The 111,707-nt window shown below is 68.7% G+C and carries 105 protein-coding genes (1 of these 105 running past the window's edge); 51 read left to right on the top strand and 54 right to left on the bottom strand.

Annotated features, from left to right (window positions below):
• Nucleotides 1–538, bottom strand: the 5' portion of a protein-coding gene (locus AC07OD_RS18625) for an SEL1-like repeat protein (protein WP_218296449.1). 494 nt of this gene lie to the left of the window's left edge; 538 of the gene's 1,032 nt are visible here — the first part of the coding sequence; the start codon lies at nt 536–538; its stop codon lies beyond the left edge, outside the window.
• 266 nt (nt 539–804) lie between these two features.
• On the bottom strand, nt 805–1,725 hold the full coding sequence (locus AC07OD_RS18620; RefSeq protein WP_218339257.1) for a LysR family transcriptional regulator: 921 nt from the start codon (nt 1,723–1,725) through the stop codon (nt 805–807).
• Nucleotides 1,726–1,870: 145 nt separating this feature from the next.
• Between AC07OD_RS18620 and AC07OD_RS18615 the strand changes: the two genes are divergently transcribed.
• Nucleotides 1,871–3,256 carry a hypothetical protein gene (locus AC07OD_RS18615; RefSeq protein WP_218339256.1) on the top strand — a complete coding sequence of 462 codons (1,386 nt, stop codon included), beginning with the start codon at nt 1,871–1,873 and terminating at the stop codon, nt 3,254–3,256.
• 158 nt (nt 3,257–3,414) lie between these two features.
• On the opposite strand, the gene AC07OD_RS18610 is transcribed toward AC07OD_RS18615, so the two are convergent.
• From AC07OD_RS18610 to AC07OD_RS18590, 5 genes are all read right to left on the bottom strand, one after another.
• Nucleotides 3,415–5,652 (bottom strand): NADP-dependent isocitrate dehydrogenase, encoded by a 2,238-nt coding sequence (locus AC07OD_RS18610; protein ID WP_218339255.1) that lies wholly within the window; start codon nt 5,650–5,652, stop codon nt 3,415–3,417.
• Between the two features lie 201 nt (nt 5,653–5,853).
• Nucleotides 5,854–6,588, bottom strand: a complete 735-nt coding sequence (pdeM, locus tag AC07OD_RS18605; RefSeq protein ID WP_218296453.1) for a ligase-associated DNA damage response endonuclease PdeM — start codon at nt 6,586–6,588, stop codon at nt 5,854–5,856.
• Between the two features lie 18 nt (nt 6,589–6,606).
• A complete protein-coding gene (locus AC07OD_RS18600; protein WP_494597707.1) occupies nt 6,607–9,321 on the bottom strand; it encodes a ligase-associated DNA damage response DEXH box helicase in 2,715 nt (904 codons plus the stop codon).
• Nucleotides 9,318–11,027: an ATP-dependent DNA ligase gene (locus AC07OD_RS18595; protein ID WP_494597706.1), complete on the bottom strand. Its 1,710-nt coding sequence runs from the start codon at nt 11,025–11,027 to the stop codon at nt 9,318–9,320. The genes AC07OD_RS18600 and AC07OD_RS18595 overlap by 4 nt, the downstream gene beginning before the upstream one ends.
• Nucleotides 11,024–12,124, bottom strand: a complete 1,101-nt coding sequence (locus AC07OD_RS18590) for a ligase-associated DNA damage response exonuclease (RefSeq protein WP_494597705.1) — start codon at nt 12,122–12,124, stop codon at nt 11,024–11,026. The genes AC07OD_RS18595 and AC07OD_RS18590 overlap by 4 nt, the downstream gene beginning before the upstream one ends.
• 205 nt (nt 12,125–12,329) lie before the next feature.
• Here AC07OD_RS18590 and AC07OD_RS18585 point away from each other — a divergent pair, with 205 nt between their 5' ends.
• Both AC07OD_RS18585 and AC07OD_RS18580 read left to right on the top strand, forming a co-directional pair.
• Complete coding sequence (locus AC07OD_RS18585; protein ID WP_494597704.1) at nt 12,330–12,812, top strand: GNAT family N-acetyltransferase; 483 nt, start codon at nt 12,330–12,332, stop codon at nt 12,810–12,812.
• A gap of 37 nt (nt 12,813–12,849) precedes the next feature.
• Nucleotides 12,850–13,368 (top strand): BON domain-containing protein, encoded by a 519-nt coding sequence (locus tag AC07OD_RS18580; protein ID WP_218296458.1) that lies wholly within the window; start codon nt 12,850–12,852, stop codon nt 13,366–13,368.
• 11 nt (nt 13,369–13,379) lie between these two features.
• Here the strand turns inward: AC07OD_RS18580 and AC07OD_RS18575 are convergent, their stop codons facing one another.
• The gene (locus AC07OD_RS18575; RefSeq protein ID WP_218339251.1) at nt 13,380–14,837 is read right to left on the bottom strand and encodes an amidase family protein; all 1,458 of its coding nucleotides are present in this window, start codon (nt 14,835–14,837) and stop codon (nt 13,380–13,382) included.
• Nucleotides 14,838–14,912: 75 nt separating this feature from the next.
• Between AC07OD_RS18575 and AC07OD_RS18570 the strand changes: the two genes are divergently transcribed.
• On the top strand, nt 14,913–15,824 hold the full coding sequence (locus AC07OD_RS18570; RefSeq protein WP_218339250.1) for a helix-turn-helix transcriptional regulator: 912 nt from the start codon (nt 14,913–14,915) through the stop codon (nt 15,822–15,824).
• 216 nt (nt 15,825–16,040) lie between these two features.
• Entirely contained in the window at nt 16,041–17,594 is a 1,554-nt protein-coding gene (locus AC07OD_RS18565; RefSeq protein WP_218339491.1) for an ABC transporter substrate-binding protein, read from the top strand.
• A 162-nt stretch (nt 17,595–17,756) separates the two neighbouring features.
• Here AC07OD_RS18565 and AC07OD_RS18560 read toward each other — a convergent pair whose 3' ends face one another.
• From AC07OD_RS18560 to AC07OD_RS18530, 7 genes are all read right to left on the bottom strand, one after another.
• Complete coding sequence (locus AC07OD_RS18560) at nt 17,757–19,226, bottom strand: M81 family metallopeptidase (RefSeq protein WP_218339249.1); 1,470 nt, start codon at nt 19,224–19,226, stop codon at nt 17,757–17,759.
• Nucleotides 19,223–20,482, bottom strand: coding sequence for a Zn-dependent hydrolase (locus tag AC07OD_RS18555; RefSeq protein WP_218339248.1), 1,260 nt, complete (start codon nt 20,480–20,482; stop codon nt 19,223–19,225). The genes AC07OD_RS18560 and AC07OD_RS18555 overlap by 4 nt, the downstream gene beginning before the upstream one ends.
• 25 nt (nt 20,483–20,507) lie before the next feature.
• On the bottom strand, nt 20,508–21,212 hold the full coding sequence (locus AC07OD_RS18550) for an ABC transporter ATP-binding protein (RefSeq protein ID WP_218296463.1): 705 nt from the start codon (nt 21,210–21,212) through the stop codon (nt 20,508–20,510).
• The gene (locus AC07OD_RS18545; protein WP_218296464.1) at nt 21,209–21,994 is read right to left on the bottom strand and encodes an ABC transporter ATP-binding protein; all 786 of its coding nucleotides are present in this window, start codon (nt 21,992–21,994) and stop codon (nt 21,209–21,211) included. Before AC07OD_RS18545 ends, AC07OD_RS18550 begins: the two co-directional genes overlap by 4 nt.
• Nucleotides 21,991–22,989 carry a branched-chain amino acid ABC transporter permease gene (locus AC07OD_RS18540; protein WP_218339247.1) on the bottom strand — a complete coding sequence of 333 codons (999 nt, stop codon included), beginning with the start codon at nt 22,987–22,989 and terminating at the stop codon, nt 21,991–21,993. Before AC07OD_RS18540 ends, AC07OD_RS18545 begins: the two co-directional genes overlap by 4 nt.
• An 8-nt stretch (nt 22,990–22,997) precedes the next feature.
• Nucleotides 22,998–23,858: a branched-chain amino acid ABC transporter permease gene (locus AC07OD_RS18535; protein WP_218296466.1), complete on the bottom strand. Its 861-nt coding sequence runs from the start codon at nt 23,856–23,858 to the stop codon at nt 22,998–23,000.
• Nucleotides 23,859–24,045: 187 nt separating this feature from the next.
• Nucleotides 24,046–25,251: an ABC transporter substrate-binding protein gene (locus AC07OD_RS18530; protein ID WP_218296467.1), complete on the bottom strand. Its 1,206-nt coding sequence runs from the start codon at nt 25,249–25,251 to the stop codon at nt 24,046–24,048.
• Between the two features lie 262 nt (nt 25,252–25,513).
• On the opposite strand from AC07OD_RS18530, the gene AC07OD_RS18525 reads away from it, so the two are divergent.
• Nucleotides 25,514–26,359: a FadR/GntR family transcriptional regulator gene (locus AC07OD_RS18525; protein ID WP_492806787.1), complete on the top strand. Its 846-nt coding sequence runs from the start codon at nt 25,514–25,516 to the stop codon at nt 26,357–26,359.
• Nucleotides 26,360–26,362: 3 nt separating this feature from the next.
• Here AC07OD_RS18525 and AC07OD_RS18520 read toward each other — a convergent pair whose 3' ends face one another.
• Both AC07OD_RS18520 and AC07OD_RS18515 read right to left on the bottom strand, forming a co-directional pair.
• Entirely contained in the window at nt 26,363–26,686 is a 324-nt protein-coding gene (locus AC07OD_RS18520; RefSeq protein ID WP_494597772.1) for a YnfA family protein, read from the bottom strand.
• A complete protein-coding gene (locus tag AC07OD_RS18515) occupies nt 26,686–27,411 on the bottom strand; it encodes an ArsR/SmtB family transcription factor (RefSeq protein ID WP_494597703.1) in 726 nt (241 codons plus the stop codon). The genes AC07OD_RS18520 and AC07OD_RS18515 overlap by 1 nt, the downstream gene beginning before the upstream one ends.
• A 77-nt stretch (nt 27,412–27,488) precedes the next feature.
• Here AC07OD_RS18515 and AC07OD_RS18510 point away from each other — a divergent pair, with 77 nt between their 5' ends.
• Both AC07OD_RS18510 and AC07OD_RS18505 read left to right on the top strand, forming a co-directional pair.
• Nucleotides 27,489–27,833: an NIPSNAP family protein gene (locus AC07OD_RS18510; protein ID WP_369641002.1), complete on the top strand. Its 345-nt coding sequence runs from the start codon at nt 27,489–27,491 to the stop codon at nt 27,831–27,833.
• Nucleotides 27,830–28,174 carry an antibiotic biosynthesis monooxygenase family protein gene (locus AC07OD_RS18505; RefSeq protein WP_494597702.1) on the top strand — a complete coding sequence of 115 codons (345 nt, stop codon included), beginning with the start codon at nt 27,830–27,832 and terminating at the stop codon, nt 28,172–28,174. The genes AC07OD_RS18510 and AC07OD_RS18505 overlap by 4 nt, the downstream gene beginning before the upstream one ends.
• A 12-nt stretch (nt 28,175–28,186) precedes the next feature.
• Here the strand turns inward: AC07OD_RS18505 and AC07OD_RS18500 are convergent, their stop codons facing one another.
• The 6 genes from AC07OD_RS18500 to AC07OD_RS18475 form a co-directional block, all read right to left on the bottom strand.
• Nucleotides 28,187–28,768 (bottom strand): metallophosphoesterase family protein, encoded by a 582-nt coding sequence (locus AC07OD_RS18500; protein ID WP_494597701.1) that lies wholly within the window; start codon nt 28,766–28,768, stop codon nt 28,187–28,189.
• 231 nt (nt 28,769–28,999) lie between these two features.
• Nucleotides 29,000–29,185: a metallophosphoesterase family protein gene (locus AC07OD_RS18495; protein ID WP_494597700.1), complete on the bottom strand. Its 186-nt coding sequence runs from the start codon at nt 29,183–29,185 to the stop codon at nt 29,000–29,002.
• A gap of 18 nt (nt 29,186–29,203) precedes the next feature.
• Nucleotides 29,204–29,953, bottom strand: coding sequence for a hypothetical protein (locus AC07OD_RS18490; protein WP_494597699.1), 750 nt, complete (start codon nt 29,951–29,953; stop codon nt 29,204–29,206).
• Between the two features lie 18 nt (nt 29,954–29,971).
• Entirely contained in the window at nt 29,972–30,529 is a 558-nt protein-coding gene (locus AC07OD_RS18485) for a GNAT family N-acetyltransferase (protein WP_492806794.1), read from the bottom strand.
• 231 nt (nt 30,530–30,760) lie between these two features.
• Nucleotides 30,761–31,645 (bottom strand): class I SAM-dependent methyltransferase, encoded by an 885-nt coding sequence (locus AC07OD_RS18480; RefSeq protein ID WP_255594803.1) that lies wholly within the window; start codon nt 31,643–31,645, stop codon nt 30,761–30,763.
• 165 nt (nt 31,646–31,810) lie between these two features.
• Entirely contained in the window at nt 31,811–33,235 is a 1,425-nt protein-coding gene (locus AC07OD_RS18475; protein ID WP_494597698.1) for an FAD-binding oxidoreductase, read from the bottom strand.
• A gap of 203 nt (nt 33,236–33,438) precedes the next feature.
• On the opposite strand from AC07OD_RS18475, the gene AC07OD_RS18470 reads away from it, so the two are divergent.
• From AC07OD_RS18470 to AC07OD_RS18435, 8 genes are all read left to right on the top strand, one after another.
• A complete protein-coding gene (locus AC07OD_RS18470; protein WP_492254301.1) occupies nt 33,439–34,122 on the top strand; it encodes a TetR/AcrR family transcriptional regulator in 684 nt (227 codons plus the stop codon).
• Nucleotides 34,123–34,238: 116 nt separating this feature from the next.
• Nucleotides 34,239–35,231: a Bug family tripartite tricarboxylate transporter substrate binding protein gene (locus AC07OD_RS18465; RefSeq protein ID WP_494597697.1), complete on the top strand. Its 993-nt coding sequence runs from the start codon at nt 34,239–34,241 to the stop codon at nt 35,229–35,231.
• Nucleotides 35,228–36,736: a carboxylesterase/lipase family protein gene (locus tag AC07OD_RS18460; RefSeq protein WP_494597696.1), complete on the top strand. Its 1,509-nt coding sequence runs from the start codon at nt 35,228–35,230 to the stop codon at nt 36,734–36,736. The genes AC07OD_RS18465 and AC07OD_RS18460 overlap by 4 nt, the downstream gene beginning before the upstream one ends.
• Nucleotides 36,737–36,849: 113 nt before the next feature.
• On the top strand, nt 36,850–37,659 hold the full coding sequence (locus AC07OD_RS18455; protein WP_218339239.1) for a GntR family transcriptional regulator: 810 nt from the start codon (nt 36,850–36,852) through the stop codon (nt 37,657–37,659).
• Nucleotides 37,656–38,477, top strand: coding sequence for a transporter substrate-binding domain-containing protein (locus AC07OD_RS18450; RefSeq protein WP_218339238.1), 822 nt, complete (start codon nt 37,656–37,658; stop codon nt 38,475–38,477). The genes AC07OD_RS18455 and AC07OD_RS18450 overlap by 4 nt, the downstream gene beginning before the upstream one ends.
• A 63-nt stretch (nt 38,478–38,540) precedes the next feature.
• Nucleotides 38,541–39,215 (top strand): amino acid ABC transporter permease, encoded by a 675-nt coding sequence (locus tag AC07OD_RS18445; RefSeq protein WP_218296480.1) that lies wholly within the window; start codon nt 38,541–38,543, stop codon nt 39,213–39,215.
• Nucleotides 39,216–39,218: 3 nt separating this feature from the next.
• Entirely contained in the window at nt 39,219–39,872 is a 654-nt protein-coding gene (locus AC07OD_RS18440) for an amino acid ABC transporter permease (protein WP_057227970.1), read from the top strand.
• Nucleotides 39,856–40,650: an amino acid ABC transporter ATP-binding protein gene (locus tag AC07OD_RS18435; RefSeq protein ID WP_255590935.1), complete on the top strand. Its 795-nt coding sequence runs from the start codon at nt 39,856–39,858 to the stop codon at nt 40,648–40,650. Before AC07OD_RS18440 ends, AC07OD_RS18435 begins: the two co-directional genes overlap by 17 nt.
• 151 nt (nt 40,651–40,801) lie before the next feature.
• Here the strand turns inward: AC07OD_RS18435 and AC07OD_RS18430 are convergent, their stop codons facing one another.
• Nucleotides 40,802–41,164, bottom strand: coding sequence for a PLC family EF-hand domain-containing protein (locus AC07OD_RS18430; protein WP_369641013.1), 363 nt, complete (start codon nt 41,162–41,164; stop codon nt 40,802–40,804).
• A gap of 321 nt (nt 41,165–41,485) precedes the next feature.
• On the opposite strand from AC07OD_RS18430, the gene AC07OD_RS18425 reads away from it, so the two are divergent.
• Both AC07OD_RS18425 and AC07OD_RS18420 read left to right on the top strand, forming a co-directional pair.
• Nucleotides 41,486–41,926, top strand: coding sequence for a hypothetical protein (locus AC07OD_RS18425; RefSeq protein WP_494597695.1), 441 nt, complete (start codon nt 41,486–41,488; stop codon nt 41,924–41,926).
• Nucleotides 41,927–42,115: 189 nt separating this feature from the next.
• Nucleotides 42,116–42,685, top strand: coding sequence for a cob(I)yrinic acid a,c-diamide adenosyltransferase (locus tag AC07OD_RS18420; protein ID WP_218296483.1), 570 nt, complete (start codon nt 42,116–42,118; stop codon nt 42,683–42,685).
• Nucleotides 42,686–42,881: 196 nt separating this feature from the next.
• On the opposite strand, the gene AC07OD_RS18415 is transcribed toward AC07OD_RS18420, so the two are convergent.
• From AC07OD_RS18415 to AC07OD_RS18400, 4 genes are all read right to left on the bottom strand, one after another.
• The gene (locus AC07OD_RS18415) at nt 42,882–43,304 is read right to left on the bottom strand and encodes a hotdog fold thioesterase (protein ID WP_218296484.1); all 423 of its coding nucleotides are present in this window, start codon (nt 43,302–43,304) and stop codon (nt 42,882–42,884) included.
• A gap of 160 nt (nt 43,305–43,464) precedes the next feature.
• Complete coding sequence (locus AC07OD_RS18410; RefSeq protein WP_218296485.1) at nt 43,465–44,616, bottom strand: ABC transporter substrate-binding protein; 1,152 nt, start codon at nt 44,614–44,616, stop codon at nt 43,465–43,467.
• 182 nt (nt 44,617–44,798) lie between these two features.
• Nucleotides 44,799–46,328 carry a succinyl-CoA:acetate CoA-transferase ScpC gene (gene scpC, locus AC07OD_RS18405; RefSeq protein ID WP_218339235.1) on the bottom strand — a complete coding sequence of 510 codons (1,530 nt, stop codon included), beginning with the start codon at nt 46,326–46,328 and terminating at the stop codon, nt 44,799–44,801.
• A 154-nt stretch (nt 46,329–46,482) separates the two neighbouring features.
• Nucleotides 46,483–47,772, bottom strand: a complete 1,290-nt coding sequence (locus AC07OD_RS18400; RefSeq protein WP_218296487.1) for a solute carrier family 23 protein — start codon at nt 47,770–47,772, stop codon at nt 46,483–46,485.
• A 156-nt stretch (nt 47,773–47,928) separates the two neighbouring features.
• On the opposite strand from AC07OD_RS18400, the gene AC07OD_RS18395 reads away from it, so the two are divergent.
• Complete coding sequence (locus tag AC07OD_RS18395) at nt 47,929–48,693, top strand: zf-TFIIB domain-containing protein (protein ID WP_218296488.1); 765 nt, start codon at nt 47,929–47,931, stop codon at nt 48,691–48,693.
• A gap of 345 nt (nt 48,694–49,038) precedes the next feature.
• Nucleotides 49,039–49,851, top strand: a complete 813-nt coding sequence (locus AC07OD_RS18390; protein ID WP_370627743.1) for a class I SAM-dependent methyltransferase — start codon at nt 49,039–49,041, stop codon at nt 49,849–49,851.
• Nucleotides 49,852–49,995: 144 nt separating this feature from the next.
• Here the strand turns inward: AC07OD_RS18390 and ubiM are convergent, their stop codons facing one another.
• The 4 genes from ubiM to AC07OD_RS18370 all read right to left on the bottom strand — a co-directional run bounded on the left by ubiM (nt 49,996) and on the right by AC07OD_RS18370 (nt 53,953).
• Nucleotides 49,996–51,321, bottom strand: a complete 1,326-nt coding sequence (gene ubiM / locus AC07OD_RS18385) for a 5-demethoxyubiquinol-8 5-hydroxylase UbiM (RefSeq protein WP_494597694.1) — start codon at nt 51,319–51,321, stop codon at nt 49,996–49,998.
• 196 nt (nt 51,322–51,517) lie between these two features.
• Nucleotides 51,518–51,949 (bottom strand): hypothetical protein, encoded by a 432-nt coding sequence (locus tag AC07OD_RS18380; protein WP_218296491.1) that lies wholly within the window; start codon nt 51,947–51,949, stop codon nt 51,518–51,520.
• A gap of 230 nt (nt 51,950–52,179) precedes the next feature.
• Entirely contained in the window at nt 52,180–53,097 is a 918-nt protein-coding gene (locus tag AC07OD_RS18375) for an alpha/beta fold hydrolase (protein WP_218296492.1), read from the bottom strand.
• Between the two features lie 250 nt (nt 53,098–53,347).
• Nucleotides 53,348–53,953: a TetR/AcrR family transcriptional regulator gene (locus tag AC07OD_RS18370; protein ID WP_218296493.1), complete on the bottom strand. Its 606-nt coding sequence runs from the start codon at nt 53,951–53,953 to the stop codon at nt 53,348–53,350.
• A gap of 106 nt (nt 53,954–54,059) precedes the next feature.
• Here AC07OD_RS18370 and AC07OD_RS18365 point away from each other — a divergent pair, with 106 nt between their 5' ends.
• Nucleotides 54,060–56,135, top strand: coding sequence for an acetoacetate--CoA ligase (locus tag AC07OD_RS18365; RefSeq protein WP_494597693.1), 2,076 nt, complete (start codon nt 54,060–54,062; stop codon nt 56,133–56,135).
• 24 nt (nt 56,136–56,159) lie between these two features.
• Here AC07OD_RS18365 and AC07OD_RS18360 read toward each other — a convergent pair whose 3' ends face one another.
• Nucleotides 56,160–57,089, bottom strand: coding sequence for a LysR family transcriptional regulator (locus AC07OD_RS18360; RefSeq protein ID WP_218339232.1), 930 nt, complete (start codon nt 57,087–57,089; stop codon nt 56,160–56,162).
• 128 nt (nt 57,090–57,217) lie between these two features.
• Between AC07OD_RS18360 and AC07OD_RS18355 the strand changes: the two genes are divergently transcribed.
• The 8 genes from AC07OD_RS18355 (at nt 57,218) to AC07OD_RS18320 (ending at nt 65,394) form a co-directional block, all read left to right on the top strand.
• Nucleotides 57,218–58,189, top strand: a complete 972-nt coding sequence (locus tag AC07OD_RS18355) for a Bug family tripartite tricarboxylate transporter substrate binding protein (RefSeq protein ID WP_218296496.1) — start codon at nt 57,218–57,220, stop codon at nt 58,187–58,189.
• Entirely contained in the window at nt 58,186–59,433 is a 1,248-nt protein-coding gene (locus AC07OD_RS18350) for a CaiB/BaiF CoA transferase family protein (protein ID WP_218339231.1), read from the top strand. The genes AC07OD_RS18355 and AC07OD_RS18350 overlap by 4 nt, the downstream gene beginning before the upstream one ends.
• Nucleotides 59,430–60,587 (top strand): acyl-CoA dehydrogenase family protein, encoded by a 1,158-nt coding sequence (locus AC07OD_RS18345; protein ID WP_218339230.1) that lies wholly within the window; start codon nt 59,430–59,432, stop codon nt 60,585–60,587. The genes AC07OD_RS18350 and AC07OD_RS18345 overlap by 4 nt, the downstream gene beginning before the upstream one ends.
• A 136-nt stretch (nt 60,588–60,723) precedes the next feature.
• The gene (locus tag AC07OD_RS18340) at nt 60,724–61,755 is read left to right on the top strand and encodes an acyl-CoA dehydrogenase family protein (RefSeq protein WP_492244828.1); all 1,032 of its coding nucleotides are present in this window, start codon (nt 60,724–60,726) and stop codon (nt 61,753–61,755) included.
• A 30-nt stretch (nt 61,756–61,785) separates the two neighbouring features.
• Nucleotides 61,786–62,574, top strand: coding sequence for a crotonase/enoyl-CoA hydratase family protein (locus tag AC07OD_RS18335; protein ID WP_218339229.1), 789 nt, complete (start codon nt 61,786–61,788; stop codon nt 62,572–62,574).
• Between the two features lie 39 nt (nt 62,575–62,613).
• On the top strand, nt 62,614–63,804 hold the full coding sequence (locus AC07OD_RS18330) for a CaiB/BaiF CoA transferase family protein (RefSeq protein WP_494597692.1): 1,191 nt from the start codon (nt 62,614–62,616) through the stop codon (nt 63,802–63,804).
• A gap of 14 nt (nt 63,805–63,818) precedes the next feature.
• The gene (locus AC07OD_RS18325) at nt 63,819–64,334 is read left to right on the top strand and encodes a MaoC family dehydratase (protein ID WP_255590934.1); all 516 of its coding nucleotides are present in this window, start codon (nt 63,819–63,821) and stop codon (nt 64,332–64,334) included.
• Nucleotides 64,335–64,374: 40 nt separating this feature from the next.
• Nucleotides 64,375–65,394, top strand: coding sequence for a Bug family tripartite tricarboxylate transporter substrate binding protein (locus AC07OD_RS18320; protein WP_369641023.1), 1,020 nt, complete (start codon nt 64,375–64,377; stop codon nt 65,392–65,394).
• Nucleotides 65,395–65,674: 280 nt separating this feature from the next.
• Here the strand turns inward: AC07OD_RS18320 and AC07OD_RS18315 are convergent, their stop codons facing one another.
• Both AC07OD_RS18315 and AC07OD_RS18310 read right to left on the bottom strand, forming a co-directional pair.
• Entirely contained in the window at nt 65,675–66,679 is a 1,005-nt protein-coding gene (locus AC07OD_RS18315; RefSeq protein WP_218296502.1) for a Bug family tripartite tricarboxylate transporter substrate binding protein, read from the bottom strand.
• A 71-nt stretch (nt 66,680–66,750) separates the two neighbouring features.
• A complete protein-coding gene (locus tag AC07OD_RS18310; RefSeq protein ID WP_218296503.1) occupies nt 66,751–68,688 on the bottom strand; it encodes an acyl-CoA synthetase in 1,938 nt (645 codons plus the stop codon).
• 113 nt (nt 68,689–68,801) lie between these two features.
• Here AC07OD_RS18310 and AC07OD_RS18305 point away from each other — a divergent pair, with 113 nt between their 5' ends.
• Together AC07OD_RS18305 and pssA are read left to right on the top strand one after the other, a co-directional pair.
• Complete coding sequence (locus tag AC07OD_RS18305; protein WP_218296504.1) at nt 68,802–69,725, top strand: LysR family transcriptional regulator; 924 nt, start codon at nt 68,802–68,804, stop codon at nt 69,723–69,725.
• A gap of 42 nt (nt 69,726–69,767) precedes the next feature.
• Nucleotides 69,768–70,394 (top strand): CDP-diacylglycerol--serine O-phosphatidyltransferase, encoded by a 627-nt coding sequence (pssA, locus tag AC07OD_RS18300; protein WP_218296505.1) that lies wholly within the window; start codon nt 69,768–69,770, stop codon nt 70,392–70,394.
• Nucleotides 70,395–70,996: 602 nt separating this feature from the next.
• On the opposite strand, the gene AC07OD_RS18295 is transcribed toward pssA, so the two are convergent.
• Both AC07OD_RS18295 and AC07OD_RS18290 read right to left on the bottom strand, forming a co-directional pair.
• Nucleotides 70,997–72,454, bottom strand: coding sequence for a hypothetical protein (locus AC07OD_RS18295; protein WP_494597691.1), 1,458 nt, complete (start codon nt 72,452–72,454; stop codon nt 70,997–70,999).
• A 193-nt stretch (nt 72,455–72,647) separates the two neighbouring features.
• Complete coding sequence (locus AC07OD_RS18290; RefSeq protein ID WP_218296507.1) at nt 72,648–73,565, bottom strand: DMT family transporter; 918 nt, start codon at nt 73,563–73,565, stop codon at nt 72,648–72,650.
• A 295-nt stretch (nt 73,566–73,860) separates the two neighbouring features.
• Here AC07OD_RS18290 and minC point away from each other — a divergent pair, with 295 nt between their 5' ends.
• The 3 genes from minC (at nt 73,861) to minE (ending at nt 75,921) form a co-directional block, all read left to right on the top strand.
• A complete protein-coding gene (gene minC / locus AC07OD_RS18285) occupies nt 73,861–74,628 on the top strand; it encodes a septum site-determining protein MinC (RefSeq protein WP_494597690.1) in 768 nt (255 codons plus the stop codon).
• Nucleotides 74,629–74,832: 204 nt separating this feature from the next.
• Nucleotides 74,833–75,651 (top strand): septum site-determining protein MinD, encoded by an 819-nt coding sequence (minD, locus tag AC07OD_RS18280; protein WP_218296509.1) that lies wholly within the window; start codon nt 74,833–74,835, stop codon nt 75,649–75,651.
• Nucleotides 75,652–75,654: 3 nt separating this feature from the next.
• Nucleotides 75,655–75,921, top strand: a complete 267-nt coding sequence (gene minE, locus AC07OD_RS18275) for a cell division topological specificity factor MinE (RefSeq protein ID WP_015011987.1) — start codon at nt 75,655–75,657, stop codon at nt 75,919–75,921.
• Nucleotides 75,922–76,008: 87 nt separating this feature from the next.
• On the opposite strand, the gene AC07OD_RS18270 is transcribed toward minE, so the two are convergent.
• Nucleotides 76,009–76,599, bottom strand: a complete 591-nt coding sequence (locus AC07OD_RS18270) for an MOSC domain-containing protein (RefSeq protein ID WP_494597689.1) — start codon at nt 76,597–76,599, stop codon at nt 76,009–76,011.
• Nucleotides 76,596–77,117: a flavin reductase family protein gene (locus tag AC07OD_RS18265; RefSeq protein ID WP_029414219.1), complete on the bottom strand. Its 522-nt coding sequence runs from the start codon at nt 77,115–77,117 to the stop codon at nt 76,596–76,598. The genes AC07OD_RS18270 and AC07OD_RS18265 overlap by 4 nt, the downstream gene beginning before the upstream one ends.
• Before the next feature lie 188 nt (nt 77,118–77,305).
• Here AC07OD_RS18265 and AC07OD_RS18260 point away from each other — a divergent pair, with 188 nt between their 5' ends.
• From AC07OD_RS18260 to AC07OD_RS18250, 3 genes are all read left to right on the top strand, one after another.
• Nucleotides 77,306–78,094, top strand: a complete 789-nt coding sequence (locus AC07OD_RS18260; protein WP_494597688.1) for an alpha/beta fold hydrolase — start codon at nt 77,306–77,308, stop codon at nt 78,092–78,094.
• A gap of 128 nt (nt 78,095–78,222) precedes the next feature.
• Nucleotides 78,223–78,981 carry a YdcF family protein gene (locus tag AC07OD_RS18255; RefSeq protein WP_369641036.1) on the top strand — a complete coding sequence of 253 codons (759 nt, stop codon included), beginning with the start codon at nt 78,223–78,225 and terminating at the stop codon, nt 78,979–78,981.
• Between the two features lie 282 nt (nt 78,982–79,263).
• Nucleotides 79,264–79,473 (top strand): helix-hairpin-helix domain-containing protein, encoded by a 210-nt coding sequence (locus AC07OD_RS18250; RefSeq protein WP_492255468.1) that lies wholly within the window; start codon nt 79,264–79,266, stop codon nt 79,471–79,473.
• Between the two features lie 98 nt (nt 79,474–79,571).
• Here the strand turns inward: AC07OD_RS18250 and AC07OD_RS18245 are convergent, their stop codons facing one another.
• Complete coding sequence (locus AC07OD_RS18245) at nt 79,572–80,126, bottom strand: flavodoxin family protein (RefSeq protein ID WP_218296514.1); 555 nt, start codon at nt 80,124–80,126, stop codon at nt 79,572–79,574.
• 45 nt (nt 80,127–80,171) lie between these two features.
• Nucleotides 80,172–81,509 carry a D-amino acid dehydrogenase gene (locus tag AC07OD_RS18240; RefSeq protein ID WP_369641038.1) on the bottom strand — a complete coding sequence of 446 codons (1,338 nt, stop codon included), beginning with the start codon at nt 81,507–81,509 and terminating at the stop codon, nt 80,172–80,174.
• 176 nt (nt 81,510–81,685) lie between these two features.
• Between AC07OD_RS18240 and AC07OD_RS18235 the strand changes: the two genes are divergently transcribed.
• The gene (locus AC07OD_RS18235) at nt 81,686–82,606 is read left to right on the top strand and encodes a LysR family transcriptional regulator ArgP (RefSeq protein ID WP_218296516.1); all 921 of its coding nucleotides are present in this window, start codon (nt 81,686–81,688) and stop codon (nt 82,604–82,606) included.
• An 18-nt stretch (nt 82,607–82,624) separates the two neighbouring features.
• On the opposite strand, the gene AC07OD_RS18230 is transcribed toward AC07OD_RS18235, so the two are convergent.
• Both AC07OD_RS18230 and AC07OD_RS18225 read right to left on the bottom strand, forming a co-directional pair.
• Entirely contained in the window at nt 82,625–83,203 is a 579-nt protein-coding gene (locus AC07OD_RS18230) for a midcut-by-XrtH protein (RefSeq protein ID WP_494597687.1), read from the bottom strand.
• Between the two features lie 293 nt (nt 83,204–83,496).
• Nucleotides 83,497–84,552 carry a helix-turn-helix domain-containing protein gene (locus AC07OD_RS18225; RefSeq protein ID WP_492254321.1) on the bottom strand — a complete coding sequence of 352 codons (1,056 nt, stop codon included), beginning with the start codon at nt 84,550–84,552 and terminating at the stop codon, nt 83,497–83,499.
• A 153-nt stretch (nt 84,553–84,705) separates the two neighbouring features.
• Between AC07OD_RS18225 and AC07OD_RS18220 the strand changes: the two genes are divergently transcribed.
• On the top strand, nt 84,706–85,329 hold the full coding sequence (locus AC07OD_RS18220) for a TetR/AcrR family transcriptional regulator (protein ID WP_218296519.1): 624 nt from the start codon (nt 84,706–84,708) through the stop codon (nt 85,327–85,329).
• Between the two features lie 117 nt (nt 85,330–85,446).
• Here the strand turns inward: AC07OD_RS18220 and AC07OD_RS18215 are convergent, their stop codons facing one another.
• The 3 genes from AC07OD_RS18215 to AC07OD_RS18205 form a co-directional block, all read right to left on the bottom strand.
• A complete protein-coding gene (locus tag AC07OD_RS18215; protein ID WP_218296520.1) occupies nt 85,447–85,869 on the bottom strand; it encodes a universal stress protein in 423 nt (140 codons plus the stop codon).
• Between the two features lie 111 nt (nt 85,870–85,980).
• Nucleotides 85,981–86,826 carry a metallophosphoesterase gene (locus AC07OD_RS18210; RefSeq protein WP_494597686.1) on the bottom strand — a complete coding sequence of 282 codons (846 nt, stop codon included), beginning with the start codon at nt 86,824–86,826 and terminating at the stop codon, nt 85,981–85,983.
• A 139-nt stretch (nt 86,827–86,965) separates the two neighbouring features.
• A complete protein-coding gene (locus tag AC07OD_RS18205) occupies nt 86,966–87,925 on the bottom strand; it encodes a LysR family transcriptional regulator (RefSeq protein WP_218296522.1) in 960 nt (319 codons plus the stop codon).
• Nucleotides 87,926–88,050: 125 nt separating this feature from the next.
• On the opposite strand from AC07OD_RS18205, the gene AC07OD_RS18200 reads away from it, so the two are divergent.
• Complete coding sequence (locus AC07OD_RS18200) at nt 88,051–88,491, top strand: hypothetical protein (RefSeq protein ID WP_218296523.1); 441 nt, start codon at nt 88,051–88,053, stop codon at nt 88,489–88,491.
• 183 nt (nt 88,492–88,674) lie between these two features.
• Here AC07OD_RS18200 and AC07OD_RS18195 read toward each other — a convergent pair whose 3' ends face one another.
• From AC07OD_RS18195 to norR, 5 genes are all read right to left on the bottom strand, one after another.
• A complete protein-coding gene (locus AC07OD_RS18195; RefSeq protein WP_492244797.1) occupies nt 88,675–90,546 on the bottom strand; it encodes a phosphoenolpyruvate carboxykinase (GTP) in 1,872 nt (623 codons plus the stop codon).
• A 305-nt stretch (nt 90,547–90,851) separates the two neighbouring features.
• Complete coding sequence (gene queC / locus AC07OD_RS18190; RefSeq protein WP_369641045.1) at nt 90,852–91,571, bottom strand: 7-cyano-7-deazaguanine synthase QueC; 720 nt, start codon at nt 91,569–91,571, stop codon at nt 90,852–90,854.
• Between the two features lie 80 nt (nt 91,572–91,651).
• Nucleotides 91,652–91,798: a hypothetical protein gene (locus AC07OD_RS18185; protein ID WP_218296526.1), complete on the bottom strand. Its 147-nt coding sequence runs from the start codon at nt 91,796–91,798 to the stop codon at nt 91,652–91,654.
• Between the two features lie 80 nt (nt 91,799–91,878).
• Entirely contained in the window at nt 91,879–93,102 is a 1,224-nt protein-coding gene (locus AC07OD_RS18180; RefSeq protein WP_218296527.1) for a threonine ammonia-lyase, read from the bottom strand.
• A gap of 112 nt (nt 93,103–93,214) precedes the next feature.
• Complete coding sequence (gene norR, locus AC07OD_RS18175) at nt 93,215–94,780, bottom strand: nitric oxide reductase transcriptional regulator NorR (protein ID WP_494597685.1); 1,566 nt, start codon at nt 94,778–94,780, stop codon at nt 93,215–93,217.
• Between the two features lie 238 nt (nt 94,781–95,018).
• Between norR and AC07OD_RS18170 the strand changes: the two genes are divergently transcribed.
• The 6 genes from AC07OD_RS18170 to ipdC all read left to right on the top strand — a co-directional run bounded on the left by AC07OD_RS18170 (nt 95,019) and on the right by ipdC (nt 102,911).
• The gene (locus tag AC07OD_RS18170; RefSeq protein ID WP_494597684.1) at nt 95,019–97,304 is read left to right on the top strand and encodes a nitric-oxide reductase large subunit; all 2,286 of its coding nucleotides are present in this window, start codon (nt 95,019–95,021) and stop codon (nt 97,302–97,304) included.
• 71 nt (nt 97,305–97,375) lie between these two features.
• Nucleotides 97,376–97,804, top strand: a complete 429-nt coding sequence (locus AC07OD_RS18165) for a hemerythrin domain-containing protein (protein WP_492244794.1) — start codon at nt 97,376–97,378, stop codon at nt 97,802–97,804.
• A gap of 297 nt (nt 97,805–98,101) precedes the next feature.
• Nucleotides 98,102–100,120, top strand: a complete 2,019-nt coding sequence (locus AC07OD_RS18160; protein WP_494597683.1) for a ribonucleoside triphosphate reductase — start codon at nt 98,102–98,104, stop codon at nt 100,118–100,120.
• Between the two features lie 95 nt (nt 100,121–100,215).
• Complete coding sequence (nrdD, locus tag AC07OD_RS18155; protein ID WP_369641049.1) at nt 100,216–100,416, top strand: anaerobic ribonucleoside-triphosphate reductase; 201 nt, start codon at nt 100,216–100,218, stop codon at nt 100,414–100,416.
• Between the two features lie 34 nt (nt 100,417–100,450).
• Nucleotides 100,451–101,098 carry an anaerobic ribonucleoside-triphosphate reductase activating protein gene (locus tag AC07OD_RS18150; protein WP_494597771.1) on the top strand — a complete coding sequence of 216 codons (648 nt, stop codon included), beginning with the start codon at nt 100,451–100,453 and terminating at the stop codon, nt 101,096–101,098.
• A 166-nt stretch (nt 101,099–101,264) separates the two neighbouring features.
• The gene (gene ipdC, locus AC07OD_RS18145; RefSeq protein WP_494597682.1) at nt 101,265–102,911 is read left to right on the top strand and encodes an indolepyruvate/phenylpyruvate decarboxylase; all 1,647 of its coding nucleotides are present in this window, start codon (nt 101,265–101,267) and stop codon (nt 102,909–102,911) included.
• A gap of 68 nt (nt 102,912–102,979) precedes the next feature.
• Here the strand turns inward: ipdC and recQ are convergent, their stop codons facing one another.
• From recQ to AC07OD_RS18130, 3 genes are all read right to left on the bottom strand, one after another.
• The gene (gene recQ, locus AC07OD_RS18140; RefSeq protein ID WP_494597770.1) at nt 102,980–104,836 is read right to left on the bottom strand and encodes a DNA helicase RecQ; all 1,857 of its coding nucleotides are present in this window, start codon (nt 104,834–104,836) and stop codon (nt 102,980–102,982) included.
• 126 nt (nt 104,837–104,962) lie between these two features.
• Nucleotides 104,963–105,397: a type II toxin-antitoxin system VapC family toxin gene (locus AC07OD_RS18135; protein ID WP_494597681.1), complete on the bottom strand. Its 435-nt coding sequence runs from the start codon at nt 105,395–105,397 to the stop codon at nt 104,963–104,965.
• 6 nt (nt 105,398–105,403) lie between these two features.
• Nucleotides 105,404–105,649 carry a type II toxin-antitoxin system Phd/YefM family antitoxin gene (locus AC07OD_RS18130; protein ID WP_008904540.1) on the bottom strand — a complete coding sequence of 82 codons (246 nt, stop codon included), beginning with the start codon at nt 105,647–105,649 and terminating at the stop codon, nt 105,404–105,406.
• Nucleotides 105,650–105,903: 254 nt separating this feature from the next.
• Here AC07OD_RS18130 and AC07OD_RS18125 point away from each other — a divergent pair, with 254 nt between their 5' ends.
• From AC07OD_RS18125 to AC07OD_RS18105, 5 genes are all read left to right on the top strand, one after another.
• Nucleotides 105,904–106,437, top strand: a complete 534-nt coding sequence (locus AC07OD_RS18125) for a hypothetical protein (protein WP_218339209.1) — start codon at nt 105,904–105,906, stop codon at nt 106,435–106,437.
• A 46-nt stretch (nt 106,438–106,483) separates the two neighbouring features.
• The gene (locus AC07OD_RS18120; RefSeq protein ID WP_218296535.1) at nt 106,484–107,548 is read left to right on the top strand and encodes a homocysteine S-methyltransferase family protein; all 1,065 of its coding nucleotides are present in this window, start codon (nt 106,484–106,486) and stop codon (nt 107,546–107,548) included.
• 181 nt (nt 107,549–107,729) lie between these two features.
• Nucleotides 107,730–108,659, top strand: coding sequence for a tRNA 2-thiocytidine(32) synthetase TtcA (gene ttcA, locus AC07OD_RS18115; protein WP_218339208.1), 930 nt, complete (start codon nt 107,730–107,732; stop codon nt 108,657–108,659).
• A 36-nt stretch (nt 108,660–108,695) separates the two neighbouring features.
• A complete protein-coding gene (gene trhP / locus AC07OD_RS18110) occupies nt 108,696–110,138 on the top strand; it encodes a prephenate-dependent tRNA uridine(34) hydroxylase TrhP (protein ID WP_494597680.1) in 1,443 nt (480 codons plus the stop codon).
• Nucleotides 110,139–110,153: 15 nt separating this feature from the next.
• Nucleotides 110,154–111,539 carry an SH3 domain-containing protein gene (locus AC07OD_RS18105; RefSeq protein WP_494597679.1) on the top strand — a complete coding sequence of 462 codons (1,386 nt, stop codon included), beginning with the start codon at nt 110,154–110,156 and terminating at the stop codon, nt 111,537–111,539.
• Nucleotides 111,540–111,707: the final 168 nt, after the last annotated feature.

Genomic DNA, 111,707 nt, shown 5'->3' with positions numbered 1-111,707 from the left:
GGTCTTTGTCGACCCCCTCGCCCTTGTCGTACGAAATGCCCAGGTTGTACTGCGCATCGAGGTGGCCCTGGGCCGCCGCCTTGCGGTACCACTCCACCGCCTTGCGGAAGTCCTGCGGCACCCCCTCGGCCTTGTCATAGGACACCGCCAGGTTGTATTGCGCCTGGGCGTGGCCGAGGTCCGCCGCCTTGCGGTACCACTGGGCGGCCTGCACCCGGTCCTGCGGCACGCCCAGCCCCTCGTCGTAGGACACGCCCAGCTCGTACATCGCATCCGTGTGGCCCTGCTGGGCGGCCTTGAGGTACCAGCCCACCGCCGTGGCTTCGTTCAGCGCCACGCCGCGGCCTGCGTCGTACATGCGGCCGAGGTGGTACTGGGCGTCTGCATGGCCGGCCTGCGCGGCGGGACGCAATTCCTTCAGAGCTGTGGCGTATTCCCCGCGCTCATAGGCGCGGACTCCCTCTTTCGGGCCCGCCGCGGCGGGCCCTGCGGCGCACAGCAGCGCACCCAGGCAGGCGGCGGACACGAGGGAGGACAAGGAGGGGGGCAGACGTGGCATAAAAAGTAAATGGGGCGATGGGCCCGGGGGCGGCCAGAAAAACGCGGATGCGGACAAGCAGGGGCCCGCCGTTCGGCGCCGCCCACTTGCCACCGGGGTGCGCGGCAGGGCACGGCGGGGACGGCGCGCGGCACCGGCGGCGGCGCCAGTGTGCCCGCACGCATCGGCCGTGTGGGGTTTGTTGCTGCCAGTTACACGTGGGCGCCACAGCGCGAGATCGCCATGGCCAACCGGTCCCCCCGGCGTCAGGGCGTGCCCTGACGCGCCAGCGTGTTGAGCAGCGCGGTGAAGGTGGCCGTGGGCCCCATGTTGTCCGCCGAGCGGTACACCAGGGTGAGCGGCACGTCCAGCCGCCCGCCGTCCACCAGCGGGCGGTACGCGATCGCGTGGCGGTGCACGCCCACCATCGACGACGGCACCACCGAGATGCCGGTGCCCGCCGCCACGAGGTTCAGGTTGGTCAGCATGCGCGCAACTTCCGCCACCACCCGGGGGCGCACGCCTTCCTCGTCGCACAGGGCCAGCAGGTTGGCGTACAGGCCCGGGGCACCCGGACGGCGCACCAGGATCATGGGCTCGCCCTCCAGGTCCGCGATGCGGATGGCCAGCGGCTTGCCGCGCCGCTGGCGCAGCGCCAGCGGGTGGTCGATGGGCAGGGCCACCATGGCGGGCTCGTGCTGCAGGGTGTCGAACGCCAGGCCCTCGGGGCGGGCCACCGGCACGCGCAGCAGGCCGCAATGCAGGCGGCCCCCGGCCACGGCCTCGGTGATCTCGGCGGCGTTGTTCTCGCCGATCTCCAGCACCAGACCGGGGTGCCGCGCGCGGCACTCGCGCAGGGCGAATGGCGTGAACTCGTGCGCGGCCGCCGAGCTGGTGAAGGCGATGGCCAAGCGCCCGGTCTTGCCCTCGGCCAGCAACTGCATGCGGCCTTGCAGCGCATCGAAGTCGTGCACCAGGCGCGTGGCGTCGGCCTGCAGCGCGCGGCCCGCTTCGGTCAGTGCCACGCCCTTGGCATGGCGTTTGAACAGGGCCATGCCCACGGTGCTTTCGAGCGCCTTGATCTGCTGGCTCAGCGGTGGCTGGGCCATGCCCAGCTGCTCGGCGGCGCGGGTCATGTGCCCGGCTTCTGCCACGGCGAGAAAGTAGCGGAGCTGGCGGATGTCCATGTCAGCAGTGCAATGGCTCAGGGAGCGGGTTCATATGCAAATCGTATCGGAGATTGGAGATTTGCCTATTTGACGTATCGGAGACCCGTTTCTACGATGCGCAGCTGCTACCCATCGCCGCCATTATTTCAACGGAGACCTTCCCATGACTGCTTTGCCGCCGCTTCGCGCCTGGCCGCGCCGGACCGTGGCCGTACCGGCCGCCCTGGCAGCCGCCGTCTTTTTGGCTGGCTGCGCGCCGGTTGCCACCCAACCCCAGGCGGTGGCGGAGGCCGCGCCCGCCGCCACGCCCTGCCCCAAGGACCTGGCGCCCATTGCCCGCTGCCTGTCGGGCCAGGATTCCGCAGGGGCTTACTACCTCATCGCCATGCCGCAGCAGTGGAACGGCCACCTGGTGCTGCACGCCCACGGCGGCCCGGCGCTGGGCGCGCCCAGGATGGAGCGCGCGGTGGAGGACCTGGAGCGCTGGTCCATCATGGTCCGTGCGGGCTACGCCTGGGCGGGCAGCACCTTCCGCCAGGGCGGCGTGGAGGTGCGCGCGGCGGCGGAAGATACCGAGCGCCTGCGCAAGATCTTCGTGCAGCAGGTGGCCCGGCCGCAGCGCACCATCCTGCACGGCCAGTCGTGGGGCGCCAGCGTGGCGGCCAAGGGGGCCGAGATGTTCCAGGCCACGGCCGGCGGCCAGCGCCCCTACGATGCCGTGCTGCTGACCAGCGGCGTGCTCGCGGGCGGCACCCGCTCGTACGACTTCCGCACCGATCTGCGCGTGGTCTACCAGTACCTGTGCAACAACCACCCCCGCCCCACCGAGGCGGCGTACCCGCTCAACATCGGCCTGCCGCGCGATGCGGCCATGACGCAGGCGGATCTGGCGGCGCGCGTGAACGAATGCCTGGCGCTGAACCGGCCCGCTGCAGAGCGCACGCCCGAGCAGCAGCGCAAGGTCAAGACCATCGTGGATGTGATCCGCATCCCCGCCAGCTCCATCCAGGGCCACATGAACTGGGCCACGTTCCACTACCGCGACGTGGTGCAGCACCGCACCGGTGGCGCGAGCCCGTTTGGCAACCGGGGCGTGCAGTACAAGGGCTCTCCCGACGATGCGGCCCTGAACGCCGCCGTGCTGCGCTACCGCGCGGACCCGGCCGCCGTGGCGCGGTTTGCGCAGGACACGGACCTCGGTGGCCGCATTCCCGTGCCCGTGCTCACCGTGAAAGGCGTGGAGGACCCCACGGCCTTTGTCGAGCTGGATGCGGCTTTCAAGGCCACCATGGAGCAGGGCGGCAGCGCGGCGCGCCTGGTGCAGACCTTCACCCAGCACAATACCCACAGCTACCTGAGCGATCCCACCTACCCGGCGCTGATGACCGCCCTGCTGCGCTGGGTGGACGAGGGCGTGAAGCCCACGCCCGAGGGCATCGCTGCGCAGTGCCCGGCCTTCGAGGCGCAGTTCGGCAAGGGCTGTGCGTTCCTGCCTGCTTACCTGCCCGCGGCGCTGAACACCCGCGTGGCCGACCGCGACCGGCCCTGATCCTGGGGCGGTAGCCACGCCACTTACTTGTCTCCACCGCCTGCGACATGAACGGTGGCTCCGCTGCGGGCCGTCTTGTCATCCTGGTGCGGCCGGGCAATGAAAAAAGGCCCCGACGGGCGGGGCCTTTTTAGGGGGCGGGCGGCTTGGCTGGTTGTTTACGCAGCCACGGTCTTCAGCGCCGCGTTCAGCGTCTTGCTGGGGCGCATCACGGCGTCCAGCTTGGCGGTGTCGGGCAGGTAGTAGCCGCCGATGTCGGCGGGCGCACCCTGCACCGCGGCCAGCTCGGCCACGATGGTCTGTTCGTCGGCGGCCAGTTGCTTGGCCAGCGGCGCGAACAGCTTGGCCAGGTCGGCATCGTCGGTCTGCGCGGCCAGTTCCTGCGCCCAGTACAGGGCCAGGTAGAACTGGCTGCCACGGTTGTCGAGCTGGCCGGTCTTGGGCGAAGGGTTCTTGTTGTTGTCCAGGAGCTTGCCGGTAGCGGCATCCAGCGTCCTGGCCAGCACCTTGGCCTTGGCGTTGCCGGTCTTCAGGCCCAGGTCTTCCAGCGACACGGCCAGCGCCAGGAATTCGCCCAGCGAATCCCAGCGCAGGTGGTTTTCTTCCACCAGCTGCTGCACGTGCTTGGGGGCCGAGCCGCCCGCGCCGGTTTCATACATGCCGCCACCGGCCATCAGGGGCACGATGGACAGCATCTTGGCCGAGGTGCCCAGTTCCATGATGGGGAACAGATCGGTCAGGTAGTCGCGCAGGATGTTGCCGGTGGCGCTGATGGTGTCCTGGCCGCGGATCACGCGCTCCAGCGTGTAGCGCATCGCACGCACCTGGCTCATGATCTGGATGTCCAGGCCCGCCGTGTTGTGCTCGTGCAGGTACATCTTGACCTTGGTGATCAGCTGCGCCTCGTGCGGGCGGTACGAGTCGAGCCAGAACACCACGGGCATGCCGGAGTTGCGGGCGCGGTTCACGGCCAGCTTGACCCAGTCGCGGATCGCGGCGTCCTTGACCTGGCACATGCGCCAGATGTCGCCGGCTTCCACGTTCTGGGAGAGCAGCACTTCGCCGGTGGCCAGATCGGTGATGTTGGCCACGCCGTCTTCGGTGATCTCAAACGTCTTGTCGTGCGAGCCGTACTCTTCGGCCTGCTGGGCCATCAGGCCCACGTTGGGCACCGTGCCCATGGTCTTGGGGTCGAACGCGCCGTGCCACTTGCAGAAGTTGATGATCTCCTGGTAGATGCGGGCAAAGGTCGATTCGGGCATCACGGCCTTCACGTCCTTCAGGCGGCCGTCGGCGCCCCACATCTTGCCGCCGTTGCGGATCATCGCGGGCATGGAGGCGTCCACGATGATGTCGTTGGGCGAGTGGAAATTGGTGATGCCCTTGGCCGAATCGACCATGGCCAGCTCGGGACGGCCTTCGTGGCAGGCATGCAGGTCCTTCAGGACTTCTTCGCGCTGGGCCGTGGGCAGCGTGGCGACCTTTTCGTACAGGTTGGCCATGCCGTTGTTCACGTTCACGCCCAGCTCTTCGAACAGCTTGCCGTGCTTGGCGAACGCGTCCTTGTAGAAGATCTTCACGCAGTGGCCGAACACGATGGGGTGGGACACCTTCATCATCGTGGCCTTCACGTGCAGCGAGAACATCACGCCGGTCTTGCGCGCGTCTTCGATTTCCTTTTCGTAGAACTCTACGAGCGCCTTCTTGCTCATGAACATGCTGTCGATGATTTCGCGGTCCAGCAGCGAGACCTTGGGTTTGAGCACCACGGTCTTGCCGCTCTTGGTGATCAGCTCCATCTTCACGTCGCGGGCGCGGTCCAGCGTCATGGACTTTTCGCCATGGTAGAAGTCGCCGGCGTGCATGTGCGACACATGCGAACGCGAGGCCTGGCTCCAGTCGGCCATGCTGTGCGGGTTCTTGCGCGCGTATTCCTTCACGGCCTTGGGGGCGCGGCGGTCGGAGTTGCCTTCGCGCAGCACGGGGTTCACGGCCGAGCCGATGCAGCGGGCATACCGCGCGCGGATCGCCTTTTCTTCTTCGGTCTTGGGATCTTCCGGGTAGTCAGGGATCGCATAGCCCTTGCCCTGCAGCTCCTTGATGCAGGCCTGCAACTGGCCCACCGAGGCGCTGATGTTGGGCAGCTTGATGATGTTGGCATCGGCCTGCAGGGTCTTCTTGCCCAGCTCTGCCAGGGTGTTGGGCACCTTCTGTTCGGCGGTCAGCGATTCGGGGAACTCGCCCAGCACGCGCGCGGCCACGGAGATGTCGCTCTCGGTCACGTTGATGCCCGCAGGCGCCGCAAAGGTGCGGATGATGGGCAGGAAGGAAGCCGTGGCCAGACGGGGTGCTTCGTCGGTCAGGGTGTAGATGATGGTCGGTTGCTGGGTCGTCATGGCTTGTCTCACGAAACAGAGTATGTAAATGTCCCCGGCCGGGTCGCAGCGGGGCCAAACGCGGATGCTCTCTGATTCTCCTTCCTTGCGGCGTTCCGTGCCCCCTGTTTTTGCAATCGAATCCCATAATGCAAAATTTACCGACGGGTAAAGCCTTTTTTTTCATGGCGGGCCCGGCCGAGGCGCCCCTGAAACGCGGGCTCAGGCGCTGGCCGGCCGGCGCGGCACTTCGCGGACCCGGTCTCCAGCCACCGCGAACCGCCGCGCGGACGGGGGCACCGGCTGGCTGGACATGCCCGTGAAAGCCCCGAACGCGGGCAGCACCAGAAGCCCCGGCTGCCACGCGAAGCACGGCAGGCGGACCGTGTCCCGCGCAGGGCCCTGCAAGGTGGCCACCGGGTGCCAATGCCCTGCCAGCACCGTATCGCCCGGCCCCGCCTGCGGATGGTGGCAAGCCAGCACCCCGGCCCCCTCCACGGGCCGCCAGGGCTCATCGGCCACATCGACGCCCAGCGGCGCGGGTGGGTCGCCCGCATGCAGGTCGTGGTTGCCGCGCACCAGGGTCATGCGGATGCGGGCGTGGCGCTCGCGCCAGGGCAGCAACTGGTTCCACAGCGGCGCGCCGGCGCCGCTGCGCGCGTGCAGAAAATCGCCCAGGAAGACCAGGTGTCCGGCGCCCGTGGCCGCCAGCACCGCGTCGAGCCGGGCCAGGTTGTCGGCCGTGGTGCCATGCGGCACGGGCTGGCCCGCGCGGCGGAAGGTGGCGGCCTTGCCGAAGTGCACGTCGGCCACGAAGGCCGTGCGCGCAGCGGGCCACCACACGGCCCGCTGGGGCAGCAGCCACAGGGCAGTGCCGCAGGGCAGGGTGATGGCCTGGGCGCCTGGGGGAGGTGCGGTGGGTGAAGGGGCGAAAGAAGGGTCTGCGTTCACGGGCAAGGTCGGTCGTCGAGGTGCTCAGAATCCATGGCGCCTTCTCGGTCGGCGGGGCGTGTCGCCGGCATCGCCTCGGCGCGCGCGCCGGGGCGACGCGGTGGCCCCGTCGGGCACGTCCCAGGCCATGTCGGCCGGGGCCACGGGATGGTCGGCGTGGTGGGTGCCGGTGGTGTCGTCGGCGGCCTTCTCCAGCGCCTGCACCATGCGCGCCAGGCGGTCGGCCAGCGTTTCGGTGCTCAGGCGCTCGCGAAAGCGCTCCACCATCAGCGGCAGGGCGAATGGGGTGGGGCGCGTGAGGGCATGGACGGACAGGGTCTGCGCCTGCATGCCGCGCAGGGTGCGGGCCAGGCGCTCCATGTCCAGCTCGTTGGCCAGCAGCTCGGCGCGGGCCTGGGCCAGCAGCAAGTTGTCCGGGTCGTACTGGGCGAACACGTCGTAGTACAGCGAGGACGATGCCTGCAGCTGGCGGCTGCTGCGCTGCTCGCCCGGGTGGCTCTGGAAGATGAGGCCGGCGATGCGTGCGATCTCGCGAAAGCGCCGGCGTGCCATCTCGGTCGCGTTCAGGCTGGCCAGCACTTCGTCCTCCAGCCCGCTGCCGATGGTGGTGTGCGTGCCCTCGCCGATCAGGCGCGGCAGCAGCGCGGCCCAGTCCACGGGCTTGGCGGACAGCAGCTCCAGCCCATAGTCGTTGACCGCGATGGAGAAGGTGTTGGGCACCTGCTGCGACGCGCGCCAGGCCAGCAGCCCCGCCAGGCCCAGGTGCACCAGGCGGCCGGCCAGCGGGTACAGGTACAGGTGCCAGCCTTCGCGGGTGTGCAGGGTTTCGGCCACCAGGCGGCCGGGCGTGGGCAGGGCCGACCAGGCGTGCTGCAGCGCGAGCAGGGGCCGGGCGCACAGCATCTCGGGCGAGGCGTAGACGCCGCGCTCGGCCTGCTCCAGCATCTCCAGCATGGCGTCGGCCAGCGTGTTCGACAGCGGCATGCGCCCGCCGTTCCAGCGCGGCAACGCGGCGCTGCCCTTGGGCGCCACGCGCACGTAGGCGGTCATCTGCTGGGTGCGCACCAGCTCCAGCAGGCGGCCCGCGAACATGAACACGTCGCCCTTGCGCAGCCGCGCGATGAAGCTCTCTTCCACCGACCCCAGTCGGCCGCCGCTCACGAACTGCACCTGCATGCTGGCGTCGCTCACGATGGTGCCGATGTTGCTGCGGTGCCGGCGCGCCAGCCGCGCATCGGGCACGCGCCACACCCCTTCCTCGTCAGGCACGGCGCGCTGGAAGTCGGGGTAGATGGCCAGCGAGGTGCCGCCCTGGCGCACGAACTGCAAGGCCCATTGCCAGTCGTTGTCGGCCAGTGCCGCATAGGCCGGCGCGCGGCGCACTTCGGCCAGCAGCTCGGCAGGCACGAAGCCGCCGCCCAGGGCAATGGTGACCAGGTGCTGCACCAGCACATCGAGCGGTGCGCGCGGCGTGTGCCGGTCTTCGATGCGGCCCTGGGCCAGCGCGTGGCGCGCGGCGGCGGCCTCCACCAGCTCCAGGCTGTGGGTGGGCACCAGGGTGATGCTGGAGGTGCGCCCCGGCGCGTGGCCCGAGCGGCCCGCGCGCTGCACCAGCCGCCCCACGCCCTTGGCCGAGCCGATCTGCAGCACCTGCTCCACGGGCAAAAAGTCCACGCCCAGGTCCAGGCTGGAGGTGCACACCACCGCTTTGAGCGTGCCGGTTTTCAGTCCGTTCTCCACCCATGCCCGCACGTCCTGACTCAGTGATCCGTGGTGCAGTGCGATGGTGCCTGCCCAGTCGGGCCGCGCCTCCAGCAAGGCCTGGTACCAGCGCTCGGCCTGCGAGCGTGTATTCGTGAAAACAAGAGACGATGCACACGACTCGATGGACTCCACTACCTGCGGCAGCAGCGCCAGCCCCATGTGGCCGGCCCAGGCAAAGCGGTCCACCTTGGCCGGCAGCATCACCTCCACTTTCAGCGCCTTGTCGATGCGGCCCTGCACCAGCACGGCGGGCGGTGCTGCAGGGGCTCCCCGCGCGGGCCTTGGCAGCAGTGTGTCCAGTGCCTCCGGCAGGTTGCCCAACGTGGCGGACATGCCCCACACCTGCAACGCCGGGTTCCAGCCCGACAGGCGCGCCAGTGCCAGCTGGGCCTGCACGCCGCGCTTGTTGCCCACCAGCTCGTGCCATTCATCCACCACCACCAGCTGCACATGGCGCAGGCGCTCGTGGGCATCGGCCCGCGCCAGCAGCAGCGACACGCTCTCGGGCGTCGTGACCAGCAGCGTGGGCAGGCGGCGGTCCTGCGCGGCGCGCTCGCCGCTGGCGGTGTCGCCGGTGCGCAGGCCGCTGGTCCAGTCTGGCGCCAGGTCCGGCAGCGGGGCCTGCAGTGCGCGCAGCGTGTCTGCGGCCAGGGCGCGCATGGGCGTGATCCACAGCACCGTGAGCGGCGGCGCCGCCGCGCGGCGTGTGCGCAGGGCCGTGCGCGCACTGGCGTCCGCCGTGGGTGCCACGGGCGCGCCTGCCAGCGCCAGGTGCTGCAGCGCACCCAGCCACACGGCATAGGTCTTGCCCGCGCCGGTGGTGGCGTGCAGCAGGCCCGAGCGGCCCTCGCCCATGGCGCGCCACACCTCCTGCTGGAAGCCGAAGGGCTGCCAGCCGCGCGTGGCCATCCAGCCTGCGGCCGCGCTCGCGGCCACGGTGGGCAGCGGCTTGCGCGGACGGCGCGCCGTGCTCATGCGCCGGTGTCCTGGCCCGGAAGCAATGCCGCCAGCGTCTGCAGGGTGTCGGCCTCGGCCACGGTCTTGTCCTGGCGCCAGCGCAGCATGCGCGGAAAGCGCACCGCAATGCCGCTCTTGTGGCGCGGGCTCTTCGCGATGCCTTCAAAGCCCAGCTCGAACACCATGGTGGCCTCCACGCTGCGCACGGGCCCAAAACTCTCGCGCGTGGTCTTGCGCACGATGGCGTCCACCTGGCCGATCTCCACATCCGTCAGGCCCGAATAGGCCTTGGCGAACGGCACCAATTGGCGCTCGGGGTCTTCGGGCGGGCCGTTCCACACGGCAAAGGTGTAGTCGCTGTACAGGCTGGCGCGGCGGCCGTGGCCGCGCTGGGCGTAGATCAGCACCGCGTCCACGCTCATGGGGTCGATCTTCCACTTCCACCACACGCCCACGTCCTTGGTGCGGCCCACGCCGTAGTGCGCCTGGCGGTGCTTGAGCATGAAACCCTCGGTGCCCATGCCGCGCGCGGCTTCGCGCTGGCGCGCCAGGTCCGGCCAGTCGGCGCCCTGCAGCAGCGTGCTCAGGCGCAGGCCCGGTTGCGGGGCGGGAGCGATCGCCGCCGGGTCGGGCTGCAGCGTGGCCTCCAGCAGAGCGCGGCGTGCCTGTTGGGGCTGCTGGCGCAGGTCCTGCCCCGCATGTTCGAGCAGGTCGTAGGTGACCAGCACCACGGGCAGCTCGCGCAGCAACTTGGGTCCCAGGGTCTTGCGGCCCAGGCGCTTTTGCAGGTCGGCGAAGGGGCGGGGCTGGGGCTCATCCGGCAGCCACACCAGGATCTCGCCGTCCACGACCGTGCCATCGGGCAGGGCCGCCATCGCGGCCTCGGCCAGTTCGGGAAAGCGGTCGGTCACCAGCTCCTCGCCGCGCGACCAGACCCACACCGCGCCCGCACGCCGCACGATCTGCGCGCGGATGCCGTCCCACTTCCACTCCACCATCCAGTCACCGGGCGCGCCGAGCAGCGCAGGCATCTCGGCCACGGGCTGGTTGAACGGGTGCGCCAGGAAGAAGGGGTAGGGCTGGCCCGCCATGCCCGCATCCACGGCGGCGCCCGTATCGCCATCCGCGGCCTCCTGCACGGGCGCCACCAGCGCCTCGTAGTCGTCCGCCCGGGGCTGCCGGCCGATCTGCGTGTAGCCCATGAGCCGGTGCGCGATGCGCTTGGGGTCCAGCGCGCTTACCGTGGCCAGCGCCTGCGTGACCTGCAGGCGCGACACCCCTACGCGAAAATTGCCGGTGATGAGCTTGAAGTACACAAAGCGCTGCTCCGGCGCCAGCATGTCCCACTGCGCGCGCAGGCGGGCATCGGCCTCCTCGGGCGGCAGGGCGCGCAGGGGCAGCAGCTGGGCCATCCACGCGGCCAGCGGCAGGTCCACAGGCTGCACCGGGGGCGGCAACAGCAGGGCCAGCGTTTCGGCCAGGTCGCCCACGGCCTGGTAGCTTTCTTCGAACAGCCATTCGGGCAGTCCGGCCGCCTCCTGCGCCAGGGCTTTCAGGCGCTTGGTGGGCACCATCTGGCGCGGTTTGCCTCCGGCCAAAAAGTAGGTGGCCCAAGCCGCATCGGCCGGAGGCGCCACGCGCAGGTAGGCCACCAGTGCCGCGAGCTTGGCCGATTGCGCGGTGGTGGCATCCAGTGCCTGGAACAGCGTGGCAAAGGCCCTCATTGCGCCGCCTTTGCCACCTCGCTGGCGTCCGGTGCCGTTGGAGGGGGTGCAGCGCCAGCATCATCCTCGTTGTCGTCGGCGCCGTATTCGGTCACGAACACCTGGGCGTCCAGCCCCTGCTCGCACAGCCAGCGCACCATCACGTCGGTGCTGCCATGGGTCACGATGATGCGCTCGGCACCCGTGGCACCAATGGCCTTCTGCAGGCTGGGCCAGTCCGCGTGGTCGCTCATCACGAAGCCCCGGTCCACGCCGCGGCGGCGGCGCGCACCGCGCACCAGCATCCAACCGCTGGCAAAGGCATCGGAATGCTCGCCAAAGCGCTTGAGCCAGGGCGTGCCCGCCGCCGAGGGCGGTGCCAGCACCAGCGCGCGGCGCAACTCGGACTTGGTGACGCCCGGGTCCGTCACGCGCAGGGTGGGCGGCAGCGCCACCCCTGCTGCGCGGTACACCGCATTGAGCGGGTCCACCGCGCCATGCACGACGATGGGGCCGATGCCCGCATCCACCCCGTGCAGCAGCCGCTGCGCCTTGCCGAAGGCATAGGCATACAGCACGCTGGCCTTGCCGGCGGCCGCATTCGCGGCCCACCAGGCATTGATGTCGGCGAACAGCGCGGGCTGCGACGGCCAGCGGTAGATCGGCAGGCCGAAGGTCGACTCGGTGATGAAGGTGTGGCAGCGCACCGGCTCGAAGGGCGGGCAGGTGCCGTCGTCCTCGAGCTTGTAGTCGCCCGAGGCCACCCACACCTGGCCCCCATGCTCCACCCGCACCTGGGCCGAGCCCAGCACATGCCCCGCCGGGTGCAGCGACAGGCGCACGCCATGGTGGTCGATGGTGTCGCCATAGGCCAGCGTCTGCAAATCGATGTCCGCGCCCAGCCGGTTGCGCAAGGTGCCCTCGCTGTCGCGGTGCGCCAGATAGTGGGCCGAACCCATGCGCGCATGGTCCGAATGCGCATGCGTGATCACGGCCCGCTCCACCGGCCGCCAGGGGTCGATGTAGAAATTGCCGGCCGGGCAGTACAGGCCTTCGGGGCGGTGGACGATGAGGTCGCTGGGGGGCACGGTCAGGGCATCGTAGGGGGCACGCCCCATCCGGGGGGCGGGCTGGGGATTGCAGAAAGAGGTTTTGTCCCTAGAATTTAGATAAAAATGACTTCCAGCGCTTATCCATCAAGCGCCAATAGCTATCAAAAAATGAGTAAACCGCAATCTGCCTGCTGTGCAGGCGGATAGTTCTTTGCGCCATCCCATCATCCTGCGTGGACCTCCCCTGTCTGCAGGCCAATACCGCTTTCGTATGCACACAGAAATCGCCCGCCCGTCAGACGCCGCCGCCATCGCGGCGGTGCTGCGCGAGGCCGCGCAGTGGCTGGTAGACCGCCAGATGCCGCTGTGGGCCGTGTCCGATTTCAGCGAGGAACGTGTGCAGCAGGATGTGGATACCGGCCACTTCCTGGTGGCCAGGGTGGGCGATGACGTGGCGGGCGTGGTGCGCTGGCAGCGCGAAGACCCCACTTTCTGGCCGGATGCGGAACCAGGCACCTCCGCGTTCCTGCACAAGCTGGCCGTGCGGCGGGCATGGGCGGGGCAGGGGGTGTCTGCCGCGCTGCTGGCGTTCGGGCGCGAGCACGCCCGCAGCCTGGGTGTGCGGTACCTGCGGCTGGACTGCGTGGCCGATCGGCAGCCGCTGCGCGCACTCTATGAGGACTTTGGTTTTACCCTGTACGACTGTGTGCTGAAAGGCCGCAGGGAATTTGCGCGACACCAGATCGCGTTGTAGGCAGCGTGGGTGCCTGCCGTCCACCAAGGAGCAATGCATGCGCCGTGTTTGTGTGTTCTTCCAGTTCTTCCTGCTGTGGTTGGGGGTGGCTGCCCTGGCCGTTGCGCAGGATGGCAGCCCAGCCCCCCGCACCAATGCCTTCAACGACCCCTTCGTCCAGGTCACCAGCGCCATCCCGCAATGCCCCGTGCCCGAGGGCCCGCTCTACACCGACGCCGAGGTGCGCGAGCTGGCGCACACGCGCTCGCAGCATGGCGGCAGCTGCCACCGCGTGGGGCGCTGCCGGCTGCCCAACTCCTACCTGTACGACGCGGAGCTCATCCCGCGCGTGCAGCGCTATATCCGCGAGGAGGGGCGCTTTGACGACACCAGCGTCTGGGTGCTGGGCGAGCGGCGGCTGGTCACGCTGATGGGCTGCGTGCAGTCCGAGGCGCAGTCGCAGGCGCTGGAGAAAGCCGTGGGGCTGGTGGATGACGTGATGGGTGTCATCAACCTGCTGCAGGTGGGCACGGCGCGCGCGGGGGCGCGCTACCCGCTCGCGCCCGCGCGCCCCTGACGGGGCTTCATTCACAGCGGTGGGACCCGGTGCGACCAGGGGTCGGCCTGTTCCAGTTCATAGGCCAGTGCGAACAGCGTCTGCTCGTCGCCGACCCGCGCCGCGAAATGGCTGCCGATGGGCAGGCCGCGCGCGCTCAGCCCCAGCGGGACCGACATCGCCGGCGTGCCCGCCACGTTGTGCAGCGGCGTGTACGACGCATAGCGCATCAGCCGGGCCCACAGCGTGGCGCCGGGCACGGTGGGGGCAAGCCACCCCAGCGGTGGCGGCTCGCTGGCGGCCACCGGGCTGAGCACGACATCCACGGCGTCGAACCAGGCATTCACCTGCGCGCCCACGGCGGCAAAGTGCGCGCCGGCGCGTGCCGCCGCGCCGGCGGGGAGCGCGCGCGCGTGCCGTGCCAGGTGCAGGGTCCAGGGCTCCAGCAGCGTGTCGGGCGGGCGGCCCGTGCCCTCGGCCTGCTGCAGCGCCCGCTCGGCGCCGCCGCTCCAGGCCACCATGAAGGCATCGAAGAACCGCTCGCCGTCGATGCCGTGCGCAAAGGGCTGCACCTGGTGCCCAAGCCGTTCGCACAGCCGCGCGACGCGGGTGACTTCCTGCAGCACCGCGGGGTCCGGCATCTCGCCAAAGAGGTTCTGCGGCGCGAAGCCAATGCGCAGGCGCCGGGCCGAGGGCCCGTGCACCGCGGGCATGGGCGGCAGCGGCGCGGCGCCATCGCCGCGCTGGTTCCACCAGAACAGCGTGGCGCTGTCGCGCACCGTGCGGCTCACCGCGTGGTCGACACCGGCATCGCGCGGGCCGGAGCCCTGCATGCGCGAGCGGCTGGGCTTGAGCCCGAACAGCCCGCAGCACGAGGCGGGGATGCGGATCGAGCCACCGCCATCCGTCGCGTGCGCCATGGGCAGCATGCCCGCGGCCACGGCCGCCGCGGCGCCGCCCGAGGAACCACCCGGGGAGTGCAGCGGGTTCCAGGGATTGCGGACCGGGCCGCCAAGCAGGGGTTCGGTGGTGGCGCTGAGCTGGAACTCGGGCGTTGCCGTCTTGCCGATGGCGATCAGCCCGCTGGCTTCGCAGCGCGCCACCAGCGGCGACGAGGCGCTGGAAAGTGCCGCGTCCGCCTGCAGGCGCGAGCCGCTGCGCCGGTGCGTGCCTTGCAGGTCGACCGCGTCCTTGTAGGCAAACGGCACGCCCCAGAAGGGCCCGGGGGAGGGCGGCCCCTGCCACTGGCCGCGGGCCCGGTCGGGGCAGAGTTCCACCAGCGCCTGCAGCCTGGGGTTGACGTCCGCCACGCGCGCCAGGCTGGCCTGCACCAGCTGCGCGGGTTGCAGATGGCCCGCCCGCACCAGCGCTGCCTGGGCCGTGGCATCGAGCGCCAGCAGGCCGTGGGTGGCGCCGCGGGCGAAAGCGGGGCGCAGGGGGGCGCCCAGTGCGGTCAGGCCCATCAGGCCCAGAAGATCTCGTCGTTGCATGGTGTGTTTGCACAGGGAATGAAGGAGAGGGCCATCGTCCCTGGGCCGGGCCGCGCCAGCTTGTATAAAAGCGCCATGGCCGCGCTTTTTTGCTACCACCTGCTGCCCGCCTGCCTGGGCGATATCGACGAACGCCCCCACGCGCTGCTGGCGCGGGCCGTGCGCACGCAGGTGCAGGGCTTCGTCACCCACCAGGCATATGTGGCGCAGGTGCTGCGCGGCGGCCCGCAGGCGCGCGGGCAAGAGGCCCGGCGGGAGGCGCGCCTTGCGCTGCTGTGTGCGCTGGACCTGAACCCGGTGCAGGCGCTCCTGGCGCCCTCGGCCGCCGTGGGCCGTGGGCCCTCTGCGTTCGTGGACCGCTGGAACGCCTACAACCGGATGGCGCCCCTGGGCGTCAACACGCAGCTCGATGGCCAGGGCGCGCTGCGGCGGGAATCCCCCATGCTGCCGGACCGCGCCCTGCGTGCCGCGGCGCAGCGAAGTGCGGACATCCGCGCGAGCATTGCCGCCTCGTGCGTGAGCGTGCTGGCGCGCGGCGGCACCAGCGGCAGCCCGGCGGATGCGCTGCGCACGCTGCAGTCCCTGGCGCGGCGGCTGGGGTGCGCGAACGAGGTGCTGGACCTGCTGGCCTGGTGGCGCGAGGAGCCTGCCCTGGCCCTGCCCGACGCCGCCCGCCGCCTGGGTCGCAGCGCGCGCCAGCTGCAACGCGATCTGGCCCGGCACGGCCTGGGCTTTGCCACGCTGCGCCAGGCCGCCCGCATCGAGCACGCGCAGCAGGCCCTGCTTGGCGGCACGGCCAGCCTGACGGGCATCGCGCATGCCGCGGGGTTCTCCGACTCCGCGCACTTCGTGCATGGCTGGCAGCGTGCCTGTGGCGTCAGCCCCAGCCAGTACCGGCAGCTGGCCGGTCGCCTGGACGCCCGGGGCTCCCTCTGCGCCCCGGGGACCGTGCGCAGAGGGGTGGATGTCGTGGAAAACGCGCAATAGGTTTGGCGGTCCGCTGCGGCATATTGCGGCTTCCATCCCTGCAAAGGAAAACATATGCCCCGTAGGTTCCAGAGCTTCCTTCCTCACCTGTCTCCGCGCACTGTTGTGTCCCGCGTTGCCGCAGTAGCGCGGCACCCTGCGCACCCGCAGCCCGCCGCGCCCCGCGGGGCCGGCACCGCAAGGCCAGGCCGCCGCTGGCTCGTGCCCGCGCTGGCCATGGCGGCGTGGGTGGCCGCGATGCCGGGCGCGCACGCCAAGACGTTCCGCTGGGCCGGGTCCACCGACATCCAGTCCATGGACATCCACTCGCAGAACAGTGCCCTGGGCAATGGCATCCATGCGGCGGTGTACGAGTCGCTGGTGATGTTCAACAGCCGCACGCTCAAGGTCGAGCCGCTCCTGGCCACCTCGTGGCAGCAGGTCAGCCCCACGCAGTTGCGCGTGAAGCTGCGCCAGGGCGTGAAGTTCAGCGACGGATCGCCCATGACGGCCGACGACGTGGTGTATTCGCTGCAGCGCGCGATGAGCAAGACCTCCACCTACGCCATCTACACCCAGGGCATGGAGCGCATCGCCAAGGTCGACGGCGAGACCATCGACATCTTCCTGAAGAACCCCAACCCGGTGCTGCTCAACCAGCTGACCGAGCTGCGCGTGATGAGCAAGGCCTGGGCAGAGAAGAACAATGCCGTGGAGCCCAAGGACATCAAGTCCAAGGACGAGACCTTCTCTCACCGCAATGCCATGGGCACCGGGCCCTTCGTGCTCAAGGAATGGGTGCCCGACCAGAAGCTGGTCTTTGCCGCCAACCCGCAGTGGTGGAACGCCGGCAAGACCGAGGGCAACGTCACCGAGATCGTCTACACACCCATCAAGTCCGAGGCCACGCGCGTCGCGGCCCTGCTCTCGGGCGAGGTCGACATGGTGCGCGACACCAGCCTGCAGGACCTGGAGCGCCTCAGGGCCAACCCGAACATCAAGGTGATGGAGATGGTCGAGAACCGCACCATCTACCTGGCCCTGGACCAGTTCCGCGACGAGCTGCCGGGCAGCAGCGTCAAGGGCAAGAACCCGCTCAAGGACCTGCGCGTGCGCAAGGCGCTGTACCAGGCCATCGACGTGGCCACGCTGCAGCGCGTGACCATGCGCGGCATGTCCAAGCCCACGGGCGCCATCGTCTCGCCCCTGGTCAACGGCTGGACGGAGGCGGTGGACAAGCGCCTGCCCTACGACACCAACGCGGCCAGGGCGCTGCTGGCCGATGCGGGCTACAAGGACGGCTTCGAGGTCGATTTCGCCTGCAGCAACAACTCCATCATCCAGGACGAGAACCTGTGCCAGGCCATCACCTCGATGTGGGCGCGCGTGGGCGTCAGGGCCAAGCTGCGCACGATGCCCTCCATCACCTACTACCCCATGGCCCAGCGGCACGAGGCCAGCATCACCCTGCTCAGCTGGGGCGTGCCGACCTTCGACGCGCTGTACACCCTGCAATCGCTCACCCGCACCAAGACCACGGGCGGCGATGGCAACTACAACCTGGGCCGCTACAGCAACGAACGCATGGACTACATCGTGGACCGCGTGAAGACCGAGACCGACCAGCCCGTGCGCAACCGCCTGCTGACCGAAGGCCTGCAGCTGCAGAACGACACCGTGGCCAACATCCCCCTGCACAACCAGATGCTGGCCTGGGCGATGAAGAAAAATGTCGAGCTGGTGCAACGCCCCGACAACCGCATCGACTGGCGTCTGATCAAGGTGAACTAACCCCCTGAGTCGCTTCGCGTCATCCCTCTTTCTCTCAAATCGCTGCTCGATTTGGGAAGGGGGACGCCCCCAGCGCGGCGGGGCGGCCCTTGCGCGGGGGCACTGGCGTCGGCTTGCGCTTGCTGGTGATGCGGGTTCTGGGGGCTCCTGCGCAATGGAAGGTCAGACAGCGTCGAGCGGGAACACCGGCCGGCGCACGTTCCTGAACGGGAACAGCGCGTAGTTGGAACTGGTCACGCCCGTGGGGCTGTCGCATTCGACCAGCGCATGCGACAGCGGCACGAACACCGGGCGGCAGTACATGCGCGACTTGAGCAGCACGAAGCGGTGCGCCGTGGGGTCCACCCCCACGCACGAGAACACCCCCAGGTCCCAGGGCTCGTGCGTCTTCTCGGTCACCACGATGAGGGCGCTGCCGGTGTCGAACAGCACGGTGCGGCCCATGGCGCAGCGTTGCCCGGTGTAGATGGGCCCGGTCACGGTGTACTCGCCGTCGCTGATGGCGCGCACCGTGCCGCTGAGCGCCACGGGCTCCTTGGACACCCCCAGTTGCGTGAGCGGCACCTTGTTGCCCAGGCGCACGGTGCACTGCGCGCCCACACCGGCCGCCACGAGTTCGGCCACGGCCTCGGGGTCGCACAGCGGGCCCACGGCGATGTCGTCCAGGCCCTCGGCCAGGGCGGCCTGCAGCACGTCCATGGAATCGCAGGTGCCGCCGGACATGCAGTTGTCGCTGTGGTCCAGCAGCAGCACCGGGCGGCTGGCGCCCGCGGTGAGTGCCTGGGCGCGCTGTAGGGAGTCGGCCAGGGGCTCGCTGTCGTAGACGAACTCGGTGCGCTCCTGCCAGATGGTGGCCGCGATGCGGTCGACCACGGCCTGGGCTGCTTCGGGTGCATCGGCAAGGCCGGTGACCACCACGCTCATGAACGGCGCCTCGATGTCGGCCAGCGAGAACCCCGCGAACACCGACACGGCCGGCACGCCGTCGGCCTCGGCAGCGCGGGCGGCGTCCACCGCACGCAACATGGCGCCCTGCAGCGTGGTGCTGCGCAGGGTGTGGCCCATCATGGGCAACTGGTGCCAGCGCACGCTGTAGCGCGCCTGGCCCTGCAGCATGGCCAGCAGCAGGCGGCCCGCGTGCTCGCCGGTCTCGTACATGTCGATGTGCGGGTAGGTCTTGAAGCCGACCATCACATCCGCGTTGGCGACCATCTTGGGCGTGATGTTGCCGTGCAGGTCCAGCGCCACGCCGATGGGCACGCCGGGCGCCGCTGCGCGCACGCGCGCGAGCAGGTCGCCTTCGCCGTCGGGGCTGTTCTCGGCCACCATGGCGCCGTGCAGGTCGAGCAGGATGGCGTCGCAGCCGGGGGCGGCCTCCACGATGCGGCGGGTCAGCTCGTCGTAGGCCGCGGCATGCACCGGGCCGCTGGGGTTGGAGGTGGCCGACACCGGCGTCACCAGCGTGGCGCCCAGGCCCCGGGCCAGGTCGATGAAGGCCGCCATGGCCGTGCGCATGCCCAGGTTGTCGCGCAGGGCATCCTCGCCGTAGGTGGGCGCAAACGCCTCCAGGGGCGTGGGCACGGGCGAGAAGGTGTTGGTCTCGTGGTTCAGGCGGGCGATGAGGATCTTCATGCGGCGACCACCCGGGCGCTGCGCAGCATGGCCTGCAGCAAGACGTTGCACCCGGCCTCCAGGTGCTCGGGCTCCGCGTCCTCGATCTCGTTGTGGCTGATGCCGTCGGCGCAGGGCACGAAGACCATGGCCGTGGGCGCCAGGCGCGCCAGGTACACGGCGTCGTGCCCGGCACCGCTGACCACGTCCATGGCGCTGTAGCCCAGTGCCTGGGCATCGGCGCGCACGCCTTCGACCAGCGCGGGCGCAAACGGCTGCGGCGGGAAGTACACCACCTGCTCCACCGCGATGGGTGTGCGGTGGGCCGTGCCGATGCGCTCGCAGGCGGTGCGCAACTCCGCATCCATCTGCAGCAGCATGGCATCGTCGGCGGCGCGCAGGTCCACGGTCATGCGCACGCTGCCGGGGATCACGTTGCGCGAACTCGGGAACACCTCCAGCACGCCCACCGTGCCGCGCGCATGCGGTGCATGGGCCAGGGCGATGCGGTTCACCTCGGCCACCAGCGTGCTGGCGGCCAGCAGGGCATCGCGGCGCAGCGCCATGGGCGTGGGGCCGGCATGGGCCTCCATGCCCTGCACGCTCACGTCGTACCAGCGCTGACCCAGGGCACCCTGCACCACGCCGATCACGCAGCCGTTGGCCTCCAGCACCGGGCCCTGCTCGATGTGCGCCTCGAAATACGCGCCCACGGGCGGCGTGGGCCCGTGCTCGCCGTCATAGCCGATGACGGCCAGCGCCTCGGCCACGCTGGTGCCCTGCGCGTCGCGCTGGGCCAGCGCATGCTCCAGCGTGAAGGCGCCGGCGAACACGCCCGAGCCCATCATCACGGGCACGAAGCGCGAGCCCTCTTCATTGGTCCACACCGCCACCTCGATCGGGGCTTCGGTCACGATGCCCAGGTCGTTCAGCGTGCGCACCACCTCGATGCCGGCAAGCACACCGTAGTTGCCGTCGAACTTGCCGCCCGTGGGCTGGGTATCGATGTGGCTGCCGGTCATCACCGGGGGCAGGGCGTCGTTGCGCCCCGCGCGGCGCGCGAAGATGTTGCCGATGGCGTCGGTGCGCACGCTGCAGCCGGCCTCGCGCGCCCAGCGCACGAACAGGTCGCGGCCTTCGCCGTCCAGCGCGGTGAGGGCCAGGCGGCACACGCCGCCCTTGGGCGTGGCGCCTATCTGCGCCAGGTCCATCAGCGATTGCCACAGGCGCGCGCCGTTCACGCGCGGTTGCAGGGCAGGGGAGGGGGTCGTCGTCATGTCCACAGTCGAATTCCTGAAAAATCTATGCCAGGCCCACGCCCAGATAGCGGTCCTTGATGGCGTCGTCGGCGAGAAAGGCGGTGTTGTCCGCCTCGTGCACGATGGCGCCCTGCTCGATCACGTAATGCCGGTCGGCCAGCTGGGTGCAGACCTCCAGGTTCTGCTCCACCAGCAGGATGGCCACGCCCGCGGCCTTGATGGTCTTGAGCTGCGCCACGATCTCTTCCACGATCACCGGGGCAAGCCCTTCCACGGGCTCGTCCAGCATCAACAGGCGCGGCGCATTCATCAGCGCGCGGCCGATGGCCAGCATCTGCTGCTCGCCGCCCGAGAGCTGGCCGCCGCCATTGCCGCGCCGCTCCTTGAGGCGCGGAAAGATGCGGTAGATGTCCGGCAACTGCCAGGGCGAGCGCTTGCGCTGGCCCAGCAGCAGGTTCTCCTCCACCGTGAGCAGCTTGAAGATGCCCCGGTGCTCTGGCACCAGGCACACGCCGCGCTGGGCGATGGCATGCGTGGCCAGGCCCTGCACCTCGTCGCCCGCAAAGCGCACACGGCCCTGGGTGGGCGGAACCACGCCGCAGATGCTCTTGAGCGTGGTGGTCTTGCCCGCGCCGTTGCGCCCGAGCAGGGTGACCAGCTCGCCGTCGCCCACGCGCAGGTCCACGCCCTGCAGCACATGGCTCTTGCCGTAATGGGCGTGCAGCCCCTGGATGTCGAGGATCGTCATGCCGCCTTGCCCCCCGTGATCATGTTGCCCAGGTAGGCGCTGCGCACCCGGTCGTCGCTGCGGATCGCGTGCGGATGCCCTTCGGCCAGCACGCGGCCCTGTTGCATCACCGTCACGGTGTCGGAGATGTCCATCACGATGTTCATGTTGTGCTCGATGAGTACCACGGTGTGCTCGTCCTTGAGGCCCTGGATCAGCCGCTTCATGTCGTCCAGGTCGTCGATGCCCATGCCCGAGGTGGGCTCGTCCAGGAAGATGGCCTTGGGCCGTGCCGCCAGCGCCATGCCCACCTCCAGCCGGCGCTGCTGGCCGTGCGAGAGGTTGCCCACCGGCGTGTCGGCATGGCGCTCCAGCCCCAGGCGCGCCAGCACGCTGGCCACCACCTCGGCCTGCGAGCGCGCGCCCTGCGGCGCATGCCAGCAGTTGAGTGCATGGCGCGGCGCGGTGCCCTGGGCGGCCAGGCGCAGGTTCTCGCGCACGGGCAGAGTGAGGAACAGGCTGGTCACCTGGAAGGAGCGCGCCATGCCGCGCTGCACGCGGCGGTGGTCGGGCTCGTGCGTCACGTCGTGCCCGTCGAACACGATGCGCCCGCCGCTCACGTTCTTGGTGCCGGTGAGCATGTGGAACAGCGTGGTCTTGCCGGCGCCGTTGGGGCCGATGACCGAATGGACCGTGTTGGCGCGCACCTTGAGGTCCACGCCCGCCAGTGCGGCGAACTTGTCGTAGCGTTTTTCCACGCCCACGGCTTCGAGCAGGATGGGGGAGGGGGTTGCGGTGCTCATGCGTGGCCTCCTTGCGTGGCAGATGCGTCGGCCTTGCCGCCACGGCCCTTGCCGCGCAGCAGGTTCCAGGCCGACTCGCCCAGGCCCCACAGGCCGCGCTGCATGCCGAGGCTCACCACCATCAGCACCACGCCCAGGATCAGCAGCCAGCGCGGCCACAGCGTGGACAGCCAGTCGCCCACCAGCAGGTAGAAGGCCGAGCCGAGCAGCGAGGCCAGCAGGTTGCCCGTGCCGCCGATCACCGTCATGACGAGGATCATCTCGCTGGTGTGGTACTCGGCGCTCGCCAGCGGGGCGATGCCCGTCATCATGGCGTGCAGCGCGCCGGCCAGGCCCGTCACCGCGCCCGAGATCACGAAGGCCTGCAGCTTGAGCAGCTTGAGGTTGTAGCCGATGGCGCCCGCGCGCTCCTCGTTGTCGCGCACCGCCAGCAGCGTGCGCCCGAAGACCGAGGCCGACACCTTCTGCAGCAGCCAGAAGGCCACCAGGAACACCGTGGCCACGAAGCCGTAGTACTGCCAGGGCGAGGCCAGCGGCCACAGCGTGAAGCCGCCCACGGCCAGCGAGGGGCGCGGGATGTCCATCAGCCCGTTGTCGCCGCCCGTGATGCCAGGCATGGAGTAGGCGAGAAAGTAGAACATCTGCGCGAAGGCCAGGGTCAGCATCACGAAGTAGGTGCCGCGCTGGCGGATGGCCACCCAGCCCACGATGGCCGCGCCCAGCGCGCCCATCACCACGGCGAGCGCCAGGGCCAGCGGCATGGGCAGGGGCCAGCGCGTGAGCGTGAGGGCGATGGTGTAGCTGCCCAGGCCGAAGAAGATGCCCTGCCCGAAGGACAGCAGCCCGGTGTGGCCCAGCAGCAGGTTGCAGCCCATGGCGGCCAGGCCATAGATCAGCACCTCGCTGGCCAGCGAGCCCGATTGCATGGTCAGCGGCATCACCAGCACCACGGCCAGGGCCAGCAGCAGGTGGGAATTCTTGCGAAAAATCGTCATGGCGGTGTTCATCCTTTGCGGCCCAGCAGGCCATGCGGGCGCAGCAGCAGCACGGCGGCCATGGCGATGTAGATCATGAGCCGCGCCCCCTCGGGCCACACGGTGCTCATCACGCTCTGCACGATGCCGATCAGCAGGCCGCCGATCAGCGCCCCGGCAAAGCTGCCCATGCCCCCGACCACCACCACGATGAAGGCCACGCCCAGCGCCTCGATGCCCATGAAGGGCTCGGCCCCGCGCATGGGGGCGGCCAGCACGCCGGCAATCGCGGCGGTGGCCGCGCCCAGTGCGAACACCAGGCTGAAGATGCGGAACACGTTGATGCCGAGCAGCGAGACCATCTCGGTGGATTCGCTGCCCGCGCGCACCGCGCTGCCCAGGCGCGTGCCTTCGAGCACGTACCACAGGCCCACGGCCAGCACGGCGGTGAAGCCGATCACGAACAGCCGGTACTTGGGGTAGACGATGCCGCCCCACATGACCACGCCCTGCAGCAGGTCGGGCACCGGCACGCTGTCGCCGAGCGGGCCCCACTGCAGGATCACCAGCTCCTGGATGGCCAATGCCAGGCCCACGGTGACGAGGATGTGGAACTCGTGCGGCTTGGAATACACGTGGCGCAGCACCAGCTTTTCGGTGAGCCAGCCCAGGGCGCCCACGACCAGTGGCACCACGGCCAGCGCCAGCCAGAAGCTCAGGCCCCAGCGCGTCATCTGGAAGCAGAAGTAGGCGCCCAGCAGGTAGAACGCCCCGTGCGCGAAGTTCACGAAGCGCAGCAGGCCGAACACGATGGACAGGCCGACCGCCAGCAGGAAGTACAGCATGCCGATGCCGATCCCGTTGATGGCCTGTAGCAGGTAGATGTTCATGGGCGAGAGATGGAAGGAAAAATCCCAAGGCGCGCGGCTGCGGGCCGTGGAGGAGGGCGATGCGGCAGAGCTTGCGAGCGTCACCGCGGGTTTGCATTCAGCCGGATGGCCAGGCGGGAAGCCGCAGACAGTGCGTTAGCACGGCAAGGCTTCCCAGCGACGCCAGCCGGTTGAAGGCCAATACGTGTCAGGTGAGCTTGCAGCCGGTCTGGTCCAGGGGCAGGAAGGACTTGCCCGAGCTGACCACGTCCACGTAGTCGTCCTTGTTGGCCATCTTCGCCTTGGCCTTGCCCTTGAGCAGGTAGTAGTTCTTGAGCACCTGGTGGTCGCCCTTGCGGATCTCTTCGTCGCCCGTCAGGCCCTGGTACTTCATGCCTTCCATGGCGGCGATCACGGCCTTGGGCTCCACCGTGCCGGCCTTGATGATGCCGTCGATCATGAGCTTGGTGCAGATGTACGAGCCCGCCAGGCTGTAGTTGGGGTTGGACTTGAACTTGTCGTTGCTGCGCTTGACCAGGTCGAGGTTGAGCGGCGCATTGGCCGTGTGCCAGTACTGCGCGCCGAAGTAGATGCCTTCGCACAGGTCGGCGCCCAGCGACTCGAACTGCTCCAGCCCCGAGGCCCAGGCCACCAGGATGGTCATGTTCTTGTGCATGCCGAAGCTCACGGCCTGGCGCAGCGCGTCGGACGACTGCGAGCCGAAGTTGAGCAGCAGCAGCACGTCGGGCTTGGCGGCCATGGCGTTGGTCAGGTAGCCGCTGAACTCCTTTTCGGTCAGCGAGTGGTAGCTGTTGCCCACGTGCTCCAGGCCCTTTTCCTTGAAGATGTTCTTGGCGGCCGACAGCAGGCCGTCGCCGAACACGTACTGCGGCGTGATGGTGTACCAGCGCTTGGCCTTGGGCAGGGCCTCGGCCAGGGGGCGCACCGTCTGCTCGATGGCGCCGAAGGTGGGCACCGACCAGCGGAAGGTGGCGGCGTTGCAGTCCTTGCCCGTGATCTCGTCGGCGCCGGCGGTGGTGATGAAGATGCCGCCGGCCTTCTCGGCCTCCTTGCCCATGGCCAGCGATTCGGACGACAGGATGCCGCCCGCGAAAAAGCGCGTGCCCTGCTGCTGAGACGACTCCTGCACCTTGCGCACGGCCGTGGCTGGCTTGCCTTCCGTGTCCAGCACCGTGTAGGCCAGGGGGCGCTTGAGGACCGTGCCGTACTGCTCGATGGCCAGCTTCATGCCCAGGTCGGCGAACTTGCCGTTGGCCGCGAACGCGCCCGACATGGGCACCGGGCAGCCGAACTGGATGGCACCGCTGGACTGCGCCCAGGCGCTCTGGGCCAGGCCCAGCGATGCGGGCAGTGCGCCCAGGGCAGAGAGTTGCAAGAGGTGGCGACGGTGCATGGGGGGCTCCTGTGGAGGGGTTGAGGCCGGTTGGCCGATAGCGGGGCACGGCTTGTGCAAAGCACACTGCGTGCCACCGCCGCAGAGCGCCGTTGGCGCTCATTTCTGCTATTTATAGTGATAAATAGAATAAACACCGTGCGTGGAAACCCTGCATCCCTTCCGCTGCCCCCTTGCGGTGCATACACTGCACCATGGGCGGTACTTCGCCGCGCGGAGGCACCGCCGTGGCTGCCGGCCGACCAACGACAATTCCCTGAACATGGCAACCAAAACGTCCACACAGAAGCCGCTCAAAGCCCTCAAGCGCCCCGACCTGGTGGCGCAGGAGATCAAGCGCCTCATCACCGAGAAGAACCTGAGCCCGGGCGACCGCCTGCCGCGCGAGAGCGAGCTGCAGGCGCAGTTCGAGGTGAGCAAGGGCACCATCCGCGAGGCGCTCAAGTCGCTGGAGGTGCAGGGGCTGGTGACCATCTCCACCGGCCCCTCGGGCGGGGGCACCATCGCCGAGGTGCCGCTGGACCGCACCCTGCAGTTCATGCAGAACTACCTGTTCTTCCAGGAAGTGACCATCGACAACATCTACGCCGTGCGCCAGTTCCTGGAGCCCGAGCTGGCCGCCGGCGCCGTGCCGCACCTGACCGAGGCCGATTTCGAGGCGCTGGAGCACTCCATCGCCTGCTGCGACCCGGCGTCGAGCAGCGAGGACATGCTCAGCCAGCGGCGCGAGGACGTGAACTTCCACGACATCCTGGCCGCGGCCAACCCGAATCCGTTCCTGCGCTTCAATTGCGAGCTGATCAACGAGATGCTGCGCCAGCTCATCGTCTACGGCAACCGCACGCCCAAGGCCGAGCACCGGCGCTTTGGCGAAGTGAATGCCAATTTTCACCGCGAGATCGTGCGGGCCGCACGCGCGCGCGACGTGGAGACCGTGCGCACGCTGATGGCGCGCCACATGCAGGACGCGGCCAGCAGCGTCAAGCGCATGAAAGGGCGCATCCAGGGCCGGCTGATCCTCGATGCCGACACCCTGCGCAGTCCGCGCTCGGCCCATGTGCGACCCAAGGCCACCAAGGGCGTGAAGTTGCCGAAGGCCGGGGAATAGGTGTCAGCGCGCGGGTTGCAGCACGATAAGCGCCATGCCTGCCAGCGCGACCAGCACGCCCGCCACGTCCCACGGCGTGGGCCGGATGCCATCCACCATCCACAGCCACGCCAGGGCCACGCCGATGTAGACCCCGCCATAGGCCGCGTAAACGCGCCCCGCGCCTGCCGTGTCGTGCAAGGTGAGCAACCATGCGAACAGACCAAGGCTCAGTGCCGCGGGCAGCAGCAGCCACATGGGCTTGCCCTGCTTGAGCCACAGCCAGGGCAGGTAGCAGCCCACGATTTCAGCCAGGGCGGTGGCGATGAAAAGCAGCAGGGTCTTCATCATGTTCCGGGGCCGAGGAGGGGGATGGATGGGGATGCGTTGGAGGTGGTGGCCAGCCACTGGCGCAACGCCAGCTCGCCCTTGGGCGTGAAATGCACCACGCGCGAGCCCTGTGCGCGGTGTGCCCAGCCGCCCTCGAAGAGCCGCTGCAGCAGCGCAGCCCCCAGCGCGCCGCCCAGGTGGTGGCGGCGTTCGCTCCAGTCCAGGCAAGGGCGGCACAGCATGCGCCGCTGCTGGGCCAGGGCGGGGGTGTCGATCCCGACCTGGGCAAACCATTGCGCGCCGGCGAGCGTTACCGCCGCACCCTGGGGCGTGGCCTGCAGCAGCCCCTGGCGCACCAGGGCTTCATAAAACTGCACGCCCACTTCGCCGGCCAGGTGGTCGTAGCACATGCGTGCGCGGCGCAAGGCAGGCTCGCGCGGGCTGGAGCGCAGGCGCACCGCGCCCGCGCGGAAGGCCACGTTCATCAGCGATTCCAGCAGGTGTGCCACATCGCGGTCGGCCAGCCGGAAGTAGCGGTGGCGGCCCTGGTGCTCGACGGTCAGCAGGCCTGCATCGAGCAGCTTGGCCAGGTGGGCACTGATGGTCTGCTTGGTGACGCCGGCAACTTCGGCCAGCTCGGTGGCCGTGAGCGCGCGGTCGGACATCAGCGCGGTGAGGACTTCGGCGCGACCGGCGTCGCCGATGAGCGCGGCAATGCGCGCAATGTGGGGACCATCTTTCATGGTTCGATGTTGAGCGAACCATCACAGGCCGTCAAGCGCCTATCGTGAGGCCCTCACAACGCACTGGGCCACGCACCATGATCACCTGCTTCATCCGTTACGACATCGACCCCTTCCAGCGCGAGCTGTTCGCCGAATACGCACGCCGCTGGGGCCAGATCATCCCGCGCTGCGGCGGCCACCTGATCGGCTACTTCCTGCCGCACGAGGGCAGCAACTACGAGGCCTGGGGGCTCATAGGTTTCGAGTCGCTGGCCGCCTACGAGGCCTACCGCGCCCGCTTGCGCACCGACCCGGAGGGCCGCGCCAACTTCGCCATGGCGCAGGAAAAGCGCTTCATCCTGCGCGAGGAGCGCAGTTTCACGCAGGGCGTGGAAGGCACGCTGGGCCTGCCCGCACGCCCGTTGGAGCTCAGGGCATGATCGCCGTCATCTTCGAGGTACAGCCCGCTCCGGGCCAGCAGGACGCTTATCTGGGCGCTGCCGCTGCGTTGCGGCCTTTGCTGGAGCAGATCGATGGGTTTGTCTCCATCGAACGGTTCGAGAGCCGCAGTGCTCCCGGCAAGCTGCTGTCGCTTTCGTTCTGGCGTGACGAGGAGGCAGTGGCGCAATGGCGCCAGATGGAAGCCCACCGCGCCACGCAGAAAGCCGGCCGCGAGCGGATCTTCGACAACTACCGCCTGCGCGTTGCCGCCGTGGTGCGCGACTACGGCATGCATGACCGTGACCAGGCTCCCGCAGATTCTCGGTCAGTGCACGGCTGATGGGCGCGCGGGCTAGGCGGCGTAGCCAGTGAGCAGTGCGTGCTCCCAGTCCGGGCGGCCGTGTTGCCGGGCCAGCGCCGCCATGGCCGCGTGGTCGTAGGGCACGCAGATGTGTTCGCAATGCCAGCCGCCTGCGCGCTGTTCGATGAAGGCATAGCGTGCGTCGGGTGTCCCGGTCTGCACCGCGTGGGGCACGGGGTGGTCATCGCTGTAGGCCTGTAGTCCCACGCTGCCGGGGTTGACCAGCAGGCTTGCACCCTGCCGCACTGCGCGGGGCACGTGGGTGTGGCCGCATGCGATGACCGGTGAATGCTCGTCAGCCAGCCGGGCGGATATCTCTGCTGGGGTGGCCAGGCGCAGTATGCTGCCATCCAATGTTTCCAGCAGGTATTCGTGGTCGCTGCGCGGCGAGCCGTGGCACAGGTAAATGTCGTCGCTGAAGCGATGCCAGGCCTTGAGCGTGCGCAGCCAGGTGAACTCCGCCTCGGTGAGCTGTGCGTGCGCGTACTGGTCCGAGGGGCCGCCGCGCCCGGGGCGCAGTTCCAGAACCTGGCGCTCGTGGTTGCCCGCCAGTGATAGCCAGCCCGACGCCATCAGCCACTGCGCCGTCTCGCGCGGCAGCAGCGGGCCGAGAACCTGTTCAAGGTGTTTTCGGGAATCGCATTGAAGTGCAATCGGGATGAGTGGATGCCTCGGATGCGCTGCATGGGCTCGTGCCCATGCAAGCAGCCGGGGCATTCAATCGCCCGATTTCACTCCAACCCTTCGGGCAAGTGCCTTGCCGGGCGGTCTGCGGCGTTGCGGCGCTTGTTGATAGCCAAGCTATCAACTGCGCACTGCGCCTAGCATCCCATCCCGGCAAGGTACTTGTGCGACCCCGAAAACACCTTGAACAGGTTCTTGGAGGTTGTCGCCCAGGTTCACCACCTGGTCAGCGCCCCGGCGGCGGATGTCTGCGGCCACCGCTTCCAGTGCGGCGAGGTTGCCATGGATGTCGGAGACGAGGGCCATGCGCATGGGTGGTGGCTTTCAGCAGGGGGTCGCAGCGCCGCTCAGGCTGCCCTGGCACAGGTGCAGGCTGACGCGCGCCCGGTTGAACAAGAGATCGCACAGCCACGCGTACACCAGCGCGATGTAGGCCAGTTGCGCCCAGCCCACATAGCTGCCGAACACGATGGTCTGCAGCCAGTTCTGGCCCCAGAGGTAGACAGCGCTGCTCGCCAGCGTTGCCACGAGGAGCGTGGCGGTGGCCGGCACCAGCGATGCCCCAGCCGCGCCGTGGGGCCGCCGCCATGCGGCCAGGCCCAGCAGGGCGAACGCCAGGGCATTGGCACCGCTGAAGATGCGCAATTCGCGCAGCAGCTTCTCGGCCGTATCCATGTAGGCGCTGCGGATCAGCGCATCGAGCTGGGCCTGCATCTGCTGCGCGGTGCCGATCTGCAACTCCAGCCGCTGCTGCCGCCGTTTGCGGCATTCGCAGGCCGGGATCCCCATCTCGGCCGCAATGGCGGCGACCCGGGCGGGCAGGCCGGCCGACAGCGCCTTGCGCGCGGCGTCGATCTCCTGTTCCTTGCCGCGCAAGAAGACCCGTGCTTGCGCGTTCAGGAAGCGTTCGTCCAGGGCCTGGAGCTTCTCGCCCGTCTTGTGCTCGATGTGCTGGCGGATGAGCTCGTGCGCGCCGCGTTCAATCCAGGTGGGTTGCAGCAGCGACACCAGCAGCAACCCGCCGAAGGCCGCGCCGCCCAGCAGGGCGAGCAGAAGGACGAAAGATCGAAACAAGGCGCAGGTCTCCGGTTTTCAGTTCAGTGCGGGCCCTGCGCCGGCACATCCACGGTCCTGGGCCAGCCGGCCCAGTGCGGGCGCAGTCAGCCGGTAGCTGAGCCGTTCGGCCACACGCTGGGCACCGAGGCTTTCGTAGAACAGGATTCCCCTGGCGTTCGACGCCTTCACAGGCCAGTCGATGCGGCGGCAGCCGTGGTCCAAGGCATATCGGGCGAGCCCGGACATGAGCGCCCGGCCAGTCCCCTGGCTTCTCTCGGCCGAACTCACGTACAGCTCTTTGAGCTGGCAATGCCTGCGCTGCTCCTCTGCAAATTCGACCAGCGAATACACCAGCGAGAACGCCGCCAGGCCCACCACAACGCCGTCGCTGCGCGAAGCCACCAGCAAACGCTGGGCGGAGCCGGGCGCCAGGAGGTTCTGGCGGAGGTGCTCCATCACCACCTGCCGAGAGGGCGTGGCGCCTTCGTTGTAGAAGGCGTGCAGCTCACACAGCAGGTTGGCCAGCGAGGCATGCTGGTGTTCGGCGACCAGGGCGACCTGAAGTGCGCGTTCTGCGGGGCTGGCGTTCTGCATGGGCTCTTTCGTCTTGGAGATTTCGGCGGGACAACGTGCGCTTTCTGACACGGCGCCGTGCGGCCTTTTGCCATGACACTGCCGCAAAGATGGGGGGCGGAGCGCGAGCCCCGCACGGAGGGCCGCCACCGGCCATCCCATCCGCGGCGTGTCAAGCGGCCACTGGACCAGAGCCGACGCCCTCCCCCCAGCGGGCCGCAAGCCAAGGCCCCTCATCGGGATTTCCGTGGGTCATGGCAGTTGTGGCGGTGTGTGGTGTGCGCTGTCCGCCCCGACCTTCACGGCAATCACTTCCATGCACACGCGGTAGCGTTGGCTGATGCCATAGCGCACGGGCCGGAAGCCACATTCGGCCAGCAGCGCGTACAGCCGGTCGCGGTCAAAGTTGTGATAGTGCTCGATTTCACCCCAGTAGGGGTTCGCGTTGTTCGCATCCAGCGCCTTCCAGACCAAGGAGCCCAGGTTGGGCAGGGAGATCAGCAGCACCCCCCCGGGTTGCAGCAGCCGGTGGGCGGCATGCAGACCCACCTTGGGAAACGGCATGTGCTCCAGCACATCCGCCATGCTGACCACACTGGCCGGCCGCGGCAGCTCGAACCCTGTGACGTCCTGGCAATGGGCCGCCACCCCCCATCTGCGCAGCTCTTCCACCGATTGCGGACGCAGGTCCAGGCCCACGGGATCGAAGCCGTACTCCTGCGCGGTGAACAGAAGCGATGCATTCCCAAACCCCACGTCCAGCCACGTGCCTCCCGTCTGGTAGGACAGCACCTTCTCGATCATCTGCGCAGACACATAGCGCTGCCGTTCCAGGTCATAGCCCACCACCTGGGATTCGTTGGTGCCACGGAAAACGACATTCAGCGCCGCTTCGGAGTAGTAGCCGCTGCGAAAAACATGCTGGCACGCCGTGCATTGGCTCCAATGCATGGTGCGGGAGAGTTCTTGGCTGTAGCGAGGGTGGTGGGAACAGTCCGCGCTGCGCAGCGGCCGAAAGGCCTTGCTCTCGCACAACGGGCACGCCTGGTAGTCGATCAACTCGCCGGCCATGGTGGCGGGGGGGCTGGCGGCGGGCCGGTACGTCACCGGCGCGGCTGGGAAGGAGTATTTGATCATTCCTTCATTCTAGAAGGCACCCGACGTCTTCCCGGGGGCATCGAGACCGCCGCCGCCGCGGCGCTAGCGAGGCCATGGGACTCGCCCGCGGCCCGTCTTGCGGATGCGCACAGCTTTCGAAGGGCAGCATGGGCCGCCCGGGACGGGGGCTGCGCCACGCGGCGGCTACAGCGCGAAGATCTTTCCCGGATTCAGGATGTTCTTCGGGTCCAGCGCCCGCTTGATGGCGCGCATCATGTCCACCGCGCCAGCCCCGGTTTCATCGAGCAGGAAGCCCATCTTGTGCAGGCCCACGCCGTGCTCGCCCGTGCAGGTGCCGCCCATGCTCAGCGCGCGGGCCACCAGCTTGTGGTTCAGGTCTTCCGCGGTCACGCGCTCTTCGGGGATGTTGGGGTCGAGCAGGTAGCCAAAGTGGAAGTTGCCGTCGCCCACATGGCCCACCAGGAAGTAAGGGATGCCGCTGTCCTCGGCTTCCTGTACCGAGTCGAGCAGGCAGTCGGCCAGGCGGCTGATGGGCACGCAGGTGTCGGTGCTGATGGCGCGGCAGCCGGGGCGGCTTTGCACGGCGGCGAAGTAGGCGTTGTGCCGCGCGGTCCACAGGCGCGTGCGTTCTTCGGGCGTGCTGGCCCATTCAAAGGCATTGCCGCCAAACTCGCTGGCGATGTCCTGCACCGTCTCGGCCTGCTCCTTCACGCTCGATGGCGAACCGTGGAACTCCATCAGCAGCATGGGTTTTTCGCGCAGGGTGAGCTTGCTGTGCGCGTTGACCATGCGCACCGTGTGGTGGTCGATGAGTTCCACGCGCGCGATCGGCACGCCGAGCTGGATGGTCTGGATCACGGTGTGCACGGCGGCCTCGATGCTCGGGAACGAGCAGATCGCGGCGCTCACGGCCTCGGGCAGCGGGTACAGGCGCACGGTGATCTCGGTCATGATGCCCAGCGTGCCCTCGCTGCCCACCATCAGGCGCGTGAGGTCGTAGCCCGCGCTGCTCTTCTTGGCGCGCGTGCCGGTGTGGATGACTTCGCCGCTGGCCGTGACCACCTGCAGCGCCAGCACGTTCTCGCGCATGGTGCCGTAGCGCACGGCGTTGGTGCCGCTGGCGCGCGTGGCGCTCATGCCGCCAATGCTGGCATCGGCGCCGGGGTCGATGGGGAAGAACAGGCCCGTGTCCTTGATCGCATCGTTGAGCTGCTTGCGCGTGATGCCGGGCTGCACGGTCACGGTGAGGTCTTCGGCATTGATGCTCAACACCTGGTTCATGCGGCTCACGTCAATGCTGATGCCGCCCTGCACGGCCAGCAGGTGGCCTTCGAGCGAGGAGCCGGCGCCGTAGGGAATCACCGGCACCTCGTACTGGCTGGCCAGCTTCACGGCGTCGGCCACGTCCTGCGTGCTCTCGGCGAACACGACAGCGGAAGGTGGCGGCGCCTGGAAGGAACCTTCGTCCCGGCCATGCTGCTCGCGCACGGCCTGGGCCAGCGAACACCGCGCACCAAAGCGGGTCTGCAGCGCTTCGATGAGGGCCTGGGGCACTTCGCGCAGGTTGATTTCGGGGAGAAGGTGGGCGGCGGCGGTGGGGGCGTTCATGGGTTGTCTCCAGGGTGATCGAAAAGAATACCACCGGCTTTTGCGGGGCGCCATGGCAGTGGTCAGGCAGGTGCAAGCTGGCCCGGACCCCGCGGGTGCACAAGGCGCGCGGGCACTGCGCGGCGTGGTGCGGGTATTCACGGGCTTGTTCGCGGGTGTTCGCTTAAATACATTACGTTTGAAATGTATATTGTGAAAGCGCCATGAACCACCGTGTTTCCCCCAAGGCGGGGGTGCGCCGCACGCATGCCGAGCGCAGCGCCGCCACCCGCCAGCACCTGATCGCCACGGCCATCGATGTGATCCAGAACCGCAGCCTGGAGGAGATGTCCATCCATGAGCTGGCCAAGTCGGCGGGCATGACGTCGGGGGCGGTGCAGCACCACTTCACGTCCAAGGCGGTGCTGATGATGAACGTGCTCAGCGAGCTGATCGAGTCCAGCGTGCTGTCGGGCGCACTCTGGCCCGACAGCACGCTGGCGCCCCGCGAGAGGGCGACCCTTTTCGTGCAGGCCGTCTGGGGCCTGGTCTATGCGCAGCCGCGCTTCATCGTGGCCTGGAACATCTACCTGGGCTGCCGCAACCAGCCGGAAGTGCTGGGCCACATTGCCGAGCTGCGCCAGAGCGTGCAGGCGCGCATGCGCGACGGGTTCTTCAAGGCATTTCCCGAACTGGCCCACGAGGCCGACCGCGATGGCCTGCTGGGCCTGGTGCTGTCCTCGCTGCGCGGGCTGGGGATGCTGCAGCTTTTTACACCTGCGCGGCAGGACACGCCGGATGCTGCGCAACAAGCCCAGCTGGCCTGCCTGGCCGACCTGATCGCCACCCGCTGTGAAGCCGCAGCCGCCAGTGCCGCGCCCGCCAAGGCGCGAGCGCCTCGCCGCTAGGCCCTGGGTGCCGCCGCACCGGCGCGCACCTGCGCACGTTTGCGGGAGCCCCGCTAGGCGCCCGTGCAACGCCATTCCACTGCCACCCCCCCAAAAAACCCAGGAGACAACACACCATGGCCCTTTCCTTCCCCCGCGCGCCCCGCGTTCCGCTGCTGGGCGCCCTCGTGCTGCTGGCAGGCACCGCAGTGGCACAGCCAGGCGCGTACCCGGCCAAGCCCATCCAGCTCATTGCGCAGCAGCCGCCCGGCAGCGGCTCGGACGCGATGACCCGCGTGTGGGCCGACTGCGCCGCGCGTGAACTGGGCCAGGCGGTGGTGGTGCAGAACAAGCCGGGGGCCAATGGCGTCCTGGCGGTCAACCACCTCAAGGGCCAGCCCGCCGATGGCTACAGCCTGCTGAGCATCGGCATGTCGCAGATGACGATCACGCCGTATGTGTACAAGCAGCCGCCGTACGACCCGCTGCGCGACTTCGATGGCGTGGCCGTGCTGGGCACGTCGCCGCTGGTGCTGGCCGTGCCTGCGGGGCAGGGCATCGCGAGCCTGGCCGATCTGCAAAAACTCGCGCGCGCCACGCCGGGTGGCGTCAACTTTGGGTCGCCGGGCAAGGGCAGCCCGGCGCACCTGCTGACTTCGGCGCTCATCGAGCGCCTGGGCGTGGCTGGCACCCATGTGCCCTTTGTGGGCGAAGGCGCGGGCCTCACCGCGCTGATGGGGCAGCAGATCCATGCGATGACCCTGGTCATCGGCACGGCCGCAGCCCAGGTCAAGGCGGGCAAGCTGGTGCCGCTGGCGCTGTTTGGCGCGCAGCGCTCGCCCCTGCTGCCGGAGGTGCCCACCATTGCCGAAGCGTTGCCCGCCGCCGCCGACCTGGCGCGGCCCGCGTGGATTGCGGTGGTGGCCAAGGCGGGCACGCCGCCCGAACTGCTGAGCAAGCTCAACGCCGTCACCGAAAAGTGCCGGGGCGATGCGCAGTACAAATCGCGGCTGGAGGCCATGAACGTCACGCTCACTTCCTCGGTGCCAGGCGACGTGCGCGTCTGGGCCTCGCGCGATGCGGCCGTGTGGCGGCCCTTGATCGACAAGCTGGGCCTGGCCACGGAATGACGGTGGGCACAGCGGCACCCCAGGTCACGCTGCCCCACGGCGGCCAGCTGCGGGGTCTGTGGGACCACGGCGTGCGTGTGTTCCGTGGCGTGCCGTACGCCCAGGCACCACGTGGCGCGCTGCGCTTTGCGGCACCGGCGCCTGCGTTGCCGTGGTCCGGCCTGCGCGACGCCACCACCTTCGCGCCCATGGCGCCGCAACTGGCCCGCACGGCAAAAGCCGATGCACCCATGCTGGGTGGCCAGGACTGCCTGGCCGTGAATGTGTGGGCACCGCCCGCAGCGCCGGGTGCGGGCCTGCCGGTGTTGGTGTGGGTGCACGGCGGCGGCTTCTTTCGCGGGTCGGCGAGCGAGCCGCTGTACGACGGCGCTTCGTTCGCACGGCAGGGGCTGGTTTTTGTGTCGCTGCAGTACCGGCTGGGCATGGATGGGTTCATGCACTTCGAGGGCGAGGACGACGGTGCCCCCGCCAACCGGGGTTTGCTGGACCAGATCGCTGCGCTGCAATGGGTGCAGGACCATATCCACGCTTGGGGTGGCGACCCGGCGCAGGTCACGGGATTCGGCCAGTCGGCGGGCGCGGGTGCGCTGGCGTGCCTGCTGGGCATGCCAGCTTCGCGCGGCTTGTTCCAGAGGGTCATCCTGCAAAGCCCGAGCGTGGCCTGCCAGACGCTGGACGAAGCCGCCGCCATACGCCGCGCAGTGGCTGCGTTGGTGGGCGTGGCGCCGAGCCGCACCACGCTGGCCCTGGCCCCCATCGGCTCGGTGCTTCATGCCGTCCACAGGCTGGCAGCAGATCCATCGCTGCGGGTCCGGCATGGCATCGGGGGCCGCAACTTCTTTCCGCTGCGGCCCGTGGTGGATGGGCGGGTGCTGGCTGCGCTGCCGCTGCAGGCGATGCGCCAGCAATGGAGGGCCCGACCACCGGACCTGCAGGTGCTGGTGGGCAGCAATGTGGACGAGATGCGCCTGTACCACGTGCCGGGCGGCGCCATCGACCGCGTGAGCGAGGCGCAGGTGCTGGCGTTTGCGCAGGATGTGGGTTTGCCCACGGAGGCGGTTCGCGCCTGCCGGGCGCTGTTGCCGGCTGCCCAGCAGACACCGGGCGAGCTGCTGTCAGCCTTGCAGTCCGATTTCTACTACCGCGTGCCCGCACAGCGCATCGCGGCGCTGGCCAGCGAATGGGCCCAAAGCGCCCACCGCTATGAGTTTGCCTGGGCATCCCCCCAGTGGCGGGGGCGGCTGGGCGCGGCGCACGCGGTGGAGCTGCCGTTTGTCTTTGGCAACCTTCACACTGCCCAGGGGCAAGAGTTCACGGGGGCCGCGCCGCCTGCCGCTCTGGCGCAGGCCATGCACCAAAGCTGGGCGAGTTTTGCGCGCCGGGGCGACCCCGGCTGGGCGCGCCATGAGGGCACCATGCCCTGGCTGCAGCATTTCAACAGCGCATCGCGCTGCGAAATCCATAGCGAACCCACCAGATTCAATCTGTGGCGAGGCATTCTTTGAGCAAGGAGGGCGAAGTCCGCTGAGCCCCCGTAGGGCGCCATAGGCTGGCGCGCCACACTGGTGCATCCATCTTGTATACCAGTTGGCACGGAACCTGCAATCAGCAGGCGGCAATGACCACCGCCACCGAGATCAGCAACCGCATCATCGAAGCCGTGATGGCGCAAAAGCTCGCCCCGGGCTCGCGCCTGGGCGAGCAGCAGCTGGCCATGCTGTTCGACTGCAGCCGCACCATCGTGCGCGAGGCGCTCACGCGGCTGTCCACGCGCGGCATCGTCACCGTGAGCGCGCGGCGTGGCTGGTATGTGATTGAACCCTCGGAAGACGAGGCGCGCGAGGCCTTCGAGGCGCGCCGCGTGATCGAACTGGGCCTGCTGCACCAGCTCAAGGCGGTGGACAAGGCGGCCGTGCGCCAGCTCAGGAGCCACCTGCAGCGCGAGAAGGCGGCGCTGGCGGGCAGCGACGTGGGCGCGCGCAGCTTCCTGCTGGGCGACTTCCATGTGTGCCTGGCCGAATGCCTGGGCAATTCACTGCTGGCCGACACGCTGCGCGACTTCACGGCGCGCACCACGCTGATCGCCATGCTCTACCAGTCGTCGCACGATGCCGCGCAGTCGTGCGCCGACCACGTGCGCATCGTCGAGGCGCTGGAGGCGGGCGACATCGCCCAGGCCGAGGCGCTCATGTCCGAGCACATCGGCTCGGTGCAATCCGCGCTGCGCCTGCAGGCCAGCACCGACCCGCTGGCCGGGCTGCGCGATGCGCTGGCCCCGGTGCGCAAGACCACTGCCGCCGCAGCGGACACCACCGCGCAGCCCCGGCAACGCAAGCCCCGCGCTGCGCCCAAGAGTTCCACCCCGAAAGCGTCCGACACGGACGCAGCACCCGCCGACGCATCCACCTACCTAGGAGCCCTGCTATGACCGCCTCCCGTGCCTTTGTTTCCTCGACCCGCCGCCTGACACTGGGCGTGCTTGCCGCCACGGGCCTGTCGGCCGCGCTGATGGCCCCTGCCGCCCACGCGCAGAACGCGCTGGACAACATCCTCAAGGCCAAGGAAATCAAGATCGCCATCCCCACCGACTATCCGCCCTACGGCTTTGTCGGCACGGATCTCAAGCCCCAGGGCCTGGATGTGGAAATGGCCAACTACATCGCCACCAAGCTGGGCGTGAAGGTCGAACTGATCCCCGTGACCAGCGCCAACCGCATCCCCTACCTGCAGACGCAGAAGGCCGACCTCGTCATCTCCACGCTGGGCAAGAACCCCGAGCGCGAGAAGGTGATCGACTTCACCGCCGCCTATGCGCCGTTCTTCCAGGCCGTGTTCGCGGGCAAGAGCCTGTCGATCAAGAGTTTTGCGGACCTGGCCGGCAAGTCGGTGGCCGTGACGCGCGGCGCCATGGAGGACCAGGAACTGGCCAAGGTCGCACCCGCCGGCGTGGACGTGAAGCGTTTTGAAGACCACGCGGCCAGCATCTCGGCCTTCGTGTCGGGCCAGACGCAGGCCATCGCCACCAGCGCGTCCACGGCCGGCACCATCATGATGAAGAACCCCAGCCTGCAGACCGAGTACAAGCTGCTGCTCAAGGACAGCCCCAACTTCATCGGCGTGGCCAAGGGCGAGGACAAGCTGCGCCTGCGCGTGAACGAGATCATCGCCGAGGCGAAGAAGTCGGGCGACATCGACAAGCTCTCCAGCAAGTGGCTGGGCCGTCCCGCCGGCGAACTGCCCCTGTGAACGCTCACCACTGACCATTTGCTGAACAGGCCTGGGGCGTGACAAGCGCCGCAGGGCAACCGCATGCTGATCGCGCTGGATTTCTCTGCCGTGCTGTCCTCCTGGCCGCTGCTGGTGCGCGGTGTGGTCTGGACCATCGGGCTCACGGTGGTGGGCACCGTGCTGGGCCTGTTGCTGGGCACGGCCTGTGCCTGGGCGCGCGCCCGCAACCTGGGGCCGCGTGCGCTGCCGCTGCGCTGGGCCGTGGCGGCCTATGTGGAGCTGGTGCGCAACACGCCCTTCATCGTGCAGCTGTTCTTCCTGTTCTTCGGCCTGCCGGCGCTCGGGCTCAAGCTCTCGCCCGAGGTGGCCTCCGTGCTGGCCATGGTGATCAACCTGGGCGCGTATTCGGCCGAGATCATCCGCGCCGGCATCGAGGCCACGCCGCGCGGGCAGATCGAAGCCGCGCAGAGCCTGGCCCTGACGCCCGGCCAGACCTTCCGCCGTGTGGTGCTGCCGCCGGCGCTGCTCAAGGTGTGGCCGGCCATGGTGAGCCAGATCATCATCGTGATGCTGGGCTCGGCCGTGTGCGGGCAGATCTCCACGCCGGAACTGAGCTACGCGGCCAACCTGATCTCCAGCAACACCTTCCGCGCGTTCGAGGCGTTCATCCTGGCGACGGCCGTGTACCTGGCGCTGTCGATGCTGACCCGCCGCCTGCTCATCTGGGTGGGTGCCCGATTCTTGGTGGGGAGATAAGCCATGGTGGAATTTTCTCTGTGGGACATCCTGCGCAACCTGCTGATGGCCGCGCGCTGGACCGTCAGTCTCTCGCTCATTGCCTTCATCGGCGGCGGGCTGGTGGGCCTGTTGCTGCTGGTGCTGCGCCTGTCCAAGGTGCGGGGTACCGAGCGCCTGATCGGTGCCTATGTGCAGGTGTTCCAGGGCACGCCGCTGCTCATGCAGCTGTTCCTGGCGTACTTCGGCATTGCGCTCTTTGGCATCAAGACCTCGCCGTGGACGGCCGCCGCCGTGGCACTCACGCTCTACACCAGCGCCTATCTCACGGAGATCTGGCGCGGCTGCGTGGCCTCCATCCCCAAGGGCCAGTGGGAGGCGGCGCAGAGCCTGGCCCTGAACTTTGGCGAGCAGCTGCGCCATGTGGTGCTGCCGCAGGCACTGCGCATTGCGGTGCCGCCCACCGTGGGTTTTCTGGTGCAGGTGATCAAGGGCACGGCGCTGGCATCGGTGATCGGCTTTGTCGAGCTGACCAAGGCCGGCAGCATGATCTCCAACGCCACCTACCAGCCCTTCCTGGTCTACGCCTGCGTGGCCCTGCTGTACTTTGTTTTGTGCTTCCCGGTGAGCCTGGTGGCGCAGTCCCTTGAAAGGAAACTCCATGGCAACCGCAGTTGATACAACCCCGGCTCCCGCCCACGACGGCATCGTGGTGGGCGCGCCGCCCATCGTGGACATCACGGCCCTGCGCAAGTCCTACGGCACGAACGAGGTGCTCAAGGGCATCGACCTCAAGGTGCAAAAGGGCGAGGTGATCGCCATCATCGGCAAGAGCGGCTCGGGCAAGAGCACGCTGCTGCGCTGCGTGAACGGGCTGGAGGTCTTTCAGGAGGGCGCCCTCAGCGTCAACGGCAAGAAGCTCATGCACGACAGCCCCACGGCCATGCGTGAGCTGCGCCAGCAGGTGGGCATGATTTTTCAGAACTTCAACCTGTTCCCGCACCTTTCGGTGGGCCGCAACATCATGCTGGCCCCCACGCTGGTGAAGTCGCGCGACGCCGCCACGGCGGCCGCGCAGGCGCGCAAGCTCCTCGAGCGCGTGGGCCTGGCAGAAAAATTCGACGCCATGCCCGACCAGCTCTCGGGCGGGCAGCAGCAGCGCGTGGCCATTGCACGCGCCCTGGCCATGGAGCCACAGGTGCTGCTGTGCGACGAGATCACCTCGGCGCTCGACCCTGAATTGGTGGGTGAGGTGTTGCGCGTGGTGGAGTCGCTCGCGCTGGAAGGCATGACACTGATGATGGTCACGCACGAGATGGCATTCGCGCGCAAGGTCAGCGACCGCGTGATCTTCATGCACCAGGGCCGTGTGCACGAGACGGGCACGCCCGCCGAGCTGTTCGGCCACCCGCGCACGCCTGAACTGCAGCAATTCCTGTCCTCGCTGCACGACTGACGGCGGCCCTCGGCGCGCAGGCGCAAAAGCCCGCCCACGGTCTGGAACGCTCCAGAGCGGGCGGGCTCGCGGACGCCAATGGTCCGCTACACGCGGTGGTCACCCCGGGTTTGGCTCCGTGGCCAAGAGCCAGGGCATCCGGGATGGAGGATCAGGAAAGAAGGCCCTTCTCGAATTCGGCTGGAGACAGGGAGCCGCTCTGGTCGGCATCCAGCTCCTTGAAGCGCTGGCTGATGGCCGGCAGCTTGGTGGCTTCCTTCTCGCTCAGCTTGCCGTCCTTGTCGGTGTCGGCGCGATTGAAAGCGTTGGTGGCGGCCATGGAGGGGTTTCCGGTACCAGGGCCGTAGGAGTATTTGGGGTCTCCCGGGGCTGCGGCCTTGCTGGCCGGCGCAGGCTGGGGCGAAGTGGAAGTGGACTGTGCCTGCAATGCGCCCACGCCACCCAGGGAGAGGGCGGCGAAGAGCATCACGCTGCGCGTATCGAACGAATAGGTGCGTCGTTGCAGTGCTTTCATGGAAGCTAGGCTCCTTCGAAGTTGAACAGGGTTTCATTGCACCGCAGCAGGCCGGCCAAGGCCAGCACTCTTGCCTGCTGTTGCCCGGGCCAACATTTCCCAGCGCGGTGTAACCGGCAGCGGCTGCCTTGTAGGGCAATGCGGAGGGGATGTACCCAAACGTAGGGCGCCACGGACGCCCGCCCGACGCCGCGGGCCGGTTGCCGGATGACTGGCAGGCCGGGGCATGTCCTACATCGGCGTTCCCGCCGGCCCAAAACAATGCACTTCAGCATCCCGCTGGATGGATGTTTTTTGTTGTTTTATCCCAAGGAGCCTCTCATGCAAAAGCAAACCGTTGTGGCGGCCCTCGCCGCCCTGGCCTGCACCGCCGCCCTCGCGCAGGCGCCCGACACCAACACCGCCCGCCCCCCTTCCGAGGTGAATCCCGCCGCTTCGGGCGGCCCCGCCGCCGCGAATGCTCAGAACAAGGCCGACAACCGTGCCAGCCAGAGCACGGCGGCGCCCGCCAACCCTGCCAAGGGCGATGGCCGTGGCGCCCCGGTGGCAGAAATCAACCCCAGCGCCTCCGGGGGCAAGGCCGCCGCCAAGGCGGAAACGCGGGTGAACGCCCGCCTCATGGACTCCAACGGCGACGGCATGGTGTCGCGCCAGGAGTGGGACACATACCACGCCCATGCGTGGAACAACCTCAAGCCCTCGAACACGGGTGTCTCCACGGCGGACATCGACAAGCTCAACCGCTCGACTGCGACCCAGTGACCCTGGTGGCCGGCGGCAGCCGGTGGGCGGCAGCGCGATAGGGGCTGCCCGCCCGCCCCTTGCACCGGGTGCGTGTGCAAGGGGCTTTTTTTTGAATACCGGCCCGGCGGGCGCGGTGGCGGAAAATCGCGGGTGCAGATTCCCCGCGCGGCCCTGCGCCGCATCCCCCACCGACCAAGCAAGGCACCCATGGGCAACCGACTCACACAGATCGCCACGCGCACCGGCGACGCCGGCACCACCGGCCTGGGCAACAACGAACGCGTCTCCAAGGACAGCCTGCGCATCCATGCGCTCGGTGACGTGGATGAGCTCAACTCCCACATCGGCCTGCTGCTGTGCGAGCGCGTGCCGGAGGACGTGCGCGGCCTGCTCGTCGAGGTGCAGCACCAGTTGTTCAACCTGGGGGGCGAACTGTCGATCCCGGGCTTCGAACTGCTCAAGCCGCAAGCGGTGCTGGCACTGGATGACGCCCTGGCCCACCACAACGCGGCGCTGCCGCGCCTGCAGGAATTCATCCTGCCCGCCGGCACCCGCGCCGCCGCGCAAGCCCATGTCTGCCGCACCGTGGCGCGCCGCGCCGAACGCGCCGTGGTCGCCCTGGGCAACGAAGAGGCGCTGAACGACGCGCCGCGCCAGTACCTCAACCGCCTCTCCGACCTGATGTTCGTCCTGGCCCGCGTGCTCAACCGCATGGATGGCGGGGATGACGTGTACTGGAAAAGCGAGCGCCTGGCGCAGCAGAATGCTACTGAATAGATAGCTTTTGGCGCTTACCCAGTAAGCGCTGGAGAGTAATTTTCTATAAATTCAACCCTGCCCGCTGCGGGTGGCGCTGCCCACCAGGGCAGCCAAGCAAGGGCCGCCCCGCAGCGAGGGCTGCGTCCCCCTTCCCGAGTCGCGTTAGCGATTCGAGAGAAGGGGGAAGGCACGAAGTGCCTCAGGGGGATGCACCTTATCTCGGCGCCAGGATCGCCATGGTCAGCCGCGACACGCAGGTGAGTTCGCCCGCGTCGTTGACCATGTCGATGTGCCACACGTGCGTGGTGCGGCCCAGGTGGATGGGCCGGGCGGTGGCCGTCACCCAGCCGCTGGTGGCGGAGCGCAGGTGGTTGGCGTTGATGTCCAGGCCCACGGCGTTGTGGCCCTCGGGGCTGGCGTAGTAGGCGCCCACCGAGCCCAGCGATTCGGCCAGCACCACGCTCACGCCGCCGTGCAGCAGCCCGAAGGGCTGTTTGGTGCGCTGGTCCACCGGCACGCGGCCGCGCAGGAAGTCGTCACCCAGTTCGATGATCTCGATGCCCAGGTGCGAGGCAGCGGTGTTGTGGTGGTCGGCGTTGAGTCGAGCCAGGTCGACGGGCTTTTTCCAGATGGGCATGGTGGCTTCGGTCGGACAGAGGGATGAATCTTTTCGGACCGGCCATTGTGCCCATCTTGCTCTCATGGGCGCAGACCCGGCCTGGCGCCACCGTGGATCCGGCCCTGCCGGTCCACCGAAGGCGTCCCCCTTGTGGAATGGCGCGCAGCGCCCCAGGGGGTTACCCGATGAATTTGCCGTTGGCGCCCATCACGCCCAGGTCCAGGAAACGCGAGCCCACATAGGGGGCGCTGCCGGCGTAGTCGATCGTGAGGCCGCCCAGGTCGTTGCTGCGGATGCCGGCCAGCGCGTTGCGCAGCCTGGCGCGGGTCAGCTCGCGGCCGGCGCGCTCCAGGCCTTCGGCGAGCACGCGGGCGTTCACATAGCCCTCGAAGCTGCGGCTCGAGAATTCCTGAAAGCCCACCGCTTTCATGGCGCGCTGGTAGTCGCGCACCAGGGCAACGCTGGTGCGGCCGGCGTCGGGCAGCACCATCGACAGCGCGATGCCCGCCGCCTTGCCGCCGAGCTGGCGCAGGTTGTCGCCGGACAGGGCCACGCTGGTCGCTGCCAGCGGCGTGCTGGGCGACACCTTCTTGAATTCGCTGACCAGCGCGGCCGACACGTCGCCCGCCGTCCCCAGCAGCACCGTCGTGGGCTTGGCCGCCACGGCCTGCCTGACCACGTCGGCCACCTGCGCGCCCTGTGCGTCGAGCTTGAACGCCTTGGGCGCGGGCTGCTGGGCCGCCTTCATGGCGTTGTTCACATCGGCCAGGAATTCGCGGCCGAAGGCGGTGTCCTGGTAGACGATGGCCAGGTCGGTGATGCCCATGGCCACCAGCTTCTGCGTGAGGCGCTGGGCCTCGTCGGAGTAGCTGGCGCGCACGTGGAACACCGAGCGGTATTCGGCCTTGCGCAGCGACGTGGCGCCGCTTTGCGGGGCCACGTAGGGGATCTGCGCCTCGTCCACCAGCGGCAGGATGCGCTGGTTGTTGGCCGTGCCCATGCACGACAGCAGCGCCACCACGCCGCCGTCGGCGATCAGCTTGCGCGCGTTCTCCTCCGAGCGGGCGGCGTCATAGCCGTCGTCCAGCGCCAGCAGCTTCAGCTCCCGGCCATGGATGCCGCGCACGTTCGCCTGGGCGATGCCCGCGTCCAGGCCCTGCTTGAGTTCCTTGCCCAGGCTGGCCAGGGCACCGGTCAGGCCGACGGAGCAGCCAATGGCCACGCTCCTGGCGTCCATCGGGTCCTGCACGCCCACGGCGCGCGACGGGTTGGCAAAAAGCAGGCCGGCGCTGGCAGCGGCAAGGGACTGGGTGAACTGGCGACGTTGCATGGCAGGAAAACTCACGGACAAGAAGGCCACCAGCCCCGCGAAGGGCTGGTGGCCGGTGAAGAAAAAGGAAAACGGGGGGAGGCCTGGTGGTCCGACGACCAAGGGTTAACCCTGATTCTACCCAGGGCCTGTGACAAGACCATGTTCTCCCTGCCGGGCCGGGGGATTCGGCCGGGGCCTGGTCAGGCGGGCGCGCTCTGCCGCATGCTGCCCGTCTCCACGTAGCGCTGGTGCCAGGATAGTGCCTCGCCCAGCAGGTGCGGCGTGTGCTGGCCCACGGCGCCGCGCTTGGCGCGGGCCACATAGTCGTGCAGGGCCGGGCGGAAGTCGGGGTGCGCGCAGCGGTCGATGATGAGCTCGGCCCGCTGCGTGGGCGAGTGGCCGCGCAGGTCGGCCAGGCCCTGTTCGGTGACGAGGATCTGCACGTCGTGCTCGGTGTGGTCCACGTGCGAGGCCATGGGCACGATGCACGAGATCGAGCCGTTCTTGGCCAGCGAGGGCGTCATGAAGATCGACAGGTACGCATTGCGCGCGAAGTCGCCCGAGCCGCCGATGCCGTTCATGATGGCCGAGCCCATGATGTGGGTGGAGTTGACGTTGCCGTAGATGTCGGCCTCGATCATGCCGTTCATCGCGATCAGGCCCATGCGGCGGATCAGCTCCGGGTGGTTGCTGATCTCCTGCGGGCGCAGCACGATGCGCTGCTTGTAGTACTCGATGCGCTCGTTGAAGTCCTGCATCGCCGCCGGGCTGAGCGACAGGGCGGTGGCCGAGGCGCTGGCGAGCTTGCCCGAGCGCAGCATGTCCAGCATGCCGTCCTGCAGCACCTCGGTGTAGGCCGTGAGGTTCTCGAACGGGCCGTTGTTCAGCCCCGCCAGCACCGCGTTGGCGATGTTGCCCACGCCCGACTGCAGCGGCAGCAGGTCCCGGGGCAGCCGGCCCTTCTTCACCTCGTGCTGCAGGAACTCGATGATGTGGCCCGCGATGCGGTTCGAGGTGTCGTCGGGCGCGGCGTAGACGCTGTTGCGGTCGGGCTGGTCCGTCACCACCACCGCGATCACCTTGGACGGGTCGCAGCGCAGGTAGGGCTCGCCGATGCGCTCGTCGGGCCGCGTCATCGGGATGGGCCTGCGGTGTGGCGGCACGTCGGTGCCGTAGTAGATGTCGTGCATCCCTTCCAGGCCCGGGTTGTGCCAGGCATTCACTTCCAGGATGACCTTGTCGGCCTGGTCCAGCCAGGTCTTGTTGTTGCCCACCGAGGACGAGGGAATCAGCCGGCCGTCGGGCAGCACGCCCGCCACCTCGACCACGGCCACGTCGAGCTTGCCCAGGAAGCCGAACCACACGAACTGCGCCACGTGCGACAGGTGGATGTCCACGTACTGCATGTGGCCCGCATTGATCTGGCGGCGCACCGTGGGGTCGGACTGGTAGGGCAGTCGCATCTCGATGCCGTCCACCTGGGCCAGCGCGCCGTCCAGCTCAGGCGCGGTGCTGGCTCCCGTCCACAGCCCGATCTTGAAACCATGGCCTTGCGCGTTCAGGCTTTCGATGCGCCGCGCCAGCGCGCCTGGCACGGCCTTGGGGTAGCCCGCGCCGGTGAAGCCGCTCATGCCCACATGGGCACCGGCAGGGATCAGGGCGGCCGCCTCGTCGGCGGACATGGTGCGGGAGAGAAAGTCGGGGTACAGCACCCGATCGGCCAGGGACATGAACAAACTCCGCAAAAAAAGAAAAGAGGCCACCCGCCCGGTGAGCGGATGGCCCCGTGGACAAAACCCAGGATGCTAGCCGTCGTTCCTTACAAATTAAGGGTTAACCCTTACAAATGCGGTACGTCCGCTCACGTCCGCTCACGTCCGCAGATTACGCCGCTTTGCGGTTGAGCAAGGCATACAGCAGGATGGCGCCGAACGTGGCCGTGCCGATGCCGCCCAGCGCGAACTGGCCGAACTTGAGCGTGAAGTCGCCCGTGCCCAGGATGAGCGTGATGGCCGCGACGATCAGGTTCTTGTTCTGCGAGAAGTCCACCTTGTTGTCCACCCAGATCTTGGCCCCGGCCACCGCGATCAGGCCGAACACCACGATGGAGACGCCCCCCATCACCGGCAGCGGAATGGTCTGGATCAGCGCGCCGAACTTGGGGGAAAAGCCCAGCACCAGCGCGAACACGCCCGCCAGCAGGAACACGGCGGTGGAGTAGATCTTGGTCGCGGCCATCACGCCGATGTTCTCGGCATAGGTCGTCACGCCCGTGCCGCCCACGCCGCCGCTCACCATGGTGGCCACGCCGTCGCCGATGAACGCACGGCCCATGTAGCGGTCCAGGTCGCGGCCGGTCATGGCCGTCACGGCCTTGATGTGGCCCAGGTTCTCCGCCACCAGGATGATGGCCACCGGGGCGATCAGCAGCATCGCGTTGCCGTCGAACACCGGCGCGGCGAAGTTGGGCATGCCCACCCATGCCGCGTTCGCCAGGATCGACAGGTCGATGGGCTTGCCCAGGCCCAGGCCGTTGGTGAGCACCGCGTAGATGATGCTCGCCACGATCAGCCCCACCAGGATCAGGAGGCGCTGCACCATGCCGCGCGTGAGCACGGCCACCAGGCCCACGCTCACGAAGGTCACCACCTGCATCCAGCTGTCGAAATTGCTCGCCGCCATGTTCTTGATCGGAATGCCCGCCAGGTTCAGCCCGATCACCGCGACGACCGAGCCCGTGACCACGGGCGGCATGAAGCGCTCGATCCAGCCCGTGCCGATGGCCTGCACCAGCGCGCCGATCAGCGTGTAGAGCAGGCCGCAGGCGATGATGCCGCCCAGGGCGACGGCGATGTTGCCGTTGGCCCCCTTGCCCGCATAGCCCGTGGCCGCGATCACCACCCCGATGAAGGCAAAGCTCGAACCCAGGTAGCTGGGCACCCTGCCGCCCGTCACCAGGAAGAAGATCAGCGTGCCCACGCCGCTCATCAGGATGGCCACGTTGGGGTCGAACCCCATCAGGATGGGCGCCAGCACCGTGGCGCCGAACATCGCGATCACATGCTGCACGCCCATCGCCGCCGTCTGCGGCCAGGGCAGCCGTTCGTCGGGCGCGATCACTCCGCCCTGCTGCAGCACGGCCGCGCTTTTTTCTTGCCAGTTCATGAATCCCATGTGTGTTGTTCCTTGTAGTTCGAGGCGCGAATGCTAGTGGATGAATGCGCACGTGGACGATGAACTTCGCCAGGCGAAGGTGCGAGGCGGCGGGAACGGTAGGATGGCTGCCTCACAGCGGCGGGCAAGAGGGCCGGCCCTCACCCGACGTCCACCATGCCGCCATCCGCCCCATCCTGCCCGTCGTGCCGCCAGCCCATGGAGGCCCATTCGTTCACCAGCAACACCGGGCACACGCTGGAGCTGGACATCTGCTACGCCTGCCAGGGCCTCTGGCTGGACCGGCACGAGAACCTCAAGCTCTCGCCCCAGGCGGTGGTGGACCTGTTCCGCCTGCTGCACGAACACCGCACCCATGAACACCGCCCGCTGCAGGCGCGCATGGCCTGCCCGCGCTGCAGCTGCGCGCTGGACCAGGGCTTCGACGTGGTGCGCAGCGGCCGCTACATGACCTACCGCTGCGCGCGCCAGCACGGGCGGTTCAGCACCTTTTCCTCCTTCATGGTCGAAAAGGGCTTCGTGCGCCACATGACGCGCCCCGAGATCGACGACCTGGCCCGGCGCGTGGGCGCCATCTACTGCACCAGCTGCGGCGCGCCCGTGGACATCCGCAAGGACCACGCCTGCCCCTACTGCCGCGCGGCGTTCTCGCTCATCGACCCCGACGCCGTGGTGCGCGCGATGGAGGGCTACGCCCGGGCTGGCGCCCGCCCGGCCCAGGCCGCGCACGGCACGCCGGCGGCGACCGTGGACATTGGCGATGCCCTGGTGGCGCTGGAGCGCGACCGCAGCCGGGCCGAGCGCGAGCGGCAAAAGAGTGCCTTCAGCGGCGCGCGGGATGGCGATGGCGACTCCTTCACCGGCGACCTGCTGGCCGCGGGCGTCTCGCTGGTCTGGGAGGTGTTGACCAAGCGGGTGTAGCCGCGCCGGCCATTTCCCGCGTTTGCATATACCCTTGCGCGGCCCTGCGAAATGGGCACACCGGACCGGGTTCGGACCACAATGGCGTTCGCAGACTTCCCGGCGGCCCCAGTCCGTCGCCGCAGTCTCCCGTGGCGGCCAGCAGCCTGTGCGCGTGGCCGCCGTACTGCCTGACCCCGTCCATCCATTCCGCCAAACGGGGCGCCCCTGCGACCACAGGAGGAGACGATCTTGCCGCTGCAGCCGCACCGAAGCCGACGCCGTCCCCGGGCATCCGCCGGGCGGGCGCCCGCGCCACGCAGCGCCGCGGCACCGGCCCCGCTGCGGCACGCGCCCTTGCCCGCCGTGCCCAGCACCCTGCTCATCCCGCTGGCGGCGCGGGCGCGGGGCAACCATTACTTTCCCTGGCTGGCCTGCGGCGATGCGGTGGCCGCCGGGCTGCTGGAGCGGCTGGGCACCGATGTGGAGCCCTACCTCAACGACCTGCCCACCGTGCTGAACGTGCTGTGGCGCACCCGGATCATCCGGGACACCGCGCAGGGCTTCTTCCTCAGGCACCCCGGGGGCCAGGGCGTGAACCTGGGCTGCGGCCTGTCGCACCATTTCCAGTGGCTGGACACCGGCGCCAACCACTGGCTCGACGCCGACCTGCCCGAGGTGATGGCGCTGCGACGGCAACTGCTGCCCGCGCGGTGCCCGCGCACACGGCTGGCCGAGGCGGACATCACCCAGCCCGGCTGGTGGCACCGGCTGGGCCTGCCGCCGCGCGCGGCGGGGAGCGGGGCGGCAGCGGCGCCCGTGCTGGTGGTGTGCGAGGGCGTGCTCATGTACCTGGAGCCAGGCCAGGTGCAGGCGGTGCTGCACGAGTTCGCGCAGTGCGCGCCCCCGGGCTCGCGCCTGGTGCTGGACGTGCTCACCCACCGGGCCGTGGGCACGGCCGGCCGGCACGCGAGCGTGGGACCCACGGGGGCCGAGTTCCGCTGGGGCCTGGCACGCCTGGCCGACCTGTCCGCCGCGCACCCGCGCCTGGCGCTGCGGCACGCGCACAGCGTGGCGGAATGCTATGGCTGGGCGGGCCTGGCGCTGGAGACCCTGTGGTGGCCCTGGCTGGGCGCGCCGCTGTACGGCATGGTGGAGCTGGAAGTCACCACCCCCTGAGCGCTGTACGGCATGGTGGAGCTGGAAGTCACCACCCCCTGAGCGCCCGTGGCGTGGGCGCGGGCGCTGCCACTTCTTCCCTTTCGCGCGTGGAAAGGGGGCGGCACCCGGTGGCGGCCGGCGGGCTGGCCGGGGGCGGACGTGTCACTGCCGTGCCAGGCGCCCCAGCAGCTCGGTCCACGCGGGCGGCTTGCCGGTGAGCTGCCCCACGATGGCCGCCTGCAGCGGTGGCAGGCGCCGGGCGCCCTGCAGCACCAGCTGGCGCAGCAGGCGGGGCAGGGGGCGGGCATCGGTGTACAGCCGCACGATGGCGTTCGTGCCTTCGTAGATCGGCCATGCGTGGTGGTGGTGTGCGCGTCCATAGCCGGACAGGATTGCGCTGTCTCCGATATCGCGGCCCTGGCCGCGCGCGGCCAGCAGGGCGGCGGTCAGGCGCTCCACGCCGGCCAGGCCCAGGTTGTAGCCGTGGGCCGTCACCGGGTGCATGCCCACGGCCGCGTCGCCCAGCAGCGCGCAGCGGTGGGAGGCAAAGCGATCCGCGTACACGGCCACCAGCGGGTAGGCGTGGCGTTCTCCGTCGAGCTGCATGGGCCCCAGGCGGTTGTCGAACTGCGCCCGCACCTGGGCGGCAAAGGCGTCGGCGGGCAACGCCATCAGCGTGGCGGCATCCGCAGCGCCTGCGGTGACCACGACCGAGCACAGGTGCGGGCTGCCGGCCGTGTCGGCCGCGTCTGCGGCATCCACCGCATCCGGCAGGGGCAGGATGGCCAGCGTGCGTTCGTAGCCGAAACACTCGTGCGCCACGCCGCCATGGGGCCGGGCATGGCGCATGCGGCAGACGATCACGGTGCGGCCGAAGTCCGCCATGCGCGCGCCAATGCCCAGCTGGCGCCGCGTGGCCGAGAAGCGGCTGTCCGCCGCGACCAGCAAGGGCGCCTGCAGGCGCTGGGGTGAAGGGGCCTCCGCGTCCGGGGCCGTGTCTGTGGGGGCAAGCAGGCGGTACTCCAGCTCGGCATGCGTGGCCAGGGTGGCCACGCGCGTCACCTGGGCGCCGGTGACGATGCGCACGCCGGGCGTTTGCGCGGCCACCGCATAGGCGGTGCGGCGCAGCGCGTGGTTGGGGACGATGAAGCCCAGCGCCCCGTGGCCCGAGCGCTGGGCGTCGAGCTGCAGCGCGCTGCGCTGGCCGAGCGGCCCGTCATGCACCTGGGCCTCGCGGATGGCGCCGGTCTCGTGCGGCGCCAGTTGCGCCCAGGTGCCCAGCCGCTGGAGCGTGGCGCGGCTGGGGTGGGTCAGCGCGATCTCGCGGCCGTCGGGCGCGGGGGCGGCCAGCGCGGCCTGGGGCTGCTGCTCGACCACCGTGGCCGTGAAACCGGCGTGGGCCAGGGAAATGGCCAGCGACAGGCCCGCGGGCCCCGCGCCGACGATGAGGACATCGCTGTGGGAGGAGGAGGAGAAGGAGGAAGTCATGGCAGGAAAAGGCAGGAGGTGGACAGCCTGGTACGCACCCCCGCGGCCGGAGGGGATCGCCTGCCATTGTGGATGCGCTCCGCGCGCCGGGGGTTGCCCTGCGTCAAGTGTGCGCGCAGGATATGCTATTAAATATATAGCTGTCGGCGCTGATGTATCCAGCGCTAGGGGCCCCAAAGACCCCAAGGCCCGTGGATCAGGCCCGGGCCGGCTTGCGCGGCGGGCGCTTGGCCGCTTTCTTCTTTCCGGCGCCGCCGGCAGGCTTGCCGCGCAGGTGCAGGCCCCAGGTGACCAGCAGCCACAGGTACGACGCCAGCACGCTGTAGGCCGCCACGGCCGCCAGCGACAGGGGCGGGGCGGTGATGGAGCGCGGATTGGCCATGGTTTCCAGCAGCTGGCGGGTGCCGGCGCCCAGCACGGCCTCGCGGCTGCCCGAACGGGCCATGCGCGCCGCCATGAAGATGAAGAACTCCATCAGCAGCGCGCCGATCAGGAAACACGCCAGCAGGGCCAGCAGGTGCGAGAACGCGCGGCGGTCGCCCTTGGCCAGGAAATAGAAGGCCGACACCAGCACCAGCGCGGGCAACAGCAGGGCCAGGGCGGGCCAGGCGGACAGGAGAGCGTGCATCAGAGACAACAGGTAGCGGCGTGGGGCCACCGGTGGCAGGCAGCACACCGGTGAATCATCGGCAAGAGCGGCCCTGGGGGCACGCACGACTGCGGATGATAGGCGCTGGCCGCGTCCTGTTCGCCTTGCGGCTATAACTGTTGGCGACACCGCGCGGCGGTGCGCCGAGCCACCCCGCACCGCCCGCTGCGCCGCGCGGCCCCCGCCGGGCCCCCTGGCTCCCGGGCCCGTCAGCGTGGATGGCCCGGGCCCGCCACGAAATCGGCCACGGCCGCCAGCACGCCATCCTGCTGCAGGATCTTGCGGTGGCCCAGCCCTTCGGTGGCCAGCAGCGTGGCGCCAGGAATGTGGTCGCGGTAGGCCTCGCCATCGGCAAAGCGGTTGATGCGGTCGCCCCGGTCGTGCACCACCAGGGTGGGCAGCGCGATGCGCGGACCCACGGCCGGGGGCTCGAACTGGCGCATCAGGATGCCCTCGCGCGCCTCGATGCGCCGCTGCATGGAAGCGCGCGTGCGCTCCGACAGGCCGAACACCTGCGCGAACAGGCGCGTGTATTCGTGGGGCGACGCGGGCGGCGCCAGCAGCACCAGCCGCCCGGTGGCCAGGCCCCGGCTGGCCGCATGGGCCGCCGCGTTGGCCGCGAGCGAATGGGCCACCACGGCGCTGGGCGCCGAATCCTGCGCATGCAGGCGGGCGGTGGCGTATTCGATGGCGCGCGCGAACTGCGGCAGGTTGCTCACGCGGCCCCGGCTGCCGCCGTGCGCGGGCAGGTCCACCAGCACCGGGCGCAGGCCCCGCGCGGCCAGGGCGCCGGCCAGCGGCAGCATCTGGCGCGCGTGGCCGCCCCAGCCGTGCAGCAGCAGCACCGTGGGGCCGTGCGGCTGGGCCTGGGGCAGGTAGAGCGTGATCTCGGCGTCTTCGAACGGCCAGCGTTCCGTGCGCCAGTGGCCGGGCGGCACGGCGCTGCGGCCCGGTTTGCGCAGGGGCAGGGGCGTGCCGAAAAGGCGGTAGGCCGCGCGCACGGCCAGCGCGGGCCACAGGCGCTCGGTGGTGCCCAGCGCCACGCGCAGCAGGCGCATGCCGGGGTGTTCGCCGTAGAAGCTGGACGTGGCCTGCAGGGCGGTGGAGGAGGAAGGGGAGGCGTTCATGGGGGGCTCCGGAAAGGGAGGGAATGGGGGGCGGACGCGGTGGACGGTCAGTAGAAGATCCAGTCCCGGTTGCTGCGCGGAAGGCGGGCTAGTGTCTGGCGCAGCGCCCGGACGGCGCCCGCCGCGGCCACGATGGCGGCGATACCCAAGATGATCAGCATGGTGGTTCCTTTCTTCGCACGGTTGTGCGAAATTGGGGCAAAGAAAAACAAGAGGCATCCATCGCGCAAGAACAAGCAGAGGGGGAGGATCAGGCGGTCTGATAACTCTTGACGAGGCGCGCCCAGGACGCCTCGGTGCGCTGCACTGCCTGCGGATCGCGCAGGAAGCGAACGTCGTGCAACAGGCCCATGGCCATCGCATAGATCTCGCCCACCAGCTGGTCGGGCGGGGTGTCGGGGGGCAGGTGCCCGGCCTCGATGGACTGGATCACCGTGCGGCGCAGGGCCGCGCGCCAGCGGGTGATCTCGGCGTGCAGCAGGTCGCGCAGCTCGCCGTCGCGGTCGTCCAGCTCGAAGGCGCCCGCCGTATAGATGCAGCCGGTGAAGGCCTCCACGTCGCGCGTGCGGGCAATCCAGCGGCGCACGATCTCGTTGAGGCGCGGCAGGCCCTTGGGGTGCTGCATGGCGGGCACGAACACATCGGCCAGGAAGCGGCGGCCAAACTCCTCGATCACCGCCTTCTGCAGCGCCTCGCGCGAGCCGGCGCGCGAGAACACGCCGCTCTTGGACAGGCCCACGCGGTCGGCCACCGCCTGCAGGGTGATCGACTCCAGCCCCTCGGCCGCGGCCAGGTCCAGCGCCGCGCCCACGATGGCCGCGCGGGTGAGTTCCGATTTCTGGGTCTTTGCATCCATGGCGCTAATTTAGCACGATTGTGCGAAATTCGGAATTCCCCCTGCTGTCAAGCGGGTGACGGGGATGGCTGGCCTGCGCCCCGTGCCGCTGGTACGCTGCGTCGCCATGGAGACAACACACAACACCCCGCCTTTCATTCCCCAGATCCGCCTGTACCAGGACTGGCTGCGCGACCAGCGCGGGCTGCAGTTCGACAGCTACGACGCCCTGTGGCGCTGGTCCACCACCGAGCTCGATGCCTTCTGGCAAAGCGTGTGGGACTACTTCAAGCTGGAGTCGCCCACGCCGCACACCGCCGTTCTGGGCCAGAACACCATGCCCGGCGCGTTGTGGTTCCCGGGCGCCCAGGTCAACTACGCGCGGCAGGCGCTGCGCCATGTGGACGCCGCGCACGCGGCCGGTCTGCCGGCCATCATCAGCCGCAACGAAAAGGGCCACCACCGCGAAATGAGCTGGCCCGAGCTGCGCCGCCAGGTCGCGTCGCTGGCGCTGCACCTGAAGGCCCAGGGCGTGGAGCCGGGCGACCGCGTGGCCGCCTACCTGCCCAACGTGCCCGAGGCGATGGTGGCCTTCCTCGCCACGGTGAGCATCGGCGGCGTGTGGAGCATCTGCGCGCCCGACATGGGCACCCATGCGGTGCTCGACCGCTTCCGCCAGATCGAGCCCAAGGTGCTGATCGGCGTGGACGGCGTGACCTACGGCGGGCGCGACCACGACCGCACCGGCGTGCTGGCCGAGCTGCGCGCGGCGCTGCCCAGCGTGCGGCACGCGGTGTTGCTGGGCAATCTGGATGCTTCTGTTTCGATAGCTGGTTACGCAAACTGGACAAGCGCTACAGCCCGAAATGATGCAGACACTGCAGCCTTCGAGCCGATGTGGCTGCCGTTCGACCACCCGCTGTGGATCGTCTATTCCAGCGGCACCACCGGCTTGCCCAAGCCCATCGTGCACGGCCACGGCGGCACGGTGCTGGTGGCGCTGCAGCTCAAGGTGCTGCACAACGACATCGGCTGCAGCTACGAGCCCAACAGCTTCGGCGAGCGCTACCACTGGTACAGCTCCACGGGTTGGGTGATGTGGAACGCACAGCTCTCGGGCCTGCTGTCGGGCACCACCTGCGTGATCTACGACGGCAACCCCGGCGGCAGCAAGGACCACCCCGACTGGGGCGTGCTGTGGCGCTTCGCGGCCGAGACGGGCGTGACCTTCTTCGGCGCGGGCGCGGCGTTTTTTGCCAACTGCATGAAGGCGGGCATCGCGCTGGCCGAATACGGCGACCTCACGCGCATCCGCGCCTTGGGTACCACCGGCTCGCCGCTGTCGCCCGAGGTGCAGGAATGGGGCACGGCGCAGTTCGAGGCCCTGGGCACGCACGACATCTGGTGGAACAACATCTCGGGCGGCACCGACTTTTGCGGCGCCTTCATCGGCGGCAACCGCGAGATGCCCCAGGTGCCCGGCGAGATGCAATGCCGCATGCTGGGCGCGGCCGTGGAATCCTGGAATGCCGAGGGCGTGCCGGTGATGGACGAGGTGGGCGAGCTGGTGTGCGCGCAGCCCATCCCGTCGATGCCGCTGTACCTGTGGGGGGACAAGGACGGTTCACGCTACCTGTCGAGCTACTTCGACATGTACCCGCCTGGCCACGGCCGCCAGCCCGGCGGCGGCGATGGCCCCGCGCGCATGGGCGCGGTGTGGCGCCACGGCGACTGGCTCAGGATCGGCGCCAACGGCGGCTGTGTCATCTACGGCCGCAGCGACGCCACCATCAACCGCCACGGCCTGCGCATGGGCACGAGCGAGATCTACAGCGCGGTCGAATCCCTGCCCGAGGTGCTCGACAGCCTGGTGGTGGACCTGGAATACCTGGGCCGCGAAAGCTACATGCCGCTGTTCGTGGTGCTGCGCCCCGGCCACGCGCTGGACGAGGCCCTGCGCGCCCGCATCAACGGCGCGGTGCGCACGGCGCTGAGCCCGCGTTTCGTGCCCGACGACATCTTCGCGGTGGCCGAGGTGCCGCGCACCTTGAGCGGCAAGAAGCAGGAGCTGCCCATCAAGAAACTGCTGCTGGGCCAGCCCATCGAAAAGGTGGTGAACAAGGACGCCATGGCCAACCCGGGCTGCCTGGACTGGTATGTGGCGTTTGCCGCCGAGCGCGCGGCAGAAGTGCAAAATACATAGCTGCCCGCGCTTGCGGGCTGTACGCTACAGCCCGGTTTGATCCATATCCGGGCCGGGTCGGGGCACGCTGGAAAAGCCCATCGCATGCTCGATGAAGCGCTCCACGAGCCGGCTGGCCTCCCCCGCGCGCCGCGCGAGCGCGATGCCCACCTTGAAGCCCGGCGGGTTGTCGGTGAGCGCCAGGCACTTCACGCCGGGCGGCACCACCAGCCGCGCGACGCCCGCCACCAGTCCCACGCCCAGGCCCGCGGCCACCAGGCTCATGATGGTCTGCACCTGCATGGCCTCCTGTGCCACGCGGGGTGAAAAGCCCGACAGCTGGCAGCGCAGAAGCGCCAGGGCGGACAGCCCGGGCACTTTGTCCTGCGGGTACATGATGAAGGGCTCGCCCGCCGCTTCCGAGAGCGCGATCGCGTCGCGCTTCGCCAGCGGGCCGTGCGCGGACACGGCGAGCACGAAATCGTCGCGGTCCATGGGCAGGAGCTCGAACGGCTCGGGGTGCAGAACCGGGTAGCGAACGAATCCCACGTCGAAGCGGCGCGCCAGCAGCCCGTCGAGGATTTCGGTCGATGTGGCCTCCGACAGCTCCAGCTCGATCTGCGGGTAGCGCGCCCGCACGGACGGGATCAGCTCCGGCAGCAGGGCATAGGTGGCCGATCCGATGATGCCCAGGCGCAGCAGGCCGCCCAGCCCCTCGCGCGCGTCCGCCACGGCCTGGCGGCAGCGCTCCGCATGAAACAGCGCCAGGTGCGCCTCGGGCAGCATGGCCTGGCCCTCGGCCGTCAGGCGCACGCCAGTGCTGTGGCGCTCGAACAGGCGGCTGCCCAGTTCCTCCTCCAGTTTGCGCACGGACACCGACAGCGGCGGCTGGGCCATGTGCAGCAGCTCGGCGGTGCGGTGGAAGTTGCCGGTTTCCGCCAGGGTGACGAATTGGCGCAGCTGGCGCAGGTTCATGGGATACCAAACAAATATCGGTTTGTGAATTTTTAATATTAGACAGCATGGGTGCCCGCTGCCTACATTCGCCTGCAGGCCTGGGCAGGGCCTGACGATCAAAAAAATTCCATGAAGGAGACACCGTGATGCAATCCCGTAGAACCGTGGCCGGCGCGCTGCTGGCGCTTGCCGCCACGGCCCTGGCCCCCGCCGTGCAAGCCCAGGCATTCCCTGCCAAAACCATCAAGTTCGTCGTGCCCTTCGGCCCCGGCAGCGGCACCGACACCTCGGCGCGCTACTTCGCGCGCAAGCTGCAGGACCTCACGGGCCAGGCCGTGGTGGTGGAAAACAAGCCCGGCGCCAACGGCTTCATCGCCGTCAAGCAAGTGCTGTCGGCGCCGGCCGACGGCTACACCGTCTTCATCGGCAGCAACTCCACGCTGGCGGTGAACGCCGCGCTGTTCAAGGAGCTGCCGTACGACCCGGTGAAGGACTTCTCGCCGCTGACCATGATGATGCGTTCGCCCGCCATGATCGCGGCCATGCCCAAGGCGGCGTACAGCGACCTCAAGGGCCTGATCGCCTATGCCAAGGCCAGCCCGGGCAAGGTGAACTTCGGCGCGGGCTCGGCCGGCTACCAGCTCATGGGCGAGTTGCTCAACGACACGGCGGGCATCCACACCGTGCACGTGCCCTTCAAGGGCGCCGGCGAGACCATGACGGCCGTGGCCTCGGGCACCGTCGACTACACCTTCGCCGAGGTGACCGCCGTGCAGGAGCTAGCCAAGGGCGGCCGCGTGAAGGTGCTGGCCGTGGCGTCCGACAAGCGCGTGGCCGCGGCGCCGGACGTGCCCACCGCCACGGAAGCGGGCCTGCCGGGCTTCGAGGCCTACACGTGGGTGGGCGCCATGGTCAGCGCCCAGACCCCCGCCGCCGAAACCGCCCGGCTGGCCGAGCTGTTCACCGCCATCTCCAGGATGGACGAGACCCGTGCCTTCTACGAGCGCATCGGAGCCACCGCCATGACCGGTGGGCCCGCGCAGATGCACGAGTTCCAGAAAAACGAGATCGTGCTGTGGAAGCGCATCGTCACCCAGGCCAAGGTGCCGCTGCAATGAGCGCTGCTCCCGCCGCGCAGCCGGGTGCGCTGCAGCATGTGAAGGTGCTCGATCTGTCCCGCGTGCTGGCCGGACCCTGGGCCGCGCAGACCCTGGGCGACCTGGGGGCCGAAGTGATCAAGGTCGAGCGCCCGGGCACCGGCGACGACACCCGCGCCTGGGGCCCTCCCCATGTGACGGACGCGGCGGGCCGGCCCACCGGCGAGTCGGCCTATTACATGTGCACCAACCGCAACAAGCAGTCGGTGACGGTGGACTTCACCCGGCCCGAGGGTCAGCGGATCGTGCGCGAGCTCGCGGCGCGGTGCGACGTGCTCATCGAGAATTTCAAGACCGGCGGCCTGGCGCAGTACGGGCTCGACCATGCGAGCCTGAGCGCGCTGAACCCGCGCCTGGTGTACTGCTCCGTGACCGGCTTTGGCCAGGACGGCCCCTACGCGCACCGCGCGGGCTACGACTTCCTGATCCAGGGCATGGGTGGGCTCATGAGCATCAGCGGCCACCCCGACGGGGCACCCGGCGGCGGTCCCATGAAGGTGGGCGTGGCGCTCACCGACATCCTCACCGGGCTGTATGCGAGCACGGCCATCCTCGCTGCGCTGCAGGCGCGCGAGCACACGGGCCGGGGCCAGCACATCGACCTGGCGCTGCTCGACGTGGGCGTGGCCTGCCTGGCCAACCAGGGCATGAATTACCTGTACGGCGACAAGGTGCCGCAGCGCATGGGCAATGCGCACCCGAACACCGTGCCCTACCAGGACTTCCCCACGCAGGACGGCCACATGATCCTGGCCATTGGCAACGACGGACAGTTTGCACGCTTTTGCCATGCCATCGGCGAACCGGATTGGGCGCAGGACGAACGCTTCGTGTGCAACGCCGGCCGCCTGGCCCACCGGGAGGAACTGGTCGGCCGCATCCGCGCCGCCACGGTGGCGCGCACCACGCGCGACTGGATCGCTCTGCTGGAGCGGCACGCCGTGCCCTGCGGCCCCATCAACACCGTGCGCGACGTGTTCGAGGACCCACAGGTCCAGGCCCGGGGCCTGCGGATCGCGATGCCGCACCCGCAGGCGGGCGAGGTGCCGCTGGTGGCCAGCCCCATCCGCCTGTCGGACACGCCCGTCACTTACCGCCACACGCCCCCGCAGCTGGGCCAGCACACCGACGAGGTGCTGGCCCGCTACCTGGGTTTTTCGCCCGCGCAATTGCAGGCCTACAAGGACGACGGAGTTTTGGGATGAGCACCCTGGATTCACTGGCGCTCACGCGCATTCCCGCTGAAGACGAGGCACTGCGCGCCGAGGTGCGCGCCTTCCTGCAGGAGGCCATTGCCGACCTGCCCGCGCACATCCGCGCGCGCTCCTGGGGCGGCTACAGCACCGCTCTGAGCCGCCGGCTGGGGGACAAGGGCTGGATCGGCATCACGCTGCCCAGGGCGTACGGCGGGGGCGGGCGCAGCGCGTTCACGCGCTACGTGCTGGTGGAGGAATACCTGGCCTGCGGCGCTCCCGTGGGTTCGCACTGGATCGCCGATCGCCAGAGCGCGCCCCTGATCCTGAAGTACGGCACCGAGGCGCAAAAGCAGTTCTACATTCCGCGCGTGTGCAAGGGCGAGGCGTTCTTCTGCATCGGCATGAGCGAACCCAACGCGGGTTCGGACCTGGCCAGCGTGAAGACGCGCGCCGTGCCCAATGCGCAAGGCTTTGTGCTCAACGGCCAGAAGATCTGGACCACCAACGCCCACCACTGCCAGTACATGATCGCGCTGGTACGCACCTCGGGCACCTCCGAGGACCGCCACCAGGGCCTGTCGCAGGTCATCGTGGACCTGTCGCTGCCGGGGGTCACGGTGCGCCCCATCGAAGACCTCTCGGGCGACAGCCATTTTTGCGAGGTGTTCTTCGACAACGTGCAGCTGGGGCCGGATGCGCTCATTGGCGCCGAGGGCCAGGGCTGGGAGCAGGTCACGGCGGAGCTGGCGTTCGAGCGCAGCGGGCCCGAGCGCCTGTTCTCCTCCATCGTGCTGTTCGACCAGTGGCTCGGCTACGTGCGCACGCCCCAGGGACGCACCGACTCGGCCGTGCGGCTGGCGGGCAAGGTGCTCACGCAGCTGGCGCCGCTGCGCGCCATGTCCGTGTCGGTGCAGGAAAAACTCACGCAGGGCGCGAGCCCCATCGTCGAGGCGGCGCTGGTGAAGGAGCTTGGAACCACCCTCGAGCAGATGATTCCAGCGGCCATTGCCGAGGACCTGTTCGCGCGCGAGGCCGAGGACGTGCCCGTGGAGCTCCTGATGACGCTCAAGTACGTGACCGAGGCCTCGCCCTCCTTCTCGCTGCGCGGCGGCACGCGCGACATCCTGCGCGGAATGATCGCCCGCGGCCTGGGCTTGAGATGAGACAGCCCTGGGCTGCTGCGCGGCATCTCTCTCGCGCGCGCTGCGTGGGGACCGTGCCTGGCGCCTCCGACCGGGCCGCGCTTCGGCCAGGGGCCGGGGGGCAGTGTGTGCAACGCAATGGATGACCGACATGAGCATGAATGACAACGACCTGTTCGCCGATGCCGCGCACGACGTGCTGGCGGACCGGTGCACCCCCGCCGTGGTGCGCGCCATCGAGTGCGGCGGGCGCGCGGCGGATGCCGCGCGGGGCCTGTGGGAGCAGCTGGAATCCACCGGCCTGGCCGACGCCCTGCTGGGCGAAGAAGAGGGGGGGGCGGGCCTGGAACTGGACCAGGCCTTTGGCGTGCTGGAGCAATGCGGTGCCCACGCACTGCCGCTGCCCCTGGCCGAGACCATGGTGGCGCGGGCCTTGCTGGCCCAGGCAGGGCTGGTGCGCCCGCAGGGCAGCATCGCCCTGGCACGCGGCCAGCGTGGCGCCGGCGGCGGTCTGCACTGCGCGCTGGTGCGCGGCGGCCAGGTGGCCGATGCGGTGCTGGTGCAGGCCGGCGGCGCCTGGCACCTGCTTCCCGTCGACGGCGCCCACGCCCGTGCGCATGCACTGGCGCTGGACGCGGCGCTGACCTGGTCGGCCGCGCAGTGCGATGCCGCCCCCACGGTGGGCGTGGATGCCGCGCTGGATGTGCGCACCCTGCAGGCCGCGGTGGTGGCCGCGCAGATGGCCGGCGCCCTCAGCAGCGTGTTCCAGCGCACCCTGCGGTACGCCAACGAACGCCAGCAATTCGGCCGCCCCATCGGCAAGTTCCAGGCCGTCCAGCACCAGCTGGCCGTGATGAGCGAACACGTGTTTGCCGCGCGCATGGCCGCGCAGCTCGGCTGCAGCGGCGGCGTGGGCATCCAGCCCGACCGCCTGCGCGTGGCGACCGCCAAGGCGCGCTGCAGCGAGGCCGCGCTGGCCGTGTCGGAAGCCGCCCACGCCATCCACGGCGCCATCGGCTTCACCGAGGAGCATGACCTGCAGCTCTTCACCCGGCGCCTGCATGCCTGGCGCCAGACGGCCGGCAGCGAGGGGTACTGGCACACCGTGGCCGGCGAGGCGCTGCTGCAGCACAGCGGCATCACGCTCGATCTGGTGCGCCGCATCACCGACGTCGAATTCCCGGCCTGAGTGCCACTTCGCTGACTGGAGACATTTGCCATGGCCTTTCTGACCATTGAACGCGACGGCGGCATCCTCACCGCCACCATGAACCAGCCCGAAACGCGCAACGCGCTCACCGGCAACACCGCGGTGGACGAGTTCGTGCAGCTGTGCGAGGACGTGCGCCGGGATGCCGGCGTCAAGGTGCTGATTCTCACGGGCGCGGGCCCCATCTTCAGCTCGGGCGGCAACGTCAAGGACATGAAGCGTTTCTTTGATGACGCGTTCACGCCCGACCTGATCCGCGAGGAGTACCGCCAGGGCATCCAGCGCATCCCCCAGGCGCTGTACCAGCTCGATGTTCCCGTGATCTGCGCCGTCAACGGCCCGGCCATCGGCGCGGGGCTGGACCTGGCCTGCATGTGCGACATCCGCATCGCCAGCGAGGCGGCCACCTTCGCCGAGAGTTTTGTGCGCGTGGGCATCGTGCCCGGCGACGGTGGTGCCTGGCTGCTGCCGCGCGCGGTCGGCAGGGCCAAGGCGTCCGAGATGGCGTTCACCGGCGAGGCCATCGGCGCGCAGGAGGCGTTGGCCTGCGGCCTGGTGAGTCGCGTGGTGGCGGCGGACCAGTTGCTGCCCGCCGCGCGGGCGCTGGCCGCCAGGATCGCGGCCAACCCCGGCGCCGTGATGCGGATGACAAAACGCCTGCTGCGCGAGGGCGAACACGCCTCGCTGGCCTCGCTGCTGGAGACTTCGGCGGGCTACCAGGCCATCGCGCACAAGACGGCAGACCACCGGGAAGCGGTGACCGCCTTCATTGAAAAACGCGCGCCGAAGTTCCAGTGAGGCACCGCGTCCCCCCAACCGCCTCCGGAAGGATGTGAGATGACGCCTTTGCAAGGCCTTCGCGTGCTGGATCTGTCCAGCGTGATCTTCGGCCCCCTGGCCAGCCAGGTCCTGGCCGACTACGGTGCCGAGGTGATCAAGATCGAACCGCCCGAGGGCGACTCGACGCGCCATACCGGCCCCGCCCGGGAGGCGGGCATGGCGGCGATGTTCCTGGGCGCCAACCGCAGCAAGAAGAGCGTGGCGCTGGACCTCAAGCAGGCCAGTGCGCAGGAAGCGCTGGGCGCACTGATCGCCACGGCCGATGTGCTGATGCACAGCATGCGGCCGCAGAAGCTGGCGGCCCTGGGCCTCGCGCCCGAGGCGCTGCGCGAGCGTTTTCCGCGCCTGGTGTACGCCAGCCTGGTGGGCTTCTTGCCTGGCCCCTATGCCGGCAAACCCGCGTATGACGACGTGATCCAGGGCATGTCGGGGCTCGCCGACCTGATGGAACGGCAGGGCGGGGAAATGCGCTACCTGCCCACCATCGCCGCCGACAAGACCTGTGCCCATGTGGCCGCGCATGCCATCCTGGCCGCGCTGTGGCAGCGCGAGCGCACGGGCCGGGGGGCCTTCGTGGAAATCCCCATGTTCGAGTCCATGGTGGGTTTCAACCTGGTCGAGCACTACTACGGCCAGCACTTCGAGCCGCCGCTGTCCCCACCGGGCTACCCGCGTGTGCTGGCCCCCTGGCGCCGGCCCTACCGCACGGCCGACGGGGCGGTGGCCATGATGCCGTACACCAACCTGCACTGGCAGCGCTTCTTCACCGAAGTGGGTGCCCCGGACCTGGCGCGCGATGCGCGCTTCGCCGACATCGCCAGCCGCACGCGGCACATCGCCGAACTGCTGGAGCTTGCGTCGGGCTTCACCGGGCGCCACACCACGGCCCACTGGATCGCGGTGTGCGAGCGGCTGGAAATCCCCGCCGCGCCCGTGGCCAGGCTGCAGGACCTGCCCCTGGATCCACACCTCGTGGCCACGGATTTCTTCGAAACCCTCTCCGACCCCGCCCTGGGCGAGGTGCGCTTTCCGGGCGTGCCGGTGCGCTTTGACGGGCAGCGCCCCGCCATCGCCATGCCCCCCCGGCTGGGCGAACACACCGAGACGCTGCTGGCCCAGGCCGGGCTCGGCGGCGCACAGATCCAGGCACTGCTGGGCACCCGCGCAGCCGTGGGCCCCTCTTCTTGACAAGGACGCCTTCCATGATCCCCCAGACGCCTTCTGCGGACACCCTCCGCCCTGCCGCCCCCGCTGGCGTGGACCGCCATTTGCCGCGCCTCGGACAGGGGTTCGTGTGGCAGGACCTGAGCGTGGGACAACGCTTTCGCACCTTCCGGCGCACGGTCACCGAGACGGACCTGGTCAGCTTCATCGGCGTGACCGGCATGCTGGAGGCGATCTTCATCGAAGACGGCTACGAGGGCGGCGCCATGGCGGGGCGGCCCGTGCCGGGGGCGCTGACCTATGCGCTCATCGAGGGCTTCATCCTGCAGACCATGATCCAGGGCACGGGCCTTGCGATGCTGGAGCTGCACCAGAAGATCCTCGCGCCCGTGCGGGTGGGCGACACCATCGAGGCGGTGGTGGAGGTGACGGAGATCCGGCCCACCTCCAGGAGTGGCCGCGCGGTCGTGACCTCGCGCATCGACGTCTTCAACCAGCAGGGGGTACCGGTCATGACCTACACGGCCACCCGCTTGCTCGCCGGGCGTTCGTGAACCGATTTCCCCAACTACAACCACCCAGGAGACAAGCACCATGAAAAAAAGCACTTCCCGCACGTCTTCGCGACCCAGCGGCGTCCGGCGTGTATGCCTGGCCATGCTCGGCTGCGCGGCCGGCGTGGCGGCCATCGCCCCCATGGGCTTGGCGCATGCGCAGGCCTACCCTTCCAAACCGATCACCCTGGTGGTGCCCTTTCCGCCAGGCGGGCCCACCGACCAGGTGGCGCGCGTGCTGGCGCAGAAGCTGACGGAGCAGATGGGGCAGTCCGTGATCGTGGACAACAAGCCCGGCGCCAACGGCAACATCGGCGGCACCCAGGTCAGCAAGGCGGCGGGTGACGGGTACACGCTGCTCTACAACACCTCGTCCATCACCCTGAGCCCGGCGCTCTACAAGAACCTGAGCTATGACGTGCAGAAAGACCTGGCGCCCGTGGCCCTCACCGCCGTGGTGCCGCTGGCCCTGGTCGTGCACCCGAGCCTTCCCGTCAACAATGTGCGCGAGTTCGTCGACTACGCCAAGGCCAACCCGGGCAAGCTCTCCTATGGCTCGGCAGGCAATGGCAACGTGACCCACCTGGCGGCTTTCCAGTTCACCAGGAGCCTGGGCATCGAGGCCACGCACGTGTCCTACCGGGGCAGCGCCCCCGCGGATGTCGACCTCGTGGCGGGGCAGATCCAGTTCATGACGGACACCATCAATTCCGTGATGCCTTTCGTGAAGGACAGGCGCCTGAAGCTGCTGGCGGTCACCACCGCCAGGCGCATGTCCCTGTACCCCGACGTGCCCACGCTGGGGGAAACCGTGATGCCCGGTTTTGAGGCGGGCGCCTGGCAGGGCGTGATGGTGCCCGCCAGGACGCCGGCGGCGCTGGTGCAGCGCCTCAACGCCGAGATCAACAAGGCGCTGCAAAGCGATGAGGTGCGTGCCAGGCTGGCGGTGCAGGGCGCCGAGCCGCTGGGCTCCACGCCCGAAGAGTACCGCGCCTATGTCGGCAAGGAACTCCAGCGCTGGGCCGGGGTGGTGAAATCGACCGGCGTGACCCTCGATTGAACGCGGTGGAGCCCCTGCACCTGGGCGGCGCGAAATTGCTTCAAAAATGATAGCTGCTTGCGCTTGATGGACAGGCGCTGGGGCTCATTTTGGCCTCAAAGGCCCTCGCGGGCCTTTTTTTGCTTCCTGCCACCTGTTGTGACCGGCGCGCCGCCATGCCAGGGCCGCTCCGCCGCGCTGGCGACGGCCCCCTTCAGGGGCTGAGGGCTGCGGCTCCAAGCCTGCTTGCGCAGGCCTGGACATGACGAAGAGCAGCTGTTTCTGGCAGCCGCTCAGGGGGTCAGTCAAGCTTCGCGCCCGAGGCCTTGATCAATCGCTCCCACACCGGCCGCTCCTTGGCGATCGCGGCCGTGAACAGCGCGGGCGAGCTGTTCTGCACATCGAACCCCATGGCCGCGATGCGCTGCGCCACGTCGGGCAACTGCGTGGCCTTGCGCACCTCGGCGGCAATGCGCTCCAGGATGGGTGCTGGCGTGCCGGCCGGTGCGCCAAAGGCCAGCCAGCCCGCCACGCGGTAGGCCTCGTCGTTCAGGCCCTGTTCGGCCAGCGTGGGCACGCCCGGCAGCGCGCCCATGCGGCGCTCGCCGCTCACGCCGATGGCCTTGAGCTTGCCCGCGTCGATGTGCGGCTTGGCCTGCAGCGCGCTGGCGAACGCGATCTGGATCTGGCCGCCCAGCAGGTCCTGCACCATGGGCGCCTCGCCGCGGTAGGCCACGTGGCTCATGTCGGCGTTCTGCGTGAGGCTCATGTAGGCGCCGGCCAGATGCGGGTAGGCGCCCGTGCCGTAGGAGCCGTAGGCCACCTTGCCCTTGTTCGCCACCACGTACTTGAGCAGCTCGGGGCCCGTGGCCACGGGTACGCCGGGGTGGGCCACCAGCACCAGCGGCGCGATGGCGATCTGGTAGATGGGCGCGATGTCGCGCTCGGGGCTGTAGGGCAGCTTGGTGTACAGGAACTGGTTGGTGAGCATGGAGTTGCTCAAGGCCAGCAGCAGCGTGTAGCCGTCGGGCGCGGCCTTGGCCACCGCGTCGGTGCCGATGATGCCGGCCGCGCCGGGCTTGTTGTCGATGACCATGGGCTGGCCCAGGCCCGCGGCCATCTTCTCGGCCAGCACGCGCGCGAGCACGTCGGTGGCGCCGCCTGCGGCAAAGGGCACGACCACCTTGATGGGCTTGCTGGGGTAGGCCTGCGCCAGGGCGGCGGGGCCGGTGCACGCGGCGGCGGCGGCCAGCGCGGCGGCGCCCAGCCAGTGGCGGCGGGTCATCGACGGGGGGTGGTGGGGCATGTGTCGTCTCCTGTCATGGGTATTGCAAATCAGGCTGGCCCGGCCCTGCGCGGTGGCGGGCCGGGGCTCGTTCAGGCGGGCTGGGGGCTTCCTGGCGCCGGGGCGATGGTGACGGCAAGCGGCAGGGGCGCGAGCACCTCGCGCAGCCGGGCCTGCAGCGCGGCCGCGCCCGGGCCGGGCTCCAGGGTCACGCGCACGGCGCTCTCGCCTTCGGGCTGCGCCTGGGGGCGGGGGAGGCCGGGGGTCTCGGCCCACACGCCGTCGGCCAGCGCCTGCACCGTGTGGCAGGCGGCCTGCAGGCGCAGCGCGGGCTTGTAGATCTTGCCCACGTTGGTCACGGGCATGGTGCCCAGGACCCGCACCCAGCGCGGGCGGGCCACGGCCTCGTCCACGCGCTCTGCGGTGAAGGCGAGCAGCTCGGCCTCGGTCGCCTGCGCGCCGGGCACCAGCGTGGCAAAGGCCACGGGCAGCTCGCCCGCATAGGCGTCGGGCGCGCCCACGGCGGCGGCGAGCTGCACGGCGGGGTGGGCGCCCAGCGCGTCCTCGATCACCTTGGGATCGATGTTGTGGCCGCTGCGGATGATGAGGTCCTTGGAGCGGCCGCTCAGGTGCAGGCGCCCTTCGGCGTCCACGAAACCCAGGTCTCCGGTGGCCAGCCAGCCGTCGGCCGTGAAGGCCTTGGCCGTGTCCGCCGCATCCAGAAACCCCGAGAACAGGTTGGGCGACTGGAACAGCACCATGCCCGGCTGCCCAGGCGGCATGTCCTGGCCGGACGCGTTGCCGTGCGCGTCCAGCGCCACGATGCGCAGCCGCGCGTACGGCAGGCGCCAGCCCACGCAGCCGGCGGGCGCGTGCACGCCCGGTGGCGTGATGGTGGAGATGCCCGCCATCTCCGTCATGCCCAGGCTTTCGTGCACATGCAGGCCGAACAGGCGCTCAAAGCGCGCCGCCAGCTCCGGCGCGAGGATGGCCGCGCCCGTGCGGCAGTAGCGCAGCGACGAGATGTCGGCGCCATCGAGCGGCACGTTGGCCAGCGCGGCCAGCACCGTGGGCACGGCCGACAGGTAGGTGCAGCGGTGGCGCTCGACCAGCCGCCAGTAGCTGGCGATGACCTCGCGGTTGCGGAACAGGCCCGCCGTCGGGATGATGGTCTCCACCCCCGCCGAGAGCGCCGCGAGCGAACCGGGCAGCACGCCCGCCACATGGAACAGCGGGTAGCCGTTGATGCCCACGTCCTGCGGCGTGATGCCCTGCATCTGCACGCTGGCCCAGGCGGTGAACACCTGCGCGCCATGGCTGTGGCGCGCGATCTTGGGCGCGCCCGTGGTGCCGCCGGTGTGAAAGTACGCTGCGATGTCGCCGGGCGCGATGCGCCGGCCGCTCACCAGCTGGCCGGCGGGCTGGCGCAGGCGCGCCGCGAAGTCCACCACGCCCTCCGGCAGCGCGCCGGCGGCGCCGGGCGCCTCATCGTGCGGGGCCACACGCAGCACGGTGGCGAGCGTGGGCACCTGGCTGCGCAGGCGCAGGGCCTTGCTCCAGTAGCCCACGTCGCCTTCCGCGCCGTAGGCGATCAGCACCTTGGCGCCCGCCAGCGCCATCATGGCCGCGAGCTTCTCGTCGGTGAGCATGGGGTTCAGGGGCTGCACGATGCCCGCCGCCTCGCCGCCCCACAGGGCCAGGTGGTATTCCAGGCAGCCGGGCAGCAGCACGGCCACGGCGTCCCGGGGGCCCACGCCCAGTGTGTGCAGCAGGTTGGCCGTCTGGTGGATGCCGGCCAGCAGCTGCGCGTACGACCAGCGGATGGGCGCGTCCGCCGGATCGGCCGTGGGCAGGAAGGTCAGCGCGGTCTTGCCGCCGAACGCATGGGCGGCGTTGCGCAGGATTTCATAGGTGCTCCGCACCGGCAGCGCCTCGGCCAGGGGCGTGGCTTCCAGCTGTTCGACATCCCGCAGGCCGCGGAGGGTGGTGGCGGTGCGGGCAAAGGGCGGATGGAGTGCGGGAGCGGTCATGGACGGAAGTGCGGGCAGACCCGGGATTGTTGTGCCGACAGGATTTCTTGACAATCACATGAAGGATTGACACTCTGTATGAATATTTTTGACAAGCAAGCGGAGCGCGCCACATGGATCTCTCGGCACTGACCCTGCTGGTGGAGATCCTGGACGCCGGCAACCTCAGCCTGGCCGCGCGCAAGCTCAAGATGAGCCGCGCCAACGTGAGCTACCACCTGCACCAGCTGGAGAAGTCGGTGGGCGTGCAGCTGGTGCGCCGCACCACGCGGCGCGTGGAGCCCACCGAGGTCGGGCTGCGCCTGTACGAGCACGGCCGCAGCATCATGAACGAGATGCTGGCGGCGCGCGAAACCATCGCCACGCTGGGCCAGAGCCTGCAGGGGCGCGTGGGGCTGAGCATGCCCCTGGGCTACGGCCAGATGGTCATGGCCGGCTGGCTCATCGAATTCAAGCGTCTGTACCCGGGGATCGTGCTCGAAGTGATGTTCGAGAACCGCGTGAGCGACCTCGTGCGCGAGGACGTGGACATCGCCATCCGCATCATGACCGAGCCGCCGCCGGCCCTGGTGTCGCGGGCCCTGGGGCCCGTGCGCTACGTGGTGTGCGCCGCCCGCGCGTACGCGCAGGAGCACGGCCTGCCCACGCGCCTGGAGCACCTGGCCACGGTGCCGCTCTTCACCTCGGGCTTCATCGGGCGCGAGCTGCGCGTGGCCGCCTACCGGCCCGACGGCCAGCGCGAGGAAGTGCTGCCCCGGCCCACCCTGCTGTCCGAGCATTTTCCCTTCCTGCGCGACGCGGTCCTGGCGGGCCTGGGCGTGGGCCTGCTGCCCGACTACGTGGTGGCGGACCCGGTGCGCGAGGGGCGCATCGTCACCGCGCTCGACGACTACCGCCTGAGCGTCTTTGGCACGCAGATGTTCCTCCTGTACATGCCCAACCGCTACCAGACCAGTTCGGTGCGCACGCTCATTGATTTCATCCTCGAGCGGGCGGGCGGTGTGCCTACAAGAAGCCCGGCACCTGGCCGCCCATAATGGGGCGTTCTCATCCACCATGGCGCGACCGGAGCTCCTGACATGAACACTCCCCGACATCCCAAGCGTTTCTCGATGATCCGCGAATTCCACCTGGCCGACTGGTTCACGCTGGGCAACGCGGTCTGCGGCGTGGGCGCATTGTTCTCGTCGATGACCTACCTGGAAACCGGCGCCGTGGTGCACGTCTACTTCGCCGCCGCCCTCGTGCTGGCCGCGCTCATCTTCGACGTGCTGGACGGCCGCATCGCGCGCTGGCGCCAGAAGAGTTCGGCCATGGGCCGGGAGCTCGATTCGCTGGCCGACGTGATCTCGTTCGGCGTGGCTCCGGCCATCATCGCCTATGGCTGCGGCATGCAGGGCCTGTACGACCGCATCGTGCTGGCCTACTTCGTGGCCTGCGGCGTCTCGCGCCTGGCGCGCTACAACGTCACGGCCGAAACCCTCTCGGGCGACGACGGCAAGGTGAAGTACTTCGAGGGCACGCCCATCCCCACCTCCATCGTGCTCGTGGGCCTGCTGGCCCTGGCGGCCTACCTGGGCGCGGTGCGCGAGAGCCTGTGGTTCGGCAAGGTGCTCATCGGCGGCTTCACGCTGCACCCGCTGGTGCTGCTGTTCGCGCTGTCGGGTTCGCTGATGATCAGCCGGATCCGCATTCCCAAGCTCTGAGCCACTGGCTGGTGGCACGGTCGACCTGCTCGTGCGGCCTATGAACCACTGCAGCGACGGCGGTCATGTGCCCGTCTGGGAACGCAGCGAGCTGACGCCCGAAGAGCTGGCGCGTTGGTCGTGCCTGGCGACCACCACGGGCCGGGCCCTGCTCGACAGCTCGCCGGTGACTGCCTCAAAGACTGCGATGCGGGCAACGACGCGCTAAACCCGCTGGCCCATCCCCGGGGACCAAAACCCCCGCACTGCCTTGTACTACAGGGTACACCTGCATGTTTTCGGGCGAAGCCCCGGGCCACCCACCCGGACTGGTTGTGGGCGAACCGCCCCAGTATTCGAAACTTGCGCAGTCCGAAACCTGGTCCCGGCAGTTCACGCGCCTGGACGACGATGAAGGTGCTGCGCTGGGTGCGCGCATCCCTGGCGCCATGAGGCCATGCCCCCGGTTGACCTGCATTTTGCTATAAAAATAGAAGCTACATACGCTTGCTATATGGCGGTAGGCCTTGTTTTTCCCGGCTTCATTGCCGCGGGGCACGGTCCGTAGGGGGGCTGGAGGTGGCCATCCTCGCGGGGCTTCAGGCCCCCGGGGGCGCGTAACCCTAAGGGCACGTCCAGGCGCCGCTGCGGCGGTTGAACAGCTCGCCACCGAAGAAGAGGGCGTTGCCGTCGTTTGCCAGGGCCCAGGACGCTGCGTCGCGCGCTATGACGGCCTGCCTGCGCCATGTAGCACCCTCGCGGGCGAACAAGGCGATGTGCCACCCGGGCGCCGCACTCCCCGTGCCTGCGCATGTGAGGTCTGCACCAGTGATGTGGAACTCTGCCGGCAACGAGTTGGGTGCGTTCAGGGCTTCGACGGCCAGCGTGGCGCCATCGTTGGAGAGCGCCAAGGCGCTGTACCGCGATGCCGCAATGTCCAGGAAATTCACGATGCCCACGGGCAGCCGCGCTTGCTCGCTCCACGTCCCGCCTCCGCTTTGCGCGTAAACATGCAGGTATGGTGGTGCGAAGCTCTCGCTGCGGGTGATGGCGCCGCTGTTCAACGCCAGCGTGCTGCCATCGCCGGACAGGGCCAGGGCCGTTCCCACGACGCTGCCTCCCGGCGCCAGATGGCTTTGGGGTGCCCAGGTCGTGCCGGTGCGCACGTAGGTGAAAACAGCGTTGGGGGTGTTAGTGGCAGCGCCATAGATCCCCGTGACGGCCAGCAGGTTGCCGTTGGCCGACAGTGCCAGCTTGCCGGGGACGGAGGCCAACTGGCAGGGCTGGGGGCATGCGGCAGGCGTCTGGGTCGATGTAATCGTGGCTTGCAGGCCCCAGGTTGCGCCGCCGCGGTGGTAGATCTGTATCTTGTCGTCTTCAGCCCCCGCCAGGGTGGTGCCGTCCGAAGACAGCGCGATCCGGGACGCGCGCGTGGGGAACTCGGCTTGCTGCTGCCATGGCTGGTCGATGGCCGTGCGCGCGAACACCAACAAGGTGCTTGTCGAACCGCTGGCACCGCGCAGGACCAAAGTCAGGCCGTCCTGGGATATGGGATCGAAATTGCTCGCTGATGATTTGAGGGGCGCACGCCCCGATGGGAATTCATGGCTGATGCTTTTGGGAATGTCCAGCGCCTTCGCTGCGGTGAAGGCTCCACAGCCATCGGTGTTGCAAGCCCGCAGACGGAAGGTGGCGTTGATGAAGTCAGGCAGCCGGGCGAGATTCAGGTAGCCGAACTGTCGTTGAGTCGTGGAGTAGAAACTGAGGCCTTGCGCCTCGCCCATCTGCACTTCCGTTTGAGGCCCTGGGCCATCCGTGTCGGCAAAGAGCTCATAGCGGGTGGCGCCCGGCGTGGCGCTCCACGAAAAACTCAGGGCCCCACCGTTCTCAAAGTTCTCGGGGGCGGCCAGCGCGCCGGTGACGGGAGGCTGGCCTGGCTCTGCGGAGCCTGAGCCGCCACCGCAGCCTGCCAAGGCCAGTGCGGCACAGCTCAAGGCCAGTGCGGCTCGCAAGGTCGGCAAGGCACGTGGGGCCCATTGGTGGGCAGCTTCGGGTGCAAAAGTCATTGTGTTGTGATGCATGGGTGCTTTTTCAGGAAGCGGTAAACGGTGCTCGCGTACCTGTGGTGGTACTTTGCAGCGGTGATTCAAATCGTCCCCATGTGTTCTTCCCACATGCCTGGTTGGACTGGGCACCTTCGACAACAAGTGCCATGAAAATGATAGCTGCCAGTGCCAAGTGAGTAGGCGCAGTAGCACCATTTGATACAAATGATCAGCTCGCGCGCCGGTTCACCAGCACGATCCCCGCCGCTACCAGCACCAGCGCCGCCACCAGTCCGGGCGTCACGGGCTCGCCCAGCCACCAGGTGCCAAACAGCAGCGCGAACACGGGCGTGAGGAACACGAACACCGAGATCTTCGTGGCCGGGTAGTGCGCCAGCATCCACATCCAGGCCAGATAGCTCACGAATGCACCCACGAGTGCCTGCACCAGCAGCGAACCCCAGGCGAAGGTGCTGAACTGCAAGGTCCAGCTTTCGCCCAGGGCCAGCGACAGCCAGGGCAGTGCGGCGGCGCTCACGCCCACCTGGTAGAGCAGCTGCTTGGCGGGCGCCACGCGCGCGAGCGGCGTGGTGCGGATCACCACCGTGGTCAGCGCCCACATCAGGCCCGCGGCCAGGCCCAGCAGGTCGCCCAGCCAGGCACGGGGCAGGGCGGCGTTGGCGGGGCCCAGCAGACCGTCGCCCAGCGCCAGCCCCACGCCCACAAAGGCAGCGGCCAGTCCCAGCCACTGCCAGCCCTGCAGGCGCTCACCGGGGATGAAGCGCGGCAGCAGCAGGGCCACCCAGAACGGGGCGGCATAGAGGAACACCGTGAGGCGCGACGCCGTGGTGTACTGCAGCCCCAGGTAGATGCAGGCAAACTCTCCTGCGAACAGCGCCCCGGCGAGCAGGCCCGCGCGCGGTGCCCCGGCCGGCTCGGCCGCGCCCGACAGCGGCACGCCGCGCCACGCGCACCAGGCGGCGACCGCCACGGTGGCCAGCACGAAGCGCAGAAAGGCCTGGTACACGGGAGCCACCTCGCCCACGGTGGCTTTCACCAGCACCTGCTGGAAGCCCCAGAACATGCAGCAGGCCAGCAGCAGGGCGATGGCCAGGGAATCGATGTGGGTTTTGCGGGGAGAAGACATCGGTCGATTATCAAAGACCCTTGCCCGGCGGCCCGTCGCCCATGCATCCAGGCGCCCCGGAGCGCGGGCGGAAGGCTTCACGGCCCCTCGCGACCCTGGCGGCCATTGGCCCGGTTTCCGATGAAGGCACGGGCTCCCCAGGGAGGGGCGCGGCGCCACGCGCGAGGCGCCGCGCGTTTCCCCTTGTGTTCCCGCGCAGGGCGCCCGGGGAGCGCGAACAGGTTCTTACACGGGCCCACGGTACACTTTGCGCCTTCTGAAACCCGTTCCCGAGCGTCTTTTCCACCCCTCATTCATGGCCCTTACGACGGCGGCGCAGTCCCGCACCAGCTTTGACCTCAAGAGCGCCTCTTTGCCCGTGGTGGCCGTGGTGCTCAAGACCACCGACGCCGCGCTGTTTGCCGCCGACCTGGCCGAGCGCGTGGCCGACGCCCCGGGCTTCTTCGACAATGACCCGGTGCTGATCGATCTGGCCCCTGTGCGCGAAGCGCAGGAACCCATCGATTTCGCGGCCATCATGGCCTTGCTGCGCAGCCACAGCACCCTGCCCGTGGCGGTCCGCGGCGGCAGCCCTGCCCAGATGGATGCCGCGCGCGCGGCCGGGCTGGCCGCGGCGCCCGATGCACCGCCCGTTCGCGCCGAGGCCCCTGCCACCCCGGTGCAGGAAGTGGTGCGCGAGGTGATCCGCGAGGTCGAGGTGGAAGTGGTGCGCGAAGTGCCCATGCCGGGCCCCGGCACCGTGGTGGTGGACAAGCCCCTGCGCTCGGGCCAGCAGGTGTATGCCCGTGGCGCCGACCTGGTGGTGATGGCCGTGGTGAGCTTTGGCGCCGAGGTGATCGCCGACGGCAACATCCACGTCTATGCCCCGCTGCGCGGCCGCGCGATTGCCGGTGCGCGCGGCAACACCGAAGCGCGCATCTTTTCGACCTGCCTGGAGCCCCAGCTGGTGTCCATCGCGGGCATCTACCGCACCACCGAGACCGAGTTGCCCGCCGATGTGCGCGGCAAGCCGGCCCAGGTCCGGCTCGACGGCGAGAAGCTCATCATCGAAGCTCTCAAGTGAAACACCCCCCTATGTCGCTTCGCTCCTTCCCCCCACTCTCGCAGCGCTGCGCGCTGCGCGCAGCGGGACGCTCCCAGCGCGGCGGGGCGGCCCTTGCGCGGGAGCCCTGGTGTGGGCCACGCCCGTGTCAAGCGTCGCCCCGGTGCATGCGCCACGAAAATTGATACTTCATTCATCATCAAACCCCTCAAGAGACCCCAACACATGGCCAAAATCGTCGTCGTGACCTCCGGCAAGGGTGGCGTGGGCAAGACCACCACCAGTGCCAGCTTTGCCACCGGCCTCGCCCTGCGCGGCCACAAGACCGCCGTGATCGACTTTGATGTCGGCCTGCGCAACCTGGACCTCATCATGGGCTGCGAACGCCGCGTGGTGTACGACCTCATCAACGTGATCCAGGGCGAGGCCAACCTGAACCAGGCCCTCATCAAGGACAAGCAGTGCGACAACCTGTTCGTGCTGGCCGCCAGCCAGACGCGCGACAAGGACGCGCTCACGCAGGACGGCGTCGAGAAAGTGCTCAAGGACCTGGCCGCGATGGACTTCGAGTACATCGTCTGCGACTCGCCCGCCGGCATTGAAAGCGGCGCGCTGATGGCCATGCACTTCGCCGACGAGGCGCTGCTGGTGACGAACCCCGAGGTGTCGTCGGTGCGCGACTCGGACCGCATCCTGGGCATGCTGGGCAGCAAGACCAAGCGCGCGATCGAAGGCGGCGAGCCGATCAAGGAGCACCTGCTCATCACGCGCTACAACCCCAGCCGCGTGCAGGACGGCCAGATGCTGAGCCTGGAAGACATCCAGGACATCCTGCGCATCAAGCTGATCGGCGTGATCCCCGAGTCGGAAGTGGTGCTGCAGTCGTCCAACCAGGGCACACCCGCGATCCATGCCAAGGACTCGGATGTGTCCGAGGCCTACAAGGACGTGATCGACCGCTTCCTGGGCGCCACCGACAAGCCGCTGCGTTTCATCGACGCGGAAAAGCCAGGCTTCTTCAAACGCCTGTTCGGGAGCAAATAAGCCATGGCTTCTTTCCTGTCCTTCCTGCTCGGCGAGAAGAAGAAAACCGCCAGCGTCGCCAAGGAGCGGCTGCAGATCATCCTGGCGCACGAGCGCAACGGCCGCAACGCCTCGGAGCCCGACTACCTGCCCGCGCTGCAGCGCGAACTGGTGGCGGTGATCTCCAAGTACGTGAAGATCAACCCCGACGACCTCAAGGTGCACCTGGAGCGCCAGGACAACCTGGAGGTGCTGGAGGTCAAGATCGAGCTGCCCGACACGGTGCGTTGAAGGCTCGGTTTCGAGAAAAATTGGGCTCTGACGCTTATCTGGTAAGCGCTAGTAGCTATCAATATTGATGAATCCAGTGGGGCCTGGTTAGCGCGAGTGCTTTGCCCACTTGCCGGCCAGCGCCTGCGCGATGCTCAGCCCGCGCTGCCCGGGCACCAGCGTGGCGGTCTCTCCGGCGGCGATGGTGCCGGGCTGGTCCACCGCCAGGTAGTAGCCGCAGCACCCGGCCAGGGCCATGGTGCGGCCCGCCTGCGCAAACCCCATGACGGCGTTGAACTTGAAGCATGGCTCGCGCGGGGCACTCACCCGCAGCACGCAGTGGGGGAAATGCCATTCGTCGCCCACAAACACCTCCGCTTCCAGCGGCCCGTCGATGGTGAGGTTCTCCCCCATGAAACCCGGCGGCAAGGTTTCATCGAACAGGCTCACGCCCCGTTCGCGGCGCTGGGTCTGCCAGAACGCGTAGTGGGCGGCGGGGTAGGCGTATACGGCCTTGCCCAGGCCGCCGTGCACGCTCGGGTCGGCCTGCTCGTCCCCCGCCAGGCCCAGCGGGCCCACGGCCACCGGGCCGGTGACGGGCGCCTTGCCGATGGCGGTGAGCACCGAACGTTCGCCCACCTTCAGGCGCCGGGCCAGGCCGATGTTCACGTGGCGCACGGCCACGGTGGGGGTCGTCACAGCGGGTGCTCGGTGTAGAACTTGCCCCCGTGGTACAGCAGGGGCGAGATGCCTTCGCGGTGCTCGCAGCGCTCGACCTCGCCCACAAAGATGGTGTGGTCGCCCTCCTTGTACTGGCTGCGGTTGAAGCACTCGAACGTGGCGGCCGCCCCGGCCAGCAACGGGGCACCGCTGATGCCGGGCCGGTGTTCCAGGCCTGCCCAGCGATCGATGCCGCGCGTGGCAAAACGCTCGGCCAGCGCCTTCTGGTCCGCGGCCAGCACGTGGATGGCGTAGTGCGAGCCGTCGGCAAAGGTGGGCAGGGTGCTGGCGCCGTGCGACAGGCTCCACAGCACCAGCGGGGGCGCCAGCGACACCGAATTGAACGAACTGGCCGTGAGCCCCACCAGGTCGCCCGCAGCCGTGCGGGCCGTGACGATGGTCACGCCCGTGGCAAACATGCCCAGTGCATCGCGAAACTCGCGTGTGGAGAAGCTCGGTGGCAGGGCGAGGGCGGGGCGGGGGGGCGAAGGGTTCACAAAAGCGGTGCCAGCGGTGGCAGCAGGGGGGAGCAACTATTATCAGGCGCCACCCACCACCGCGCTGTTGCGGGGTTTACTTCCGTAAGACTTGCGCAAATCGGGATGCAACCACCACCTGGCGTGGGGGCGAGCTATCTGCCTGAACCCTGTTTTGCGTAAGTCATTTCTGTTCCGTTTTCCACCGCATGGCCGTTCTTCCTACCTTCACCGCCCTGGGCTCCGGCCCCACCGTGCTCATGCTGCACGACGCCGATGGCGACCACCTCACCTTTGCCCCCCAGGTGGAAACGCTGGCCACGGTCGGCTACCGCGCCGTGGCCTGGAACATGCCGGGCTATGGCCGCAGCGCTCCCGTGGAGCCCTACACCTTCAAGGCGCTGGCGCAGAGCTGCCTGGCCCTGATCGACGCCCTGCGGGGTGGCCCGGTCACGCTGGTGGGGCACGGCATGGGCGCCATGGTGGCGCTGGAGGCCGCCGTGCGCGGCCCATCGCAGGTGCGGCGCCTCGTGCTGTGCGCGGGCGGGCCGGCGCTCGATGCGCAGGCGGTGGAAGACTGGGTGGCGCCCCGGCTGCGCGCCCTGAAAGCACTGGATGGCGGTGGCGGCATGGAGGCGCTGGCGCAGACGCTGGTACCCCAGTTCATCGGCACCGGCGCCCTGCCCGAAGGGGTGCGGCTGGCCAGCCATGCGCTGGCCCAGGTGTACCCGGGGGCCTACCGGCGCGCGCTGGAGGCCTTGCCCACGTTTGATCGCGGGGCTGCCGCGCTGGCCCACCTGGCCATGCCCACGCTGCTGGTGGGGGGCGAGCTGGACCGCTGCACACCCCCCGTGGCCCTGGAGGCGCTTGCCCAGGTGCTGCCCGATGCGCAGACCCTGGTGCTGCCCCATGTCGGGCACTGGCCCCAGCTGGAGGACCCCGAGGGTTTCGATGCCGCGCTGCTGGACTTTCTAGCCCAGCGGCGGATGCTGCACTGAGCTTGCCCCATCCCGCAGGGCCGATGGTTCGGCCGTCCAAGCGGTCCATTTTTCCCCCGCCATGCCCTGGCGCCGCCGGGCGGGCTCGTGCAGGCCTGATTGCTCCTTCCCTTTCTCCTTCTGTTGCCATGTGGTTTGCCCTGAAGAAAATACTGTCTGCGCTGCTGTTGCCCCCGGTGTCCAGCATCCTGCTGGCGCTGGTGGGGCTGTGGATCGCGCGCTACCACCGCCGCACGGGCATCACGGTGGTGGTGCTGTCGCTGCTGTCGGTGCTGGTGCTGTCCTGGCCGCCGGTGTCGGATGTGCTGGTGCGCAGCCTGGAGCACCATCCCGTGGTGACCGCCCGGCAGCTGTCCCAAGCGCGCACCCAGGCCATCGTGGTGCTGGGGGGCGGGGCCGACACCGTGGCCCCCGAGTACGGTGTGGATGTGCTCAGTCGGGGCGCCCGCGAGCGGGTGCGCTACGCCGTGCACCTGCAGCAGCAGGCGGGCTTGCCCATCCTGGCGACGGGCGGCTCCACCGGCGGCATGCGGGCCGAGTCGCTGGTCATGAAGGACGTGGTGGAGCGCGAGTTCAAAGGGCGGGTGCGCTGGACGGAGGTGGAGTCGCTCGACACCCGCAGCAATGCCGAAAAATCCGCCATCCTGCTCAAGGCCGCCGGCATCGAGCGCATTGCCCTGGTCACCCACGGCTGGCACATGGTGCGCGCGGCCGGGGCCTTCGAGCGCGCGGGGCTGCAGGTGCTGCCCGCGCCCATGGGCTTCAAGGGCGGGCAGGCCCGCAAGCTGTACCGGGTGTTGCCGCGCGCCTCCGCGCTGGCCGACAGCAGCCTGGCGCTGCACGAATGGCTGGGGATTCTGGTGCAGCGGATGGGGCTGGGCTCCTGACACGACGTTGTCAGCAGCCCGGCAATAGCCTCGTGTGCACCATTCTTGAGAGGGAGCTGCCCATGATGCAGGCCAATGCCGCCGGCACAGCGAAGTGGAAAGGCGCGCCGGGCGCCGGCGCCCCAGCCATGGGAGACGCCGCGCACGCCCCGGTGCCGGATGGATCTGCGGGCCGCCAGAGCCTGGCGAACCTGATGGCGCTCGGGCAGGCGGATACAGTCTCCCTCGTTGCAATGCCCACAGTGGGGTGACATGGGTTTTTCTGCCGCTGAAAAAGAGCAAATGCTGGCCCTGCACGGCGTGGGGGCCACCGTAATTGCGCGCCTGGAGCAGGTCGGGTTTTCGTCGCTGGCCGAACTGGTCGACGCGGATGTGGCCGCGGTGACCAGAACCATCTCGGAGATGATGAGGTCCACCTGCTGGCACAACAGCCCCCAGGCGCGCGGTGCCATTGGCGCCATCGTGGCGCTGGCCCGGAGCCGGCAGCCCTAGCTGTTCTCGCCGGCGGCCCGGCCCCTGTGGCGAAAGCCACACCCACCGCGACCGCAGCAGCCTCACCCTGGGCCGTGCCGGCACGGCGTTGTGGTTAGCTACGCCAGCAAGAAGTCCGGCGCCGCAGCCAGCGCCTGCGCGTCGGCCTGCACCGCCCCCGGCGGCCCGCCCTTGCCCCAGAGCGCGCCGCCCCAGGCCATCGACAGGAACCGGGCGCACAGCTCCACGGAGTCGATCATGGGCTGGGCCTTGGCGCGGTCGCCGCTGGTGGTGATGAGCGCCAGGGTCTTCGCGCCCATGGGCTCCTTGAAGGCCAGGCCAGGCACGCGCATCCAGGCGCTCCAGTGGTCCAGGTAGGTCTTGAGCGGCGAGGGAATGCTGTACCAGTAGACCGGCGCCACGAACACGATGTGCGTGGCCGCCAGCGTGGCGTCCAGCAGCGTCTTCATGTCGCCTTCGGGCGGCGCATAGGTGCCCGAGGTGTGGCGCTGGTCCACGAAGGGCGGCAGGTCCATGCGGGCCAGGTGGTGCCAGGTTTGCGCGGTGCCCGGGGGCAGCGCGGCGGCCGCCTGGCGTGCGAGCCACTCGGTGTTGCCGGTGTGGCCCGGCTCGCGGGTGGACGTGGTGAGAAAGAGGTAGTGCGGTGCAGGCATGGACGGGATCGTAACGGCCCCGGCCCGTGTCTGCTGGCAGTGGCTTCAGGCCGTGGCGACGGCCCGGGGCGCGCGCACGCGCTCGTCGCCCAGGAAGCCGAAGTTCATCGCGGGCTGTTCGCCGCTGATGAGCTCGGCCAGCGCCTTGCCCGAGCCCGCGCCGTGCGTCCAGCCCAGCGTGCCGTGGCCCGCATTCACCCACAGCTTGCCCACGCGGGTCTGCCCGATGAACGGGATGTTGGTGGGCGTGGCCGGGCGCAGGCCGGTCCAGTACTGCGGGTCGCCGCCTTCTTCGGGCGTGCGGGTGTCGCACACGCCGGGCAGGATGGCCTCGATGCGGCGCGACAGCATGTGGCAGCGTGCGCGGGCCAGTGTGCTGTCCAGCGTCAGGTCCCAGCCATTGAGTTCGATGGTGCCCGCCACGCGCAGGTGGTTGCCCAGGCGGCTCATGGCGATCTTCTTGCCGTCGTCGATGGTGGAGACCATGGGCGCGCCCTCGGGCTTGAGCAGCGGGAACGTGGCGCTGTAGCCCTTGCCAGGGTAGATCGGCAGGTCCACGCCCACGCTGCGCAACAGCGGCGCGCTGTAGGAGCCGCAGGCCACGACCACGGCGTCGGCCTTCAGGATGAAGTCTTTTTTGCCCCCACCGCTGGACTGGCGTGCCATGACAGCTACCGAATCAATAGCGTTGCCGATCTTGTTCAGGCGCAGCACGTCGTGGCCATAGAGGAACTGCGCGCCGCGCGCCATGCAGCGGCGGGCGAGTTCCTGCGTGAACACGCGCGCGTCGCCGCTCTCGTCGGTGCTGGTGTAGGTGCCGCCGGTGATCTTGTCGCCGTAGGCCTTGAACGCGGGCTCGATCTGCAGCAGCTCGTCGCGGCTCACCAGGCGCCGTTGCACGCCGTGCTTGCGCATGAGCTCCACCGCATGGCCGGCGGCGTCAAAGGATTTCTGGTCGGTGTAGAAGTGGGCAATGCCGCGTTCCAGCCGGTTGTATTCGATGCCCGTGGTGCTGACCAGGTCCTTGAGGGCGGCATGGCTGTACGCGCCCAGCGCCACGATCTGCTGCACATTGCGCTCGAACGCGGCGTCGTTGCACTGCGCGAGGAACTGCAGGCCCCAGCGCCATTGCTGCCAGTCCATCTGCGGGCGAAACAGCAGCGGCGCTTCCTTGTCGAACATCCACTTGAGCGCCTTGAGCGGCGCCTCGCGGTTGGCCCAGGGCTCGCAGTAGCTCACCGAGATCTGTGCTGCATTGGCAAAACTGGTTTCGAGCGCAGCATCGGGCTGGCGGTCGATCACGATGACTTCGTGACCGCGTTCCAGCAGGTGCCACGCCGTGCTGGTGCCGATGATGCCTGCGCCGAGAACAATGGTTTTCATATGCGGAATGCCTTGTGAGCCTTTGCGTGCCACCCGCCCCAGTGCGGGACACGATGGGGCGCAGTGTGCGCGACATTGCATTCAACTAAAAGCAAAATTAAACTTACTCCAAAAACATCAGCGCACCTAATAAACGGTGCGGTAGAGACAATCCTCTTTTGTTCGAGCCCGAGACCATGAGCACCTACGATCCCGCCGCCCTGGAATGCCTTGCCGCCATCGTCGAGGAAGGCGGCTTCGAACGCGCCGCACAGCGCCTGAATGTCACGCAGTCGGCGGTGTCGCAGCGCCTGCGCGCGCTGGAGGCGCAGGTGGGCTCGGTGCTCATCGTGCGCAGCCGTCCGCTGCGGCCCACCTCGGCGGGGCAGTTGCTGCTCAAGCACACCAAGCAGCTGCGACTGCTGCGCGCCGACCTGGAGCGCGACCTGCACGAACTCGCGCCCAGCGCCCCCGGCGGCACGCGTGAGGACGAACGCATCTCGATCGCCATCAATGCCGACAGCATCGCCACCTGGGCCATGGGCGCGCTGCACGACCTGGTGCGCCAGCGCCTGCCGCTCGAAATCATCGTGGACGACCAGGACTTCACCCAGGAATGGCTGCGCTCCGGCCAGGTGCTGGGCTGCGTGACCACGCTCAAGCAGGCCCTGCGCGGCTGCAAGATGGTGCCTCTGGGCGCCATGCACTACGTGGCGGTGGCGTCTGCGCCCTATGCGCAGCAGCACCTGCCCCAGGGGCTCACGCCGCACAACTTCCGCGAGGTGCCGTTCCTGTCGTTCAACCGCAAGGACGACATGGCCGCCGAATTCGTGGCCCGTGCCTTCGGCCTCAAGCGCGTGGCGCTCAACCACCTGTTCGTGCCCGGGTCGGAGGCGCAGATGCGCGCCGTGGCCGCCGGCTGGGCGGTGGGCGTGGTGCCCGAGCTGCTGGCGCGCGGGCCCATCGCCGACGGCAGCATGGTGGACCTGGCGCCCGGCCGCAGGCTGCCGATCCAGCTGTACTGGCACTGCTGGAACCTGGAGTCGGCGGTGCTGGACGCGCTCACGGCCGCGCTCACGGCCACGGCCGCCCGCACGCTCGAGGCGCCGGCGGCCTAGCCGGGGCGGCGGCTGCGTTCAGTGCGGCCGGCCCACCACGAGATGGCACGAGGCCATGGGCGCCAGCGTCTGCCCCACCGTGCATCGGGTCTCATCACCCGGGCCCTGGATGCGGTGCGCGGCGGTCACGCTCACGGCGGTGATCCGCTGGGGGCGGTCCGTGGTGTTGCGCACCTCGTAGGCGTGCAGGTAGTCGGCGAATGCACGTTCCAGGTCGGGGTGGTCGGGAATGTCGGCCACGCCCCCCGCCGGGTTGTCCAGCGGGACATCGCTGGAGGGCACCGCGATCGCCTGTCCGCCCCACGGCATGCACAGCAGCGCCGCGCAGGCCAGCAGCCCCGGCACGATGGCGCGGACCACGCCGTGCCCCGCGTGGCGCAGCAGGTGGCGGGCCGCGGCGGCCAGGAGCAGCACCAGCACCAGCAGCCCCCATTGCGACAGCGTGGGCACGGCGGCCGGGGCCGCCAGCGGGGCATAGGCCACCGCGCCCACGGGCGCGCCCTGGGCCCAGGCGGCGGGGGCTGCAGCGGCGACGGCCCACAGCAGGGCGATGCGTGGGGCGCTTGCAGGGCGACGGGAGGGATGGTTTTTTTGCATGAAATTGCCTTGTAGCGCTTGTTTTAAAAGGGTGAGTAGCTATTGCTTTGGGAGTGACGCGCGAGCCCTGCGACGGGACCCGGGCCGCCGTCGGTCAAGGCCAAGCCCACGCTGCGCCGGTTGGCCGCGAAAAGGGCGGCGGCGATGCCGCGGACAAGGAACATGGTGGCGCGCACGGAGAAGAAGCGAAGGAGGGCTGCCGCGCATGCTAGGCAGCATTCACGGCGCGGCTTGACTGTGCGTTTCAGGGCGCTTGACTGCCCGTGCCGCCGAGGGATCGGCAAAAGCGGGTGCTACACCCTCAAGCCGCGCAGCCAGTCCGCGTATTCGGCGGTGGTCTGCCCGCTGGCGCCGTCCGGGCCCTTGCGGGGCGCTTGCCAGCCGCGCCCCATGGCACGCACGTCGCTGGGCGTGAGGCCAAAGGTCGTGCGAAAGGCGCGGCTGAAATGCGCCTCGCTGGTGAACCCGGCGCGCGTGGCGATCTCGCCCACCCGCAGCCGGCGGTTGGCCGGGTTGGCCAGCGCGTGGAACGCCCGGGCCAGGCGCTGCTGCTGCACGTAGTGCGCCACGCCGCCCAGCGGCTCGAACAGCCGGTACAGCATGCTGCGCGAGACGCCGAACGTGCGGCTCAGCAGTTCGGGGCTGAGCGGGGCCCCCAGGTGCTGCGCGATGTATTGCTGGATGCGTCCGAGGGTGACACCCTGGATCTGTGGTTCCGCCTGGGCGAGGGTGTCGCGGCCCGGGCGCAGGCAGGCCGCCAGCATCTGCGTGGTGGCCTGCACCACGGCGGGCGCCTCGGGGAGGGTGACGGTGGGCAGCCGCCGATGCAGCGACTGCAGGTAGTCGCTGAGCAGCCCGCCCAGCGCCGTGTGGCCGCGCAGCACCGTGCCGTGCAGGTCGGCCGAGGGGCTGCAAAAGGCCTCGTCGGCGATCTCGCGGGGCACGACGATGGACAGGACGTGCGAGGGGCTGGCGTAGGTGCGCTGCGTGCGGCCGAGGTCGAACACGGTGATGTCGCCCGCGCGCACCTGCATGTCCACGCCGTCGTCGTGCTGGCCCACGAACCCGCCGCTGCGGTACCACTGCACCAGGTAGTGGTTGACCCCGTCGCGCGCCACGCGCGGCGTACCGCGCGAGAACTGCTGCCGGCCAAAGCGCAGGTCGCCCACCAGCAGGGCGCCCAGGTGGCTGGCGGTGACCGATGCACTGAAGCTCTCCAGCGGATCGCGGTCCAGCGGCGCGACATCGAAGACCACCGAAATGCTGCTGCGCCAGGCCTCGAAGCGCTCTTCGCCGGAACCCTGGTCGGTGGTGAAAACTGTCGATGGCAGGGCGTGCGGCGTGGACATGGCGGCGCGATTATGGGGGCGGGTGCTGCAGTGCACCAGCGCAGATTGCCCGCCCTCGCGCCCAGGCCCGCGGCACGATTCCTGCTGGAGAAAATGTGAACGACGTAGTTGCATTGCAACTTGGTCATTTATTTTTTTACTGTGATGTATAAAATGGACGCCATGCAAACGCAGCCCCCCAAAGCCTCGTTCAAGGAGCAGATGCACCAGGCGCGCGAGGATGCCATCCTCCAGTCCACCTGCCAGCTCCTGGGCGAAAAGGCCTTCGACGCCATGACCATGGACGATGTGGCCAACGCCGTGGGCATTGCCAAGGCCAGCCTGTACAAGCACTTTTGCAGCAAGGAAGAGCTGTGCAGCGCCGCCATGGTGCAGATCCTGGCGCGGGTGCGGGCCTATCTGGCGGACCTGCCCGCCGAAACGCCACCCCTCGAAAAGCTCCATGCGCTGGTGCGCTGGTCGCTGGAGCGCCTGCTGAGCAATGAAATGCCGCTGCTGCCCAGCCGCAACTCCACGCTGCGCGCGGTGCTCATGGCCAACAAGGACTATCTCAACGGCCTGGTGGCGGTGAGCGACCAGATCGGCGAATGGATCACCCAGGCCCAGGCCGAGGGCGTGATCAACCCCACGCTGCCACCGCTGGTGGTGCTGTACACCTTGTATGCGCGGGCCTGTGACCCGGTGGTGAGCTTCCTCAAGGAAGGCGGCCAGTATTCGGATGCGCAGATCGTGGATCTGGTGGTGCGCACCTGTTTCGACGGGCTGGCTGCGCGGTAGCGGCAGCCCGTTCCGGCGTTTCGTCCCTCGTAAGAAAGCCCGGCATGCCGGGCTTTCTTGTCTTGTGGGCGAAAAACCCTGCCGAGGCAGGGCGCGGCCTGCGCCGGGCGGCGGGGCTCAGCGCACGAGCAGCACGGGCACCTTGCTGTGGGCGAGCACCTGCGTGGTGACCGAACCCATGACCAGGGTGGCCAGGGCCCCGTGGCCGTGGGAGCCCATCACCAGCAGGTCGAACTTGCCGCTGTCGGCCACCTTGGCGATGTTCTCGCCCACCGTGCCGACCTTGACGCTGCGCTTGGCCTCCACACCGTGGCGCGCGAGAAACTTGCACACGGGCGCCAGGATTTTCTCGGCTTCTTCGGCGTGGTAGTTCTCCACGACTTCCTTGCCCAGGGCCGCGCGGGCACGCGCGGGCAGCGGGGCCTGCACGGTGAGCACCGTGTACTGGTGGTTGCCCCCCAGCAGTTCTTCGTGGGTGGCCAGGTAAGCCAGCATTTTCTTGGTGTAGGCGCTGCCGTCGACAGCAAGCAGGATGTTCATGGTGTTCTCCGAAAAGGAATGGGTCAGACTAACGTGCGCGGACTTCTGTTGTCTTGACCTGGGTCATGTTTTTTCCTCTGCACTGCGGGGCGGCAGGGCCCCGTGCGCCGATCATAAGGTGATGCAGCACTGCGCCTGGAACGCCGCCTGCTCGCCCTTGCGCGCATAACCCAGCGGATTGGCCACGACGCGGCACTGCCACGGCGTGCCGTCCTCGCGCAGGCCCCGTGCCGTGTAGTCGCTCGGGGCATGCAGGTGCCCGTGCAGCCACAGCTGCGCGCGGGGCAGCAGGGCGTCCAGCGCGTTGCAGAAGCCCGCCGTGCCCGGCACCATGCCGTAGCGCGGGTCGGCACTGCGCAGGCTGGGCGCGAAGTGCGTGGCCACGACCGTGGGCCCGTCGAACGGGACCGCGAGCGCGTCGCCCAGCCACTGCTGGCAGGCCAGGGCCTGGTCGCGCACGGCCTCGGCGAGGAACGGCTGAGCATGGCGGGTGCCGCCCGTCTTGCGCAGATAGAAATTCGCCGCCCGGAAGGCCTTGTCGCGCAGCTTCAGGCGCCTGGCCAGGTCGGTGGTGCCTTCGTGGTCCGCCAAAGCGTCGAAATCGCTCCAGAGCGTGGTGCCCACGAAGCGGACACCTTGAAGAGTGACCATCTCCCGCTCCAGCCAGGTGATCCCCAGCCGTTCGCAGGTCCTGCGCAGCCGCTGGTGGGCCGCATCGAAATCCTGCGCGTCGTATTCGTGGTTGCCGGGCACGAAGAGCACCGGCGTGGGCCAGCCCGCGTACGGGGCCAGGGGCGAGAACCGGGCGAGGCCGAAGTCATCGTCCTGTAGCAGCGAGCCCTGCTGGTAGGAGCCCACGTCCCCCGCAAGCACCAGCACATCGGCGCCGGGGGCCGGTTCGGGGATGAAATGGGGGTGCGCCTCAAGGTGCAGATCGGACAGCAGCTGGATGTTCATGGAGCGCGCAGTCTACGGGCTTGGAGTGGGACGGGGCGAATCGAATGCCGTGGCGGCACCCCGAAATGCGCCAGATCCCGCCGCAAGGCACTGCCGCGGCAGGCCGCGCTGGGGTGGGTGGGATGCCCGCGCCCGGGCCTCACGGTTCGGGAAAGGTGCGGCGCGCCGAGCGCGCCAGGGCGTGCAGCAGCCAGGTCATCGCCGCCTGCTGCGGGCCGCGGCGGCGCCACAGGGCATCGACATGCACGGGCGGGACGTCCAGCGGCAGGGCCCGTTGCACCAGCGCGTCGGAGATGCCCGTGACGGGCACGAAGTGGCGCGGCAGCACCGTCAGCAGGTCCGAACCCGACACCACGCGCCCGGCGGTGAAGAACTGGTTGACCGTGATCACCACCTTGCGCTCGCGGCCCAGGGAGGCCAGCGCCTCGTCGATGAAACCGAAGGGGCGGCCGGAAAAGCTCACCAGCATGTGCCGGGCAGCGCAATAGGCGTCCAGGGTGAGCGGCGCGTCCGCCAGCGGGTGGCCCTGGCGCATCACGCACACGTATTCCCCGTCGTAGAGGCGGCGGCTCTCGAACGCGACCGCCCCGCCCGACTGCGCGCGTGCCGTGAGGTCCGCCAGCACGGCCGGAAAGTAGCCCACCGCCATGTCGGCGGCTTCCTCGTCGAGCAGGCGCCGGGGGTCGCGGGTGGTCAGGGGCAGCACCCGGATCGAGATGCCGGGGGCCTCGCGCTCGATGATCTCCACGAGGGCGGGAACCAGCGTGGCCGCCGTGGCATCGGCCATGGCCAGCACAAAGGTGGACTCGGCCGTGGCGGGCTCGAAGCGCCCCGGCGCCAGGGAGTCCTGCAGATGGGCCAGGGCCTCGCGCACGGGGGGCCACAGCGCCAAGGCGCGGGGCGTGGGCTCGACCCCTTGGCCGCTGCGCACCACCAGTTCATCCCCCAGCACGTCGCGCAGCCGGCGCATGGCATTGCTCACGGCGGGCTGGGTGATGGACAGCTTGTGCGCCGCGCGCGTGAGGCTGCGCTCGGCCATCACCTCGTCGAAGACGCGCAACAGATTCAGGTCCAGCGAGCGGAAGTTCAAGGGTGTCATGGCAATTCATCACCATTATGAATATCAATGATTCAAAATATAAACTTGAACATGCAAAGGGTAAACCCTAATATCACCCCATCGCCCGGCAATCTCGCCACAAGCGTTAGAAAAGGGAAACCGAAATGACCAGCTTTGCACACGTTGACTACCCCACTGAACACCCCGGCGTGGTCCGCGCCGAAAACGCCGCCGCCGCTCTGAAGAGCGTGGCCGCCAACTTTGACGGCGCCCGTGGCGCCGCCACCCTGCTGCTCGCGGCCGTCGTGTCGGCACTGCTGGTCGTGGCCAACCAGGTGATCGACACCTGGAGCGAAGGCCACCTGCTGGCCGCGTGGATGGTGCTGTGGCTGGTGGCGTTCGCCGCCCTGGCCCTGCTGACCGCCCCGGCACGCCGTGCTGGCGCCGCTCTGCGCGTGGCAGGCCGCGCCTGGGCGGAAAACCGCCGCCGCGCCGCGGACGACGAGCGCACCTGGCAAGTCGCCATGAAGGATCCCCGCATCATGGCTGAACTGAACCATGCAATGGGCATCCCCACGGTGAACGATATCCGCACGTACTACTGAGACCGCGCTGCGCGGCCGGCGCGGCAGTCCCGATCCCCTTGAAGCCGTGGCGAACGCTCGCCACGGCTTTTTTCATGGTCCGGCTGTCCTGCGCCTGGCCTGTTTCCCCCCCTGGCGCCGGCCCATGAAAAAACCGCCCGTTCGGCAGAAGGGGCGGTTTCTCGGACTGGGAAGAACAGGGTTTTATGCAGCCAGGCGTTTTTCCAGCAGGGCCTTGGTATCCAGCAGGGCCGTGGGCAGGTGGTAGGCCAGTTGCTCGAAGTGGGCATCGTGCAGCTTGAACTCATCGGCCCAGGCCGCCTTGTCGATGCTGGTCACGGCGTCGAACTTCTGGGCGCTGAAATCCAGACCCGTCCAGTTGATCTCGGCGTACTGGGGCGCCACGCCGAACATGGTTTCCTGGCCTTGGGCCTGGCCTTCGATGCGGTCGATCATCCACTTGAGCACGCGCATGTTGTCGCCGTAGCCGGGCCAGACGAACTTGCCGGCCTCGTCCTTGCGGAACCAGTTCACGCAGAAGACCTTGGGCACGGCCTTGCCGGTGGCGGCGATCTTGCCTTCCATGTTCAGCCAGTGCTGGAAGTAGTCGCTCATGTTGTAGCCGCAGAACGGCAGCATGGCGAAGGGGTCGCGGCGCACCACGCCCTGGGCCCCGAAGGCGGCGGCGGTGGTCTCAGAGCCCATGGTGGCGGCCATGTACACGCCCTCCGTCCAGGTGCGGGCTTCCGTCACCAGCGGCACGGTGGTGGAGCGGCGGCCGCCGAAGATGAAGGCGTCGATCGCCACGCCGTTGGCGTCGTCCCACTGCGCATCGAGCGCCGGGTTGTTGGTGGCGGCCACCGTGAAGCGCGAGTTGGGGTGGGCCGCCTTGGCGCCGGTTTCCTTGGCGGTCTGGGGCGTCCAGTCCTTGCCTTGCCAGTCGATCAGGTGGTCCGGGAGCTTGCCGGTGTCCTTTTCCATGCCTTCCCACCACACGTCGCCGTCGTCGGTCAGGGCCACGTTGGTGAAGATCACGTCCTTGTCCAGGCTCTTCATGCAGTTGGGGTTGGTGTGCATGTTCGTGCCGGGGGCCACGCCAAAGTAGCCGGCTTCAGGGTTGATGGCATACATCTTGCCGTCGGCATGGGGCTTGATCCAGGCGATGTCGTCACCGATGGTGGTGACCTTCCAGCCGGCAAAGCCTGCTTCGGGCGGCACCAGCATCGAGAAGTTGGTCTTGCCGCAGGCGCTGGGGAAGGCGGCGGCCACGTGGTACTTCTTGCCGGCGGGGTTGGTCACGCCCAGGATGAGCATGTGCTCGGCCAGCCAGCCCTGGTCGCGGCCCATGGTCGACGCGATGCGCAGGGCCAGGCACTTCTTGCCCAGCAGCGCGTTGCCGCCGTAGCCCGAGCCGTACGACCAGATCTCGCGCGTTTCGGGGTAGTGCACGATGTACTTGACCTTGGGATTGCAGGGCCAGCTGGTCGTGTCCTTTTCACCTTCGGCCAGGGGGGCGCCCACGGTGTGCATGCAGGGCACGAACTCGCCTTCCACGCCCAGCACGTCGTACACGGCCTTGCCCATGCGGGTCATGAGGCGCTGGTTCACGGCCACGTAGGCGCTGTCGGTCAGCTCCACGCCGATGTGGGCGATGTGGCTGCCCAGGGGGCCCATGCTGAAGGGCACCACGTACATGGTGCGGCCCTTCATGCAGCCGTCGAACAGGGGCTGCAGCGTGGCCCGCATTTCAGCGGGGGCCATCCAGTTGTTGGTGGGGCCTGCGTCTTCCTTGGCGGCCGAGCAGATGTAGGTGCGGTCTTCCACGCGGGCCACGTCCGACGGGTCGGACCAGGCCAGGAAGCTGCCGGGGCGCTTGGCGGGGTTGAGCTTCTTGAAGGTGCCGGCGTCGACCAGCTGCTGGCACAGGCGGTCGTACTCTTCCTTGCTGCCGTCGCACCAGTAGATGGTGTCGGGCTTGCACAGGGCGGCCATGTCGGCCACCCAGGCGAGCAGCCGGGCGTTCTTGACGTAAGCGGGGGCGTTGAGATTCAGGCCCTGCATGGTGGGTGCGTTCATCGGGAGCTTCCTAAGTTGAAAAACAGTTTTTTCAAAGGAAGCGGACCCGGTGGATCGCGGCAAGGCCTGGCGCAGTTGCGATGCTGAGCGCTGCCTTTGAAAAAACGGCTTTCGTGCTCAGTCGGCGGGCGGGAGCGTGGTCAGCCCCACGGTGTGGAGGCTATTTCCACGGATTCCGCGGGTCGGCTGGGGTGTCAATTTTATGAATCTGCCGACCGCTTGTCTGTCAGACTGGGGCTAAAACCATGCAAAAGATGCATGAGGTTATGCATCACAATCCGCCCAGTCCCGCTCTGTCCCGCCCTTCAGGTGCTGGGCTGGCCTGTCTGGCCGGCCTGCCACCGCGCATGGCCCGCCTTGCGCAACTCGCACGCCGGGCAGGTGCCGCAGCCGTAGCCCCAGGCATGCAGCGTGTCGCGCACCCCGTGGTAGCAGGTGTGCGACTCGGTGATGATGAGATCCACCAGCGCGTCGCCGCCCAGGGTGCGGGCCAGCTCCCAGGTGGCGGCCTTGTCCAGCCACATGAGCGGCGTCTCGAACGTGAAGCGCTGCCCCATGCCCAGCGACACGGCGACCTGCAGCGCCTTGAGCGTGTCGTCGCGGCAGTCGGGGTAGCCCGAGAAGTCGGTTTCGCACATGCCGCCCACCAGCGTGTGCAGCCCGCGCCGGTAGCCCACGGCGGCGGCCAGGTTGAAGAACAGCAGGTTGCGCCCCGGCACGAAGGTGTTGGGCAGGCCGGCGGCGGTCATCTGGATCTCGGCGTCGCTGGTCAGCGCCGTGTCGCTGATGCGGCCCAGCACGGCCAGGTCGATCATGTGGTCGTCGCCGAGCCGGTCACGCCATGGCCCGAAGCGGGACCGCAGGGCCGCCAGCACGGCCTGCCGGGCCTGCAGCTCCACATGGTGGCGCTGGCCGTAGTCGAAGCCGATGGTTTCCACGCGCTCGAACTGCGTGAGCGCCCAGGCCAGGCAGGTGGTGGAGTCCTGGCCACCGGAAAAAAGGACGAGGGCGTGTCCGGGTCTCATGGGGTCTCCTGGTGACGGGGGGGTGCAAGGCGAAAAAAAGCCCCGCGCAGCGGGGCTTGTGGCGGTGCCAGGGCAATCGATCAGGCCATGTACACGGCGATGAAGGCCAGCAGGAACATCATGATGCCGCCGACCACGGGCAGCACCACGGGAATCACGTGAACCACGTTTTCCACGGGATCGTGCGGGAGCGATTCGGGGGCATGCGTAGTGTGGTGGTCGGACATGGTGTGGGCTCCAGATGCTTAAAACTTGCGCAATTCTAGCCGCGCCGGCGTGCACGGGGCTGAAAACCCCGCGCCGGGGGTCAGATCAGGTCGGCCTCCATGCCCGCCGAACGCAGCTTGCCCAGCACCTCGTCCACGTGCGCCTTGCTCCTTGTCTGCAGGACCAGCTCGATCTCCACGTTCTGCGCGGCCAGCATGGTGAATGCGCGCTGGTGGTGCACTTCCTCGATGTTCGCGCCCGCGTCGGCCACGGTGGCGGTGATGCGCGCGAGCACGCCCGGCACGTCGCGCGCGCTGACCTTGATGCGCGCCAGCCGGCCCGAGCGCACCATGCCGCGCTCGATGATGGCGGCCAGCAGCAGCGGATCGATGTTGCCCCCCGAGAGCACCAGCCCCACGCGCTTGCCCCTGAAGCGGGCGGGGTGGCGCACCAGCGCCGCCAGGGCCGCGGCGCCCGCGCCCTCGACCAGCGTCTTCTCGATTTCGAGCAGCATCAGCACGGCCTGCTCGATATCGCCTTCGTCCACCAGCACCAGGTCGTCCACCAGGCGCTGCACCACCTCCTGGGTGATCTTGCCCGGGGTGCCCACGGCAATGCCCTCGGCGATGGTCGAGGTGCCCATGGGGTGCTGCGTGTGCCGCACGGCGTTGACCATCGACGGAAAGCGCGCCGCCTGCACGCCCACGATCTCGATGCCGGGCTTGAGCGCCTTGGCCGCCGTGGCCATGCCGGCGATCAGCCCGCCCCCGCCGATGGCGACGACCAGCATGTCCAGATCGGGCTGGGCGGCGAGCATCTCCAGCGCGACCGTGCCCTGGCCCGCGGCGATGGCTTCGTCGTCGTAGGGGTGCACGAACGTCAGCCCCTGCGCATCGGCCAGCCCGTAGGCGTGGGCCCGGGCTTCTTCGAGCGTGTCGCCGTGCAGCACCACCTCGGCGCCGAAGCCGCGGGTGCGCTCCACCTTCACGCCGGGCGTGAAGCGCGGCATCACGATCACCGCGCGCAGGCCCAGGCGCTGCGCGTGATAGGCCACGCCCTGGGCATGGTTGCCCGCGCTCATGGCCACCACACCCGGCGTCGTTCCGGGCGCCGCGCCGCGGGCACGTTCCGCGTCGACCAGCAAGGTGAGCCGGTTGCAGGCGCCCCGCTCCTTGAACGAGGCCGTGAACTGCAGGTTCTCGAACTTGAGGAATACCTGCGCGCCCACGATCTGCGAGAGCGTCTTGGATTCCACACAGGGGGTGTCCAGCACCTGGCCCTGCAGGCGGGTGGCGGCGTCTCGGATGTCTTGGAGGGTCAGCATGGCGCCATTGTGGCGCAGGCCCGCGTGCCGCAGGCCCCCCGGCATGGACGTGGGAAGAAAATGGCCGCCAGCGCTTGAGGGATAAGCGCTGAATGCTATCAAAATTGAAGCTCTACTTGATGCCCAGCCTGCGCGCCAGCTTGTGCAGGTTGCTCGCGTCCACCTCCAGCGCACGCGCCGCCTGGGCCCAGTTGCCCTGGTGGCGCGCCAGGGCCTGCGTGATGGCGTGCCGCTGGCAGGCATCCACGGCGTCGCGCAGCGGGCCTTCGGCGGTGGTGGGGGTGGGCGGCGTGGTGGCCACAGCGGGGGCACCGGCATCCAGGGGGGCGTGGGCCACGCTGGCGGCGTTGGCGTCCAGGTCGAGCAGCGCGGGCTCCAGCGTCACGATGTCCGCGCGGCTCACGCCCCGGCTCAGGGCCTTGAGCGCCGCGCGGCTGACCACGTGCTCCAGCTCGCGGATGTTGCCGGGCCAGGGGTAGCGGCGCAGGGCGTCCTGTGCGCTGGCCGACAGCCGCAGGCTGCGCAGGCCCAGGCGCGCGCGGTTCAGTTCCAGAAAACGGCCCGCCAGCAGCAGCACATCGTTGCCCCGTTCGCGCAGCGGCGGGATGGGCACGGGGTACACCGACAGCCGGTGGTACAGGTCGGCGCGGAAGGCGCCGTCGCGCACCTGCTCGCGCAGGTTGCGGTTGGTGGCGGCGATCACGCGCACGTCCACGCGGCGCGGGCGGTCGGCGCCCAGGCGCTGGATCTCGCCGTTCTGCAGCGTGCGCAGCAGCTTGGCCTGCACGGCCAGCGGCAGTTCGCCCACCTCGTCAAGGAACAGCGTGCCGCCCTCGGCCGCCTCGAAGCGCCCGGGCCGATCGGCCACTGCGCCGGAGAACGCGCCGCGCACGTGGCCGAAGAGTTCGCTCTCGGCCAGAGACTCGGGCAGCGCCGCGCAGTTCACGTGCACCAGGAGCTTGGTGCGGCGCGTGGACTGGCGGTGCAGCAGGCGCGCGAACAGCTCCTTGCCCACGCCGGTTTCGCCCAGCAGCAGCACCGGCAGGTCCGAGCCCGCCACCACCGTGAGCTCGTGCAGCAGGCGCAGCAGGGGCTCGCTCTGGCCAACGATCTCCATGTCGCCATCGCCCGCGCGGGTGGTGCGCTCGTCGTCGGCGCTGCGGGTGTGGGGGGCGCTGCGCAGCGCCTGCACCTCGCGCTCCAGCCGCGAGATGCGCACGGCCGCCTCCACCAGCACCTTGCAGTCGGCCAGCGCGGCGCGTGCGGCCTCGCCGAAGGTGCCGGTCTGCAGCGCGTCGAGCGTCAGCACGCCCCAGGGCTGGCCGTCCACCCACAGGCTCACGCCCATGCAGTCGTGCACGGGCAGGGGCTCGCCCACCAGGGTGTCGAGCAGGCCGTCGTAGGGGTCGGGCAGGGTGCTGTCGTGGTCGAAGCAGGTCACCTCGCGCCGCGCCAGGATGGCGGCGAGCCGGGGGTGCTGGCTGACCACGAAGCGCCGGCCCAGCGCCTCGCGCACCAGGCCCTCCACGGCCACGGGGCGCAGGTGGTCTTCCTCCAGCTGCAGCAGGGCCACGGCCCCGCAGTGAAAGCGCATGCGCAGGTGGTCCGCCAGCCGCTGCAGGCGCACGGCCTGGGGCAGATCGGTGGCCAGGTCGGCGAGCAGGGGGCTATGGTCCATGGTGATATTTACCTTTGATGGGTGAATTAAACCCTATCCATGGATGGTCAAAAAGACCATGACCGCTGCAAGTGGTTGATTTGATGGGCCTGCAGCCCTGGCCCGGCGCTTGCGATGTGGACAGTGACACCGATTCACTCGTTCCGAAAAGCCATGACCACAAGACCCCGACCCCACGCCGCCAGCGCACGCTGGCGCCGCCCCTTCGTTGTTGTTCTGTTGAAGCAGGAGGCCCGCCATGGGTAACTACCGCAAGCTCTGGTTCACGCTGATCGGCGTGCTCATCGTCACCTTCAGCCTGCTGGGCTACTACGGCGCCGAGGTCTACCGCACCGCGCCGCCCATCCCCGCCAGGATCGCCACGGCCGGGGGTGAAGTGCTTTTCACCCACGACAGCATCCTCGACGGACAGACTGCGTGGCAATCGGTGGGTGGCATGCAGCTGGGTTCCATCTGGGGCCACGGCGCCTACCAGGCACCCGACTGGACGGCCGACTGGCTGCACCGCGAGTTGCTCAACTGGCTTGACGTCGCCGCCGAGCGTGCGCACGGCAAGCCCTTTGCCGAGCTCGACGCCGCCGCCCAGGCCGTGCTGCGCGACCGCATGAAGACCGAGTACCGCACCAACACCTACCACCCCGAGACGGGCGTGGCCACGGTGTCTTCGGTGCGTGCGGATGCCATTGCGATGACCGCGCTGTACTACGACCAGCTTTTCAGCGACGTGCCCGCGCTGCACAAGACCCGCGAGCACTTCGCCATGAAGGAGAACACCCTGCCCAGCGCCGAGCGGCGCGCGCAGATGACGGGTTTCTTCTTCTGGACGGCCTGGGCCGCCGCCACCGAGCGCCCCGGCACCACGGCAACGTACACCAACAACTGGCCGCACGAGCCACTCATAGGCAACAAGCCCACGGCCGAGAACATGGTCTGGTCCGTGATGAGCGTGGTCGTGATGATGGCGGGCGTGGGCTTCCTCGTGTGGGGCTGGTCCTTCCTGCGCAAGCACGACGAGGTGGAACCCACGCCACCCCAGCATGACCCGCTCTCGCGCGTGCCGCTCACGCCCTCGCAGCGCGCCCTGGGCAAGTATTTGTTCCTCATCGTGGCGCTGTTCAGCTTCCAGGTGCTGCTGGGCGGCTTCACGGCCCACTACACGGTGGAAGGCCAGCAGTTCTACGGCATCAACGTGTCGCAGTGGTTCCCCTATTCGCTGGTGCGCACCTGGCACATCCAGAGCGCGCTGTTCTGGATCGCCACGGGCTTCCTGGCAGCCGGTCTGTTCCTCGCGCCGCTCATCAATGGGGGCAAGGACCCGGCTTACCAGAAGCTGGGTGTGGACATCCTGTTCTGGGCGCTGGTCGTGGTGGTGGTGGGCTCGTTCACGGGCAACTACCTGGCCATCGCGCAGATCATGCCGCCCGAGTGGAACTTCTGGCTGGGCCACCAGGGCTATGAATACGTGGACCTGGGCCGCCTGTGGCAGATCGGCAAGTTCACCGGCATCGCCTTCTGGCTGGTGCTCATGCTGCGCGGCATCGTGCCGGCGCTGCGCACCCCCGGCGGCGACAAGAACCTGCTGGCGCTGCTGACGGCGTCGGTGGTGGCCATCGGCCTGTTCTACGGCGCAGGCTTCTTCTACGGTGAACGCACCCACCTGTCGGTGATGGAGTACTGGCGCTGGTGGGTGGTGCACCTGTGGGTGGAGGGCTTCTTCGAAGTCTTCGCCACCACGGCGCTCGCCTTCATCTTCTCGACGCTGGGGCTCGTGTCGGTGCGCATGGCCACCACGGCCAGCCTGGCCTCGGCCTCGCTGTTCATGCTGGGCGGCGTGCCCGGCACCTTCCACCACCTCTACTTTGCAGGCACCACCACCCCGGTGATGGCGGTGGGCGCGGCCTTCAGCGCGCTCGAAGTGGTGCCGCTGGTCGTGCTGGGCCACGAGGCCTGGGAACACTGGCGCCTGCAGCACCGCACGCCCTGGATGGCCCGCCTGCGCTGGCCGCTGATGTGCTTCGTGGCCGTGGCCTTCTGGAACATGCTGGGCGCGGGTGTCTTCGGCTTCATGATCAACCCGCCCATCTCGCTGTACTACGTGCAGGGCCTGAACACCACGCCGGTGCATGCCCACGCCGCGCTGTTCGGGGTGTATGGCTTCCTGGCGCTGGGCTTCACGCTGCTGGTGCTGCGCTACATCCGGCCGCAGCTGGTGTTCAGCGAGCGGCTCATGAAGACGGGCTTCTGGTGGCTCAACGCCGGCCTGGTGCTGATGATCGCCACCAGTCTGTTCCCCATCGCCCTGTTCCAGTTCCACGCGAGCGTGAGCGAAGGCCTGTGGTACGCCCGGGGCGAGGCCTTCATGCAGCAGCCCTTCATCCAGACGCTGCGCTGGGTGCGCACCTTCGGCGACGTGGTCTTCATCGTCGGCGCGCTGGCCATGGCCTGGCAGGTGGTGAGCGGTGTGTTCGGTTCGCGGGCCCCGGCCGCTTCCACGGGGGCCTACCTGGCGCAGGCCCGTCGCTGAAATGCACCGTGCGCGGCGGCTGCCACAAGCGGCCACCGCGCTCACACACCGTTTGCCCACAAGGACTGACCATGAACCTCGACAAATTCAAGCACCAGCACACCGACATCCTGCGCAGCATCGCCACCTTGCGCGCCCTGGCCCACGCGGGCGTGCAGGCCAACGCCACGGCCATCGCGCAGGGCATCGTGGCGATGAGCGGCACCATCAAGCTGCATCTGGCCGTGGAAGACCAGGTGCTCTACCCCGCACTGCAGCGCGGTGGCAACCCCGAACTGGCGCGCCTGGGCCGCCAGTACCAGAGCGAGATGGCCTCGATTGCCAGCGCCTACGACGCCTTTGCGCGCCGCTGGAACACGGCCGAGGCCGTGCGCCGCGATGCGCAGGGCTTTCGGGACGAGGCCAACGTGGTGCTGCGCCGGGTGTTCGAGCGCATGCAGCGCGAAGACCATGACTTTTATCCGCGCATCGAGGAGGAAGAAACCGCCGCCTGCCATTGAGCGCCCACGCGAGCGCAGCCCGGCCGCAGCGGTGGAGCCCCTGCAGCCCCTAGCCCCCCAACAAAAACACCCACCTTTTCCACGCACACCTCTTGTGCTCCAGCGTGCCATCACACGCACCCCCATCCATCGGTAGGGCCTGACGGCACCTTCCTTTCGCCGGCCTTTGTGCCGGCATTTTTTTTTACCCCTGCTTACCGCCTCGATTGTGTTGGGTCAAACTACCTATAGTGTTTGGTGGGTATCGTGGACACCATAGGTAGTGTTTTTAACCCGTTCCACAGATTGGTCGAACCCATGGCGTCCACCCTTTCCACCTTGCCCCGCGAAGTCGTTTTGCGCAGCGGCCAGCGCGTTCCTTTTGACGCCGAACGCATCCGCGCCGCGCTGGCCAGCGCCGGGCAGGCCTCGGGTGAATATGGCGCCGACGAAGCGGCGTTGCTCACCGCCCAGGTCACCAAGGTGCTCATCCACCGCTTCCATGGCGAGGCACCCACCATCGAGCAGATCCAGGACGTGGCCGAGCAGACGCTGATCGCCGCCAACCACCTGGCCACCGCGCGCGCCTACATCGTCTACCGCGAGCAGCACGCCCAGCTCCGCGCCGACCGGCAGACGCTGGTCGATGTGGAAAGCTCCATCAACGAATACCTCACCCGTGCCGACTGGCGCGTGAACGCCAACGCCAACCAGGGTTACTCGCTGGGCGGGCTGATCCTGAACGTGGCAGGGAAGGTCACGGCCAACTACTGGCTGTCGCACGTCTACACGCCCGAGATCGGCGAGGCGCACAGGAGCGGCGACCTGCACATCCACGACCTCGACATGCTCAGCGGCTACTGCGCGGGCTGGTCGCTGCGCACGCTGCTGCACGAGGGGCTCAACGGCGTGCCGGGCAAGGTGGAGGCGGGGCCGCCCAAACACATGAGTTCGGCCGTGGGGCAGATCGTGAACTTCCTGGGCACGCTGCAGAACGAGTGGGCGGGCGCGCAGGCGTTCTCGTCGTTCGACACCTACATGGCGCCCTTTGTGCGCATTGATGCCATGGACTACGCCGCCGTGCGCCAGTGCATCCAGGAGCTGGTCTACAACCTCAACGTGCCCTCGCGCTGGGGCACGCAGACGCCGTTCACCAACCTCACCTTCGACTGGACCTGTCCCGAGGACCTGCGCGAGCAGGTGCCCGTAATCGCTGGCAAAGAGATGCCGTTTTGCTATGGCGACCTGCAGGCCGAGATGGACCTCATCAACCGCGCCTACATCGACGTGATGACCACGGGCGATGCCAAGGGCCGGGTGTTCACCTTCCCAATCCCCACGTACAACATCACCAAGGATTTTCCGTGGGAGAGCGAGAACGCGCAGCTGCTGTTCGAGATGACGGCCAAGTACGGTCTGCCGTACTTCCAGAACTTCATCAACTCCGAGCTGGAGCCCAACATGGTGCGCTCCATGTGCTGCCGCCTTCAGCTCGATTTGCGCGAGCTCTTGAAGCGCGGCAACGGCCTGTTCGGCAGCGCCGAGCAGACGGGCAGCCTGGGCGTGGTCACCATCAACTGCGCGCGCCTGGGCTACCAGCATGCGGGCGATGAGGCGGGCCTGTTCGCCGCGCTCGACCGCCTGCTGGAACTGGGCAAACAAAGCCTGGAGACCAAACGCAAGCTCATCCAGCGCCTGATGGACCAGGGCCTGTTCCCCTACACCAAGCGCTACCTGGGCACCTTGCGCAACCACTTTTCCACGCTGGGCGTGAACGGCATCAACGAGATGGTGCGCAACTTCACGGCGGACCGGCACGACATCACCAGCGAATGGGGCCACGCGTTTGCCGTGCGCCTGCTCGACCACGTGCGCGAGCGCATGACCGCCTTCCAGGAAGAAACCGGCCACCTCTACAACCTGGAGGCCACGCCCGCCGAGGGCACCACCTACCGCTTCGCGAAGGAAGACAAAAAGCGCTGGCCCGCCATCCTGCAGGCGGGCACGTCCGAGCAGCCTTACTACACCAACTCCTCGCAGCTGCCCGTGGGCTTCACCGACGACCCGTTCGAGGCCTTGATGCGGCAGGAGGCGCTGCAATCCAAATACACCGGCGGCACCGTGTTGCACCTGTACATGGGCGAGCGCTTGTCCAGCGGCGCGGCCTGCCGCGATCTGGTGCGGCGCGCGCTCACGCGCTTTCGCCTGCCCTACATCACCGTCACGCCCACGTTCTCGATCTGCCCCACGCACGGCTACCTGGCGGGCGAGCACCCGTTCTGCCCGCGCTGCGACGAAGAGCGGCTGGACGCCAAGCGGCGGCGGCTGGTGGCCTGACCTCGCATTTCAAACCAAATTGACCTGTAGCGCTTATCAATAAAGAGTTGGCAGCTATCAATACAGAAGCATTTTTTAACCATGAAGGAGATCACATGAGCCATTTCTCTACCCCCGAACAGGCCGCCCTGGCCGCCGTGCAGCTCACCGACGGCGAGCGCCAGCCCTGCGAGGTCTGGACCCGCGTCATGGGCTACCACCGCCCCGTGGCCAGCTTCAACACGGGCAAGCAGGGCGAGCACGCCGAGCGCCGTTTCTTTTCAGAGCAGGCGCGTGGTGGAAGCAACGCCTGCTGAGGCGCCGCCAGCGTCCGCGCTGCGGCTGGGCGGCATGACGCCGCTCACCACCATCGACTTCCCCGGCCGCCTCGCGGCCGTTTTCTATTGCCAGGGTTGCCCCTGGCGCTGCGGCTACTGCCACAACCCCGGGCTGCTCGACGCCGCCGCGCCCCCGGCGTTGCCGTGGGACCAGACGCTGCAGTTCCTGCACAGCCGCCGGGGCCTGCTCGACGGCGTGGTGTTTTCGGGCGGTGAGCCGACGCTGCAAGCCGCGCTGCCCGCTGCGGTGGATGCCGTGCGCGCACTGGGCCTGCAGACCGCCCTGCACACCGGCGGCATGTACCCCGGGCGGCTGGCGGCGCTGCTGCCGCGCCTCAATTGGGTGGGGCTGGACATCAAGGCCCTGCCGCAGCGCTACGACGCCATCACCGCCACCCCCGGCAGCGGCGCGCGCGCCTGGGCCGCGCTCGATGCCATGCTGGCCCATGGCATCGACCACGAATGCCGCACCACCTGGCACGCGGGCCTGTTTGGTGTGGACGAATTGCTGGAACTGGCCCAGGCCCTGGCCGCGCGCGGGGTGCGGCATTGGGCGCTGCAGGAATGCCGCGTGCTCGGCGCCCCGGCCTGGGCGCTGGCGCCCACACACCAGCAGCAACTGGCCGCGCTGTTTTCCGGATTCACCTTGCGCCGGGTGTGAGTGCCGGGCGCAGATTTCCTGCGTTGCAAGGGCCTGCATGAAATAAGCATGCAAATACGGCCGCTGTTGCACACGCCTTGATGCGCGTCAGAAGTGCTTTGCGCAGCCCGCGCGGATCATTCGCGCCACCGCCGCACACCGGCACCACCTTGTCAGGAAATCCTCCATGAACCCCCTCGGCCTCCAGCTGCTGCACGCGCTCAAAACCCACGGCGCGCGCGAGATCTTCGGCATCCCCGGTGATTTCATCCTGCCCTTCTTCGCGCAGATCGAGGAAAGCGGCATCCTGCCGCTGGTCACGCTCAGCCACGAACCCTCGCTGGGTTTTGCCGCCGATGCCGCCGCGCGCATGCACTGCGGGCTGGGCGTGGTGGCTGTCACCTACGGCGCGGGCGCGCTCAACGTGGTCAATGCGGTGGCGGGGGCCTATGCCGAGCGCTCGCCGCTGGTGGTGCTGGCCGGCTGCCCCGGCGAGGTCGAGGCTCATTCCGGCCTGGTGCTGCACCACCAGGTGCGCCATGTCGATTCGCAGTGGCGCATCTTCCGCGAGATCACCTGCGACCAGGTGCGCCTGTCCGACCCCGCCACCGCGCCAGCCGACCTTGCCCGCGTGCTGCGCAGCTGCCGCGAATACTCGCAACCCGTGCTCATCGAGGTGCCGCGCGACATGACGCTGCACCCCATGGCCGAGGTGCCGGTGCTGCCCCCCAGCCCGTTCAACGCAGCCGCCGTGGCCGAATGCGCCGACGAATGGATGGCCCGCATCCAGGCTGCCCGGCGCCCCGTGCTGGTGGTGGACGTGGAGGTGCGCCGCTTTGGCCTGGAAGCCCGCGTGGCCGAACTCGCGCGCCGCCTTCAGCTGCCCGTGCTCACCACCTTCATGGGCCGGGGCCTGCTGGCCGAGGACGCGGGGCATGCCGGCGTGCCCTTCCACGGCACCTACCTGGGCGTGGCGGGCGCACCGGAGACCAGCGCGCTGCTGGACGACTCCGACCTGCCCGTGATGCTGGGCGCCATCCTGTCGGACAGCAACTTCGGCGTGAGCGCCCAGCGCATGGACTTCCGCCGCGCGCTGATCGCCGCGCACCGCGAGGCGCGCGTGGGCCACCACCTGTACCCGGACATCCCCCTGGCCGCGCTGGTGGAGGCGTTGCTGGCCCGTGCCCCGGCAGCGGGTGTTGCGACGGCACGTGCGCTGCCACCCCCGCCCATCTGCCCCGAAGGCCTGGTGGCCGACGATGCGCCCGTGTGTGCGGCCGACCTCTCCCGCGCGCTCAACGACCGCATCCGCACGCACGGCCCCATGAACATCGTCTCGGACATCGGCGACTGCCTGTTCGCCGCCATGGAGCTGCTGCCCACGCCGCTGGTGGCGCCGGGCTACTACGCGTCCATGGGGTTCGGGGTGCCGGCCGGCATCGGCGCCCAGGTGGCCACTGGCCAGCGCAGCCTGATCCTGGTGGGCGACGGCGCCTTCCAGATGACGGGCTGGGAGCTGGGCAATTGCCCGCGCCTGGGGCTGGACCCCATCGCCATCGTGCTCAACAACCAGACCTGGGAGATGATCCGCGCGTTCCAGACCACGTCGCGCTGCGCCGCGCTCGGCGACTGGCACCTGGCCGATGCCGCCGACGCGCTGGGCGGGCGCGGCCACCGGGTGCACACGCGCGCCCAGTTCAAGGCGGCGCTCGATGCCGCGTTTGCCGAACGCGGGCGCTTCCAGCTCATTGAACTGATGGTGCCCCCGGGTGACAGCACGCCCACGCTGCGGCGTTTTTCAGAGGGCATTCGCGCGCTGCGCGCGGGAAGGTAGCCCTCCCCGCCACACGCACGCGCGCGCCAGCCTGGCAGGGGGTGGGGCGATGCCGGTGGCCGGGCGGCTCAGCCGCCCACCACCCGCAGCACGTCGGCGCCGTAGGCTTCGAGCTTCTTCGCCCCCATGCCGCTGATGCCCTGCAGGTCGGCCAGCGTGCCCGGGTTGCGTTCGGCAATCGCCGCGAGCGTGGCGTCGTGGAAGATCACATACGCGGGCAGGTTGTGCTCGCGCGCCACCTCGGCGCGCCAGGCCTTGAGGTTGATGAAGCGCACCTGCGCGTCGGGCCCCAGGTTGGCGGCGGCGGCGGGCGGGGCGCTGCCCTTGCGCGTGCGCTTGGCTGGTGCGGACGACACCGATTCGCGCAGCTGCACCGGCACCTCGCCCTTGAGCACGGCGCGCGAGCCCTCGGTGAGGCACAGCGTGTCGAAGCTGTGGCCGCTGTCCAGCATCACCTTCTGAAGGCCTAAAGCGCCCGTGGCGATCAGCTGGCGCAGCACGCCGCGCAGTTGCGGTTCCGAGAGGTCCGCGCCAATGCCGAAGGTGGAAATCTTCTCGTGCCCGAACTGCGCGACCTTCTCGGTCTTCTTGCCGCGCAGGATGTCCATGATGTGCCCCGTGCCAAAGCTGATGCCGCTGGCCTGGTTCACGCGGTAGATGGTGGACAGCAGCTTGCGCGCCGCGTCGGTGGCGTCCCAGATCGCGGGTGGTGTCAGGCAGTTGTCGCAGTTGCCGCAGGGCGTGGAGGCTTCGCCAAAGTAGGCCAGCAGCCGCACGCGGCGGCAGTCGGTGGCCTCGGCCAGGGCCAGCAGCGCGTCGAGCTTGCCGCGCAGTGCCTGCTTGAACTCCTCGCCCGCCGGACTCTCGTCGATCATGCGGCGCTGGTTGACCACGTCGTTCAGGCCATAGGCCATCCAGGCATCGGCGTTGAGGCCGTCGCGGCCCGCGCGGCCGGTCTCCTGGTAGTAGCCCTCGATGTTCTTGGGCATGTCCACGTGCGCGACGAAGCGCACGTCGGGCTTGTCGATGCCCATGCCGAAGGCGATGGTGGCCACCATCACGATGCCTTCCTCGCGCAGGAAGCGGTCCTGGTTGCGCTGGCGCACCTTGGTGTCGAGCCCCGCGTGGTAGGGCAGGGCCGTGAGGCCGGCGTCGCTCAGCGTGGCCGCCAGCTCCTCCACGCGTTTCCTGGACTGGCAGTACACCACGCCCGCCTCGCCCGCGTGCTCGCGCTCGATGAAGCGCAGCAGCTGCGTGGTGGCGTCCTTCTTCTCGACGATGGTGTAGCGGATGTTGGGCCGGTCGAAGCTGCTGATGAACAGCCGCGCGTCTTCCAGCTGCAGGCGCTCGATGATGTCGGCGCGCGTGAGGTCGTCGGCCGTGGCCGTGAGCGCGATGCGCGGCACCCCCGCATAGCGCTCGTGCAGCACCGTGAGCGCGCGGTACTCGGGCCGGAAATCGTGGCCCCACTGGCTCACGCAATGCGCCTCGTCGATGGCGAAGAGCGACAGGTGGCCCTCGTGGTACAGGCTGTCGAGCAGGCCCAGGAAGCGCGGCGTGTTCAGCCGCTCGGGCGCCGCATACAGCAGCGTGATGTCGCCGGTCTGCAGGCGCAGCTCCACGTCCTGCGCCTCGTCAAAGCTCAGCGTGGAGTTCAAAAAGGCCGCATCCACCCCCGCCTCGTGCAGCGCGCCCACCTGGTCGTGCATCAGCGCGATCAGGGGCGAGATCACGATGGTCACGCCGCGCCCCTGCTGCTGGCGCACGATGGCCGGCACCTGGTAGCACAGCGACTTGCCGCCGCCCGTGGGCATCAACACCAGGGCATCGCTGCCCGCGATCACGTGTTCAACGATGGCCTGCTGGGGGCCGCGGAATTGCTCGTAGCCGAAGACGTCCTGCAGGACGGTATGGGCGGGGGACAAGGCGGGAGACAGGCGGGAGGACAAGCGGATACTCTGAAATTGATAGCTGGTAGCGCTTTTCTATCAAGCGCTAGAAGCCAATTTGACCAAGAATTTCGCGGCGAGTGTGCCCGCTCGCGAAGGGGCTTATTGTGCGCCGGGTGCTATGTCCCAAGGATTGATCAGCACCACGGGTGCGCTGGCAAAGTCGCTCACGTTGCGCGTGACCACGGCCAGGCCATGCTCCAGCGCCGTCGCGGCAATCAGCGAGTCGAAAGCCGCCATCGGCTTGCCCGCTGCCTCGGCCTGCGCGCACAGGCGCGCCCAATACCCGGCCGTATCCCGTGTGAAGGCCAGAGTCCGCTGCCCAAACCCCGCCTGCACACGGGCGAGCCAAGTGGCCAGTTCGCTCTGGCGGCGCGAAGTCGGCAGTCGCACAATGCCTCGCTCCAGCTCGGCCAGTGTCAGAGCGGAGACAAACAGGTCGGCAGACGTGCGCGCGCCCATCCACTCCAGCACTGCGGGATTGGGCGCGGGCCGCACCAATTCAGACAGCAGGCAAGTGTCCAGCAGGTACTTCACTTCAGATCACTCCAGCGCCAACGTGCGAATGGGTTCGGCTGACCGTGCCGTATCCAGCGGCTCCCCGCGTGGCGCCTGCAACAGCAGGGACACCAGCGCATCCTCACCCGCCAGCCGCCGGTACTCGGGCGCGGCCATCAGCACCACGGCGTCGTTGCCACGCCGGGTAACCAGTTGGGGTCCTTCGTTCAGTGCGCATTCCACCAGTTCGCTAAAGCGGCTTTTGGCGTCTTGTAGTTGCCAAGCATGCATAAAGGCTCCTTTTGCTGGTTTGACTAGACTGACTAGTATGGTTGGGTGGCGTGATGCTGTCAAATCAAGAGGCCTTGCCAATCACCGGCTTACAATTTCATACGGTGCCCACCCTGCTTGCACACGAGCAAAAAAAGGCTCTCTTCTCCCTCCTCTTCATTGATTTCATGCGGCCTCTATTCATAGAGTGCGCTGCCGTGGCTTAAACGTGTGCACTTTCCCGGCGTTGCGCGCTCGCTGAAGAAAGGTTTCACATGAACAACATCGCTTCGTTTGCGCGTCAGGCGCAAACCCACCTTCAAACGATTGCAGGCGCCGACCGTGCCAACGTCAAGCGGTCTCACGTCTATGAACTGCTGGCCGCTGCGCTGGGGCTCGGCTCCCACGCCGCACTGAAGGCCCACGGCCTGCTATGCCCCCTGCCATCGCAGCCGCTCCTGGCGCACTACGGCAACTTGCATCCTGGGCCATGCGCGGCGCGGGCCGAGGCGCTGGGCATGCCCCGTGAGCGCTGCGGGCCATTGGCGAAGCTGATGGAATCGTGGCACGCGGACGATCCGCTCAAGGTATGGACCTGGTTTCACTACGCCTGGTTGCTGGGTAAGGATCTCACCCAAGGCGACTACCGGGCTATTCACGAGGATGGCTCCAGCTACGACGACGATGTGGGTGGCCCCATGTTCGTGGACGGGGTAGATGGCATCGAACTCCCCACGGCGGATGAATCCGTGCGCCAAGAAGCTCTGCGGGCGGCGCAATCCTTGTTCGCACGCATGAAGGCAGATTAGTCCAGGGTAGAAAGCCGTTTAGCCCGGCTTTCTACAATAGCGGCCTATGCAAGCCCTTCACTACACCCGCGCCGCGCAGCTGCCCGACATCCTCGCCCAACGCATCGTCATCCTCGACGGCGCCATGGGCACCATGATCCAGCGCTTCAAGCTGGGCGAGGCGCAGTACCGGGGCGAGGGCTACACGGGCCCCGACGGTGTGGGCGACCGGTTCAAGGACTTCCCGCGCGACGTGAAGGGCAACAACGAGTTGCTCAGCCTCACCCGCCCCGACGTGATCCGCGACATCCACGAGCGCTACCTGGCCGCGGGCGCCGACCTCATCGAGACCAACACCTTCGGCGCGACGACCATCGCGCAGGAGGACTACAAGATGGCCGACCTGGCGCGCGAGATGAATCTCAAGTCCGCCCGGCTGGCCCGCGCCGCCTGCGACAAATACTCCACGCCCGACAAGCCGCGCTTCGTCGCCGGCGCCCTGGGCCCCACACCCAAGACGGCCAGCATCAGCCCCGACGTGAACGACCCCGGCGCTCGCAATGTGGACTTCGAGCAGCTGCGCGCCGCCTACTACGAGCAGACCGAGGCGCTGGTCGAGGGCGGCTCCGACGTGCTGCTGGTCGAGACCATCTTCGACACCCTCAACGCCAAGGCCGCGCTGTTCGCCATCGACGAGTTCTTTGAAAAAAGCGGCGAGCGCCTGCCCCTCATCATCAGCGGCACCGTCACCGACGCCTCGGGCCGCATCTTGAGCGGACAGACCGTGACCGCCTTCTGGCACAGCGTGCGCCACTCGCGCCCGCTGGCCATCGGCCTGAACTGCGCGCTGGGCGCCACGCTGATGCGCCCCTACATCCAGGAGCTGAACCGCGTGGCCGAGGACACGTTCATCAGCTGCTACCCCAACGCGGGCCTGCCCAACCCCATGAGCGACACCGGGTTTGACGAAACCCCCGAGATCACCAGCCGCCTGGTGCACGAGTTCGCGGCCGAGGGGCTGGTCAACATCCTGGGCGGCTGCTGCGGCACCACGCCGGACCACATCGGCGCCATCGCCAAGGCGGTGGAAAACGTGCCCACGCGCAAGATGTTCTACCCCGCTGAAGCCTGAATTCGGAGACAAATTGGCCTCTGGCGCTGATCCAGAAAGCGCTGGTAGCTATAAAAAACGCAGCACTCAGATCGTCACTGCGCTGCGGTGGCGCATTGCCGGGCGCATGACTCTGCGGCACCCTTGCGCCTTCGGTTGAACTTTCGCCCGCACCCTTTGCCAGAACCCCGGCCCGCTCCCCATGTCCGTTACCGCCACCCTGCCCGACACCCCTGTTGCTGAGGCCGCCGACAAAGCCGCCGCCCACGCCGCGCTCAAGCTCGAAAAGCGCCTGGTGCGCCAGGTGGCCCAGGCCATTGCCGACTTTGGCCTCATCGAAGACGGCGACAAGGTGATGGTCTGCGTCTCGGGCGGCAAGGACAGCTACGCCATGCTCGACGTGCTGCGTTTGCTGCAGCAGCGCAACGGCCACAAGTTCGAGCTGATCGCCGTCAACCTCGACCAGAAGCAGCCCGGCTTTCCGGCCCATGTGCTGCCCGAGTATCTGGCGAAGGTGGGTGTGCCCTTCCACATCGAGACGCAGGACACCTACAGCGTCGTCAAGGAGCACATCCCCGAAGGCAAGACCATGTGCAGCCTGTGCAGCCGCCTGCGCCGGGGCATTTTGTACCGCGTGGCCGACGAGCTGGGCTGCACCAAAATTGCACTCGGCCACCACCGCGACGACATGCTGCAGACCTTCTTCCTCAACATGTTCTTCGGCGGCAAGCTCAAGGGCATGCCGCCCAAGGTGCAGAGCGACCGGGGCGACCACCTCGTCATCCGCCCGCTGGCCTACGTGGCCGAAGACGACCTCAGCCGCTGGGCGGACATCCGCGCCTTCCCCATCATCCCGTGCACACTGTGCGGCAGCCAGGAGAACCTGCAGCGCAAGCAGATCGGCCAGATGCTGCGCGACTGGCAGCAGCTCTACCCCGGCCGCATCGAGAACATGGCCGTGGCCCTGCGCAACCTGGTGCCTTCGCACTTCATGGACCCGCGCCAGTTCGACTTCAAGGGGTTGGTACCCAACGGCGTGGCCGACGCCGATGGTGACAAGGCCTTTGACGCCGAAGAACTGCCTGCGCAGGCCGTGGGCATGCTCGCGGGCCTGCCCCTGATGCCCCGCTGAACCCGACCCCCGACGATTTTTAGATTGGGCCACCCCATGACCACGCTCCTCAAAGCCCCCGAACTGCTCCTGCCCGCCGGCTCGCTCGACAAGATGCGCGCCGCCTACGACTTCGGCGCCGACGCCGTGTACGCAGGCCAGCCGCGCTACAGCCTGCGCGCGCGCAACAACGAGTTCCGTCTGGAGCAGATCAAGCAAGGCATTGACGAGGCCCACGCACGCGGCAAGAAGTTCTTTGTGACCAGCAACCTCATTGCGCACAACGACAAGATCCGCACTTACCTGCGCGACATCGAGCCCGTGATCGACTGCCAACCCGACGCCCTCATCATGGCCGACGCGGGCCTGATCATGATGGTCAAGGAGAAGTGGCCCGAGCAGGTGGTGCACCTCTCCGTGCAAGCCAACACCACCAACTGGGCGGCGGTGAAGTTCTGGCAGAAGATGGGCGTGGAGCGTGTGATCCTGTCGCGCGAGCTGAGCCTGGACGAGATCGAAAAGATCCGCCAGGAATGTCCCGACATGGAGCTCGAAGTCTTCGTGCACGGCGCGCTGTGCATCGCGTACTCAGGCCGCTGCCTGCTCAGCGGCTACTTCAACCACCGCGACCCCAACCAGGGCACCTGCACCAACGCCTGCCGCTGGAACTATGCCACCCACGACGCCGACATCGACCCCACCACGGGCGAAGCCATTGCGCAGAAGATGGAAGGCGACTTCAACTTCGAGGCCGCGCAGCAGAAGGCCGAACAGTCCTTCGCATCGACCACCGGCAACGGCGAGCGCCACCCCAAGGCCGACAAGGTCTACCTCATCGAAGAGGCCGGCCGCCCCGGGCAGATGATGCCCATCATGGAAGACGAGCACGGCACGTACATCATGAACAGCAAGGACCTGCGCGCGGTGGAGCACGTGGCGCGCCTGGCGCAGATCGGTGTCGATTCGCTCAAGATCGAGGGCCGCACCAAGAGCCTGTACTACGTGGCCCGCACCGCCCAGGTGTACCGCCGCGCCATCGACGACGCCGTGGCCGGCCGCCCCTTCAACCCCGAGCTGCTGATCGAGCTCGAAGGCCTGTCCAACCGCGGCTACACCGGCGGCCTGCTGGAGCGCCGCCCCAGCAACGACTACCAGAACTACATCAACGGCCACTCGGCCACGCAGCGCAGCCAGTATGTGGGCGAGGTGCTGGGTGATGAAGGGCAAGCCGAAGTGGGTTTGGCGGGCGACTGGGTGCAGGTGGAGACCAAGAACCACTTCGCGGTGGGCGACCTGATTGAGGTGGTGCACCCGGGCGGGAATGTCACCGTGCGGCTGGAGCAGATGCGTGACGTGGTCGGACAGCCCGTGCAGATTGCCCAGGGCAACCCGGTGCGGGTGTGGATTCCGCTGGCTGGGCGCTACCAGGGCGCACTTCTGGCCCGTGTGGTGGAGGCACCGGCTGCGGCCGCGGCGGCCGAACCCGCCGTCGTGGCTTGAGCGGGGCGCACCACCATGTGGACGCACCATCGCAGCGGCGCGTCGGTTTTGGCACTGTCGGTTGTGGCCGCGCTCGCCAGCACCAGCACCTTGGCGCAGGGCCCCGCTGCAGGCACGCCGCAGTTGGCGCCCGCCAAGGTGCGCTACGTACAAGGCTCGTGGGTCAACCTGCGCGAGTCGGCCCAGGCCCAAGCCAGCGTGCTGGCCCAGGTGCCCGCCAATACTGCGCTGGACCAGCTTGCCGAGCGCGACGGCTGGTGCGCCGTGCTCTACCGGGGCGATGCGCGCCTGGGCCCCGCATTGGCGGCACCGTTGCAAGCCCATGTGTCCTGCAATCTGCTGTCTGACCAGCCCCTGACCCTGGCCCAGGCGGGCAAGGACGCAGCCCGTGCGTTCTGGGTGGCACCATCGCCCAACCGGCTGCGTACCTATGGCAACGCTTTGCCCCGGCCCGCCGCTCTGCAGCTCAATGCCCTGACCAAGACCCACCCAGCCGAGGCGCCCGTGGTGTACCCGGCACGCCCCGAGTTCGAAGCCGCCAAGAAGCTGCTGCGCGCGGGGGTGCTGCTGCGGCCGGACCAGGAGATCCACCGGGGCGAGCCCGTGGACCCGCTCGCCGACCTGAAGCTGGCCACCCGCGCGGTAGACCACATCCCCGCCGTGGCCCCGCTCGCCACGCGGCCCGTTCTGCCCACCATCGCCCCTTCGTACTTCCGCACCCACGCCAGCGTGGCCCTGCTGCACGAAACGGATGCCGATGGCCTGGCGGCGGTGGCGGGAACCCGCATCAGCGTGGTCCCCACCGGCGCGCCGCATGGCAGCTTCAACCGCCACATGGGGCCCGAGATCGAGTTCGTGACCGGCTTCTGGGACGTGGGGTCTGCCGACCTGGCCTTTGCCCCCGCGCTCACCCTGTATGCCATCACCCACCAGGGGCTGGTCGGCGCACGGGCCCTGCGCCAGCGCTACTGGGACATCAGCAACGCCGACCACTACTGCGGCGGCCACTACCCAGGCAAGGGCTTCGGCGACCCGCGCGAGGACGATACGGTCCCCGTGCGTGGCTACGCCAGACTGTCCGACACCGCCGAGGTGCTGGTCCGCCTGGTCGTGCCCGGCAAGCTGCCGCCCGATGCCGTGAAGGTGAAGACCCGCCGCTACGCCACGAGCTGGATGCAACCCGCCGACCCGCCCATCCGCGACAAGCCCCAGCGCAAGCACACGGCGGTGATGGTGCACGAGATCGATGTGGACCGCGACGGCGTGGCCGACATCCTGCGCATCGACACCCCTGCGCCGGGTGGCATGAGCTTTGAGCCGGTTTTTGACTGGCGCTGGTACCTGAACATCAACGGTCAGTGGTTCCGGGCGGGGTACTGGGCGGATCAGGAGTGCACGTGAGTGGACTCCTTGCGAGGCAGTTCGGGGCGGGGAAGTGCAGGGTTTTCAGATGCTTGGGGTGGGGAGCTCAGACGTGTTAAGGGGGAGCTTCCGGCCAGAAGCTGCCACTCACGAACCTACCTCCTCACTTTTTGGTCGGAGCAAAAAGGCCCCCATGTCATATCTACT

This window comes from Acidovorax sp. GW821-FHT10E03 (assembly GCF_059415205.1).
Note: the sequence above shows the minus strand (reverse complement) of the source record. Positions and strands in the feature narration are given on the sequence as shown.

Coding starts and splice junctions, on each gene's coding strand:
- AC07OD_RS18620 (WP_218339257.1), bottom strand. CDS start 1,725: ATGGACATCCGCCAGCTCCGCTACTTTCTCGCCGTGGCAGAAGCCGGG.
- AC07OD_RS18615 (WP_218339256.1), top strand. CDS start 1,871: ATGACTGCTTTGCCGCCGCTTCGCGCCTGGCCGCGCCGGACCGTGGCC.
- AC07OD_RS18610 (WP_218339255.1), bottom strand. CDS start 5,652: ATGACGACCCAGCAACCGACCATCATCTACACCCTGACCGACGAAGCA.
- AC07OD_RS18600 (WP_494597707.1), bottom strand. CDS start 9,321: ATGAGCACGGCGCGCCGTCCGCGCAAGCCGCTGCCCACCGTGGCCGCG.
- AC07OD_RS18595 (WP_494597706.1), bottom strand. CDS start 11,027: ATGAGGGCCTTTGCCACGCTGTTCCAGGCACTGGATGCCACCACCGCG.
- AC07OD_RS18590 (WP_494597705.1), bottom strand. CDS start 12,124: ATGGGGCGTGCCCCCTACGATGCCCTGACCGTGCCCCCCAGCGACCTC.
- AC07OD_RS18585 (WP_494597704.1), top strand. CDS start 12,330: ATGCACACAGAAATCGCCCGCCCGTCAGACGCCGCCGCCATCGCGGCG.
- AC07OD_RS18580 (WP_218296458.1), top strand. CDS start 12,850: ATGCGCCGTGTTTGTGTGTTCTTCCAGTTCTTCCTGCTGTGGTTGGGG.
- AC07OD_RS18575 (WP_218339251.1), bottom strand. CDS start 14,837: ATGCAACGACGAGATCTTCTGGGCCTGATGGGCCTGACCGCACTGGGC.
- AC07OD_RS18570 (WP_218339250.1), top strand. CDS start 14,913: ATGGCCGCGCTTTTTTGCTACCACCTGCTGCCCGCCTGCCTGGGCGAT.
- AC07OD_RS18565 (WP_218339491.1), top strand. CDS start 16,041: ATGGCGGCGTGGGTGGCCGCGATGCCGGGCGCGCACGCCAAGACGTTC.
- AC07OD_RS18560 (WP_218339249.1), bottom strand. CDS start 19,226: ATGAAGATCCTCATCGCCCGCCTGAACCACGAGACCAACACCTTCTCG.
- AC07OD_RS18555 (WP_218339248.1), bottom strand. CDS start 20,482: ATGACGACGACCCCCTCCCCTGCCCTGCAACCGCGCGTGAACGGCGCG.
- AC07OD_RS18550 (WP_218296463.1), bottom strand. CDS start 21,212: ATGACGATCCTCGACATCCAGGGGCTGCACGCCCATTACGGCAAGAGC.
- AC07OD_RS18545 (WP_218296464.1), bottom strand. CDS start 21,994: ATGAGCACCGCAACCCCCTCCCCCATCCTGCTCGAAGCCGTGGGCGTG.
- AC07OD_RS18540 (WP_218339247.1), bottom strand. CDS start 22,989: ATGACGATTTTTCGCAAGAATTCCCACCTGCTGCTGGCCCTGGCCGTG.
- AC07OD_RS18535 (WP_218296466.1), bottom strand. CDS start 23,858: ATGAACATCTACCTGCTACAGGCCATCAACGGGATCGGCATCGGCATG.
- AC07OD_RS18530 (WP_218296467.1), bottom strand. CDS start 25,251: ATGCACCGTCGCCACCTCTTGCAACTCTCTGCCCTGGGCGCACTGCCC.
- AC07OD_RS18525 (WP_492806787.1), top strand. CDS start 25,514: ATGGCAACCAAAACGTCCACACAGAAGCCGCTCAAAGCCCTCAAGCGC.
- AC07OD_RS18520 (WP_494597772.1), bottom strand. CDS start 26,686: ATGAAGACCCTGCTGCTTTTCATCGCCACCGCCCTGGCTGAAATCGTG.
- AC07OD_RS18515 (WP_494597703.1), bottom strand. CDS start 27,411: ATGAAAGATGGTCCCCACATTGCGCGCATTGCCGCGCTCATCGGCGAC.
- AC07OD_RS18510 (WP_369641002.1), top strand. CDS start 27,489: ATGATCACCTGCTTCATCCGTTACGACATCGACCCCTTCCAGCGCGAG.
- AC07OD_RS18505 (WP_494597702.1), top strand. CDS start 27,830: ATGATCGCCGTCATCTTCGAGGTACAGCCCGCTCCGGGCCAGCAGGAC.
- AC07OD_RS18500 (WP_494597701.1), bottom strand. CDS start 28,768: ATGGCGTCGGGCTGGCTATCACTGGCGGGCAACCACGAGCGCCAGGTT.
- AC07OD_RS18495 (WP_494597700.1), bottom strand. CDS start 29,185: ATGGCCCTCGTCTCCGACATCCATGGCAACCTCGCCGCACTGGAAGCG.
- AC07OD_RS18485 (WP_492806794.1), bottom strand. CDS start 30,529: ATGCAGAACGCCAGCCCCGCAGAACGCGCACTTCAGGTCGCCCTGGTC.
- AC07OD_RS18480 (WP_255594803.1), bottom strand. CDS start 31,645: ATGATCAAATACTCCTTCCCAGCCGCGCCGGTGACGTACCGGCCCGCC.
- AC07OD_RS18475 (WP_494597698.1), bottom strand. CDS start 33,235: ATGAACGCCCCCACCGCCGCCGCCCACCTTCTCCCCGAAATCAACCTG.
- AC07OD_RS18470 (WP_492254301.1), top strand. CDS start 33,439: ATGAACCACCGTGTTTCCCCCAAGGCGGGGGTGCGCCGCACGCATGCC.
- AC07OD_RS18465 (WP_494597697.1), top strand. CDS start 34,239: ATGGCCCTTTCCTTCCCCCGCGCGCCCCGCGTTCCGCTGCTGGGCGCC.
- AC07OD_RS18460 (WP_494597696.1), top strand. CDS start 35,228: ATGACGGTGGGCACAGCGGCACCCCAGGTCACGCTGCCCCACGGCGGC.
- AC07OD_RS18455 (WP_218339239.1), top strand. CDS start 36,850: ATGACCACCGCCACCGAGATCAGCAACCGCATCATCGAAGCCGTGATG.
- AC07OD_RS18450 (WP_218339238.1), top strand. CDS start 37,656: ATGACCGCCTCCCGTGCCTTTGTTTCCTCGACCCGCCGCCTGACACTG.
- AC07OD_RS18445 (WP_218296480.1), top strand. CDS start 38,541: ATGCTGATCGCGCTGGATTTCTCTGCCGTGCTGTCCTCCTGGCCGCTG.
- AC07OD_RS18440 (WP_057227970.1), top strand. CDS start 39,219: ATGGTGGAATTTTCTCTGTGGGACATCCTGCGCAACCTGCTGATGGCC.
- AC07OD_RS18435 (WP_255590935.1), top strand. CDS start 39,856: ATGGCAACCGCAGTTGATACAACCCCGGCTCCCGCCCACGACGGCATC.
- AC07OD_RS18430 (WP_369641013.1), bottom strand. CDS start 41,164: ATGAAAGCACTGCAACGACGCACCTATTCGTTCGATACGCGCAGCGTG.
- AC07OD_RS18425 (WP_494597695.1), top strand. CDS start 41,486: ATGCAAAAGCAAACCGTTGTGGCGGCCCTCGCCGCCCTGGCCTGCACC.
- AC07OD_RS18420 (WP_218296483.1), top strand. CDS start 42,116: ATGGGCAACCGACTCACACAGATCGCCACGCGCACCGGCGACGCCGGC.
- AC07OD_RS18415 (WP_218296484.1), bottom strand. CDS start 43,304: ATGCCCATCTGGAAAAAGCCCGTCGACCTGGCTCGACTCAACGCCGAC.
- AC07OD_RS18410 (WP_218296485.1), bottom strand. CDS start 44,616: ATGCAACGTCGCCAGTTCACCCAGTCCCTTGCCGCTGCCAGCGCCGGC.
- scpC (WP_218339235.1), bottom strand. CDS start 46,328: ATGTCCCTGGCCGATCGGGTGCTGTACCCCGACTTTCTCTCCCGCACC.
- AC07OD_RS18400 (WP_218296487.1), bottom strand. CDS start 47,772: ATGGGATTCATGAACTGGCAAGAAAAAAGCGCGGCCGTGCTGCAGCAG.
- AC07OD_RS18395 (WP_218296488.1), top strand. CDS start 47,929: ATGCCGCCATCCGCCCCATCCTGCCCGTCGTGCCGCCAGCCCATGGAG.
- ubiM (WP_494597694.1), bottom strand. CDS start 51,321: ATGACTTCCTCCTTCTCCTCCTCCTCCCACAGCGATGTCCTCATCGTC.
- AC07OD_RS18380 (WP_218296491.1), bottom strand. CDS start 51,949: ATGCACGCTCTCCTGTCCGCCTGGCCCGCCCTGGCCCTGCTGTTGCCC.
- AC07OD_RS18375 (WP_218296492.1), bottom strand. CDS start 53,097: ATGAACGCCTCCCCTTCCTCCTCCACCGCCCTGCAGGCCACGTCCAGC.
- AC07OD_RS18370 (WP_218296493.1), bottom strand. CDS start 53,953: ATGGATGCAAAGACCCAGAAATCGGAACTCACCCGCGCGGCCATCGTG.
- AC07OD_RS18365 (WP_494597693.1), top strand. CDS start 54,060: ATGGAGACAACACACAACACCCCGCCTTTCATTCCCCAGATCCGCCTG.
- AC07OD_RS18360 (WP_218339232.1), bottom strand. CDS start 57,089: ATGAACCTGCGCCAGCTGCGCCAATTCGTCACCCTGGCGGAAACCGGC.
- AC07OD_RS18355 (WP_218296496.1), top strand. CDS start 57,218: ATGCAATCCCGTAGAACCGTGGCCGGCGCGCTGCTGGCGCTTGCCGCC.
- AC07OD_RS18350 (WP_218339231.1), top strand. CDS start 58,186: ATGAGCGCTGCTCCCGCCGCGCAGCCGGGTGCGCTGCAGCATGTGAAG.
- AC07OD_RS18345 (WP_218339230.1), top strand. CDS start 59,430: ATGAGCACCCTGGATTCACTGGCGCTCACGCGCATTCCCGCTGAAGAC.
- AC07OD_RS18340 (WP_492244828.1), top strand. CDS start 60,724: ATGAATGACAACGACCTGTTCGCCGATGCCGCGCACGACGTGCTGGCG.
- AC07OD_RS18335 (WP_218339229.1), top strand. CDS start 61,786: ATGGCCTTTCTGACCATTGAACGCGACGGCGGCATCCTCACCGCCACC.
- AC07OD_RS18330 (WP_494597692.1), top strand. CDS start 62,614: ATGACGCCTTTGCAAGGCCTTCGCGTGCTGGATCTGTCCAGCGTGATC.
- AC07OD_RS18325 (WP_255590934.1), top strand. CDS start 63,819: ATGATCCCCCAGACGCCTTCTGCGGACACCCTCCGCCCTGCCGCCCCC.
- AC07OD_RS18320 (WP_369641023.1), top strand. CDS start 64,375: ATGAAAAAAAGCACTTCCCGCACGTCTTCGCGACCCAGCGGCGTCCGG.
- AC07OD_RS18315 (WP_218296502.1), bottom strand. CDS start 66,679: ATGCCCCACCACCCCCCGTCGATGACCCGCCGCCACTGGCTGGGCGCC.
- AC07OD_RS18310 (WP_218296503.1), bottom strand. CDS start 68,688: ATGACCGCTCCCGCACTCCATCCGCCCTTTGCCCGCACCGCCACCACC.
- AC07OD_RS18305 (WP_218296504.1), top strand. CDS start 68,802: ATGGATCTCTCGGCACTGACCCTGCTGGTGGAGATCCTGGACGCCGGC.
- pssA (WP_218296505.1), top strand. CDS start 69,768: ATGAACACTCCCCGACATCCCAAGCGTTTCTCGATGATCCGCGAATTC.
- AC07OD_RS18295 (WP_494597691.1), bottom strand. CDS start 72,454: ATGCATCACAACACAATGACTTTTGCACCCGAAGCTGCCCACCAATGG.
- AC07OD_RS18290 (WP_218296507.1), bottom strand. CDS start 73,565: ATGTCTTCTCCCCGCAAAACCCACATCGATTCCCTGGCCATCGCCCTG.
- minC (WP_494597690.1), top strand. CDS start 73,861: ATGGCCCTTACGACGGCGGCGCAGTCCCGCACCAGCTTTGACCTCAAG.
- minD (WP_218296509.1), top strand. CDS start 74,833: ATGGCCAAAATCGTCGTCGTGACCTCCGGCAAGGGTGGCGTGGGCAAG.
- minE (WP_015011987.1), top strand. CDS start 75,655: ATGGCTTCTTTCCTGTCCTTCCTGCTCGGCGAGAAGAAGAAAACCGCC.
- AC07OD_RS18260 (WP_494597688.1), top strand. CDS start 77,306: ATGGCCGTTCTTCCTACCTTCACCGCCCTGGGCTCCGGCCCCACCGTG.
- AC07OD_RS18255 (WP_369641036.1), top strand. CDS start 78,223: ATGTGGTTTGCCCTGAAGAAAATACTGTCTGCGCTGCTGTTGCCCCCG.
- AC07OD_RS18250 (WP_492255468.1), top strand. CDS start 79,264: ATGCTGGCCCTGCACGGCGTGGGGGCCACCGTAATTGCGCGCCTGGAG.
- AC07OD_RS18245 (WP_218296514.1), bottom strand. CDS start 80,126: ATGCCTGCACCGCACTACCTCTTTCTCACCACGTCCACCCGCGAGCCG.
- AC07OD_RS18240 (WP_369641038.1), bottom strand. CDS start 81,509: ATGAAAACCATTGTTCTCGGCGCAGGCATCATCGGCACCAGCACGGCG.
- AC07OD_RS18235 (WP_218296516.1), top strand. CDS start 81,686: ATGAGCACCTACGATCCCGCCGCCCTGGAATGCCTTGCCGCCATCGTC.
- AC07OD_RS18230 (WP_494597687.1), bottom strand. CDS start 83,203: ATGCAAAAAAACCATCCCTCCCGTCGCCCTGCAAGCGCCCCACGCATC.
- AC07OD_RS18225 (WP_492254321.1), bottom strand. CDS start 84,552: ATGTCCACGCCGCACGCCCTGCCATCGACAGTTTTCACCACCGACCAG.
- AC07OD_RS18220 (WP_218296519.1), top strand. CDS start 84,706: ATGGACGCCATGCAAACGCAGCCCCCCAAAGCCTCGTTCAAGGAGCAG.
- AC07OD_RS18215 (WP_218296520.1), bottom strand. CDS start 85,869: ATGAACATCCTGCTTGCTGTCGACGGCAGCGCCTACACCAAGAAAATG.
- AC07OD_RS18210 (WP_494597686.1), bottom strand. CDS start 86,826: ATGAACATCCAGCTGCTGTCCGATCTGCACCTTGAGGCGCACCCCCAT.
- AC07OD_RS18205 (WP_218296522.1), bottom strand. CDS start 87,925: ATGACACCCTTGAACTTCCGCTCGCTGGACCTGAATCTGTTGCGCGTC.
- AC07OD_RS18200 (WP_218296523.1), top strand. CDS start 88,051: ATGACCAGCTTTGCACACGTTGACTACCCCACTGAACACCCCGGCGTG.
- AC07OD_RS18195 (WP_492244797.1), bottom strand. CDS start 90,546: ATGAACGCACCCACCATGCAGGGCCTGAATCTCAACGCCCCCGCTTAC.
- queC (WP_369641045.1), bottom strand. CDS start 91,571: ATGAGACCCGGACACGCCCTCGTCCTTTTTTCCGGTGGCCAGGACTCC.
- AC07OD_RS18185 (WP_218296526.1), bottom strand. CDS start 91,798: ATGTCCGACCACCACACTACGCATGCCCCCGAATCGCTCCCGCACGAT.
- AC07OD_RS18180 (WP_218296527.1), bottom strand. CDS start 93,102: ATGCTGACCCTCCAAGACATCCGAGACGCCGCCACCCGCCTGCAGGGC.
- norR (WP_494597685.1), bottom strand. CDS start 94,780: ATGGACCATAGCCCCCTGCTCGCCGACCTGGCCACCGATCTGCCCCAG.
- AC07OD_RS18170 (WP_494597684.1), top strand. CDS start 95,019: ATGGGTAACTACCGCAAGCTCTGGTTCACGCTGATCGGCGTGCTCATC.
- AC07OD_RS18165 (WP_492244794.1), top strand. CDS start 97,376: ATGAACCTCGACAAATTCAAGCACCAGCACACCGACATCCTGCGCAGC.
- AC07OD_RS18160 (WP_494597683.1), top strand. CDS start 98,102: ATGGCGTCCACCCTTTCCACCTTGCCCCGCGAAGTCGTTTTGCGCAGC.
- nrdD (WP_369641049.1), top strand. CDS start 100,216: ATGAGCCATTTCTCTACCCCCGAACAGGCCGCCCTGGCCGCCGTGCAG.
- AC07OD_RS18150 (WP_494597771.1), top strand. CDS start 100,451: ATGACGCCGCTCACCACCATCGACTTCCCCGGCCGCCTCGCGGCCGTT.
- ipdC (WP_494597682.1), top strand. CDS start 101,265: ATGAACCCCCTCGGCCTCCAGCTGCTGCACGCGCTCAAAACCCACGGC.
- AC07OD_RS18130 (WP_008904540.1), bottom strand. CDS start 105,649: ATGCATGCTTGGCAACTACAAGACGCCAAAAGCCGCTTTAGCGAACTG.
- AC07OD_RS18125 (WP_218339209.1), top strand. CDS start 105,904: ATGAACAACATCGCTTCGTTTGCGCGTCAGGCGCAAACCCACCTTCAA.
- AC07OD_RS18120 (WP_218296535.1), top strand. CDS start 106,484: ATGCAAGCCCTTCACTACACCCGCGCCGCGCAGCTGCCCGACATCCTC.
- ttcA (WP_218339208.1), top strand. CDS start 107,730: ATGTCCGTTACCGCCACCCTGCCCGACACCCCTGTTGCTGAGGCCGCC.
- trhP (WP_494597680.1), top strand. CDS start 108,696: ATGACCACGCTCCTCAAAGCCCCCGAACTGCTCCTGCCCGCCGGCTCG.
- AC07OD_RS18105 (WP_494597679.1), top strand. CDS start 110,154: ATGTGGACGCACCATCGCAGCGGCGCGTCGGTTTTGGCACTGTCGGTT.